This window comes from Schaalia naturae (genome assembly GCF_042665795.1).
In the GTDB taxonomy this organism is placed as follows: Bacteria; Actinomycetota; Actinomycetes; order Actinomycetales; family Actinomycetaceae; genus Pauljensenia; species Pauljensenia naturae.
Genome location: NZ_JBHTEF010000001.1, coordinates 2063270 through 2178612, shown reverse-complemented (window position 1 = coordinate 2178612; position 115343 = coordinate 2063270). Strand labels below are relative to the sequence as shown.

General features: G+C 70.4%; 93 protein-coding genes and 1 riboswitch (2 of these 94 running past the window's edge). Of the genes, 68 read left to right on the top strand and 25 right to left on the bottom strand.

Annotated features, from left to right (window positions below):
• The 7 genes from ACFQWG_RS09705 to ACFQWG_RS09675 all read left to right on the top strand — a co-directional run.
• On the top strand, positions 1–144 hold the final stretch of the coding sequence (locus tag ACFQWG_RS09705; protein WP_380974809.1) for a carbohydrate ABC transporter permease. It extends 801 nt beyond the left edge of the window; the window shows 144 of its 945 coding nt (coding positions 802–945); the start codon falls outside the window, past its left edge; the stop codon is at positions 142–144.
• Positions 141–968 (top strand): carbohydrate ABC transporter permease, encoded by an 828-nt coding sequence (locus ACFQWG_RS09700; RefSeq protein WP_380974808.1) that lies wholly within the window; start codon positions 141–143, stop codon positions 966–968. The genes ACFQWG_RS09705 and ACFQWG_RS09700 overlap by 4 nt, the downstream gene beginning before the upstream one ends.
• Before the next feature lie 32 nt (positions 969–1000).
• Positions 1001–3097 carry a right-handed parallel beta-helix repeat-containing protein gene (locus tag ACFQWG_RS09695; protein ID WP_380974806.1) on the top strand — a complete coding sequence of 699 codons (2097 nt, stop codon included), beginning with the start codon at positions 1001–1003 and terminating at the stop codon, positions 3095–3097.
• Positions 3098–3351: 254 nt separating this feature from the next.
• Positions 3352–3969, top strand: coding sequence for a DUF4956 domain-containing protein (locus ACFQWG_RS09690; RefSeq protein ID WP_380974804.1), 618 nt, complete (start codon positions 3352–3354; stop codon positions 3967–3969).
• The gene (locus ACFQWG_RS09685) at positions 3969–4868 is read left to right on the top strand and encodes a polyphosphate polymerase domain-containing protein (protein WP_380976306.1); all 900 of its coding nucleotides are present in this window, start codon (positions 3969–3971) and stop codon (positions 4866–4868) included. The genes ACFQWG_RS09690 and ACFQWG_RS09685 overlap by 1 nt, the downstream gene beginning before the upstream one ends.
• Positions 4865–6682 carry a carbohydrate-binding domain-containing protein gene (locus ACFQWG_RS09680; protein WP_380974802.1) on the top strand — a complete coding sequence of 606 codons (1818 nt, stop codon included), beginning with the start codon at positions 4865–4867 and terminating at the stop codon, positions 6680–6682. The genes ACFQWG_RS09685 and ACFQWG_RS09680 overlap by 4 nt, the downstream gene beginning before the upstream one ends.
• 172 nt (positions 6683–6854) lie before the next feature.
• Positions 6855–7322 (top strand): RidA family protein, encoded by a 468-nt coding sequence (locus tag ACFQWG_RS09675; RefSeq protein WP_380974800.1) that lies wholly within the window; start codon positions 6855–6857, stop codon positions 7320–7322.
• Between the two features lie 63 nt (positions 7323–7385).
• Here ACFQWG_RS09675 and ACFQWG_RS09670 read toward each other — a convergent pair whose 3' ends face one another.
• Together ACFQWG_RS09670 and ACFQWG_RS09665 are read right to left on the bottom strand one after the other, a co-directional pair.
• On the bottom strand, positions 7386–8237 hold the full coding sequence (locus tag ACFQWG_RS09670; RefSeq protein WP_380974798.1) for a MetQ/NlpA family ABC transporter substrate-binding protein: 852 nt from the start codon (positions 8235–8237) through the stop codon (positions 7386–7388).
• Between the two features lie 113 nt (positions 8238–8350).
• Positions 8351–9040, bottom strand: coding sequence for a methionine ABC transporter permease (locus ACFQWG_RS09665; RefSeq protein WP_380974796.1), 690 nt, complete (start codon positions 9038–9040; stop codon positions 8351–8353).
• 373 nt (positions 9041–9413) lie between these two features.
• Between ACFQWG_RS09665 and ACFQWG_RS09660 the strand changes: the two genes are divergently transcribed.
• From ACFQWG_RS09660 to ACFQWG_RS09640, 5 genes are all read left to right on the top strand, one after another.
• Positions 9414–10391 (top strand): methionine ABC transporter ATP-binding protein, encoded by a 978-nt coding sequence (locus ACFQWG_RS09660; protein WP_380974793.1) that lies wholly within the window; start codon positions 9414–9416, stop codon positions 10389–10391.
• Positions 10388–11131 carry a methionine ABC transporter permease gene (locus tag ACFQWG_RS09655; RefSeq protein ID WP_380974791.1) on the top strand — a complete coding sequence of 248 codons (744 nt, stop codon included), beginning with the start codon at positions 10388–10390 and terminating at the stop codon, positions 11129–11131. The genes ACFQWG_RS09660 and ACFQWG_RS09655 overlap by 4 nt, the downstream gene beginning before the upstream one ends.
• 106 nt (positions 11132–11237) lie before the next feature.
• On the top strand, positions 11238–12074 hold the full coding sequence (locus tag ACFQWG_RS09650; protein ID WP_291495123.1) for an SDR family NAD(P)-dependent oxidoreductase: 837 nt from the start codon (positions 11238–11240) through the stop codon (positions 12072–12074).
• Between the two features lie 10 nt (positions 12075–12084).
• Complete coding sequence (locus ACFQWG_RS09645; protein ID WP_380974789.1) at positions 12085–13536, top strand: amidase family protein; 1452 nt, start codon at positions 12085–12087, stop codon at positions 13534–13536.
• Positions 13537–13560: 24 nt separating this feature from the next.
• A complete protein-coding gene (locus ACFQWG_RS09640) occupies positions 13561–13758 on the top strand; it encodes a hypothetical protein (protein ID WP_380974787.1) in 198 nt (65 codons plus the stop codon).
• A 113-nt stretch (positions 13759–13871) separates the two neighbouring features.
• Here ACFQWG_RS09640 and ACFQWG_RS09635 read toward each other — a convergent pair whose 3' ends face one another.
• The 3 genes from ACFQWG_RS09635 to ACFQWG_RS09625 all read right to left on the bottom strand — a co-directional run bounded on the left by ACFQWG_RS09635 (position 13872) and on the right by ACFQWG_RS09625 (position 15764).
• Positions 13872–14516, bottom strand: a complete 645-nt coding sequence (locus ACFQWG_RS09635) for a CueP family metal-binding protein (protein ID WP_380974785.1) — start codon at positions 14514–14516, stop codon at positions 13872–13874.
• 170 nt (positions 14517–14686) lie between these two features.
• Complete coding sequence (locus tag ACFQWG_RS09630) at positions 14687–15127, bottom strand: hypothetical protein (protein WP_380974783.1); 441 nt, start codon at positions 15125–15127, stop codon at positions 14687–14689.
• Positions 15128–15152: 25 nt separating this feature from the next.
• Entirely contained in the window at positions 15153–15764 is a 612-nt protein-coding gene (locus tag ACFQWG_RS09625; protein ID WP_380974781.1) for a TetR family transcriptional regulator, read from the bottom strand.
• Positions 15765–15888: 124 nt separating this feature from the next.
• Here ACFQWG_RS09625 and ACFQWG_RS09620 point away from each other — a divergent pair, with 124 nt between their 5' ends.
• Entirely contained in the window at positions 15889–17559 is a 1671-nt protein-coding gene (locus ACFQWG_RS09620; protein WP_380974779.1) for an FAD-binding protein, read from the top strand.
• 51 nt (positions 17560–17610) lie between these two features.
• Here the strand turns inward: ACFQWG_RS09620 and pntB are convergent, their stop codons facing one another.
• Both pntB and ACFQWG_RS09610 read right to left on the bottom strand, forming a co-directional pair.
• A complete protein-coding gene (gene pntB / locus ACFQWG_RS09615; RefSeq protein WP_380974777.1) occupies positions 17611–19107 on the bottom strand; it encodes a Re/Si-specific NAD(P)(+) transhydrogenase subunit beta in 1497 nt (498 codons plus the stop codon).
• Positions 19108–19110: 3 nt separating this feature from the next.
• Complete coding sequence (locus ACFQWG_RS09610; protein WP_380974775.1) at positions 19111–20670, bottom strand: Re/Si-specific NAD(P)(+) transhydrogenase subunit alpha; 1560 nt, start codon at positions 20668–20670, stop codon at positions 19111–19113.
• A gap of 332 nt (positions 20671–21002) precedes the next feature.
• On the opposite strand from ACFQWG_RS09610, the gene ACFQWG_RS09605 reads away from it, so the two are divergent.
• The 7 genes from ACFQWG_RS09605 to ACFQWG_RS09575 all read left to right on the top strand — a co-directional run bounded on the left by ACFQWG_RS09605 (position 21003) and on the right by ACFQWG_RS09575 (position 28811).
• Entirely contained in the window at positions 21003–21482 is a 480-nt protein-coding gene (locus ACFQWG_RS09605; protein ID WP_380974773.1) for a toxin, read from the top strand.
• 107 nt (positions 21483–21589) lie between these two features.
• A complete protein-coding gene (locus ACFQWG_RS09600; RefSeq protein WP_380974771.1) occupies positions 21590–23014 on the top strand; it encodes an amino acid permease in 1425 nt (474 codons plus the stop codon).
• A gap of 19 nt (positions 23015–23033) precedes the next feature.
• Positions 23034–23143: riboswitch (TPP riboswitch) on the top strand.
• Positions 23144–23180: 37 nt separating this feature from the next.
• Entirely contained in the window at positions 23181–23798 is a 618-nt protein-coding gene (locus ACFQWG_RS09595) for an ECF transporter S component (protein ID WP_380974769.1), read from the top strand.
• An 11-nt stretch (positions 23799–23809) separates the two neighbouring features.
• Positions 23810–26338 carry an ATP-binding cassette domain-containing protein gene (locus ACFQWG_RS09590; protein ID WP_380974767.1) on the top strand — a complete coding sequence of 843 codons (2529 nt, stop codon included), beginning with the start codon at positions 23810–23812 and terminating at the stop codon, positions 26336–26338.
• A 107-nt stretch (positions 26339–26445) separates the two neighbouring features.
• Positions 26446–26967, top strand: coding sequence for an AAA family ATPase (locus ACFQWG_RS09585; protein ID WP_380974765.1), 522 nt, complete (start codon positions 26446–26448; stop codon positions 26965–26967).
• Positions 26968–27052: 85 nt separating this feature from the next.
• Positions 27053–27997, top strand: coding sequence for a TIGR01777 family oxidoreductase (locus ACFQWG_RS09580; RefSeq protein ID WP_380974763.1), 945 nt, complete (start codon positions 27053–27055; stop codon positions 27995–27997).
• Positions 27998–28013: 16 nt separating this feature from the next.
• The gene (locus tag ACFQWG_RS09575; protein WP_380974761.1) at positions 28014–28811 is read left to right on the top strand and encodes a class I SAM-dependent methyltransferase; all 798 of its coding nucleotides are present in this window, start codon (positions 28014–28016) and stop codon (positions 28809–28811) included.
• Here ACFQWG_RS09575 and ACFQWG_RS09570 read toward each other — a convergent pair.
• Positions 28796–29911 carry a Gfo/Idh/MocA family protein gene (locus ACFQWG_RS09570; RefSeq protein WP_380974759.1) on the bottom strand — a complete coding sequence of 372 codons (1116 nt, stop codon included), beginning with the start codon at positions 29909–29911 and terminating at the stop codon, positions 28796–28798. The genes ACFQWG_RS09575 and ACFQWG_RS09570 overlap by 16 nt on opposite strands.
• A 152-nt stretch (positions 29912–30063) precedes the next feature.
• On the opposite strand from ACFQWG_RS09570, the gene ACFQWG_RS09565 reads away from it, so the two are divergent.
• Together ACFQWG_RS09565 and ACFQWG_RS09560 are read left to right on the top strand one after the other, a co-directional pair.
• The gene (locus ACFQWG_RS09565) at positions 30064–31773 is read left to right on the top strand and encodes an alpha/beta hydrolase (protein WP_380974757.1); all 1710 of its coding nucleotides are present in this window, start codon (positions 30064–30066) and stop codon (positions 31771–31773) included.
• Positions 31774–31809: 36 nt separating this feature from the next.
• A complete protein-coding gene (locus ACFQWG_RS09560) occupies positions 31810–32979 on the top strand; it encodes a cation:proton antiporter (protein WP_380974755.1) in 1170 nt (389 codons plus the stop codon).
• Positions 32980–33044: 65 nt separating this feature from the next.
• On the opposite strand, the gene ACFQWG_RS09555 is transcribed toward ACFQWG_RS09560, so the two are convergent.
• Complete coding sequence (locus tag ACFQWG_RS09555) at positions 33045–35600, bottom strand: lysylphosphatidylglycerol synthase domain-containing protein (RefSeq protein WP_380974753.1); 2556 nt, start codon at positions 35598–35600, stop codon at positions 33045–33047.
• 117 nt (positions 35601–35717) lie between these two features.
• Here ACFQWG_RS09555 and ACFQWG_RS09550 point away from each other — a divergent pair, with 117 nt between their 5' ends.
• From ACFQWG_RS09550 to pheA, 3 genes are all read left to right on the top strand, one after another.
• Positions 35718–36476, top strand: a complete 759-nt coding sequence (locus ACFQWG_RS09550; protein WP_380976305.1) for a DedA family protein — start codon at positions 35718–35720, stop codon at positions 36474–36476.
• A 13-nt stretch (positions 36477–36489) separates the two neighbouring features.
• Positions 36490–38826 carry a DUF6541 family protein gene (locus ACFQWG_RS09545; protein WP_380974751.1) on the top strand — a complete coding sequence of 779 codons (2337 nt, stop codon included), beginning with the start codon at positions 36490–36492 and terminating at the stop codon, positions 38824–38826.
• Between the two features lie 79 nt (positions 38827–38905).
• On the top strand, positions 38906–39952 hold the full coding sequence (pheA, locus tag ACFQWG_RS09540) for a prephenate dehydratase (protein ID WP_380974749.1): 1047 nt from the start codon (positions 38906–38908) through the stop codon (positions 39950–39952).
• Positions 39953–40062: 110 nt separating this feature from the next.
• Here pheA and ACFQWG_RS09535 read toward each other — a convergent pair whose 3' ends face one another.
• Positions 40063–41373, bottom strand: a complete 1311-nt coding sequence (locus tag ACFQWG_RS09535; protein ID WP_380974747.1) for a diacylglycerol/lipid kinase family protein — start codon at positions 41371–41373, stop codon at positions 40063–40065.
• A gap of 103 nt (positions 41374–41476) precedes the next feature.
• On the opposite strand from ACFQWG_RS09535, the gene serS reads away from it, so the two are divergent.
• The 13 genes from serS to ACFQWG_RS09470 all read left to right on the top strand — a co-directional run bounded on the left by serS (position 41477) and on the right by ACFQWG_RS09470 (position 59628).
• Positions 41477–42760: a serine--tRNA ligase gene (serS, locus tag ACFQWG_RS09530; protein WP_380974745.1), complete on the top strand. Its 1284-nt coding sequence runs from the start codon at positions 41477–41479 to the stop codon at positions 42758–42760.
• A gap of 16 nt (positions 42761–42776) precedes the next feature.
• Entirely contained in the window at positions 42777–43679 is a 903-nt protein-coding gene (locus ACFQWG_RS09525) for an HAD family hydrolase (protein WP_380974743.1), read from the top strand.
• Positions 43680–43760: 81 nt separating this feature from the next.
• A complete protein-coding gene (locus ACFQWG_RS09520) occupies positions 43761–44810 on the top strand; it encodes a LacI family DNA-binding transcriptional regulator (RefSeq protein ID WP_380974741.1) in 1050 nt (349 codons plus the stop codon).
• A 133-nt stretch (positions 44811–44943) separates the two neighbouring features.
• Positions 44944–46257 carry an ABC transporter substrate-binding protein gene (locus ACFQWG_RS09515; protein ID WP_380974739.1) on the top strand — a complete coding sequence of 438 codons (1314 nt, stop codon included), beginning with the start codon at positions 44944–44946 and terminating at the stop codon, positions 46255–46257.
• Between the two features lie 65 nt (positions 46258–46322).
• Positions 46323–47387 carry a carbohydrate ABC transporter permease gene (locus ACFQWG_RS09510; protein WP_380974737.1) on the top strand — a complete coding sequence of 355 codons (1065 nt, stop codon included), beginning with the start codon at positions 46323–46325 and terminating at the stop codon, positions 47385–47387.
• Positions 47384–48259 carry a carbohydrate ABC transporter permease gene (locus ACFQWG_RS09505; protein ID WP_380974735.1) on the top strand — a complete coding sequence of 292 codons (876 nt, stop codon included), beginning with the start codon at positions 47384–47386 and terminating at the stop codon, positions 48257–48259. Before ACFQWG_RS09510 ends, ACFQWG_RS09505 begins: the two co-directional genes overlap by 4 nt.
• A gap of 98 nt (positions 48260–48357) precedes the next feature.
• Positions 48358–50154 (top strand): glycoside hydrolase family 13 protein, encoded by a 1797-nt coding sequence (locus tag ACFQWG_RS09500; protein ID WP_380974733.1) that lies wholly within the window; start codon positions 48358–48360, stop codon positions 50152–50154.
• A 207-nt stretch (positions 50155–50361) separates the two neighbouring features.
• Positions 50362–52113 carry a xylulokinase gene (locus ACFQWG_RS09495; protein ID WP_380974731.1) on the top strand — a complete coding sequence of 584 codons (1752 nt, stop codon included), beginning with the start codon at positions 50362–50364 and terminating at the stop codon, positions 52111–52113.
• Positions 52114–52336: 223 nt separating this feature from the next.
• The gene (locus tag ACFQWG_RS09490; protein WP_380974729.1) at positions 52337–53722 is read left to right on the top strand and encodes a class-II fumarase/aspartase family protein; all 1386 of its coding nucleotides are present in this window, start codon (positions 52337–52339) and stop codon (positions 53720–53722) included.
• A 3-nt stretch (positions 53723–53725) separates the two neighbouring features.
• On the top strand, positions 53726–55285 hold the full coding sequence (locus tag ACFQWG_RS09485) for a DASS family sodium-coupled anion symporter (RefSeq protein ID WP_380974727.1): 1560 nt from the start codon (positions 53726–53728) through the stop codon (positions 55283–55285).
• The gene (locus tag ACFQWG_RS09480) at positions 55282–56202 is read left to right on the top strand and encodes a dihydrodipicolinate synthase family protein (protein ID WP_380974725.1); all 921 of its coding nucleotides are present in this window, start codon (positions 55282–55284) and stop codon (positions 56200–56202) included. Before ACFQWG_RS09485 ends, ACFQWG_RS09480 begins: the two co-directional genes overlap by 4 nt.
• Positions 56203–56368: 166 nt before the next feature.
• Positions 56369–57343, top strand: coding sequence for a LacI family DNA-binding transcriptional regulator (locus ACFQWG_RS09475; protein WP_380974724.1), 975 nt, complete (start codon positions 56369–56371; stop codon positions 57341–57343).
• A 344-nt stretch (positions 57344–57687) separates the two neighbouring features.
• On the top strand, positions 57688–59628 hold the full coding sequence (locus ACFQWG_RS09470) for an OPT family oligopeptide transporter (RefSeq protein WP_380976304.1): 1941 nt from the start codon (positions 57688–57690) through the stop codon (positions 59626–59628).
• A 119-nt stretch (positions 59629–59747) separates the two neighbouring features.
• Here ACFQWG_RS09470 and ACFQWG_RS09465 read toward each other — a convergent pair whose 3' ends face one another.
• On the bottom strand, positions 59748–60824 hold the full coding sequence (locus tag ACFQWG_RS09465) for a LacI family DNA-binding transcriptional regulator (protein ID WP_380974722.1): 1077 nt from the start codon (positions 60822–60824) through the stop codon (positions 59748–59750).
• 291 nt (positions 60825–61115) lie between these two features.
• Here ACFQWG_RS09465 and ACFQWG_RS09460 point away from each other — a divergent pair, with 291 nt between their 5' ends.
• The 12 genes from ACFQWG_RS09460 to ACFQWG_RS09405 all read left to right on the top strand — a co-directional run bounded on the left by ACFQWG_RS09460 (position 61116) and on the right by ACFQWG_RS09405 (position 77220).
• A complete protein-coding gene (locus ACFQWG_RS09460; RefSeq protein WP_380974720.1) occupies positions 61116–62492 on the top strand; it encodes an ABC transporter substrate-binding protein in 1377 nt (458 codons plus the stop codon).
• Between the two features lie 68 nt (positions 62493–62560).
• Positions 62561–63493 carry a carbohydrate ABC transporter permease gene (locus ACFQWG_RS09455; protein WP_380974718.1) on the top strand — a complete coding sequence of 311 codons (933 nt, stop codon included), beginning with the start codon at positions 62561–62563 and terminating at the stop codon, positions 63491–63493.
• 3 nt (positions 63494–63496) lie between these two features.
• Entirely contained in the window at positions 63497–64285 is a 789-nt protein-coding gene (locus ACFQWG_RS09450; RefSeq protein WP_380974716.1) for a carbohydrate ABC transporter permease, read from the top strand.
• A 97-nt stretch (positions 64286–64382) separates the two neighbouring features.
• Positions 64383–66881 (top strand): GH116 family glycosyl-hydrolase, encoded by a 2499-nt coding sequence (locus ACFQWG_RS09445; RefSeq protein ID WP_380974714.1) that lies wholly within the window; start codon positions 64383–64385, stop codon positions 66879–66881.
• Between the two features lie 30 nt (positions 66882–66911).
• Positions 66912–68429: a glycoside hydrolase family 32 protein gene (locus tag ACFQWG_RS09440; RefSeq protein ID WP_380974712.1), complete on the top strand. Its 1518-nt coding sequence runs from the start codon at positions 66912–66914 to the stop codon at positions 68427–68429.
• Positions 68430–68662: 233 nt separating this feature from the next.
• On the top strand, positions 68663–69754 hold the full coding sequence (locus ACFQWG_RS09435; RefSeq protein ID WP_380974710.1) for a substrate-binding domain-containing protein: 1092 nt from the start codon (positions 68663–68665) through the stop codon (positions 69752–69754).
• Positions 69755–69908: 154 nt separating this feature from the next.
• Positions 69909–71513: a sugar ABC transporter ATP-binding protein gene (locus tag ACFQWG_RS09430; protein WP_380974708.1), complete on the top strand. Its 1605-nt coding sequence runs from the start codon at positions 69909–69911 to the stop codon at positions 71511–71513.
• Complete coding sequence (locus ACFQWG_RS09425; RefSeq protein WP_380974706.1) at positions 71510–72532, top strand: ABC transporter permease; 1023 nt, start codon at positions 71510–71512, stop codon at positions 72530–72532. The genes ACFQWG_RS09430 and ACFQWG_RS09425 overlap by 4 nt, the downstream gene beginning before the upstream one ends.
• Entirely contained in the window at positions 72522–73565 is a 1044-nt protein-coding gene (locus tag ACFQWG_RS09420) for an ABC transporter permease (protein ID WP_380974704.1), read from the top strand. The genes ACFQWG_RS09425 and ACFQWG_RS09420 overlap by 11 nt, the downstream gene beginning before the upstream one ends.
• A gap of 87 nt (positions 73566–73652) precedes the next feature.
• A complete protein-coding gene (locus tag ACFQWG_RS09415) occupies positions 73653–74909 on the top strand; it encodes a Gfo/Idh/MocA family protein (RefSeq protein ID WP_380974702.1) in 1257 nt (418 codons plus the stop codon).
• A 76-nt stretch (positions 74910–74985) separates the two neighbouring features.
• Positions 74986–76149 carry an ROK family transcriptional regulator gene (locus tag ACFQWG_RS09410; RefSeq protein WP_380974700.1) on the top strand — a complete coding sequence of 388 codons (1164 nt, stop codon included), beginning with the start codon at positions 74986–74988 and terminating at the stop codon, positions 76147–76149.
• Positions 76150–76398: 249 nt separating this feature from the next.
• Positions 76399–77220 (top strand): VOC family protein, encoded by an 822-nt coding sequence (locus tag ACFQWG_RS09405; protein WP_380974699.1) that lies wholly within the window; start codon positions 76399–76401, stop codon positions 77218–77220.
• Positions 77221–77342: 122 nt separating this feature from the next.
• Here ACFQWG_RS09405 and ACFQWG_RS09400 read toward each other — a convergent pair whose 3' ends face one another.
• On the bottom strand, positions 77343–78209 hold the full coding sequence (locus tag ACFQWG_RS09400; RefSeq protein WP_380974697.1) for an SDR family oxidoreductase: 867 nt from the start codon (positions 78207–78209) through the stop codon (positions 77343–77345).
• Positions 78210–78372: 163 nt separating this feature from the next.
• On the opposite strand from ACFQWG_RS09400, the gene ACFQWG_RS09395 reads away from it, so the two are divergent.
• Positions 78373–78861, top strand: coding sequence for a winged helix-turn-helix transcriptional regulator (locus tag ACFQWG_RS09395; RefSeq protein WP_380974695.1), 489 nt, complete (start codon positions 78373–78375; stop codon positions 78859–78861).
• Between the two features lie 75 nt (positions 78862–78936).
• On the opposite strand, the gene ACFQWG_RS09390 is transcribed toward ACFQWG_RS09395, so the two are convergent.
• Positions 78937–80079 carry a glycerate kinase family protein gene (locus ACFQWG_RS09390; protein WP_380974693.1) on the bottom strand — a complete coding sequence of 381 codons (1143 nt, stop codon included), beginning with the start codon at positions 80077–80079 and terminating at the stop codon, positions 78937–78939.
• A gap of 152 nt (positions 80080–80231) precedes the next feature.
• On the opposite strand from ACFQWG_RS09390, the gene ACFQWG_RS09385 reads away from it, so the two are divergent.
• The 6 genes from ACFQWG_RS09385 (at position 80232) to ACFQWG_RS09360 (ending at position 87321) form a co-directional block, all read left to right on the top strand.
• Positions 80232–80951, top strand: coding sequence for a GntR family transcriptional regulator (locus ACFQWG_RS09385; RefSeq protein WP_380974691.1), 720 nt, complete (start codon positions 80232–80234; stop codon positions 80949–80951).
• Positions 80952–80957: 6 nt separating this feature from the next.
• Positions 80958–81959, top strand: a complete 1002-nt coding sequence (locus tag ACFQWG_RS09380) for an ADP-ribosylglycohydrolase family protein (RefSeq protein ID WP_380974689.1) — start codon at positions 80958–80960, stop codon at positions 81957–81959.
• Between the two features lie 40 nt (positions 81960–81999).
• Positions 82000–83580 (top strand): purine-cytosine permease family protein, encoded by a 1581-nt coding sequence (locus ACFQWG_RS09375; protein ID WP_380974687.1) that lies wholly within the window; start codon positions 82000–82002, stop codon positions 83578–83580.
• Positions 83577–84671 carry a PfkB family carbohydrate kinase gene (locus ACFQWG_RS09370; protein ID WP_380974685.1) on the top strand — a complete coding sequence of 365 codons (1095 nt, stop codon included), beginning with the start codon at positions 83577–83579 and terminating at the stop codon, positions 84669–84671. The genes ACFQWG_RS09375 and ACFQWG_RS09370 overlap by 4 nt, the downstream gene beginning before the upstream one ends.
• Positions 84672–85213: 542 nt before the next feature.
• Positions 85214–85981: a glycerophosphodiester phosphodiesterase family protein gene (locus ACFQWG_RS09365; protein WP_380974683.1), complete on the top strand. Its 768-nt coding sequence runs from the start codon at positions 85214–85216 to the stop codon at positions 85979–85981.
• A gap of 26 nt (positions 85982–86007) precedes the next feature.
• Positions 86008–87321, top strand: coding sequence for an MFS transporter (locus tag ACFQWG_RS09360; protein WP_380974681.1), 1314 nt, complete (start codon positions 86008–86010; stop codon positions 87319–87321).
• A 117-nt stretch (positions 87322–87438) separates the two neighbouring features.
• On the opposite strand, the gene ACFQWG_RS09355 is transcribed toward ACFQWG_RS09360, so the two are convergent.
• A complete protein-coding gene (locus tag ACFQWG_RS09355; protein WP_380974679.1) occupies positions 87439–88419 on the bottom strand; it encodes a GIY-YIG nuclease family protein in 981 nt (326 codons plus the stop codon).
• Between the two features lie 94 nt (positions 88420–88513).
• The gene (locus ACFQWG_RS09350) at positions 88514–89251 is read right to left on the bottom strand and encodes a hypothetical protein (RefSeq protein WP_380974677.1); all 738 of its coding nucleotides are present in this window, start codon (positions 89249–89251) and stop codon (positions 88514–88516) included.
• Between the two features lie 150 nt (positions 89252–89401).
• On the opposite strand from ACFQWG_RS09350, the gene ACFQWG_RS09345 reads away from it, so the two are divergent.
• Entirely contained in the window at positions 89402–90703 is a 1302-nt protein-coding gene (locus ACFQWG_RS09345) for an ISL3 family transposase (protein ID WP_380974675.1), read from the top strand.
• Positions 90704–90724: 21 nt separating this feature from the next.
• Here ACFQWG_RS09345 and ACFQWG_RS09340 read toward each other — a convergent pair whose 3' ends face one another.
• Together ACFQWG_RS09340 and ACFQWG_RS09335 are read right to left on the bottom strand one after the other, a co-directional pair.
• Positions 90725–91129 carry a hypothetical protein gene (locus ACFQWG_RS09340; RefSeq protein ID WP_380974673.1) on the bottom strand — a complete coding sequence of 135 codons (405 nt, stop codon included), beginning with the start codon at positions 91127–91129 and terminating at the stop codon, positions 90725–90727.
• A 453-nt stretch (positions 91130–91582) separates the two neighbouring features.
• Complete coding sequence (locus tag ACFQWG_RS09335) at positions 91583–93064, bottom strand: sigma-70 family RNA polymerase sigma factor (RefSeq protein ID WP_380974671.1); 1482 nt, start codon at positions 93062–93064, stop codon at positions 91583–91585.
• A gap of 311 nt (positions 93065–93375) precedes the next feature.
• Between ACFQWG_RS09335 and ACFQWG_RS09330 the strand changes: the two genes are divergently transcribed.
• On the top strand, positions 93376–93588 hold the full coding sequence (locus tag ACFQWG_RS09330) for a hypothetical protein (protein WP_380974669.1): 213 nt from the start codon (positions 93376–93378) through the stop codon (positions 93586–93588).
• 92 nt (positions 93589–93680) lie between these two features.
• On the opposite strand, the gene ACFQWG_RS09325 is transcribed toward ACFQWG_RS09330, so the two are convergent.
• Together ACFQWG_RS09325 and ACFQWG_RS09320 are read right to left on the bottom strand one after the other, a co-directional pair.
• On the bottom strand, positions 93681–94337 hold the full coding sequence (locus tag ACFQWG_RS09325; protein WP_380974667.1) for a winged helix-turn-helix domain-containing protein: 657 nt from the start codon (positions 94335–94337) through the stop codon (positions 93681–93683).
• A 593-nt stretch (positions 94338–94930) separates the two neighbouring features.
• Positions 94931–99163 (bottom strand): LamG-like jellyroll fold domain-containing protein, encoded by a 4233-nt coding sequence (locus ACFQWG_RS09320; RefSeq protein WP_380974665.1) that lies wholly within the window; start codon positions 99161–99163, stop codon positions 94931–94933.
• Positions 99164–99457: 294 nt separating this feature from the next.
• On the opposite strand from ACFQWG_RS09320, the gene arfB reads away from it, so the two are divergent.
• From arfB to ACFQWG_RS09305, 3 genes are all read left to right on the top strand, one after another.
• The gene (gene arfB, locus ACFQWG_RS09315; RefSeq protein ID WP_380974663.1) at positions 99458–99898 is read left to right on the top strand and encodes an alternative ribosome rescue aminoacyl-tRNA hydrolase ArfB; all 441 of its coding nucleotides are present in this window, start codon (positions 99458–99460) and stop codon (positions 99896–99898) included.
• A 216-nt stretch (positions 99899–100114) separates the two neighbouring features.
• Positions 100115–100678 carry an alkyl hydroperoxide reductase subunit C gene (gene ahpC / locus ACFQWG_RS09310; protein WP_291495586.1) on the top strand — a complete coding sequence of 188 codons (564 nt, stop codon included), beginning with the start codon at positions 100115–100117 and terminating at the stop codon, positions 100676–100678.
• A complete protein-coding gene (locus ACFQWG_RS09305; RefSeq protein WP_380974661.1) occupies positions 100678–102366 on the top strand; it encodes an alkyl hydroperoxide reductase subunit F in 1689 nt (562 codons plus the stop codon). Before ahpC ends, ACFQWG_RS09305 begins: the two co-directional genes overlap by 1 nt.
• A gap of 318 nt (positions 102367–102684) precedes the next feature.
• Here the strand turns inward: ACFQWG_RS09305 and ACFQWG_RS09300 are convergent, their stop codons facing one another.
• A complete protein-coding gene (locus tag ACFQWG_RS09300) occupies positions 102685–103644 on the bottom strand; it encodes an endonuclease domain-containing protein (protein WP_380974659.1) in 960 nt (319 codons plus the stop codon).
• Positions 103645–103879: 235 nt separating this feature from the next.
• Here ACFQWG_RS09300 and ACFQWG_RS09295 point away from each other — a divergent pair, with 235 nt between their 5' ends.
• Entirely contained in the window at positions 103880–105010 is a 1131-nt protein-coding gene (locus ACFQWG_RS09295; protein ID WP_380974657.1) for a Gfo/Idh/MocA family protein, read from the top strand.
• 34 nt (positions 105011–105044) lie between these two features.
• Positions 105045–105719, top strand: coding sequence for an alpha-galactosidase (locus tag ACFQWG_RS09290; RefSeq protein WP_380974655.1), 675 nt, complete (start codon positions 105045–105047; stop codon positions 105717–105719).
• Here ACFQWG_RS09290 and ACFQWG_RS09285 read toward each other — a convergent pair.
• Complete coding sequence (locus ACFQWG_RS09285) at positions 105603–107081, bottom strand: amino acid permease (protein ID WP_380974654.1); 1479 nt, start codon at positions 107079–107081, stop codon at positions 105603–105605. The two genes, ACFQWG_RS09290 and ACFQWG_RS09285, sit on opposite strands and share 117 nt — an antisense overlap.
• 348 nt (positions 107082–107429) lie before the next feature.
• On the opposite strand from ACFQWG_RS09285, the gene ACFQWG_RS09280 reads away from it, so the two are divergent.
• Positions 107430–108482, top strand: a complete 1053-nt coding sequence (locus tag ACFQWG_RS09280; RefSeq protein ID WP_380974652.1) for a zinc-binding dehydrogenase — start codon at positions 107430–107432, stop codon at positions 108480–108482.
• A 43-nt stretch (positions 108483–108525) separates the two neighbouring features.
• Here ACFQWG_RS09280 and ACFQWG_RS09275 read toward each other — a convergent pair whose 3' ends face one another.
• Together ACFQWG_RS09275 and ACFQWG_RS09270 are read right to left on the bottom strand one after the other, a co-directional pair.
• Entirely contained in the window at positions 108526–108924 is a 399-nt protein-coding gene (locus ACFQWG_RS09275; RefSeq protein ID WP_380974650.1) for a DUF488 domain-containing protein, read from the bottom strand.
• A complete protein-coding gene (locus ACFQWG_RS09270) occupies positions 108911–109861 on the bottom strand; it encodes an NAD(P)-dependent oxidoreductase (protein ID WP_380974648.1) in 951 nt (316 codons plus the stop codon). The genes ACFQWG_RS09275 and ACFQWG_RS09270 overlap by 14 nt, the downstream gene beginning before the upstream one ends.
• A 97-nt stretch (positions 109862–109958) precedes the next feature.
• On the opposite strand from ACFQWG_RS09270, the gene ACFQWG_RS09265 reads away from it, so the two are divergent.
• The 3 genes from ACFQWG_RS09265 to ACFQWG_RS09255 all read left to right on the top strand — a co-directional run bounded on the left by ACFQWG_RS09265 (position 109959) and on the right by ACFQWG_RS09255 (position 112505).
• Entirely contained in the window at positions 109959–110840 is an 882-nt protein-coding gene (locus ACFQWG_RS09265) for a DUF5926 family protein (RefSeq protein WP_380974646.1), read from the top strand.
• A 97-nt stretch (positions 110841–110937) separates the two neighbouring features.
• On the top strand, positions 110938–111852 hold the full coding sequence (locus ACFQWG_RS09260; protein ID WP_380974645.1) for a glycosyltransferase family 2 protein: 915 nt from the start codon (positions 110938–110940) through the stop codon (positions 111850–111852).
• 35 nt (positions 111853–111887) lie between these two features.
• On the top strand, positions 111888–112505 hold the full coding sequence (locus tag ACFQWG_RS09255; RefSeq protein ID WP_380976302.1) for a DNA-3-methyladenine glycosylase I: 618 nt from the start codon (positions 111888–111890) through the stop codon (positions 112503–112505).
• Between the two features lie 3 nt (positions 112506–112508).
• Here the strand turns inward: ACFQWG_RS09255 and ACFQWG_RS09250 are convergent, their stop codons facing one another.
• Complete coding sequence (locus ACFQWG_RS09250) at positions 112509–115070, bottom strand: heavy metal translocating P-type ATPase (protein WP_380974643.1); 2562 nt, start codon at positions 115068–115070, stop codon at positions 112509–112511.
• A gap of 101 nt (positions 115071–115171) precedes the next feature.
• Positions 115172–115343 carry the 3' portion of a heavy-metal-associated domain-containing protein gene (locus ACFQWG_RS09245; protein ID WP_291495563.1) on the bottom strand. It continues 68 nt past the right edge of the window, so only the last 172 of its 240 coding nucleotides appear in the window; its start codon lies beyond the right edge, outside the window — the gene reads right to left on this strand; the stop codon is at positions 115172–115174.

The following is a 115343-nucleotide window of genomic DNA, read 5'->3' as shown; positions in this document are numbered from 1 at the left end:
TACCTCCTGGGCTTCAAGAGCTTCGACATGGGCCAGGCCGCCGTGGTGGGCACCCTCCTGCTGGTCGTCGGCCTGGCGTTGTCGCTGGGGCTCAACCGGCTGTCGGGTTCCACCAAGATGGAGAGCCAGGTGCAGGGCCTATGAGGAAGCGGAACACGGTCGGCGGGTTCGTCTCGGGGGCACTGGGCTGGATCTGGCTGCTCGTCGTCATCCTGCCGATCTACTACATCGTCATCACGAGCCTGCGCAGCCAGTCCTCCTTCTACACAGAGAACCCGCTGCTGCCCACGGCGAACCCGACGTTCCGCGCTTATGTCGCGGTCTTCCAGAACGACTTCTGGATGTACTTCCTCAACACCGTGATCATCACGGTCGCCGCGGTGGCGGTCATCGTCGTCGTATGCCTCATGGTGTCCTACTACATCGTGAGGAGGCGGAACAGATGGTCGAACCTGACGTTCAGCACGATCCTGCTGGGGTTGGGCATCCCGCTGCAGGCCGTCATCGTCCCCGTCTACTACATGATGGTCGAACTCGGCCTCTACGACAGCCTCCTGGGTCTGATCCTCCCCTCGATCGCCTTCGGGATCCCGGTGACCGTCATGATCCTCGTCAACTTCATGCGCGACATCCCCGATGAGCTCTTCGACTCGATGAGCGTCGACGGCGCGACGGACTGGACGATCCTGTGGCGGCTGGTCGCCCCGCTGTCGGTGCCGGCGATCATGACGGTCGGCATCTACCAGGCCCTCCAGGTGTGGAACAGCTTCCTCTTCCCCCTGGTCCTCACCCAGAGCTCCGAGGTCCGGGTGCTCACCCTGTCCCTGTGGAGCTACCAGGGCCAGTTCACCAGCGACATCCCGGCGATCCTGGCGGCCGTCACTATGTCCGCGCTGCCGGTCCTGGTCGCCTACGCCTTCGGCCGCAAGCAGATGGTGGCGGGTATGACCGCCGGCTTCAGCAAATGACCCAGCAACTCCCAGAAGGAAGAGTCCTCAGCATGTCACGCACTCTCCATGTCTCCATCGACGGTTCCGATGCCCAACCGGGGACGTCCTCGTCGCCGCTGCGCACGGTCTCCCGGGCCGCGGAGCTGGCCCTGCCCGGCGACACGGTCCTCGTGCACCAGGGCACCTACCGCGAATGGGTGCGACCACCGCGAGGAGGAGCGAGCGACAGGCGGCGCATCACCTACGCCGCGGCCCCAGGCGAGCGTCCCGTCATCACCGGATCCGAGGTCGTGACCGGGTGGATCCGGGAGGACCGCACCGACCTCGTCGGTGCCGCGGGCGGGGACCGGAGCGCCCGGGACGCGTCCGGCGCCCAGGTCTGGCGCGCCACGATCCCGAACACGCTGTTCGGGGATTTCAACCCCTTCGCCACTGAACTGTTCGGCGACTGGCTGGTGCGCCCCGATCCTCGCGATCCTGGCACCCCGAAGCGGCACGCGGGCGCCGTCTACCTGGACGGCAGGTCGCTGTCCGAGGCGCCGTCGCGTGAGGCGGTCGCCCATCCGGCGCGCGGGGACGTCCTCGTCGACGACTGGACGCAGACCGCGGTGCCTGTCCCGGACCCCGACTGGGAGGCGCGCACATGGTTCGCCGAGGTCGAGGCCGGGGGAGTCGGCGGCGCCACCACGGTCTGGGCTCACTTCGGCGCTGGCGTCGACCCCAACGACCACCTCATCGAGGTCAACGTCCGCCCGGCCGTGTTCCTCCCGCGACGCCACCACATCGACTGGATCGCCGTGCGCGGCTTCGAGCTGGCCCAGGCGGCGACCCAATGGGCTCCGCCCACGGCCGAACAGCCTGGGCTCATCGGGCCGAACTGGGCGAAGGGCTGGCTCATCGAGGACAACGTCATCCACGATTCCCGGTGCTCAGGTGTCTCCCTCGGAAAGGAGGCCTCGACCGGCCAGAACTTCGCCTCCGTCCGCCGCGACAAGCCCGGCTACCAGTACCAGCTGGAGTCCGTGTTCGCCGCCCGGCAGATCGGATGGGACCAGGAGCACATCGGCTCCCACATCGTGCGGCGCAACGAGATCTTCGACTGCGGCCAGACCGGGATCGTCGGGCACCTCGGGTGCGTGTTCTCCACCATCGAGGACAACGACATCCACGACATCGCGACCCGCCGCGAGTTCTTCGGGCACGAGATCGCCGGCATCAAGCTCCACGCGGCGATCGACGTGACGATCCGCCACAACCACATCCACCGCTGCACGCTGGGGACGTGGCTGGACTGGGAGACCCAGGGGACGAGGATCTCGCGCAACGTGTACCACGACAACTGCCGGGACCTGTTCGTCGAGGTCAGCCACGGTCCGTATCTGGTGGAGCACAACGTCCTCGCCTCGCCTGCAGCCCTCGAGGTCGTCAGCGGCGGAGGAGCCTTCGTCCACAACCTCGTCGCCGGCACCGTCCGGGTCGAACCCGTGATGGATCGGGCCACGCCCTACCACCGTCCCCACTCCACCCAGGTCGCGGGGTACTCCGTGATCCCGGGCGGCGACGACCGATGGGTGGGGAACCTGTTCGTCGGCGGTGACCCGGAACGGGCCTACGGGCCGTGTTTCCGGGGAGGGGACCGCACGGTCATCGGCGCGGGGACGGCATGCTACGACGGATACCCCGCCTCCTTCGAGGAATATCTCGAACCGGTTCTCTCCGCCGACGGCACGCACGACCACGACACCTTCCACGGGCGCCGCCTGCCCGCCTACGTCCGCCACAACGTCTACGCGGACGGGGCACGGCCGTTCGAGGGCGAGGACGGGGCGGCGGTCCTGGACGGAGCCGCCTCGGTGGCGGTGGACCCCGATCCGGAGGCCGCCGCGGGAGCGGGCGACCCCGCCCGGCGGGGCGTGATCCTGGAGATCACTCTGCCGCAGGCGTTCGCCGTCTCCCGCATGCCGCGCGTCGGAGGCGCCGATCTGGAGCGCACCTACTTCGCGGATGCGGAGTTCGAGGAGCGGGACGGGAGGCCGGCCGTGATGGACACGGACCTGGTCGGCGATGTGGCCCCGGCGGGCGCGCTGGTCCCGGCCGGTCCGCTGCACGCGCTGCGCGACGGCAGGAACGAACTGCGCATCTGGTGACGCCTCCTCCGGCGCCCGCTGACGCCCGCCCCGAGGTTCAGTCCCCGTTCTGGCCGGAATCCGGCCCCGGACCGCGATGAACCTCGGGGCGGGCGCTCGGGTGCAGAGGGCACCAGGCGCGCTCCGCATGCCCGCGAGCCCGGTCGTTCACCTCCCGTTCACCTCTCACAGACCGGGCTGACGACGGCCACAGCGGGTTCACAGACGCAACTGGCGCAATAGGGTCATCTGCCGTCTCCCCAAGGAGCCCGACCATGACCACCGCGCTGCCGATCCTGCTCGACGTCGCCGCCATCGCCGTCCTCGTCCTCGGACTGTACTTCCCGCGGCATCGGCGCGCGGACCTGGTCGTCGCGTTCCTGGGCGTGAACATCGGGGTGTACGCCGTCTCCGCGGTGCTGGCCTCCACGACGGTCGCCGCCGGGGTGGGCCTGGGCCTCTTCGGCGTCCTGTCGATCATCCGGCTCCGTTCCTCGGAGATCAGCCAGCGCGAGGTCGCCTACTATTTCGCGTCCCTGGCCGTCGGGCTGCTCACCGGTCTGGCAGACGCGGTCACCCCGGAGGTCGCCGGACTGGTCGCGCTGGTCGTCGCCGCGCTGGCGGTCGGAGACAGCAGGCTCCTCTTCGGCGGGTACGACACGCAGGAGGTGCACCTCGACCGCGCGATCGCCGACGAGGCCGACCTGCGTCGCACTCTCGGGGAGCTCCTCGGGGCTGAGATCGTCGGCGTGAGCGTGGTCCGCCTCGACCTCGTCAACGATCTCACCGTCGTCCAGGTCCGCCTGCGCCGCCCCTCTGGCGTGCCTCGGCGCAGTCCACGGAGGACGGCCGATGCGGCGGAGCGGGCCGGGGCGTCCCAGGAGGTGGCGTGATGACGGCCCCGGCGGCCTGGGCGGCGCCGATCCCCCCGCTCCCGTCGATCTCATTGGACGAGCTGGTCGCGCGCGCGGAGATGCTCACCCGGATCGACCGCAAGTACCTCCTGGAGCGGCCGCAGGTCCCAGCCGTCCTCGCGGGACTCGATCCCGCCACGCGGGTCCTGGAGATCGGCGGCGTCCGCACCCAGGTCTACCGCTCGACCTACTTCGACACGCCCGGCCTGGACAGCTATTGCGCTGCGGCGCATCCCCGCCGCCGCCGCTTCAAGGTCCGTACCCGCGTCTACGCCGACTCCGCGAGCGCATTCCTCGAGGTCAAGACGCGCGGGCCCCGCGGGGCGACCGTGAAGGAGAGGATCACGCTCCCGTTGGCGGCGGCCCGGGCCGACGATCTCACCGACGCGGGGCGCGCGTGGGTCGGCGGACGACTCGCCGCCCTGGGACGGGAGCCCTCGCTGGCGGAACGGCTCCGGCCCGTGCTCCACTGCTCCTACAGGCGAGCGACGCTCGCGATGCCCGAGGGCGGGCGAGCCACGCTCGACACCGATCTCGTGTGGACGGATGCCGTCGGCGCGCGACTGGACTGCCCGGATCTCGCCATCATCGAGACGAAGTCCGATTCCAGCCCGTCATGCCTCGACCGGCTCCTCTGGGCCCATGGCCGCCGTCCTGAGCGCGTCTCGAAATTCGCCACGGCCCTGGCCGCTCTCCACCCCGATCTCCCCGCAAACCGGTGGGCGCGGGCGCTGCGCCGGGCCGATCTCCAGACGGCGAGGTCGACCGGGCTGTGCGCCGACCCCCACGGCGCGCGGATCGGCGGGCCGAGATCCGGCGACCATCCGACCACCATCCCGGCCGTCGCCGGGACGACCACCGAAGGGCCGACACGATGAGACAGACGATCCTCAAGGCCTCGGGCCTGCTCGCCGCCGCGGCGATCTCCCTGGCGGCCTGCGACCTAGGCGTCGACGCCTCCGCCGGCTCCGGGGCGTCCCCCGACTCCGTGGCGAGCGGCGCCGAGTCCGCCGATGGCGCCTCCGCGGTCCAGGCCGCCTCGGAGGCCGGGGACACGACGGATCCGCCAAGCGCCGAGGAGGCGCTCGCGGCCGACGAGGACGCCTCGTCGGTGGAGGACGACGAGTGGGACGCGGCCGACGCGCAGGATGTGGCGCTCTCGGGGACCTCGGCCAGCTCGGACTCCGAGGGCGTGACGGTCGATGGGTCGACCGTGACCGTCACCGAGGCGGGCGTCTACCGCCTGAGCGGGTCGCTGGACGGGCAGGTCGTCGTGGACGCCGGCGAGGACGCCCTCGTGGTGCTGATCCTGGACGGGGCGAGGATCGCGAACGGATCCGGGGCCGCCATCGAGGTGGCGACGGCGGACGACGTGGCGCTGTCGCTGGCCGGCGACTCGGTCGTCTCCGACGCGTCCTCGTACGACGACTCCGCGGAGGCCAATGCCGCCATCTACGCCGACGCCGACCTCACGATCACGGGGGACGGCACGCTGACCGTGACCGGCAACGGCAACGACGGGATCACCTCGACCGACGATCTCGTCATCGAGTCGGGAGCGCTCGACGTGACGGCCGCGGACGACGGACTCAGGGGAAAGGACTCCCTGACGGTGGAGGACGCCACGATCACCGTGGACGCCGGAGGAGACGGGCTGACCTCCGACCAGGATGAGGACGCCTCCCGGGGATACATCGACATCCAGGGCGGGGACATCCAGGTGACCTCCGCGGGCGACGCCCTCTCCGCCCAGACGGACGTCGTGCTCACCGGCGGCACCCTCGACCTCACAAGCGGAGGCGGCGCCAGCGCCGGGAAGACAGACGCCTCGGCGAAGGGCGTGAAGGCCGGGACCTTCCTCATCGTGGACGGCGCCGCCCTCGACGTCGACGCAGCCGACGACGGGCTCCATTCGAAAGGCGCCTTGCGCCTGACCTCGGGGGCCGTCACCGTGGCCAGCGGGGACGACGGCGTCCATGCGGAGGTCGCAGCCGTCCTGGACGGCGCGACAGCGGTCGTGACCAGGTCGAACGAGGGCCTGGAGGCGGGGCTCGTCACGATCTCCGCTGGGACGGTCGACATCACGGCATCCGACGACGGGATCAACGGCTCCGGGTCCATCACCGTCGAGGCCGGCCTCGCCGCGACCTCCGAGGAGTCCGACACGACGGAGGACCAGCCGACCGCGCAGGGCGGCATGGGCGGCGGCATGGAGGACAGCGGCGAGCAGCTCGACATCAGCGGCGGCACCGTCACCGTCGATGCCGGCGGCGACGGCCTGGACTCCAACGGCGACATGACCGTCAGCGGCGGGAACACGACCGTGTGGGGCCCGACGAGCGACGGCAACGGCGCGCTGGACACGAACGGCGCGTTCGCCGTCACGGGCGGGGTGCTTCTGGCCGTCGGCTCCTCCGGCATGGCCGAGTCGCCGACCTCGACCGACGGCCAGGGGTGGATCGCCGCCACCGTCTCGGGCGCGGCCGGATCCACGGTCACGGTCACGGACGGCTCAGGGACGGAGCTCGTCTCCTTCACCGCGGTCAAGCAGTTCGGCAGCGTCGTCTACTCCGGCGCCGACGTGTCCGCCGGATCGGCCTACACGGTGACGGTGGACGGCGCCGCGACCCAGGTGACGGCCGGAGAGGGCGGCTCTGCCGCGATGGGAGGCCCGGGGGGAGGCCCGCGCTGATCCGGCTCGATCCCGCCTGGACCCGACCAGCTCGGCGCGCGCCCCGCGACTACCCTGGGGCCCGGGGCGTCGCCCTCGCCGGTGCCGTTCCCGCGGCGCCGTCGACGAGGGCGTCCCGCCGCCCGGATCGGGGCCCCGGCATCCGGCCGATCCCCTCGAGGAGGATTCCGACATGACCACGACGTCGCAGAGACTCACAGAACTGGGCATTGAGCTGCCTCCGGTGGCCGCGCCCGTGGCCGCCTACGTCCCGGCCCTCGTCGACCGCGCGGTGGCGCGGACGTCGGGTCAGCTCCCCTCGGCCGGCGGCTCCCTCACCTGCACGGGCTCGGTCGGCCAGGGCGGCACCGATCCGGCGCAGGCCAAGGAGGCGGCGCGGGTGGCGGCCCTCAACGCCCTGGCCGCTGCGGCAGAGGCGGCGGGCGGCCTCGACCGGCTGGCCGGCGTCGTCAAGGTGACAGGATTCGTGAGCTCGCGCCCGGACTTCACGGGCCAGGCGGCGGTCCTCAACGGGGCGTCCGAGCTGTACGGGGAGATCTTCGAGGGTGGGCACATCCGCTCGGCCGTCGGCGTCGCGGTGCTTCCGCTGGACGCCTCGGTCGAGGTCGAGGCCGAGTTCGCGCTGACGGAGCCCGCCTGACGGGATCCGGCGGACGGCGACGCCCGGCGACACGGGTCCCGGACCCGCGTCGCCGGGCCGATCTCAGAAGGCGGGCAGAACCTCGCCGCTGGGCCATGTCTGCTCGATGTAGGCCTTCACCTCGTCGGAATGGAGCAGCTTGTCCAGGGTCTGAATGGCTTCCTCGGAGGCGCGGGAGGTCTTCACCGCGACGAAGTTCGCGTAGGGGTTGTCCACGCCGCTCTCCACGAGGAGGCCGTCCTCGGTCGGATTCAGCCCGCCGTCGAGGGCATAGTTCCCGTTGATGACCGCGCCGTCCACATCGTCGAGGGCGCGGACCAACTGGGCGGGATCCGTCTCGATGAACTCGAGGTCCTTGGGGTTCTCAGCGATGTCGAGCAGCGTCGGATCCTTGTCGCCCGTGTCGGAGACGGTGATGAGGCCACCGGTCTCCAGGAGGTCCAGGGCGCGTCCCAGGTTCACGGGGTCGTTCGTCACAGCGATGGTCGCGCCGTCGGCCAGATCGCCGATGTCGGTGACCTTCTTCGAATACAGCGCATAGGGCTCGATGTGAACGCCCTCCAGAGCGGTCAGCTCATAGCCGAATTCCTCCACCTGGGAATCGAAATACGGCTTGTGCTGGAAGTAATTCGCATCGAGGTCGCCATCGGCCACCAATTGGTTGAGTCGTGTCTCGTCCGTGTACTCGACGATGTCCAGGGTGATTCCCGCATCCCGCGCCAGATTGTCCTGGATGAATTCCAGGATCTTCGCATGCGGTGTGGGGGCGGCTCCGATCCGGATGGTCGCGGTTCCCGCGGTGCCGTCGGACCCGCCCGAGTCGGCGGCGTCGGCGCCGTTCGAGCATGCGGCGAGGGTCCAGGCGAGGGTCGCGGCGAGGCCGAGGGCGACGAGCGAGGGCAGAGGCTTTTTCATCGGTGCTTCTCCGTTTCGGGGATTCGCCGACGGAGATCCGTCGGTGCTGATGGGTCGGTGCTCGGGGGACGAGGGAGAGGGGGAAGAGCTAGGCGGTGGCGCGGCGTCCGGCGTCACCCCCCGGTGGTGTGGGCCGGGTCCAGGCGGTTCGCGAAACGCGTCCCCGCGATCTGGACGACCTGTACGAAGGCGATGATCACCAGGAGCGTGACGATCATGACGTCCGTCCGGAACCGGTTGTAGCCGTAGGAGATTGCCAGATACCCGAGCCCACCGCCTCCCACGACTCCGACCAGCGCCGAGTAGGAGACCAGTGAGATCGCGGCGACTGTGACGTCTGCAGCCAGGCGCGAGCGGGACTCCCGCAGCTGGATGCCCACGACGATCTGGCCCGGGGAGGCGCCCGCCAGGAGCCCCGCCTCCACGGTGGCGCCGGGCACCGATCGCACAGAGATCTCGACCAGCCGCGCCAGGAAGGGGAAGGTCGCCACCGTGAGCGGGATGACGGTCGCCTGCCAGCCGCTGGCACTGCCCACCATCAGGCGGATGAGGGGCAGCGCCAGGGTCACGAGCATGACGAAGGGCAGGGAGATGGCGACGTTGACCAGGGCCGAGGCCGCGCGGTAGAAGTGCGGTGCGGGCCGCAGGCCCGCCGGTGAGGTCGTGAACAGCGCGACCCCCAGGGGAATGCCGAGCGCGACGGTGGCCGCCCCGGACCAGGCGACCATCGAGAGAGTCTCCATGAGCGCCTGCGGCAGCTTGTCGCTCAGAGCCGGGTCGACGACGATCCCAGGACTGGGCATCTCCTCGCTCCTTCCCCTGGTCGGATCGCGCCGGGGAAAGGACTCTCCGACGGCGGTGACAATGGTGTTGGTCCCGGAGCCTATTGGCGAATCTTCAATCTGGACGGACGGTTTCCGAAACCGAGAGAATGTAAACGGAACCCGTGTTCGAGTTCATTTCACCCGGTTCCGAATACCGGAACCGGGTGACGCTGGATTCGCGGAATCATATCCGCGGAGTGCAGCGGAAAGACGCGGCGGAATTCGCCGGTGAATGTCGTTCACGTGATCTCGGATTCCGGTCGAACACCTCGGAGGTGTTTTCCCCGAAGCACGCTTCTGTGCACGGGGAACGTCCCCGGTCCACCGACGCCCCACCCCGAGGAGACCGAGCATGATCGACGTCGAGGACCTCCGGATGGTCTACCGGACCTCTGGCGGGGACATCGTCGCCCTCGACGGACTGGACCTGCACATCCCGGCCGGCGAGATCCACGGGATCGTCGGTCCCTCGGGTGCGGGCAAGTCGACGCTCATCCGGTGTCTGACGGGCCTGGCCCGACCGACCTCGGGATCGGTGAGGATCGACGGCCAGGAGATCACGACCCTCTCCGAGCCCAAGCTGCGCCGGCGCCGCCGGTCCATCGGGCTGGTCTTCCAGGACGTCAACCTGTTCCTCTCCCGGACGGCGGCGGAGAACGTGGGCTACCCGTTGCGGATCGCGAAGGCGGACGGCGTGCGGCGCGAGGAGCGGGTGGCGCGGCTCCTCGACCTCGTCGGCCTGGGGGACCGCGGGGAGTCCTACCCCCACCAGCTCTCCGGCGGGCAACGCCAGCGCGTCGGCATCGCCCGCGCGCTCGCGGCCGAGCCGCCGGTGCTCCTGTGCGACGAGCCGAGCTCCGCGCTGGACTGGGCGACGACCCGGCAGATCCTCGAGCTCATCGCCCGTGTGCGCGACGAGCTGGGCGTCACCGTCCTCATCATCACCCATGAGATGTCGGTGGTCCGTCAGGTCTGCGACTCCGTCAGCCGCCTGGAACGAGGGCGCATCACCGAGTCCGGCCGCCTCATCGACATCGTCTCCCGGGGGTCGAGCGCGTTGGCCGCGGAGCTGATCCCTCTGGCCAGCCCGCCCGTGAGCCTGGCCCACGCCCACATTGAGGCCTCCCTGTCCTCCACGCGGATCGCGATCCCCGACGCGCTCAGGGTGCTGGCGGACCTCGGGCGGTCCAGCACCATCACGGCGGGCACGATCGAGACGATCGCGGGCGGATCCGTCGCCCGCTTCCAGCTGGACGTCCCCGAGGCCGACCGCCCCGGCGTGGTCCGCCGCCTGAGCGAGGCGGGACTTCGGGTGGAGGCCGCGTCATGAGCGTCCCGGCCTCAGGGGCGCCGAGTGCCCTCCCGGGATCCCTCCGGTGGGGGAACCCGCCGTCGCTGAGCGCCGTCTCGCTGGAGAACTGGGAGCTCATCCAGGCGAAGGTCCCCGAGGCGATCTGGGAGACCACCGCCATGGTCGCCGTGTCCACGACGGCCACACTGGTGCTCGGCCTGCCGCTGGGCGTACTGCTGGCCCTGGCGGCGCCGGGCGGCCTGCGCCCCAACCGCCCGCTCCACCAGGCCCTCTCGCTGCTGGTGAACATCGGCCGATCCACGCCGTTCATCATCCTCATGATCGCCCTGATCCCCCTCACCCGTCTGATCGCTGGGACCTCCCTGGGCTGGCAGGCGGCCTGCGTACCGCTGGCGGTGGGAGCCATCCCCTTCTTCGCCCGCCTGGTGGAGAACGCGCTGTCCTCGGTGCCCCGGGGCGTGCTGGAGGCCTCTCAGATGGCGGGCGCCTCCGTGTGGCAGACCGCCGCCGGGGTCCTCGTGCGCGAGTCCGTGCCCTCCCTGGTGGCGGCGCTCACCGTCACCTCAGTGACCCTGGTGTCCTATTCGGCGATGGCCGGCACCGTCGGAGGGGGCGGCCTGGGGACCCTCGCCTACTACTACGGCTATCAGCGCTTCATGCCCGATGTCATGGTCGTGACGATCGTCCTGACGATCATCTTGGTCCAACTGCTCCAGCTCGCCGGCGACCGCGCGGTCGCCGCCATGTCCCGTGGGTAAGGGGCGAGGCGGGGCGGCGACGGCCTCGTCCGTGACCCGCATCCGCACGCGAACCCGTAACCGACGACCGCACCGGCCCCGATCCCGGTGCCCTGAGGAGGAACCCATGCCAGAACCCGTCATCTCTCCCGCCGCCACCACCGAGGACTTCACCGGCAAGGTCGTCCTCATCACCGGTGCCGGAAGCGGCCAGGGGCGTGCCACCGCCCTCGCCTTCGCCCGGAAGAACGCCGCCGTGGTCGGCTTCGACCTGGACCGGCCGCTGCCCTATCCGGCCTACGTCACCGATGAGGCCGCTGCGCTCGACTCCCTGGGCAGGCAGATTGAGGCCTCAGGAGGGCGTTTCCTGGCGGCAACCGGCGATGTGCGCAGCGCCGCCGACCTCGAGGCCGCGGCCGCCGCCGCCCTCGACCGCTTCGGCCGCATCGACGTGCTCTTCAACAACGCGGGCGTCGGCTCCTACGCGGAGGCCGCCGCCCTGACCGAAGACCAGTGGGACGCGGTCCTCGACATCAACCTCAAGGGCGCGTGGCTGGCGGCGCGGACCGTCATTCCCACGTTCATCGCCCAGGGCTCGGGCGTCATCATCAACAACTCCTCCATCGCCGGACTGCGCGGGTTTCCGCGTCTGTCGCATTACGCCGCCAGCAAGTGGGGCCTGGTCGGCCTGACGAAGTCGTGGGCGATCGAGCTGGCTCCCCATGGCATCCGCGTCGTCTCCATCCACCCCACGGGCGTCAACAGCGCGTTCAACGATGGCCTGGCCGCTCAGGAGGGGTCGACGCCGCGGGAGATCGCGGAGCGCTCGGCGGGGAACCTGCTGCCGGTCCCCTGGGTGGAGGTCGACGACGTCGCGGAACTCGTCCTCTTCCTGGCCTCGGACCGGGCCCGCTACATCACCGGCGCCCAGGTGCCGGTCGATGCCGGGCTGCTCACCCGCTGAGGAGCTCACGATGTCCGCCGGATCCGCCGCGCCCGAGGCCTCCACCGGGGGCGGGGGAGGGCTCGGTCTCCTCTCCATCGGGGAGCTGGGCATCGGGTTCTCCAGCGGGGCGTTCACCCCTGTCGACGTCCTGGAGGAGGTCCTCGGCCGGGCGCGCGGGCGCGCGCGGGACCTCCGCGCTCTCTCTCTGGTCGACGAGGCCGGCGCCCGGAATCAGGCCGGGGCGGCGGCCCTGAGGTGGCGGCGCGGCCTCCAGCTCGGACCGTTCGACGGGGTGCCCGTCACGGTGAAGGACTCGCTGGCGGTGCGCGGCCTGCCCAGCGTGCGCGGGACGCGGTTGCGGGCTGGAGCCGCACCGGAGTCGGCGGACGAGCCCGCGGTCGCCCGGCTGCGTGAGGCGGGCGCGGTCATCGTGGGGAAGACGACGATGCCTGAGTACGCGTGGAGCGCCGTGTCGGACTCTCCGGTGTGGGGCGTCGTCCGCAACGCCTGGGACCCCGAGCGCACAGCCGGCGGTTCCTCGGGCGGGGCCGCGGTGGCTACCGCCACGGGGGTGGGCGCGGTGGGCCTGGGATCGGACGGGGCCGGGTCGGTGCGCATTCCGGCGTCCTTCAACGGCCTGGTGGGCCTCAAGGCCACCTACGGGCGCATCCCGGCCACCCCCTCCGGCGCCTTCGGGCGGCTCGCCCACGTCGGTCCGATCACCCGGGGCGTGGAGGACGCGGCGCTGGCGCTGGACCTGCTGGCGGGCCCGAGTCCAGAGGATCCCGACTCGCTGGACGCCCCGCGGGTGTCCAGCACCGAGGTCGTCCGCCATGCGCGGGCCTTCGTCCAGACGCTGCGCATCGGTTTCAGCGCCGACCTCGGGGTGGCGGCGGTCTCTGACGAGGTTGCCCGGGTGGTGGGAGAGGCGGTGGAGGCGCTGCGCGCCTCCGGCGTTGCGGTGGACGAGGCCGAGGTGCCCCTGCGCGAGGGGAGCGCTGACATGGCTCAGGTGTGGTCGGGCGTCCTGGCCGCGGAGCTCGCGGGGCTCGGGGAGGCGGCCGAGGCGGCTCTGAGTCCCGGCCTCCGGGCGGTGCTTCGGCGCGGGAGGGGCCTGGGCGCGGTGGAACTCCTGCGGGCGGCGACCCGGGCGCGGGAGGGCGTCGCCCCGGCGCTCGCCCGTTTCCATGCCGGCCACGACGTCCTGGTGACGCCCACGGTGCCGATCACGGCCTTCGACGCGGGGCGCCAGGTCCCGGAGGGGGTCCGGACCCCCGAGGGAGGAGAGAGGTCGTGGATCGCGTGGACGCCGCTCACCTGGCCCTTCAACCTGACGGGGCAGCCCGCGGTCACGGTGCCCGTCGGCGTGGACCGGGAAGGTCTGCCGGTGGGCGCGCAGGTGGTGGCGCGTCGCGGCCACGACGAGGACGCCCTGGCGGTCGCCCGGTTGCTGGAGATCGTCTCCGGTCTGCGGCCGTGACCACGGCGCCGATACGATGGGCGCATGAGCGAGAAGACGATCTCAGAGGCGGCCCCGCAGGCGGCGCGCCAGATGTTCCGGCTGGTCGACGCCGAGAAGCTGGCGGGCTCCGCAGACTCCTGCGGGTGCGGCGGTCACGGCGGCGGCGCCGGCGGGTGCGGGTGCGGCGGACATGGCCGCCGCCATGCCGCCGACGGCCCTCGCGAAGCCGGAGCCGAGTAGTCCCCGCACTCCCCGACGTCTACGGCCGCGGGGGAGGCCCCGGGACCGACGGCGGCAATGCCCCATCGGTGCCGGGGCCTCCGTGTCTCCGCCGGAGGCGGGGCGCCGTGCTCTCAGCTGAGCTGGAGCGTGGTCAGACAGGTCGCGGCCTCGTCCCCGGAGGTGGAGACGGCGGCGGTCGCCGTTCCCCCGTCCGCCTCGACGCTCAGCGTCGCGCGGATCCCGCGCGGCAGCCAGAGCCCGATGAACCCGTTGTCCGCCGTCGTCATGGCGCCGTCGACCAGGGCCTCTCCTGTCGCGTCGTCGGTGACGCGGATGCGCACATCCGTGTCGCCGAGCTCTCCGGTGCAGGTGGTGAGGCTGTGGTAATGGCACTCGTGGGTCTGGCTGACATAGGGGGCGACGGATAGGTAGAAGCGGTCCTCGGGGATCGGCAGGGAGGCCTGATGTCCCGCGCCATCGGCGAGCATGAGCTCGTCGGGCCGCACCGAGGCCGTGAGGCCGGCCGGCCGGTCGTCGACGTCCTGGGCCTCCAGCGCGTCGATGACGCCGGCGGCGTCCCGGCCAGCCAGGCCATGGCTGGAGAGGATGACATCGGCCGGCGAGGCCGACGAGGCGGGGCCACCGGACCCGGATGCCCCGGAGGCGCAGCCCGACAGTGCGAGGCTGGACGCCAGCAACGCAGTGCCCAAGCCGGCAGCCAGCCAGCGCCGGCCCTGCCGGAGGATCCGGGGCGGGGTGGAGGTGTTCGTGTTCACAGAGAAGTCCTTTCAGTCCGTGGCCTGCGGCGCGCACGTCCCGTGGGCGCGCGTCGCGCCGCTCGCGCCCACCGGTGGGCGCGGGGAGAGGGGAAGACCCGCGGAGAGAGGGCGGAGCGGCCGTCCTCGGACCGCGCCGGCACCGACGCGGTCCCGCAGGTCGGAACCCCTCAGGTCCGGCTGATGCAGAGGAGCCCGCGCCGCTCGGATCCGCTCAGCGCGGTCCGCGAGGCGGTGTCCGGCCCCAGGGCGAGCGGCCGAGTGGGCGGCGCCGGGGCGACGGAGGCGACGGCAGCCAGTCCCAGCAGGATCGCGCTCCACAGCGAGGCGGATCCCGCGGTCATCGTCTGGTGCTCGTCCGAGCAGGCGGCGCACACGGCGGCGGCATGGACCATGCCCGCGTCACCCGCGTGGACGTCCGCGTGGGGGACCGAGGCAGGGGCGGTGACCGCCTGTGCGGGCGCGGCGGTGCCCTCGGCGCCCATCGGGGAGGGGGCCGCGTGGCTCCCGAGGAGGCACGCGAGCACGGCCGCCAGTGCCACCAGGCACAGGACAGCCAGCTGGGGGCCGCGATGGGCGGCTCGGCGCTGCACGGGCGGTCGGAGGATCATTGCGGCACAGTCTAGAGGCATCCGGCTAGGGCGCCTGGATGCCGGCGCGGGGGGACGGGCCAGGCAGTCCGAGGAGGCGCATGAGCGCCTCCACATCGGCGCGGGCGGAAGGCCCGCCCGCCGCGGTGACCACCAGACCGTAGGCGGCGCGCAGAGCGCGGGAGAGATCCGCCGCGGTCAGACGCGGGCCCACCCGCCCGTCCCGTTGGGCGGCGGCGAGCAGCGGGACGATGGTCGTCTGGAGCCGGTCGGCGGCTCGGACGGCCCGTCCATCCCTCTCGGACTCGACGGCGGTCTCGACGAAGGCCACGTCGGAGAGGATGAGATCCAGGAGCTCGCGCCACACGGCCTCGAAGGCGGCGGGGCGGCCTGCGCCGGAGGCGGCGCTCGCCGTCCGCTCGAGACGGGTGAGGTTCTCGTCGAAGACGGCCATCGCCAGGTCCATGCGGCAGGGGAAATGCCGGTAGAGCACGCCCTGCCCGACGCCGGCCTCCTTGGCGATGGCGCTGAGGGGGACGCGGAACCCGCGCCGGGCGAACAGGAGCCGGGCCGCCCTCAGAAGCGCCCGGCGGTTCTCCTCCGCCGCGGCCGGACCCCGGTTCGACCGCGGCGGAGCGATCTGCTGCGTGATATCCATCTCACCCAGTATACTGAACCGGACAATGCTATCCGGTAGGTCGCGGAACGGGGCGCGGACCCCGGCACGTACGGCGAGAAGGCGGCCTCCCGGGCCGGGTCGGCCAAGACAAGGTGGTTCAGGGATGTCCGGAGAACAGGGTGGGGACCAGACCTATGACATCGTGGTGGTCGGCAGCGGCGCGGCCGCCTTCTCGACGGCGCTGGGGGCGGTGGACGAGGGCCTGAGCGTCGTCATGGTGGAGAGCACCGACCAGTGGGGTGGGAACACCTCGATGTCGGGCGGCGGAATGTGGCTTCCCGACAATCCTCTGATGAGGCGCGAGGGCGCCGGGGACTCCCGCGAGGAGGCCCTGGAGTACATGACGGAGACGATCGGCGCGCCGGGACCCGCCTCGTCGCGCGAGCGCATCGAGGCGTTCATCGACTCGGTCGACGACTTCGTGCTCACGGCCGAGCGCCATGGGATGAGGTTCATGCGGGATCGCGATTACCCCGACTACTACCCCGAGCGCCCCGGAGGCAAGATCGGGCGGGCGATCGAGGGCAGGAACTTCGATGTCAGACGACTCGGGGAATGGGCCGCCACGCAGCGCGGGGTCGTCCCTCTCCCGGTGCGCACGGACGACGTCTGGCTCCTGGGGCGAGCGTGGTCGACTCCGGACGGCTTCGCGCGCGGCGCCCAGTTCGTGTTCCGCACGCTCGGAGGGCTCGTCTCCGGCAAGAAGCTGGTGGGCCTCGGCGGTGCGCTCGCCGCGCAGTTCGCTCAGGCCGTGCTGGTGCGCAACCAGGTGCCGTTGCTGCTGAGCGCGCCTGCGACGAGCCTGATCGTCGAGGGCGAGGGGGCCGGCCGACGTGTCGTCGGCGTCCGCATCGGCGGACCCGGGGGCGAGAGGACACTCCGCGCTCGACGCGGCGTGATGCTCGCCGCGGGCGGATTCGAGTCCAACCAGGAGTGGCGTCGCACATACCAGGACGTCACCGGGCACACCTCGGGCAGCCCCGGCAACACGGGAGGACCCATCGCGTTCGCCCGCGATCAGGTGGGCGCCGCGCTCGACTACATGGACGACGCCTGGTGGGGCGCCACGCTGGCTCCGTTCCAGGACGGGCCGGCCGGAGGTTTCCTGGTCGGCGAGCGGTCCCTCCCCTACATGATGATCGTCGACTCCCGGGGCGGGCGCTTCGCCAACGAGGCCGAGTCCTACATCGATCTGGGCCACCACATGAACGATCATGACCGAGGCGGCGCGTACTGGATGATCACGGACGGGCGGTACAACCGCCGCTACTTCCGCACCTTCTCCATCCAACCGGGCCTGATGAAGGGGATGGCCGACGAGGGACTGCTGCACAAGTCGCCCACGCTCGGCGGGCTCGCCCGCCGCATCGGCGTCGACCCGGTCGCGCTGCGTGCCACGGTGGAGCGTTTCAACGGCTTCGCCCGCACGGGCAGGGACCAGGACTTCGGCAAGGGGGACTCCGCCTACGACCGCTACTACGGCGATCCGACGGTCCGGCCGAACCCGTGCCTGGGACCGCTGGAGAAAGGGCCGTTCACGGCGTACAAGCTGGTGGTCGGCGACCTCGGGACCAAGGGGGGCCTGGTCACCGACGCCGATGCGCGGGTCCTGCGCGAGGATGGCTCCGTCGTCGAGGGGCTCTACGCCTCCGGCAACACGACCGCCTCGGTGATGGGGCACACCTATCCGGGTCCGGGCTCGACCATCGCCCCCGCCTCGGTGTTCGGCCTGCGCGGGGCGCGGCGCATGGCCGCTGCGCCGCCCATCCGGTGAGGCGGTCGGCGGGGACCCCGGACCGTCCGGTCGCGGTCCCCGCCCACGCGCTCAGAGGTCCTTGACGATCTCCTCCACCGACGCCTTCGCGTCGCCGAAGAGCATCTGGGTGTTCTCCCGGAAGAACAGCGGGTTCTGCACGCCTGCGTAGCCCGTGGCCATCGAGCGCTTGAACACGATGACGTTCTGCGCCTCCCAGACCTTGAGGACGGGCATCCCGGCGATCGGGGAGTCTGGCTCATCGGTGGCGGCCGGGTTGACCGTGTCGTTGGCGCCGATGACCAGGACGACGTCGACCTCCGGGAAGTCGTCGTTGACCTCGTCCATCTCCAGGACGATGTTGTAGGGCACCTTGGCCTCGGCCAGCAGGACGTTCATGTGGCCGGGCAGGCGCCCCGCCACGGGGTGGATACCGAAGGTGACGTCCACGCCCATGTCCCGAAGCTTCGCGGTCAGGTCCGCGACCGGGTACTGGGCCTGGGCGACGGCCATCCCGTACCCGGGGGTGATGACGACGCGGTGGGCGTCCTTGAGCATCGACGCCACCGACGCGGCGTCCGTCTCGCGGTACTCGCCCTGCTCCTCGGCGGCCGCGCCCTTCTTCGGCGACGTCGAGGCGCCTGAGCCGAACCCGCCCAGGATGACGGAGACGAACTTCCGGTTCATGGCCTTCGACATGATGTAGGACAGGTAGGCGCCCGAGGAGCCGACCAGCGCGCCCGTGATGATGAGCAGGTCGTTGTTGAGCATGAACCCGGCGAACGCCGCCGCCCAGCCGGACAGCGAGTTCAGCATCGAGACGACGACGGGCATGTCGCCGCCCCCGATGGCCCCCACCAGGTGGAGCCCGACCAGCAGGGCGATGACGGTCATGGCGACCAGGGCGATCCACGCCGCCCCCGAGTGCTCCGGGGCGTTGATGAACCACACCATGAGGCCCAGCGAGGCCAGCACCGCCACCAGGTTGATGAGGTTGCGGTGGGGGAGCAGCAGCGGACGGCCCGAGATCTTGCCGGCGAGCTTGAGGAAGGCGATGATCGACCCGGTGAAGGTGACGGCGCCGATGAAGACGCCCAGGAAGACCTCTCCCAGGTGGAACCCGCCGAGGGCCTGCGCGTCGGCCGCGGGCGCCAGGAACGAGTTGTAGCCGACCAGCACGGCGGCCAGTCCGACGAAGCTGTGCAGCATGGCGATCAGCTGCGGCATGCCCGTCATCTCGACCGTGCGGGCCAGCCTGGTGCCGATGGTCGCGCCGATGAGCATGGCCAGGGCGATGAGCAGGGCGGTCACCCACACGCCCCGGCCCGGGTCGCTGGTCAGCGCCAGCGTGATCGTGGCGACCAGAGCGATGGCCATGCCGACGATGCCGAAGGTGTTGCCGCGTTGGGCCGTCTCATGCTGGGAGAGGCCCGACAGCGCCAGGATGAACAGGATCGCGGCCACCAGGTAGGCCAGCACCGTGAAGCGGTCGACGAAGGTGGCGGCGGCGCCCGCGAGGGCGGCCGCGGGCGCCGGGATTCCGGGCGCGGCGGAGAACAGTGCCGTCATGGTTCAGTCCCTCCTGAACATGGCGAGCATGCGGTGCGTGACCAGGAAGCCGCCGAAGATGTTGATGGATGCGATCACGATGGCGACGAAGCTGAGAATGCCCACCGCCAGGTTCGAGGAGCCGACCTGCAGGATCGCCCCGACCAGGATGATGCCCGAGATGGCGTTCGTCACCGACATCAGCGGCGTGTGCAGGCTGTGCGTGACGTTCGTGATGACGTAGAACCCGACGACGACGGCCAGCATCAGCACGATGTAGTGGCCGGCCGCCGCCGTGGGCGTCACCAGCACCAGCGCGGCCAGCAGGACGGCCGCGATGATCGTCGCGATCGTCGCATTGCGCCTGCGCCGGGCCGCCGCCTGGGCGTCGGCCGCCGCCTTCGCGGCCTTCTCCGCGGGGGTGGGCTGGTTGAGGGACGAGGGCGGCGTCGCCGGCTGGGCGGAGACCGAGACCTTGGGCGGGGGCCAGAGGATCTCCCCGCCGGACGTCACGGCGATGCCGCGGACGATCTGGTCCTCCAGGTCCAGCGTCAGTCGACCGTCCTTGGCGGGCGTCATGAGCTTGAGCAGGTTGACGATGTTCTGCCCGTACAGCTGGGAGGACTGGGAGGGCAGGCGCCCGGCGAGGTCCGTGTACCCGATGATGATGACGCCGCCGGGGGTCGTGTGGACCTCGCCGGGGCGGGTCATCGTCGTGTTGCCGCCGTTCGCGGCCGCCATGTCGACGATCACCGATCCGGGGGCCATCGCGTTGACGGCGGCGTCGTCCAGCAGGATCGGGGATGTTCGGCCCGGCACGTTGGCCGTCGTGATGACGATGTCGGACTTGGCGGCCTGGAAGGCGTAGAGCCTGTTCGCGGCGGCCGCCTGGTCGGCGTTCATCTCCTTGGCGTATCCGTCGGTCGACCTCTCCTGGGCGACGGGGATCGGGAGGAACTCCGCGCCCATGGACTCCACCTGCTCGGCGACCTCGGGGCGCACATCGGTGGCGCACACCTGCGCGCCCATCGAGTGGGCGGTCCCGATGGCGGCCAGGCCGGCGACGCCCGCGCCGATGACATAGACGTCGGCGGGCGGGACCTTGCCGGCGGCGGTGATCTGGCCGGTGAAGGGACGTCCGAAGGCGAACGCGGCCTCGACCACGGCCCGGTAGCCCGCGAGGTTCGACTGCGAGGAGAGCACGTCCATCGCCTGCGCGCGCGAGATCCTCGGCACGGTGTCCAGAGCCAGGGCGGTGACACCGGCGTCCCTCAGGCGCTCCACCAGCTCCGGGTCGCGGGCCGGGGCGAGCCGGGCGATGAGCGTGGCACCGGGGTGCATGAGGGCCAGACGCTCGGGACCGGGGGCGTCCAGCGTCAGAACGATGTCCGCGTCCCACACCTCCTCGGCGCCGGCGAGCACTGCTCCGGCGGCCACGTACTGACTGTCTGGGTAGCGGGCCTGCGCTCCGGCTCCCGTCTCCACGGACACCTCATAGCCGAGTTTGATCAGCTTGGCGACGGTGTCGGGTGTGGAAGCGACGAGCGGCTGGTCCGCGCCCTCGGCGGGCACTCCAATACGCACGTGGACTCCTTCGTTGGACTCAAGACGAGCATCGCGTGGCGCGACGCGCCACTGCTCCAGATTAGGCGGTCCCGCGGTCCTGTTCGAATCGGGTCCGTCTGTGGTCCCTTCGTCCCGGGAGCACCGCGCGAGTAGGTCCTTCGCGAGGGTCTTTCGCCCCTTGCCCCCGACCGGGCCTGGAGCGGCGGGAGAGGGGCCGCGGAGAGGCTCGGCGGCCTCGCCGGACCCCGGGCCGCAGCGGCCCGGGGCACGCGGCGGCGCCGCCTCCGCCAGGAGGGGAATGGGGGAATGAGACCTTCCCGCAGGGCGGGCAACACCGATACCGTGGGGACATGGACATCATCGACGACGGCGACGACCCGGAGACCCGCCAGGACTACGACACGATCGAGGCTGACGTGATCATTCACGCCGATCTGGAGGACGTGTGGTCGTTGGTGTCGGAACCGGGGTGGTGGATCAACGACGGCCCGCTGGGCGATCACGAGACCGACCGCGGCGACGACGGCCTGTTCCGCGTCACCGACCCGCAGGCGGGCACCTGGCTGGTCGCGCGCGAGGACGAGGACCCGATGGACGTCGTCTCCTACCGCTGGTACCCGCTGGCCGGCGACGACTTCCCCGAGGAGCGCACGACGCGCGTCGAGTTCTCCCTGTCGGAGGAGGACGGCGGCATCGCCCTGCACGTCGAGGAGTCCGGCCTGTCGGGCGTCTCCGACGATCCCGAGGAGGCGCGCCAGGCCTGGGAGGACAGCGCCGGCATGTGGCCGGACGAGCTGCTCGCCGCCAGGGACCACCTCGAGTCCAGGTGACGGGCAGCCGGCCGCGCCTCCACCCCCGCGGGGTACGGTGATCGGGCGCCGCTCCCCGGCGTGCCCCGTCGCCGACGAGGGCGTCCCCTCACCCTGAAGATCGCCGAATGTCACCAGCCCGCCCCGCAGACGTGGCCACGCCGAGTTCGACCGATGACTCCGGGCGCGCCCTGCGCCGCAACCTGCAGAACCGCCACATCCAGCTGATCGCCATCGGGGGCGCCATCGGGACCGGGCTGTTCATGGGGTCGGGCAAGACGATCGCGCTGGCCGGGCCGTCCGTGCTGCTCGTCTACGCCCTCACCGGCTCCGTGCTGTTCCTCTTCATGAGGGCGATGGGCGAGCTGCTGCTGTCGGATCGCCGGTATGCGACCTTCGCCGACATCGCGCGCGACATCCTGGGCCCCTGGGCCGGGTTCGTCACGGGATGGACCTACTGGCTGTGCTGGGTGGTCACGGGCGTGGCCGACATGGTCGCGATCACCGGGTACGTGCGCTACTGGTGGCCGGCGACCCCGGCCTGGATCCCGATCCTCGTCGTGGTCGTGCTGCTGTTCTCCCTCAACGCGCTGACGGTCCGGGCATTCGGCGAGACGGAGTTCTGGTTCGCCCTCGTCAAGATCGTGGCCATCGTCGCGCTCATCGCGGTCGGCCTGGCCCTGGTGGCGATCGGGTTCGCCGACGGCGCCGGCGAGAGGGCCGCGGTGTCGAACCTGTGGAGCCATGGGGGCTTCTTCCCGACGGGCCTCAGCGGATTCCTCGGCGGGTTCCAGATCGCGGTCTTCGCCTTCGTCGGCATCGAACTGGTGGGGACCACGGTCGCCGAGACCGAGGACCCGGCCCGCACGCTCCCCAAGGCCGTCAACTCGGTGCCCGTGCGCGTCATGCTCTTCTACGTCGGCGCGCTCGCGGTCATCATGATGGTCACGCCCTGGGACGAGGTCGATCCCGGCACGTCGCCCTTCGTCACGATGTTCTCCCTGACGGGCCTGGGGGCGGCCGCCTCGGTCCTCAACCTGGTGGTGCTCACCTCGGCGGCCTCGTCGGCGAACTCGGGTATCTACTCGACGTCGAGGATGGTCTTCGGCCTGGCCGGGCAGGGGGACGCCTCCCGCGTCTTCCACCGTCTCAGCCCGCGCGGCGTCCCGCGCAACGCGTTGTTCCTGTCCTGCGTGCTGATGCTGAGCGCGATCGCCATCCTCGCGCAGGGCGACTCCGTCATCGACGCCTTCACCCTGGTCACCTCCATGTCGACGACGTTGTTCATGGCGGTGTGGACGATCATCACGGTGTGCTATCTGGTGTGGGTGCGCCGCCGGCCCGAACGGCACCGGGCGTCCTCGTTCCGCGCCCCCGGAGGGGCGGCCTCCGCCTGGGTGGTGCTGGCGTTCATGGCGGCCCTGTCGGTGGTCCTGTGCCTGGAGGCCACCACGCGCGCCGGGCTCATTGCGGCCGCGGTGTGGTTGTCGGCCGTCACGGTCGTCGCCGTCGTCCACCGGCACCGGATGCTGGTCCGCGCTCAGTCCGCCTGAGGGGACCGCCTATACTGGCCACCAGTGCCACGGGAACCCGGGAGACCGGGTTGAGAGGAGGGCTTGGAGCCCTCGACCGTAGAACCTGACCCGGCTCATACCGGCGGAGGAAGGCTCTTTCTCGTGCGCACCAGTGTTGCTCAGCACGTGAAAGGAACAAGCTGACATGGCTGGTACGAACACAGGCGCCGCGGGGCGTCTTCAGTGGCGGGTCGTCGACATGGTGACGGCTGCGATCCTGGGAGTCGCCTGCGGGCTGATCTTCCTCGTGTGGAACCAGGTCGGGGGCGCCGCGTACTCGGTGATCGACGCCGTGACCCCCGGCGTCGGCGGGCTGGTCGCCGGCATCTGGTATCTGGGCGCCGTGATCGGGGCGCTGGTCATCCGCAAGCCCGGCGCCGCGGTCTTCGTCGAGGTGCTCGCCGCGGTCGTCTCGATGGCGCTGGGATCCCAATGGGGGATCTCGACGGTCTACTCCGGGCTGGTCCAGGGCCTGGGCATGGAGCTGGTGGTGCTCGCCTTCGGCTACAAGAGGTTCTCCCTGCCCGTCGCCATGCTCGGCGGCGTCGGATCCGGCGTGGCCGCGTGGGTGTTCGAGGGCTTCTACGGCTCCACCCCGAACTTCGCCAAGGGCCTGGCCTTCAACCTCACCTACCTGGGATGCCAGGTCGTGACCGGCGTGGTGTTGGCCGGCCTGGTCGGCTGGCTACTGGTGCGCGGGCTCGCCCAGACCGGGGCGCTGGACCGTTTCGCCGCGGGCCGCGAGGTCCGGGCCCGGGTGTGAGCAGTCCCGCCATGGACTCCATCGAAGCCGCGCTGGCGGCGGACCGGGCCCGCGAGGCCGGGGCGGCGTCCGTCCCCGGCGCCCGCGTGCGGGTCCGCGGGTGGGGGTGGCGCCACGCGGGCCGCAAGGCGTGGGCCCTTCGCGACATCGACCTCGACATCGCGCCGGGTGAGCGCGTCCTCCTCCTCGGGACCTCCGGCGCGGGCAAGTCGACGCTGCTCGGCGGCCTCGCAGGGGTGCTCGGGGGAGAGGACGAGGGCGACTCCGCTGGATCCCTGGCGGTGGACGGTCGGGCCCCGGAGGAGCTGCGGGGCCGGGTCGGCCTCATGATGCAGGATCCCGAGGCGCAGGTCGTCCTGGCCCGCGCGGGCGATGACGTCGCCTTCGGGTGCGAGAACCTCGGCGTGCCCCGCGAGGAGATCTGGACGCGCGTGCGCGACGCCCTGGACGAGGTCGGGCTCGGCGGCCTGTCCCTCGACCACCCGACGTCCAGGCTCTCGGGCGGGCAGAAGCAGCGTCTCGCGCTGGCCTCCATCCTCGCGATGCGCCCCGGGCTGCTGCTCCTGGACGAGCCCACCGCGAACCTCGATCCCGAGGGGGTCGGCGAGGTCGTCGAGGCGACGCGCCGCGTCCTTGAACGCACAGGGGCGACCCTGATCGTCGTTGAGCACCGGGTGGACGTCTGGGCGGGCCTGGTGGATCGGGCGGTCGTCGTCATGGAGGGGGCGGTGCGGGCGGATGGCCCCCTCGAGGACGTTCTGCGCGACGAGGGAGGCGCCCTGCGCGACGCTGGGATCTGGCTGCCCGGCGACGACCGCGCCGTGGTCGAGGAGGCCCGCCGGCGCTGGGCGGCCGCCTCCGCCTGCTCCGCGCCCCCGCCCGCGCGGGGCGCGGAGCAGGCGGCCCGGCCCTCCCCGGCCCCGGCGATGCGCGTGCGGGACCTCGCCATCGGCTACCGAGAGGACCGGCCCGTGCGTTCCGGCATCGACCTGGACATCCCGCGGGGAGCCTCCACGTGCGTGATCGGTCCGAACGGCGTGGGGAAGTCCGCTCTGGCGCTGACCGTCGCGGGCCTGCTGCCCCAGCTGGCGGGGACCGTGGACGCCGCGGAGGACCTGGCGCCGCTCAGGTCGTCGCGCCGCCCGCACCGGACCCGGACGAGGACGGCGCCGGACGCCGCCAGGACGGATCCCCACACCTGGTCCTCGCGCGAGCTGCCGGGAAGGATCTCCCTGGTCTTCCAGGAGCCGGAGTACCAGTTCGTCGAACGGACGGTGCGCGAGGAGCTGGAGGTGGGCCCCCGGCTGGCCGGCGTCGGGGGCGCCGAGCTGGACGGGCTCGTGGAGCGGACGCTGCGGCGCCTGAGGCTGGACCAGGTCGCGCTGGCGAACCCGATGACGCTGTCCGGCGGGGAGAAACGCCGCCTGTCCGTGGCGACCGCCCTCATCAGCGCGCCTCGGGTCGTCCTCCTGGACGAGCCGACCTTCGGGCAGGACCGGTCGACCTGGCTGGAACTCGTCGGCATCCTCCAGGAGGCAGTCGAGGCGGGGACGACCCTCGTCTCGGTCACCCATGACCGGGCGTTCATCGAGGTCATGGGGGACCGCGTGATCGACCTGTCCGAGGTCGGCCGGCCCGCGGGGCATCGCCGCGAAGCGGAACCGGCCTCGCAGACCGGCCTCGTCCCGGACGGTCGGCCGCCCCGGCCGGTGTCGGCGCCTCCGGCCCGGAACGATCCGGAGGAGCGCGCCGCGCCGCGCATCGGCTGGCGCGATGTGCTGGCGGGGCGCGGGCTGCGCGCCGTCAACCCCGTCACGCAGGTGCTCGCGCTCGTCGTGATGACGACGCCGCTGATGGCCTCCGTCGACGTGCTGAGCGCGGGGATCGCGCTGGCGCTCGAGGTGCTGCTCGTGCCCCTGGCGGGGATCGAGGCGCGACGGGTCCTCACCCGGATCGTCCCCCTGCTGGCCGCGGCGCCCCTGGCGGCCTTGTCGATGCTGCTCTACGCGAAACCCGGCGGAGACGTCTACTGGTCGTGGGGCCCGGCGGCGGTCTCGCAGAACTCGGTCGAGCTGGCCGGAGCGGTCCTGCTGCGGGTGCTGGCCCTGGGGCTGCCCGCCATCGTGCTGCTGTCGCGCATCGACCCCACCGACATGGCCGACGGCCTGGGGCAGGTGCTGCACCTGCCGGCGCGCCCCGTGCTGGCCTCCTTGGCGGGCGTGCGGATGACCGGGTTGATGGTCACCGACTGGCGGGCGCTGGAGCGGGCGCGCCGCATGCGCGGCATCGGGGACGGCAGCCGGGTCGCGGCCTTCTTCCGGGGGGCCTTCGCGCTGCTCGTGTTCGCGCTGCGCCGCTCGGCGAAGCTGTCGCTGACGATGGAGGCCCGCGGTTTCGGCGCCCCCGGCCCCCGCTCCTGGGCCAGGCCCTCGCGCGTCGGAGGGGCGGACGCCGCCATGATGGCGGTCGCCGTGGCGGTGCCCGTGGCGGCGATCGGCGCCGCCGTGTGGTTCGGCGTCCTGCGGCCGGCGGGAACGTGAAGGCGGGCGCGAGCGGTCCCGGCGCCGGGCCCGCCCCTCGGCGCGCGCGGATCCGCGATCTCGCGACGGCGGTCGGCGGCCGTACGGGGACGCGGCGAGCGCACGCCGTGTGGCGCGCCCCCGTGGTCGTCGTCGACGGGCGGTCCGGGTCGGGGAAGACGCAGCTCGCGCGGCGCCTCGCCCGCATGCTCCGTGCCGGAGGGCTGACCGGCATCCAGATCGCCCGCCTGGACGACTGGTATCCCGGGTGGGACGGGCTGAGCGCGGGGACCGCCCGGACGGAGAGGCTGCTCCTGCGGGAGCCGGCCTATCCCGAGTGGGACTGGACGGCGGGCCGGGTGCGCCGGTGGGTGCGCCTGGACCCCGCGCGCCCGCTGATCGTCGAGGGAGCGGGGGCGTTGACCGCGCGCACGCGGTCAGTCGCCGACGTGGCGGTGTGGGTGGATGTCGGCCCGGGGCCGTTGGACGGAGAGGGGAGCCCCGTCTCCGCGATGGAGCGCAAGCGGCGAGCCCTGCTCCGCGACGGCGAGGCCTACCGCCCATGGTGGGACATGTGGGCCGCGCAGGAGCTTCGGCACATCTCGCGCCATCGCCCGCGGGCGCTCGCAGACCTCGAGGTGCTGGACTGAGTCCGGTTCGCCGTCCGCCGGTTCCCGGTGCGGGCCGTGGGGCGCTGCCGGGTCCCCCGGACGGGGCGCGGCTAGTCTGGCGATCATGAGGATCGCGATCGCGGGTGCGTCGGGGCTGCTCGGGTCGGCTCTGGCGCGGGCTCTCGCCGCCGGTGACGGCGAGAACCACACGGTGCTGCGCCTCGTCCGCCGACCTGCGCGCACGTCCGGCGAGCGCCGCTGGGATCCGGCGGCCGGGCGGATCGACGGGCCGGGAGCGGGCCTGGACGACGTCGACGCGGTCGTCGTGTTGTCCGGCGCGGGCATCGGCGACCGCCTGTGGACCCGCCGGTACCGCCGGGAGATCCTGGTCAGCCGCGTGGAGCCGGTGAGGACGATCGCCGCGGCCATGGCCCGGGGCGAGGCGGCCGGCCGGGACCGCGTCCTGCTCGTCCCCTCGGCCGTCGGCGTCTACGGGGCGGATCCGGGGGACGCGGTCCTCACGGAGGCGAGCGTCCTCGGCGACGACTTCCTGGCGCGCGTGTGCCGCCTGACCGAGCGGGCCGCCGACGCGGCGCGCGAGGCCGGAGTCCGTGTGGTGGCCATGCGCACGGGCATCGTCCTGTCCGGACAGGGTGGGTATCTGGGCCGGCAGCGATGGCTGTACCGGGCGGGCCTGGGCGGGCCGATCAGCGGCGGCGCCCAGTGGCTCGCCTGGATCACCCGGGCCGACCACGTGCGTGCGATGCGTCACCTCCTGGCGCATTCGGAGCTGTCCGGCCCCGTCAACCTGGCGGCGCCGGGCGCCGTCCGCCAACGGGACTTCGCGCGGGCTTTCGCGGCGAGCATGCGCCGCCCGGGGGTCGTGCCGCTTCCCGCAGGCCTGCTCGCTCCCGTCCTGGGGCCGGACATGGTCGCCGAGGTGCTGCGCTCGGGCCAGCGGGCTGTTCCCGAGCGGCTGCTCGGCGACGGCTTCCGTTTCGACCACCCGTCCCTGCCGGAGGCGCTGCGCTGGTTGGCGACGGAGGCGTCGGGCGGCGTCGGCGGCTGAGCTAGGCTGTCCGCCCGTGGACAACCCCTTCGACGCCGTCACGTCTTCGTACAGCCGTGTGAGGCCCGGATATCCGGGCGCGGCCGTCGACGCGGTGGAGGCGGCGGCCGGCGGGGCTCCCGGCGGCCGCGTGGCCGCCGACATCGGCGCGGGCACGGGCAAGATGACCGGCGCGCTGGCGGCGCGCGGATGGCGCGTCGTCGCCGTCGAGCCCTCCGCGGCGATGCGCGCCCAGCTGCGCACCTCGATGGGCCTGCGACGGACAGCCGGCGCGGAGCCCGCGGTCTCGGTGCGCGACGCCACCGCCGAGCGCACCGGCCTGGGAGACGGCAGCGTCGACCTGGTCGTCTATGCGCAGTCGTGGCACTGGGTGGAGCCGGAGGCCGCCGGCGCGGAGGCCGCCCGCATTCTGCGTCCCGGCGGGGCGATCGCCGCAGTGTGGAACCAGATGGATGTCTCGGACCCGTGGGTCCTGCGCCTGACCCGGATCATGCGCTCGGGCGACGTTCACCGGGCGGGGGATCCGCCGGCGTTCGGCCCCGGCTTCACGAGGCCGGAGCTGCGGGTCGTGCGGTGGGCCGACACGATGACGGTCGAGGAGCTGCTGGAGCTGGGGACCACCCGATCCTCCTATCTGCGCCAGGATTCCGCAGGCCGTGCCCGCATGCAGGAGAACCTCCGGTGGTACCTCCTCGAGCACCCGGGCGTGCGGAGCCACTGGGCGGCCCGGGGCCCGGCGGGCGCGCTCATCGCCCTCCCCTACACGACGCTGGTGTGGACCGCCAGGCCGGTGCCCGCCTACTCCCAGGGGTAGACGACGCCGACCTGCGCGCGGATCGCGTCCATGATGTCCATGACCTCGACCGTGTCCCGCCACGTCATGTCCGCGGACTCGGTGAGGCCGGCCTCGAGGCAGCGGGCGACTTCGGCGGCCTCGTACTGGAAACCGCCCGGAACCGTCGCGTCCCAGTCGACGGTCGCGCCGTCATCGGGCCCGCCCTCGGGGAACGTGCGCAGACGCAGGACCCCGGGGCGGTAGAACTGCAGGGGGAGCTCCAGGGCGCCGCGCTCGAAGACGACCTCGGCGGCGGTCGCCGAGCGGCCGTCCAGATGGCACCGCGCGACGCCCATCGCGTCGCCCGCCCGAAGGATCGCCGCGTCGGCCGCGTCGATGCGCACGGGCCGGGAGGAGGCCGAACGCCCGAAGTCGCCGGGGAGCGCGCGTCCGGCGGCGGTGACGGACTCGGGCGCCCCCAGCACCTCGTGGAGGAAGGACACCGGGTAGATCCCGAGGTCCATCAGCGCGCCCCCGCCCAGTTCGGGACGCATCAGGCGCGGCACATGGCGCAGCGACTGCCCGTGATCGGCCTGCGCCGAGACCACGCGTCCCAGGCCGCCGTTCGCGATGACCTGGCGAAGGACCCGGTAGTGCGGCAGGTGCCGGCTCCACATCGCCTCCATCGCGAACAGCCGCGACTCGCGCGCCTGGTCGAGCACGGCGCGCGCCTGCGAGGCGTCCATCGTGAAGGACTTCTCCACCAGCACGGGCTTGCCGGCGCGCAGGGCCAGCAGGGCCTGACCGGCGTGCAGGGGGTGGACCGTCGCCACATAGACGGCGTCGATCCCAGGGTCCGCGACCAGCTCCTCGTAGGAGCCGTAGGCTCGTTCGACCCCCCATTCCCGGGCGAAGGCCTCCGCGCGGTCCAGTTGGCGCGCCGCCACCCCCGCGACTCGGGAGCGCGTGAAGCGCGGGACGTCGCGGGCGAAGGTCCGGGCGATCCCGCCCGCGCCGATGATGCCCCACCGCAGCGCGGGCGCCTCCATCGGGTCGGGCAGCGTCACGCCGCGTGCCAGCTCGGCGAGCTCACCGGGCAGCCCGGGCAGAGGGGCATGGGGGTCTCCTGGTCGCGTCATGCCTCGATTCTGCCATCGCGCAGGGCCCGGGGCGTCTCGACAGGCCCCGCGGCCCGCCCGCCGGTTCTCCTACAATGGAGCGCGGTCGAGGGCTGCGCGTCGCGTCGGTCCGGCCGCGCCCCATCCTCCCGTCCACCCAGCAGGAAGCCCCGATGATCGCACAGTCACTGCTCGGCGTGCTGCTTGCGCTGGTGATGTACGCGATCTCGGTGTCGCCGTCGCTGATGGCCCGCAGCTGGTGGTGGCACGCGGCCTCCTCCGGCGTGCTGATGGCCGTGGGATACGTGATCGGCCTGGTCATCGACAAGGTCGGGGGATGGGTGGTCGACTGGGTCGGCCTGTCCGTCACGGCGGCCCCGTGGGCGCGGGAATGGGCGGAGCGCGTCGTGCTCGTCGTGTTCCTCCTGTGGTTCGCCCGCGCGGTCATCCTCTCGGCGCGCGACACCCGTCGCGCGGCGGCCCTGGTCGAGATGCCGCCCGAGACGCTGCCCGCCTACCTTCTGGGGGCGGTCGGCGCCCTGGTCCTCACCTACCTGCTGCTCGGGCTGCTGGCCGGGGTGATCTGGATCCTGCGCGGCCTGGTGAACCTGTTCGCCCGCTGGATGCCGGCGCCGGTCGCGTGGCTGGTGGCGGGGGCCCTGGTGGCGACGCTGGTCGTCGTCCTCACCTCGCGCGTGCTGATGGGAGGGATTCTCTCCTTCTTCTCCCGACACGCCCTCAAGATGGACCGGCGCACCGCGCGGGGGATCTATCAGCCCGTGCAGCCGGAGCGATCGGGTTCGCTCGGCTCCCTGTCCTCCTGGGAGTCGGTGGGCGGCCAGGGCCGCGTCTTCCTGGGCCGCGGCCCCCATCGCGAGGACATCGAGGCCGTGACCGGGCGGCCCGCGAAGGAGCCGATCCGCGTCTACGCCGGGATGCCCCATGGGCGCGAGACGCTGGCGGATCGGGCGCGCCTGGTCGTCGACGAGCTCGCCCGGACCGGGGCCTTCGACCGTTCGGTGTTGGTGGTGACGACGTCCACCGGATCCGGCTGGGTCGACGAGTGGCAGGTCCAGCCCGTCGAGTACCTCACGGGCGGCGACTGCGCGACCGCCTCCATGCAGTACTCCTACGTTCCCTCCAGCATCAACGTGCTCACCGGGCTCGAACCGTCGATGCAGGCCTCCGCGCTGCTGTTCGAGGCGGTGAGGAGCGCGCTCGAGGCGCTCCCCGCCGGACGCCGGCGCCCTGACCTGTACGTGTGCGGCGAATCGTTGGGGGCCTACGCCTCGCAGCACGTCTTCGGGGGCCTCGACGACGTCCGGGCGAAGGTGTCCGGCGCGTTGTGGGTGGGGACGCCCTCGTTCACGGATCTGCACCGCGACCTCACGCGCTCCCGCCACCGCGGCAGCCCCGAGGTGGCGCCCGTGGTGGACAACGGGCGGGTCGTCCGTTTCGCGAACCTGCCGGAGAACCTCGCCGTCGACGTCTACGGGCGCGAGTTGGGGCCCTGGGAGTTCCCGCGCGTCGTGTACGCCCAGCACCCGTCCGATCCGGTGGTGTGGTGGTCGACGGACATGATCTGGAACCAGCCCGACTGGATGCGGGAGAAGGCCGGCCATGACGTCTCGAGCCGCGTGGAGTTCACCCGCGGGGCCTCCTTCATCCAGGTCCTGGCGGATCTGCCGGTGGCCGGGACCGCTCCGGCCGGCCATGGGCACACCTATCACGAGGAGCTGATCCCCCTGTGGGAGGGGATCCTCGGCCTCCACGATCCGCGGCGCCCGGCTGCCTTGCCCGACGGCGACTGGGTGGACGCCGACATGCGCACGCGCATCGGCCAGGCGATCTCGGCGAACATCGCCCTGTCTGACCGGCAGTGACCGCGCCGGCGGGACACGGCAGCCCCGCCGGCCGCGGTGGCCGCGCCGCTGCTGAGAGCGGGCGTCCAGCGCGTGCTCCGCGTCCCGCTGATCGTCTTCGAGATCCTGCTCGGCGTGCTGCTGGGCCCCAGCGCCCTGGGGTGGGTGCAGCCGGACGAGGTGACCGGCGTCCTGTCCGACTTCGGCGTCGCCATGCTGTTCTTCCTCGCCGGCAACGAGATCGACTTCCGCGGCATCCGCGGCCGTCCCCTGCGGCGGGCGGCGGGCGGCTGGCTGGTCTCCCTGGCCGTCGGCGTCGGCGTCGGCGTGTGGATCGCCCCCTCGACGGTCACCGGCGTGTTCATCGGGGTGGCGCTCACCTCGACGGCCCTGGGCACGCTTCTGCCGGTGCTCCGCGACGAGGGCGACCTGCATTCGCCCTTCGGCCGGGCGGCGGCCGCGACGGGCGCGGCCGGCGAGTTCGGGCCGCTCCTGGCGATCTCGATCTTCCTGGGCGGTCGGAGCCCGCTGGCCGGGGCTCTGGTGCTGGGGGCTTTCGCGCTGATCGCCGGGCTGGCGATCTGGTTGGCCTCGCGCGGCCCGCATCCGGCGTTCAACCGCCTGACGGCGGCCACCCTGCGCACCAGCGGCCAGTTCGCGGTCCGGACGGTCATCTTCGTGGTGGCCGCCCTGTCCGTCCTGAGCGCCGTGCTGGGGCTGGACATGCTGCTCGGCGCCTTCGCCGCCGGCGTCCTGTGCCGAGTGCTGCTCTCCGGAGCCGCCCCCGACGACCGTGAGATCGTCGACGCCAAGCTCGAAGCGGTGGGATTCGGCTTCCTGGTCCCCGTGTTCTTCGTCATGACGGGCGTGACCTTCGACCTGCGGGCGCTGCTGGCGTCCCCCCGGCTGCTGGGCCTGATGGCCGTGGCGCTCGCGCTGCTGCTGGTCATCCGCGGTCTGCCCTCCGTGGTGGCCGCTCCCGAGGGCTCGACAGCGGCGGACCGCGCCGCGCTGCTGCTCTTCGGCGCCACGGGACTGCCTATCATCGTCGCCGTCACCGGCATCGGCGTCGACCGCGGCGAGCTGGACTCCGGCGCCGCCGCCGCACTGGTCGGGGCCGGGATGCTGTCGGTCCTGATCTTCCCGGCGCTCGCTCTGGCGCTGCGCCGCCGCTCGGAGGGCGGCGACCTGGTCGCCGACGCGGAGGAGGTCCCGATCGAGGGGTAGGGTAGCCGGGGCCTGCGGAGAACGCGGCGGATCTCCCCGACGTGCGTCGGCGAGGACGTCTGCGGTCAGAGCAGCCCTTTCTTCTGCATGACGCGGGTGGCCGCGTAGCCGAAGGGGACACGGCCGTAGAACGTCACCAGGCGGTACAGGACCGCGGCGGACAGGGCAATGGACACCGGCAGGCCGGCCACGGTGAGCCCGCCGGTCAGAGCCCCCTCGACCGGGCCGATCCCGCCGGGGGAGGGGATGACGGAGCCCAGGGAGTTCGACACCAGGAAGGTCACGGCCAGGGTCGTGAGCGACAGGCGCCCACCGAAGGCCTCGACGGACGCCCAGAAGGCCCCGATGAAACCGATGTTCATGATGAGGTTTCCGGCCACGACCTGGACGATGCGCCGGGGCTGCCCGACGATCCACAGCAGCCGCGGGTAGATCTGCTTCCAGACGGGCTCGGCCTTCGACCAGATCCAGCGGCGCAGCCGGGGGACCGACAGCGCCACCGCGACCACGACGGCCACCACCGCGGCGACGGCCAGGATCACCGAGTAAGGGATCGACACGCCCAGCGAGCTCCCGGTGAACAGGATGACGACGATGAGCAGCAGCACGGTGACCAGGAACTGGGAGATCTGCTGGAGGACCACGGTGGTCGCCGCGATGGCCGTCGGGACCTTCAGTTTGTTGAGGAAACGCAGATTGAGGGCGGCGGGCCCGATGCCGGCCGGCGCGACGATCGTGACGACGGAGGCGGCCATCTGGGCGAGGAAGGCGTCCTGGAGGCGGATCCTCTCCGAGGAGAGCGCCCTCAGCGGGATCGCCCCGCCCAGCCAAGTGAGGGTGCCGAGCAGGAAGGAGACGAGGAACCAGATCGGGTTGGCGGAGGTGATCGTCGCGACCAGGCTGTCGAAGTTCAGCGAGCCCATGACGGCGATGAGCGCGAGGACCAGGATGGTCGCGGTGACCACCGTGCGCGGGGCGAAACGCTGGAGGTTGAGAGGCTGGACGGTCTCCACGAGCTGGTCGCCGACGATCGCGTCGCGGACGCCGGTCACCGTGTCGGTGCGCCGCACCGCCGCCGCGACCTTCTCCGGGAGGATGGCGCTCTGGACGACCGGGGCGACGGCGCGCAGCTCGGATTCGGGCAGGGCGCGCCGCGCCGAGGCGAGGGCGCGGTCCTTGCCCACGCACACGGCGAGGTGGACGAGCAGTTGGGCGATGTCGATGCGCCGGTTGAGCTCCGTCGTGGCGACCTCGCCCTGCTCCCAGTCGACCATCCACACGGTGCCCGTCTGGTCGATGGCGACCGCGTCGAAGGTGAGGTCGCGGTGGCAGATCCCGTGGACGTGGGCCAGCAGCAGCTGACGCCAGACCTCGTCCAGGACGGCGTCGGTGAGGGCCTCGGGGGCCACATCGCGCAGCCGGGAGGTGGGAGGCATCGAGCGGTAGACCTGGAGCACGGACGCGCCGGCCTGCGCCAGGCCGACGGGCTCGGGAACGTGGACGCCGGCGCGCATCGCGGACAGCGCCGTCAGCATCGAGCGCTCGGCGTTCGCCTTCGGCGAGGGCGAGATCCACCTCGTGATGCCCCGCAGGCGCAGGTTGTTCCAGATCTCCTCGACGGTGCCAGTGATCTCCCGGCCGGGGTCGATGGCGACGAGGTCGAGGAGCGTGCCCCGGACGTCCCAGACCTGGTAGTGGCGGTTGCCGTCCGGCTCGGGCCGGCGCGCCACCGTGTATTCGACGATGTCTGGGCTGGTGGTCGGCTGCTGCCGCAGCGGGCGGGAGGGGCGGTCGTCCTCGTCGATGAGCCACGTGGACAGCGGCTCCTCGGAGGTGTCCAGATCGGCGCGGACGATGCGGGAGGGCACGATCCCGATCGACAGCAGCCCGGCGACCAGGTCGACGCCGGTGGCGCGGCGGTCCTCGAAACCCAGGAGCCACCGGGCGAACGACCCGCAGGCGCGTCCCAGCAGCACGGAGATGAACGCGCCCGGAAGGGACATCGACCCGCGGAGCACGCCCAGGAAGACGATGACCCACAGTCCGCCCCACGAGTAGCCGATGGTGCGCATGTTGCTCGACTCGCCCGCGACGGTGAACAGGGCGGCCAGCGCCATGATGGCCAGGTTGAGCGCGATCTGGGTGCCGCCGGAGTCGGAGTGGACCCGCAGGGGCAGGGTGAGGGACTCGGGCAGGTGGCGCAGGCCGAGGAGCAGCAGCCAGCCGCCGACGGAGGTCAGCGCGGCGGAGACCAGGCACTCGAGGATCGTGCTCAGACGGCGGCGGCGCGCCAGCGCGACGACGATCGCGACGGGCGTGACCAGGACGACCAGCCCCTCAAGGCCGGTGACCGGCAGCAGCAGGATGTCGCGGATGATGCTGACGCGCAGGACGTCCTCGGTGACGCCCTGGGTCGTCGAGTTCGCGAAGATGCCGAACAGCCAGATGAACGCGGTCCCGACGACGCACAGGGCGACGTCGATGAGGTCCTCGCGACGGCGCTGGCGCGGGGGGATGCGGTCGGCGAAGGACACCGGCCGGGTGAGCCGGGACGGCGTCGGCATGCGAGGGGGCGTCTCGGGAGGGCTCCCGGGAGCCCCCTGGTCACGCGCGTCGTCCATGGGGGCATCCTAGAGGAGTCGGCCTCGGCCGTTCCCGGGGGTCGGATCGCTCCGAGGGCGCAGCGCCGCTAGGGTGAGGCAGGAGAATGACCACCGATCGGAAGGCCCTCCGTGCTCCTGCTCCTGACGTCCCTGCAGACCTCCGCGCTGGCGGTCGCGCCCGCGGAGGACACGTCGTGGGTGACCACCGTGGTCGGGTGGTTCCATGATCCGACTTCCCTGCTCCTGGCGATGGGCCCGTGGGTCCTGTGGGGAACGCTCGCCATCGTCTTCATCGAGTCCGGCGTCCTGTTCCCGGTGCTGCCCGGCGATTCGCTGCTGTTCACCGCCGGTCTGCTTCACGAGCGCCTCGGCCTGAGCCTGCCGATGCTCGTCGGCCTCACCTTCGTCGCCGCGTTCCTCGGCGCCCAGATCGGGTACTGGCTGGGCCGCAGGTTCGGGCGCCGCCTGTTCCGCGACGATGCCCGCTTCCTGCGCACCGAGCACCTGGACAAGGCGGAGGACTACTTCACGCGCTACGGCGGACGCTCCCTCGTCATCGGCCGGTTCATCCCCTTCGTCCGCACCTTCATCCCCCTGGCGGCGGGCATCGCCCGCTACCCCTATGGGAAGTTCCTCGCCTTCAACTCCCTCGGCGCCCTTCTGTGGGGGTCGGGCGTGACCTACGCGGGATCGATCCTGGGCGGCGTCCAGTTCGTCCATGACAACCTCTCGATGCTGATCCTGCTGATCGTGTTCGTGTCGCTGCTGCCGATGGTGGCCCAGGCGATCGTCGCGCGCCGCAAGGCGGGGGAGGCCCCCTCCCCGGCGGGATCCGGCTCCGCGGACCGGGACACGGACGAGGGCGCCCCGGCCGACGCGCCCGCCGCCGACTGAGAGGGAGGTCCCGGTGGCCGACTGGATCGTGTTGATGCCGCTGCTCGTGGCGATGGTCCTCGTCGCGGTCCTGCCCGGGTACTTCTGGATCCGCTCCTCGATCCGCTCCTCGGTGGTCGCGGTGGCGTTCGCCCCCGCCCTCACGTTCACGCTCATCACGGTCGTCTCCGAGGTCTACCACCGCGCCGGCGTCTTCTTCTCCGCGGCGTCCGTCCTCCCGGTGCTCGGGGTCTCGGCGCTGGTCGGCCTGGCCGTGTTCCTGCTGCGCCGACGCGGCCACCCGGCGGTGGGGGTCGTCCTTGGGGACGACCTCACGGCGAGGCCCCCGCTGGCCGGGGACTCGCCCTCGTCGCACGCCTATCGCATCCTGCCCCGCCACACGCGGACCCTGATGTGGGGCATGGTCGCCCTCGGCTGGGTCGTGGCCGCGCTGCCGCTGCTGATCAGCGCCGATCCCGCCGACCCCGTCCAGCAGTGGGACTCGACCTTCCACATGTCCGGCGTGTGGAACATCCTGCGCACCGGCCAGGCCCAGCCCGACGGCGGCCTGGCCCCCCTCTACGACGGGCGTTCCGTCACCTATCCGATCGCCTGGCACGCCTTCACCTCGTTGTTCTCCTCTCCCACCACCGTCGTCCAGGCGTCCAATGTGACGAACCTGCTGATCATGGGGATCTGGGTGGCGGGCGGCGCCGCCTTCACCGCCGTCGTGTCCACGTCGCGCACCGCGGTGGTCGCGGCCCCCGTCATCGCCGGCTGCCTGCTGAACATGCCGGCCGACGCGCTCACGATGTACAGCCAGTGGCCCAACGCGCTCGGCGTCTCCCTGCTGCCGGGCCTGGCGTCCGTCGCGGTCGTGCTCGGGCGTCGCATCGAGCGCGCCACGGAGGTCGGCCTGTCCGGGGTGGTCCCGCACCTGCCGTTGGCGGTCTTGTTCGCCCTGGGCGCGGTGGGGGCGGTCGCGGCCCACCCGTCGTCGGCGTTCAGCCTGCTCGCCATCCTCTTCGCCCCGCTCCTGGTGTCGCTGTGGCGTCTCGTCCGCCGGTCGGCCTGGGTCGGGGACTGGGCGAGCGCCGCGGTCTTCGCGGCGACGGCGGTCGCGGCCATCTGGGCGCCCCTGGTGATCTTGTCCTCGGACAAGGTGCGCGACATGGGCGACTACCCGCGTCACGGCATCTCCTGGCTGGAGGCGTTCAGCCATTTCCTCACGCCCTACCCGCCCTTCTCCTCCTCCGTGGGGATGGGGATGACGATCGCCGTGACCGCGGTGCTGGTCCTCCTGGGCGTCGTCGCGACGGTGAGCGCGGCGCGCGCCTGGAACAGGCTCGCCCTGCGGGCCTACCCGGACCTGCGCCGCCCCTTCACCTATGCCCGCCCGCTCGAGGACGGTCCCCGGGAGACGGTCTCGCCCTCGCTGTCGGGCGCGGACGGGAGCGGCATCGAGGAGGACGGTCCCGCCGGCGGGGCGGGTTCCGGGGAGGGGATCCTCCGTGCCGGTGAGCCCGAGGGCGTGAGCCGCCGGGAGCTCACGCGGGCGTGGGTGGAGCGGCGGATCGCGATCCGCGGTGCCTTCGGCCCACGGCCCCTGCTCTGGCCGATCGCGTCGTACCTGGTGATGGCCGGTCTGACGTTTCTCGCCTATGCGCCGGACTCGGCGCTGAGGACGTTCCTCACCGCGCCGTGGTACCTGGATCCGCGCCGGATCATGGAGGCCCAGGACCTCACTCTGATCCCGCTGGCCGCCTTGGGGTTCGAGCACGCGGTCAACTGGCTGCGCTCGCACCGGGTGCGCCGCGCGGACGAGCACCGCTCGTACTCCTCGGGCCTCACCCGCATCGGGGCGCTGCTGGGGGCATGGCTGCTGGCGATGACGCTGGTGGGCGCCCTGGACGCGCGCATCTGGGCGGTCGGCTACGTCTACGACGCCGACCACCTGGGCAAACCGGGGATGGCGACGACGGCTGAACTGGAGATGATCCGGCGGATGCCGCAGACCCTGCCCGAGGACGCCCTGGTGCTGGGAGACCCGATCGCGGGCGCCGCCTACACGGAGGTCCTGGGCCAGCGGCTCGCGGTGTTCCCGCAGCTGTACCACACGCTGTCGGACGCCTTCGACGAGGCGATCATCGTCAACCACTTCAACGAGATCCACACGAACCCCGAGGTGTGCGAGGTCGTGCTGCGCCGCGGCATCACCCACTACTACCAGGACGCGGACGGGTACTACTACCAGTCCAAGCGCTCCGACCGGGCTCCGGGCCTGTACGGCGTCGACACCTCCACCGGTTTCGAGCTGGTCGACCAGGGGGGGACCGCGAAGCTGTACCGGATCACGGCCTGCGGGGAGTGAGCCGGGCGGCGCGCCGCATCACCGGCCCGCCCACTGGAAGCCGGTCCGGCGCGCAGCGCCGTCCTCGTACCCTTGGAGGGTGAGCACCCCCGAGACCGCGTCCGACCGGACGCCGCACCCGACCACCAACCTGCCCGGCCCGCCTCCCGCAGGCGACCACGTCCGGATCGCGTTCCTCGGGCCCTTCGGCACCTTCTCCGAGCAGGCCGTCTGGCAGGTGGCGCCCGGCGGCGCGCAGCTCATCCCCGTGACCTCCGCGCCCGCCGCGCTGGACGCCGTTCGCCGGGAGGCGGCGGACCGCGCCGTCGTGCCGATCGAGAATTCGGTGGAGGGCGGCGTCAACGCGACGCTGGACTCGCTGTCCACCGGGAGGCCGCTGTTCATCGTCGCCGAGGTCGTCGTGCCCGTGGTCTTCGATGTGGCGGTGCGCCCGGGGACGGACCCGGCGGACGTCCGCCGGGTCGGCACGCACCCCCACGCCTGGGCCCAATGCCGGATGTGGCTGGAGGAGCATTTCCCGGGCATCATCCACGTTCCGGCGACCTCCACGGCGGCGGGGGCCGAGCTGTTGGCGCAGGGGGACACGACCTTCGACGCGGCGCTGTGTCCGGCCTCGGCCACCCAGCGCTACGGGCTCGAGGCGATGCACTCCGGGATCAACGATCAGCCCGGCGCCGTCACCCGCTTCATCGTCGTGTCGCCCCCCGGCTCGCTGCCCCCGCCCACCGGCGCGGACAAGACGACGATCCAGGTGGCGCTGCCGCACAACGAGGCCGGATCGCTGCTGACGATGCTCGAGCAGTTCAGCGTGCGAGGCGTGGACCTCTCGCGCATCGAGTCACGCCCGGCCGGCGACCACCTGGGGTCCTACACCTTCTCCATCGACATCGTCGGCCACATCGCCGAGGAGCGCGTCCAGGCGGCGCTGGTCGGCCTGCACCGATACTCGCCGGACGTGCGTTTCATGGGCTCCTATCCCCGCGTCGACGGAGTGCGCGCGACAGTCTTGCCGGGCACCGCCGACGGGGACTTCCGCGCGGGACGCGCCTGGGTCAAGGGGATCCTGCGCGGCGGGGACGGGACGACGTCCTTCGACGGCCCGGCCGAGTGGCCGCTGGGGCGCTGACCGCGGGGTTCGCGGAGGCCGGAGGCGCCCAGCGCGAGGTTGAACATCTTCCGGAAGGCTCTAGAGGCCCATCCGGTCGCCGAACCTCGCGTCGGGCGCTGTCGCGGTTCTCAGACGGCGGGGCCCGAGGGCGCGGGCACCGACACGTCGAGGGCGCCGGCGTCCACACGGGCGTGGACGGTGCGCGCTGAGCCGATGGCGTCCCCGTCCACCTGGACGACCTCGGGCGCGTCGACGGTGACGGTGGCGCCTCGGGCCTGGCGGAAGTCGATGCTGCCCAAGCCTGCCGGCAGGTTGTCCGCGGGCACCCCGGCACCCTGGAGGAGGACCTTGCGCGACAGGTTCGCCCAGCCCAGCACCCCGGCCTGGGTGTCGACGGCGACGACGTCCAGCAACCCGTCGTTGAGGCTCGCGTCGGGCACCAGCACGATATAGGGCAGATCGGAGCAGTTGGCGAACATGACGGTGCGGGCCGTGAACTCGGAGTCCTCGGTGAGCACCCCGTCCTCGCCCCCGTCGCCGCGGGGGGCCGGATCCGGGGAGGAACCCCGACCCGAGGCGCCCGCCTCGTCGGCGCGATCCGCGTCCTCCTCCGGCACCGGGGCGGCGCCGCGCAGGCTGACCCGCGCGTGCACGCGGCGCGCCCGGAGGGCCTTGAACGCGGAGAGGACGTAGGCCGCCCAACCGACCTTCTTCTTGAGGTCCGGATCGGTGCCCGCCATGGTCTCCCCGTCGAAGCCGAGACCGGCGATGACGACGAAGGCGTACTCGTCGGGCCGGGGCTCCGCGAGGCCCTCGGGCAGCGGACGGATCGAGGGGGCGCCGGCGTCGGCGACCAGTCCGCCCTCGGCGGGCAGGCTGGAGCGCTCGTCGGCATCCTCGACGCGCAGCCACGCGAGATCGACGGCCTGGTGGGTGTCGCCCAGAGCGATGCCCAGGGCGGCGGCGGTGTCCGAGAGAGGCAGGCCCAGGTTGCGCGCCAGGAGGTTGCCGGTGCCCACTGGCAGGATGCCCATGCGCACACCCGTGTGGGCCATGCCGGCGGCGACCGCCCGTACCGTGCCGTCCCCGCCCGCCGCGATGACCACGGACGCGCCCAGCTCGACGGCGCGCAGCGCCTGGCCGGTGCCCGGGTCGTCCGGGGTCGTCTCGATCCAGTGGACGTGGGGGATGCCGCGATCGGCGGCCAGCGCGTCCACCTCCTCGCGGAAGGCCGCGGGGTCGTCATGCTTCGACGGGTTGACGATGACCCAGGGGCGAGGGCGCCCCCGCTGCGGGTCGTCCGCCGGCTCGGGCTCCAACAGGGCCGCCGCCCGCTGCGCCTCCCGCGCGTCGCGGAACATCAGCCACCTGCTGAGGACCACGGTCCCCGCCGCCAGGACCGCCGCGACTGCCAGCCATGCCCAGACCAGTGCCGTCATGAGGGAAGCCTATGGCATGCCGTCCCGCGGGGCCCGTCCTCGGGGACCGGAGCGTCGCCGGACCCCACGAGGGCGCCGACGCGGGCCCGGCTACCATGGAGCCATGATCGATGTGCGTGCGCTGCGTGACGACCCCGAACCGGCCCGAGCCTCACAACGGGCTCGCGGCGCCGATCCGGCACTGGTGGACCGGATCCTCGATGCCGACGCCGAACGGCGCGAGGCCCTGCAGGCGTTCGAGTCGCTGCGCGCCCGGCAGAAGGAGGTCTCCCGGTCGGTCGGCAGGGCCCCGAAGGAGGAGCGCCCCGCGGTCCTCGCCCATGCGAAGGAGCTCGCCGAGCAGGTCAAGGCCGCGGAGGCCCACGCGAACGAGGTCGGGGCCCGGGCGGATCAGCTCGCCCGCGCGATCCCCAACATCATCCTGCCGGGCGTGCCCACCGGCGGCGAGGAGGACTACGTCGTCCTGCGCCACGAGGGGCCGGTGCCCCGCGACTTCGCCGCAGAGGGCATCGCGCCGCAGGACCACCTGGCGCTCGGCGAGGGCCTGCGCGCGATCGACGTCAAGCGCGGCGCGAAGGTGTCGGGATCGCGCTTCTACTACCTCACCGGGATCGGCGCGCGCCTGGAGCTGGCCCTCCTGACGATGGCGATGGACCAGGCCGTGTCCGCCGGGTTCACGCCGATGATCACGCCGACCCTGGTCACGCCCGAGGTCATGGGCGGCACGGGGTTCCTCAACGAGCACTCCGAGGAGATCTACTACCTGCCCGCCGACGACCTCTACCTCACCGGGACGTCGGAGGTCGCGCTCGCGGGCTACCACATGGGGGAGATCCTGGACCTCTCCGATGGCCCGCTCCATTACATGGGGTGGTCGACGTGCTATCGGCGCGAGGCCGGGGCCGCGGGCAAGGACACGCGCGGCATCATCCGCGTCCACCAGTTCAACAAGGCGGAGATGTTCAGCTACTGCCGCCCCGAGGACGCGGAGGAGGAGCACGCCCGCTTCCTGGCGTGGGAGGAGCAGATGCTGGCGAAGGTCGAGCTGCCCTATCGCGTCATCGACACGGCCGCGGGGGACCTCGGGACCTCGGCGGCCCGGAAGTTCGACTGCGAGGCATGGCTGCCCACCCAGGAGCGGTACATGGAGGTCACCTCGACCTCGAATTGCACGACCTTCCAGGCCCGCCGCCTCGGCATCCGCGAGAAGCGGTCCGACGGGCAGACGCATCCCGTGGCCACGCTCAACGGGACGCTCGCGACGACCCGGTGGATCGTCGCGATGCTGGAGAACCACCAGCTGCCGGACGGCTCGGTGCGCGTGCCGGAGGCGCTGCGCCCCTACCTGGGGGGCCTGGAGGCCCTCACCCCGGCGTCGGGACGATGAGGGGCGCGACGGTCGCGTGAGCATCTCCATCCTGACGCCGCCTCCCTCCGGCGAGGCCCCCGTCGCCTTCGGCGAGCTGGTGGACCGGGCTCGGGCCGCGCTGCCCGCCGACCTCCCCCGCGACCTGTCCCGAGTGCTGGTCGCCCTGGACGTGGACGGGACGCTGCTGCGGCCCGACGGCGCGTCGCCCCGGGTTCGGGCCGCGTTCCGCGACCTGGTCGAAGCCGGGGCGAACGTCGTCATCGCCTCGGGGCGGGGGATGAACGCCGTGCGCCCGGTCTTCGACTATGTCGAGACGGACCGCGGATGGGCCGTGTGCTCGAACGGGGCCGTGACGGCCCGCTGGGACCCGGCGCTGAAGGACGGGGCGGAGGTGGTCGCCCTCCACCGCTTCGATCCGTCCCCGGCCATCGACGCGCTCCTCGGCGCGGTCCCCGACATCATCCTCGGCGTCGAGGACCTGGACGGGTACTACGTGTCGAGGGAGTTCCCGGCCGGCGAGATGGTGGAGGACTGCTGGGTGATGCCCGTCCCGCATCTTCGAGGGCGGCTCACGGCGAAGCTCATCGGGCGGGCCCCGTGGATGGACCGCGAGGACTTCGACGCCCTCGTGCGCGGCCTGGGTCTCGACCGCCGGTTCGAGTACTCGGTCGGCTGGACGTCCTGGGTCGACATCGGGCCGCGCGGGTGCACGAAGGCCACGGGGCTCCAGGACCTGGCCGACCAGCTGGGCGTCCCGGCGGCGGGGACCGTGGCCGTGGGCGATGGCACCAACGATGTGCCGATGCTGAGGTGGGCGGCGCACGGCGTCGCGATGGGCGGGGCGTCCGCGGAGGTCCGGGCGCACGCGGATGCGGTGACGGGCGCGGTCGAGCACGACGGCGCGGCGGCGGTCATGCGCGCCATCCTGGAGCGCTGAGCCCGGCGGGCGGCGCCCTCGGGGCGTCCGGGCCCCGCGCGCGGCCGACGCCACCGATCGCGGCGGGATAGTCTCATTCCCATGGCTTCGACGATCGAGGACGTCGCCGCGCGGGCCGGGGTGTCCACCGCGACCGTCTCGCGCGCCATGCGGGGGCTGGACGGCGTCTCGAAGAGGTCCCGGGACAAGGTCCTCGAGGCCGCGCGGGAGCTGGGGTACGTGGTCTCGCCGACGGCTCAGGCGTTGGCCACCGGGCACACGGGCATGATCGCGGTGATCGTGCCGACCTTCAACGAGTGGTTCTCGGCCAATGTCCTGGAGGGGGCCCAGCGGCGCCTGCAGTCCGCGGGCCGCCTGACGGCCGTGCTGTCGGCCTCCGCCGTGCGTGGGCGCCCGGACTACGACGTCGACGTCGTCTCGCTGCGCCGTCGCATCGACGGCGTGGTCAACGTGTCTCTGCCGCTCACGGACGAGGAGACGCGCGAGGTCGCCGGCCTGGGCGTGCCGGTGATCGCCGTGGGCAACCCGAGCCCGCCCTTCGCGAGCGTGAGCCTGGCCGACCGGGAGGCCGGCCGGATCGCCACGCGACACCTGGTCAACCTCGGCCACCGGGTCATCGCCTACATCTCCGGGTCGCGCGACGAGTTGGAGCCCAACACGCCGGGCGGGCAGCGCCTGGAGGGATGGCGCGACGTCCTCGTCGAGGAGGGGCTGGAGCACGGTCCCGACCTGGTGGTGAACTCGTTCTTCGACGTGCGCGGCGGGCACGACGCGGTGCTGGAGCTGTTGGAGCGCCGCCCGGATGTCACGGCCGTGTTCGCCGCAGCCGACATGATCGCGACCGGGGCGATGGTGGCGCTGTCGGAGTACGGGCTGCGCGTGCCCGAGGACATCTCGATCATCGGCGTGGACGGGGACGACACGGATCCCTGGGTGCAGCTGACCACGGTGGTCCAGGATCCCGCGGAGATGGGGGCGATGGCGGCCGATCTGCTGCTCCAGATCATCGGCGGGGGCGCTGTGCCGGAGATGACGCTGGTGCACGGCCGCCTGAGGCCGGGCCGGACGACGGCGCGCCCGCGCGACCCGGAGGCGGCGGACGCCTCGCCGCGCCGTCCGCCGCGTCGTTAGCGAACTGAGACCACCCGTCCTGGGAGAACGCTGGACAGCAGAATCGTAAACGCTTACATTGTGAGAGCAATCCGACAGGACGATCTGCCGGAGGGCCAGCATGACGGCCGCACGACGATGTGATGGAGGCACGATGCGCAATTCGAAACGAATGGCGGTGGGCGTGGCCGCGATGGGAGCGGCAGCCGCGATGGCGTTGACCGCCTGCGGCAGCGGGGGGAGCAGCTCGGGCAGTTCCGAGTCGGGCTCCAGCGGATCGGGCTCCGCCCTGGAGGGGCGGGGACCGATCACCTATGTGCAGGGCAAGGACAACGCCGGCGAGATCAACGGGATCCTCGAGGGATGGAACGCGGACCATCCCGACGAGAAGGTCACGATGATCGAGCTGTCCACGGAGGCGGACAGCCAGCGCCAGTCGATGATCAACAACGCGGAGACGAAGTCGGACGCCTACTGCGTGCTCTCGGTCGACAACATCTGGGTGCCGGAGTTCGCGGCGCGCGGGTGGATCACGGAGATCCCCGAGGGCGAGGTGGACGAGTCGTCGTTCATCCCCGCGGTCTGGGAGACGGGCGTCTACCAGGACAAGATCTTCGCCGTGCCCTTCGCCTCCGACGGAGGGCTGCTGTTCTACCGGGCGGACATCCTGGCGAAGGCCGGCATCACGGATCCGCCGGCGACCTGGGATGACATGGTCGCGGACTGGGAGAAGGTCAAGGCTCTCCCCGAGTACGCGGACATCGCCGGGTTCGGCGGGCAGTACTACAAGTACGAGGGCTTCACCGTGAACGCGGTGGAGATCATCAACACCCTGGGCGGGGAGATCGTCGACGCCGACGGCAAGCCCGATGCGTCCTCGCCGGAGTCGGAGAAGGCCATGCAGCTGCTCCAGGACTCCTTCGCATCCGGGTTCATCCCGGAGGAGGCGCTCACCTACAAGGAGGAGGAGGGGCGCGCGGCCTTCGAGGCGGGGCGCATCCTCTTCTACCGCAACTGGCCCTACCAGTACGTGCTGAGCACCGAGGCGCTGGGCGAGGACGCCGTCGGGGTCTCGGCTCTGCCGACGATCGACGGGAATCCGTGGGTGTCCTCCCTGGGCGGCCACAACCTGGGCATCTCCAGCTATTGCAAGAACCAGGCGACCGCCCTGGACTTCGTGAAGTGGTACTCCTCGGAGGAGGTCCAGCAGCAGCTGCTCGACAAGGAGTCCCTGGCCCCTGTGTCCCAGTCCCTCTACGAGGACCAGACGAACATCGACAACTTCCCGTATCTGCCGGCTCTGCTGGAGTCCATCCAGAACGCGAACCCGCGTCCCCGTGTCGTCCAGTACGGAGATGCGACGGCCGCGATCCAGGATGCGCTGTGGCCCGTGCTCCAGGGCGAGGCGACGCCTGCGGACGCCCTGGCGTCCCTCGACACCGCGATGGCGAAGGTGACAGGCAACTGAGCCATCCAGGTCCGGGGCCCACCCGGTGGGCCCCGGACCGCTGTCGACAGAAAGGGAACCCACCCATGAGCACCGTCATCGCGGTGGAGGACGTCCGGCCGGGCGCCTCGAAACGCGCCCGGTCCGAGGCCCGTACAGGAGCGCTGCTGGTCCTGCCCACCGTCGTCGTCATCGTCGTCGTCATCGTCATCCCGGTCGTCATGGCCCTCAGGGACTCTCTGTTCGGGGTCGCCGGCCTCGACGAGAGCGGCTTCTACTCCGAGACCGCGCCGTTCGTCGGACTGGACAACTACAAGGACATCTTCACGGGCGACGAGTCCGCCCGCTTCTGGAACGCCGTCGGCAACACGACGCTCTTCGGATTCGTCACCGTCTTCTTCGAGACGATCCTGGGCATGGCGATGGCGCTCATCATGAACCGGGCCATGCGCGGACGCGGCTTGGTGCGCGCGGCGATCCTCATCCCGTGGGCCGTCCCGACCGCCGTGTCGGCCGTCCTGTGGAAGTGGATCTTCGACGCGAACGGCGTGGCCAACACCTTGCTGGGAACGCAGGTGCTGTGGTCGACGGGTAACTGGTCGGCGAAGCTCGCCATCATCATCGCCGACGTCTGGAAGACCGCCCCGTTCATCGGACTGCTCACGCTGGCCGGTCTGCAGGTGATCTCGAACGACGTCTACGAGGCCGCGAAGATCGACGGCGCGGGCGTGTGGCAGCGGTTCGTGCGGATCACGCTTCCGCTGGTCAAGCCGGCGCTCGTGGTGGCGGTGCTGTTCCGCGTCCTCGACGCCCTGAGGATGTACGACCTGCCCTACATCCTCATCGGCCCGCGCAAGGCTTCGGTGGAGACGTGGTCGATGCTGGTCCAGGACGAGGCCTCGAACGTGCGCTACGGCTCCGCGTCGGCGTACGCGATGATGCTGTTCCTCTACATCTTCATCATCGCCTTCGCCTTCATCAAGATCCTCGGCGCCGACGTCATCGGGGATGGGGACCGGCCCAGGCGGACCAAAGTGCGGGTCGGACGGCGCAACAGGCACAGGGATCCGGTGGGGACCCCGACGGATCCGGCGCGCGTGGTCTCCACCGCCGGCGGGCGGCCCGCGGCCGAGAAGGGGCAGACACGATGAGCGGCACGCGCACTCGCCCGGCAGACCAGGAGATCCGCCAGCCCAGCCAGGTCTGGGGCAACATCGGGTCGGTGGTCGGCATCGGCCTGATCGTCGTCTACTGCCTGGCCCCCTTCTACTGGATGTTCGTCTCCGCGCTGCGGCCCTCCAAGGACGTCTTCGACACGTCGTTCTGGCCGGAGACGGTGACCTTCGAGAACTTCATCTCGGTGTTCGACCCCGCCCGCGGGTTCGGCCAATCGCTCGTCAACTCCGTGATCGTCTCCGTCGTCACGACCGTCCTCGCCATGGTCATCGCGACCTTCGCGGCCTATGCGCTGGCGCGGCTGGACTTCCCCGGCAAGACGCTCCTGCTCACGCTGATCGTGGCGATCTCCATGTTCCCGCTCGTGGCGATCATCGTGCCCCTGCTCAAGCAGTTCACCGACTGGCAGTGGATCAACACCTACCAGTCGATGATCCTCCCCGACCTGTCCTTCGCCCTGCCGCTGGCGGTGTGGACGCTCACCACGTTCTTCCGCCAGATGCCCCAGGAGCTGGAGCAGGCCGCGATGATCGACGGGTGCACGCCGTGGCAGGCCTTCCAGAAGGTCATCCTCCCGTTGGCGTCTCCCGGGATCTTCTCCACTGCGATCATCGTCTTCATCAACGCCTGGAACGAGTTCCTCGTCGCCTCCACGATGGTGAACGACCCGTCGATGCAGACGGCGCCGGTGGCCCTGTCGAAGTTCGGCGGGACCTCGCAGTTCGAGACGCCCTACGCCACTCAGATGGCCGCAGGCGTGGTGGTGACGGTCCCGCTGATCATCCTCGTGCTCTTCTTCCAGAAGCGCATCGTCGCGGGCCTGTCCGCAGGAGGCCTGAAGGCCTGACGAGCCGCCGCCCCGGTGGCGGCGGGCGTCCTCGTCGGCCGACCGGCCTGCCCGCCCATGAACGCCCAGCCGATCCCCGTCGAAAGCGAGACCGCGCCATGCCGCATCCCGAGAAGCCCTCCGCCCCCCAGCCGCCGCAGGCGGTGACGGGTCCCAACGCCTCGGACGACTGGTGGCGCCGCGCCGTGATCTACCAGATCTACCCGCGGTCCTTCGCCGACGGCAACGGCGACGGGATCGGCGACCTGCTCGGTGTCCTGTCGCGGCTGGACCACCTGGCGGACCTGGGAGTGGACGCCCTCTGGTTCAACCCGTTCTACCCCTCCGAGCAGTGGGACACGGGCTACGACGTCGCCGACTACTTCGACATCAACCCGGAGTACGGCACGCTGGCGGATTTCGACCGGATCGTGGCGAGGGCCCACCAGCTCGGCATGCGGGTGATCATCGACGTGGTCCCCAACCACACGGCGTCCGAGCATCCCTGGTTCCAGGAGGCCCTGGAGGCGGCCCCCGGATCGCCGGCGCGCTCGCGCTACATCTTCCGGCACAGCCCCTCCGGGGCGCCGAACAACTGGGGGTCGTTGTTCGGAGGCCCCGCATGGGCGCCCGTGGAGGACCTCACGGGCCGCGACGAGGATCGAGGCTGGTGGTACCTGCATCTCTTCGACGTCCATCAGCCGGACCTGAACTGGGAGAACGAGGAGGTGCGTGCCGAGTTCCGCGACTACTTCCGCTTCTGGATGGACCGCGGCGTCGACGGCTTCCGGGTCGACGTGGCCCACGGGATGGTCAAGGCTCCGGGCCTGCCCGACGACGAGGTCGGCCCCGACCGCTACGCCTACCGGATCCCGGGAGGGGGCGGGCGCACGGGACGCGCCCCGGACACCGGACCGGCCTTCGACCAGGACGGCGTCCACGAGATCTACCGCGAGTGGCATCGCATCCTGGAGGAGTACGGTCCCGACCGGATCCTGGTGGCGGAGGCCTGGACCCCGGATCCGTCGAGGCTCGCACGCTATGTCCGCCCGGACGAGATGAGCCAGGCGTTCAACTTCGAGGTCCTCAAATGCACGTGGAACGCGGAGCAACTGAGGGAGACGATCCGTTCCACCTACGGCGCCGCCCGTGCGGTGGACGCGCCGACGACGTGGGTGCTGTCCAACCACGATGTCGTTCGGCACGCGTCTCGTCTGGGATACCCGGACGGCGCCTATCCGGAAGGGGGGATCGGGGCGACCGACCCGCAGCCGGATGCGCGGATCGGCCTGGAGCGTGCCGTGGCGCTCACGACGCTCCTCATGGCGCTGCCAGGGTCGATGTATGTGTACAACGGGGAGGAGCTTGGGCTGCCTGAGGCGACCACACTGCCCGACGAGGCGCGCCTGGACCCCACGTGGCCGCGCTCCGGGTATCGCACGCGCGGGCGCGACGGGTGCCGGGTCCCCCTGCCGTGGGAGGCGGACGCCCCGTCGTTCGGGTTCAGTTCGCCGATGCCCGCGCGCGTCGGCGAGGACGGCGCGGCGCCCGCCCCATGGCTGCCCCAGCCCGAGGGGTACCGCGACTTCGCCGTCGACGTCGAGGCCCGCGACGAGGCCTCCACGCTCAGCCACTACCGCCGGATGATCGCGCTGCGCCGGGAGCTCGGGTTGGGCGGAGGGGCGCTGGAGTGGGCGGACGCCGATCCGGACCTGCTCGCGGTCCGCAACCAGGGGGTGCTTGCGGTGACCAACCTGTGTGTGCGGCCGGTGCGCGTGCCGTCGGCGGGGCGGATCCTGCTGGACTCCTCCGCCGCGGAGATCGCCCATGGGGACCAGGCGGCGTGCGCGCGCGGCGAGTTCGCCCTCGCCCCCAATCGGACGGTGTGGATCCGGGAGTCCGCCGCCGTGCGGTGAGCGCGCCGGAGGGCCGGTGCCCGGGGCCGGTCCTCCGCGTGAACGAATGGCCTTCGGCCCTCCGAAGTGTTAACGTTCTCACTAGCGGGTGGGGCGCGGATGATGCCGTGCCCGTCGTCGGACGGCGGCAGCGGGCCGCGCACGGCGGCGTCGTGGCTGCTCGCTGCCGGTCGCCCACGTCCATCGAGCACACCGGGAGAACAGACAATGGCCGTCACCGATTCCTCCACCCTCGATTCGCGGCGGGCCGACATCGAGGCGGGCCGCACGGCGCTCGGCATCGAGTTCGGATCCACGCGCATCAAGGCCGTCCTCATCGACCGCGCGGCCACGCCCCTGGCCGGTGGCGGGCACACCTGGGAGAATCAACTGGTCGACGGCGTGTGGTCCTACGACCTGGACCAGGTCTGGGACGGCCTGCGCTCCGCCTACGCCGCGCTGGCGGCGGACGTTCGCGCGACCTACGGGGATGACGTCGAGCTGCGCACCGTGGGTTCGATCGGCATCTCGGCGATGATGCACGGCTATCTGGCGCTGGGCGAGGACGGCGAACCGCTGGTCCCCTTCCGCACGTGGCGGAACACGTCGACCGCGCAAGCCAGCCGTGAGCTCACGGAGGTCCTCGGCGTCAACATCCCGCAGCGCTGGTCGATCGCCCACCTCTACCAGGCGATCCTGGGCGGGGAGGAGCACGTCACCCGGATCACCCGTCTCACCACGCTGGCGGGTCTCGTGCATCTGCGCCTGACCGGCCGCCATGTGCTGGGGGTGGGGGACGCGTCGGGCATGTTCCCGATCGCCGGTCCCGGGATGGCCGCCGGCGCGGGCGGGGACGGCGCCGTCGTCCCGTCGGGAGCCCCGGGCCATCCGGCAGGGACGCCCTCGTCGCACGTGGGGTACGACAGGGCCCGCCTCGCCCGGTTCGACGACCTGATCGCCGGCCGCGCCCTTCCCTGGCGCGTGGCGGACCTGCTGCCGGAGGTGCTGTCTGCCGGCGAGGACGCGGGCGTGCTCACGCCTCAGGGTGCGGCCCTGCTCGACCCGAGCGGAACCTTGCGTCCCGGCATTGCCCTGGCGCCGCCCGAGGGCGACGCCGGCACCGGGATGGTGGCCACGAACTCGGTCGCCCCGCGCACCGGAAATGTGTCCTCGGGGACATCCGTGTTCGCCATGGTCGTCCTCGAGCACGATCTGCGGCGGGTCCACGAAGAGATCGACCCCGTCACCACGCCCGACGGGCACCCGGTCGCGATGGTCCATTGCAACAACGGGACGAGCGAGCTGGACGCTTGGGCGGGCCTGTTCAAGGAGTTCGCGGACCTGGCCGGCGTCGATCTCCCGATGCCGCGGGTCTACGACCTGCTCTACGAGCACGGAGGGGACCGCGGGGAGCCGGACGCGGGCGGGGTGCTCGCCTACAACCTCCTGTCCGGCGAACCCGTCGCGGGGCTCCCGGCCGGGCGTCCACTGGTGCTGCGCGCGCCCGGCAGCCGCCTGACGCTGGCGAACTTCGTGCGCGCCCAGCTGATGACCGTGTTCGCCTCGCTGCGCCTGGGCATGGACATCCTCCTCGACGAGGAGCAGGTCGGGCTCGACCGTCTGTTCGCCCACGGCGGCCTGTTCAAAACGCCGCGCGTCGCCCAGGGGATCCTGGCCACCGCCCTCGGCACCCCCGTCGCCGTGGGAGCGACCGCCGGCGAGGGCGGGGCGTGGGGCATGGCGGTCCTCGCCCTGTACCGCGCCGAGAGGAGGGGGGGCTTCGACGAGGGCGGCCCTGCCGGCCCGTCGGGCCCTTGCAGCGCGGAGTCCCTGCCGGGCTTCCTGGCCGAGCGCGTCTTCTCCGGCGCTCCGACGACGACCATCACCCCCGATCCAGCGGCGAGCGAGGGCTTCGAGCGGTTCATGGATCGCTACCGCGAGGGGTTGGCCATCGAGCGGGCGGCGATCGAGCACAGCTGAGGCAGGCGGGCGACTGGAGGGAGGCGGCGGCGGTCACTGTACCGGGGTGGCCCGATCGCTTCAGATGGTGCACTGTTTGGGACCATCGTCCCAGTTTATTCTCCTATATGTGGATTCGGTTCCATAAACCAATGAGCGAGAATCGAAAGTAGACGACGAAACCCCGTGGGCGGTTTAGTGTCTTGTATGTGGATACGATTCCACATCCAATGAGAGGTCACTCATGGTCACCAACAAGTCTCCCTTTTCCATGCTCTATCAGTTCGCTGGCAATGAGGATCAGATCGCGATCTTCTCCGACGAACAGACGATTCAGACCTGGCTCGACGTCGAAGCGGCCCTCGCTCGGGCGCAGGGCGAGGCCGGCGTTATCGACGCGGAGGACGCCGACCGGATCGCGGCTGCCTGCACGGTCGACAACATCGATCGGGAAGCGCTGTGGAAATCCGCCGCGAACGTCGGCTATCCGATTTTCGGTCTGGTCCGCCAAGTGAGCCAGCATCTTCCTGAAGGCCCCAACGGTCGCGTGCACTACGGGGCGACGACGCAGGACATCATGGACTCCGGTTTGGCCTTGCAGATGTCGCGTTCGCTGGCCGCGATGGATGTTCAACTCCAACGCCTCGGCGATCTGCTCGCGGGGACCGCCACCACCTACCGGGACACGGTGATGCCCGGCCGGACGCACGCCCAACAGGCCGTACCGACCTCGTTCGGAGCGACGATCGCTGTCACAGTGGAGGAACTGCGTCGTCAACGGGGGCGACTCGCCCGCGCCTACGAGACCGTCCGGGTGGTCTCCCTCTTCGGGGCGGGCGGCACGGATGCCGCGCAGGGGCCGAGGTCCGTGGAGGTGAGAGCGCGTGTCGCCGAACTCCTCGGGCTGAGAGACACGGACGTCCCGTGGCATGTCAACCGTGACGTGATCGCCGAGTATGGATACGTCTGCGCTACGATCTGCGGCTCATTGGCGAAGCTCGCCCGTGACATCGTCGATCTCTCGCGATCCGAGGTCTCCGAGGTGTTCGAACCCTACAATCCGCACCGTGGGGCCTCCTCAACGATGCCCCAGAAGGTGAACCCGATCTCGTCTGAGCTCATCATCGGCATGTCTGCCACAGCGTCCGCGTTGCTCTCGGTCTTCACCCGTGTCCAGGAGGCCGGTCATCAGCGTGCCGCCGGTGAGTGGCAGGCCGAGTGGCTCGCCGTTCCCACGATGGGGACCCTCGCGGGTTCCGCACTTGATGAGGCGATCATCATCGCCGGAGGCATGCGCGTGGATCCCGACCGGATGGAGAAGAACCTCTCGGCCGACGGCGGTCTGATCATGGCTGAAGCCCAGATGATCCAGCTTGCCCGGTATCTTGGTCGCGAAGAGGCTCACGATCTCCTGTACGAGGCCTCGACTTTGGCTCGCGAAAAGGGAGTGACCTTGGCGGTCGCTCTCAGAGAGGTCGCGGCCAAGGCTGGGAAGACCGATCTGCTTCCTGAGAAGTTCGTCTCTCCGGCAGACTACCTCGGCGAGGCCGGCCACATCGTTGACGCGGCAGTCGCCGCCTGGAAAGCGATGACGCCGCTCGTAGTCGTGACACCGGGGCGGGAGGGCTGACCCGTGCCCATCGATCCATCCTCGGCTGCCGGGGCGACGCGATCGCCTGAGGGACAGCGTCCGCCTGATCCGCCGCAGACGGTTCCTCCCGTAGGACCTCAGGAGCCCTCCCGTGAGCGCCACGAGGTCGGGTGGCGCGCGTTCATCTGGAGGATTGGCCTCCCCGTCATCCTCGGCGCAGCGATCTGGCCTCTACCGAGTCCGGGAGGGGTGTCCACGCAGGCGTGGCACATGCTCGCTTTGTTCGTCGCCACGATCTTGGCGATCATCCTCCGCCCGCTGCCCATGGGGGCTGTGACGCTCCTGGGAATGCTGGCCGCCGTCCTGTCCGGCGTGGTGCCCCTGACGGCCCCGAAGGACGATCCCACGGCGCCCTATGCCCTCATGGGTTTCGCCAACTCGACGATCTGGCTGATCGTCATGGCATTCCTGATCTCGCGCGGTTTCATCAAGACGGGCCTCGGACGCAGGATCGCTCTGTTCTTCGTCTCATTGCTGGGGAAGAAGATGCTCGGCGTCTCCTACGGCTTGGCCGTGGCCGACCTCGTCATGGCGCCCGCAATCCCGTCGGCGACCGCGCGAGGCGGCGGCATCATGGCGCCAATCATGAAGTCTGTCGCCGAGGTCTATGACTCCAGACCCGGTCCGACGGCTCGTCGGGCGGGCTCCTTCCTTGCCATCAACGTCGGTCAGGTCAATGCGATCACGTGCGCGATGTTCCTCACGGCGATGGCGGGAAACCCGCTCATCGCCTCCTTGGCTGAACAACAGGGGGTCGAGATCACATGGGCGAGGTGGGCGCTCGGGGCCATCGTCCCCGGCCTTGTCGCCCTTGTCGCTGTGCCGTTCGTCGTCTATCTGATCTATCCTCCGGAGCTCAAGGAGACGCCCGAGGTCGTGTCCATGGCCAGGGGAGAACTCCGCAGACTTGGTCCGCTCTCCTCCGGAGAGAAGATCATGTCGGGGACGTTCATCCTGCTCCTCCTCCTGTGGACTGTGGGGGACATGGTGCTCGGAATCGACGCAACGACGACCGCCGTCATCGGCGTGGCGGTCCTTCTCCTCGGACGGGTTCTGACGTGGCAGGACATAATTGCAGAGAAATCGGCCTGGGACACCATGATCTGGTTCTCGATCCTCTTCATGATGGCGACTGCTCTGAACCAATACGGCCTGATCTCGTGGGTCTCAGACACGATCGCGGGGTCGATGGGCGGTCTGGGATGGGTTCCGGCCCTGATCATCCTGTGCCTGGTCTATTTCTACTCCCACTATCTGTTCGCTTCGGCTACCGCACACATCTCCGCCATGTACGTGGCGTTCCTTGGTGCGGCGATCACCCTGGGTGCGCCTCCGCTCCTGGCAGCGCTGTTGCTCGGCTACATCACGAACGCCTTCACATCACTCACTCAGTATGCTGGTGGCGCGTCTCCGGCGATCTTCGGCACGGAATACAACACGGTGGCGCAGTGGTGGCGGGTCTCCGCAGTCGCCGGACTCGTCTCCGTGACGATCTGGCTGGTTGTAGGCTCTGGTTGGATGAACCTGGTGGGACTGGCATGAAAATAGTCGAATCGCTGCCGAGAGGGATCATTCCGTACCTTCCCACGGCTCTCACGCAGAGCGGCGAGCTGGACAGAGACGCGATGCGGCGGCTGGTCGACCGCCTGCTGAGGGCCGGCGTCGCAGGCCTCTCTCCGCTCGGGTCGACGGGCGAACTGCCTGCTCTGGCCGACGACGTGGCCGACTCGGTCGTGGCGAGTGTGGTGGAGGCCGTCGGCGGCGCGGTTCCGGTGATTCCGGGTGTGCTCTCCGGGTCTACGGGGCATGCGGCGGACCGGTCGTCCGCCGTCACAGCCTTGGGCGCCTCGGCGATCGTCGCCATGATCCGTCCCTGGGGCAGGGTGAGCCAGGCGGCCATGATCGAGTACTTCTCTGCGATGGCCGGAGCGACGGACCTGCCCGTTGTGCTCTACCGGCAGCCGGCACTGGGCGTTCAGCCTGATCTCGGATCAGTCGTGAGACTCGGTGATGTGGAGAACATCATCGCTGTGAAGGATGCTTCCTCGGACACGGGGTTCCTGCTCTCCCTGCAATGCGAGGGATCGAGTCTCGAGATCTACTCAGCATCGTCTCACGTCCCGATGCTGGTGTGGGAGATGGGCGGGATCGGCTGGATGGGCGGTCCTTGCTGTCTCGCTCCGCAGACTTCGGTGGCGATGTGGCAGTTCCGTCTGGCAGGCGACCGAGACTCCGCGTGGCGACTCCAGCGAGGACTCTGGCCCCTGTGCCGTGCCTTCGCCGCCTTCGGACCCGCTCCCATGGTCAAGGGGGGGCTGGCCCAGATCGGCTTCGACGTCGGAGCGCCCGTCGCGCCGCAGGCGACGCTCAGTCGCGAGGGGCACGCGGCTGTCGGTTGTTCGATCGATGCGGTTCGGCGGGCGCGAGCTGACCTTGGCATGGACATGAGCGTGCTCTAGGTCGAGCCGCGATGGCCCGGCTTTCCGAGCTTCCAGCGGCTTCGGGGCGAGGCGCCAGGGATTCCTGCTGTCCCGTCCCGAAGCCGCTTTCTCCTCGTGATAGCGTTGAACCGCGGTCGAGGAGGAGGTTCGGGTGCCTGATAGAAATGGCGAGGGACCTCAACGGGTGAGCCTCAAGGACGTGGCAGCGGAAGCCGGCGTGGGATTCGGAACCGCTTCGCGCACGCTCTCCGACAGTGGCTACGTGGCTGAGGGGACTCGTCGCCGAGTGCTGGAGGCGGCTGATCGTCTGGGGTACCGGCCCAACAGGCTGGCCGCTGGGTTGCGCTCGAACCGATCCCGGCTCATCGCGCTACTCGTGCCCGATTACACCAACGAGTTCTACGCCAGGGGGTCTGCGGCAATCGCCCGGTGCCTTCGTGATCTCGGCTATCAGCTGATCATCGCGACCTCGTCGAACGGCACCGAGGAACGCGACGCCATCGAGTCGCTCGCTGAGTACCATGTCGACGGCATTGTGCGCGTTCCTGTCGATCCGGATCTGGATGCGAGGGTGAGCTGTCCTGTCGTCGAACTCAACCGTCGGTCCAATCTCCCGAGGGTGCCGGCTGTCCTGTGCGATGACCGCTCGGGATTCCGCGCCCTCACGGAAGCTCTGCTTGAGCGAGGACATCGTCGTATCGCGATGATTGTTGGCGAGCAGAACTTCTCGACGTCACTCGAACGCGCCGCCGGTTATCGTGAGGCGATCGCCGGGACGGATGTGCCCTCCCGTGTCCTCTTCGGCTCATTTGATTCTCGGTGGGGCGAACAGGCGACTCGGGAGATCTTTTCCGACGAGGAGTCGATCACAGCCATCATCGCGGCGAGCCCTCGAATCGCCTCCGGTGCCGTTGCGGCGTGCGTGAAGATGGGCGTGCGCGTTCCGGACGACTTGGCGTTCGCGAGCTACGACGATCCGGAGTGGTTCGATTTCTGGGGGAGCGGCATCCGTTCGTTTGTCCCTCCTCTAGAAGAGATGGCACGTCGCGCGGTGGAGGTTCTCCTGGACAGGCTCGAGTCCCCCGATTCGCTTCCTGAGACGATCGTTCTGCCTGGACGGACTCATGAGGGCGGATCGATTGGTGTCGGACTCGCCTGAAGCGGCGGAACCCGAGAAGGGGTTGCCGCAGGAAGCGGAACGCGGGCTTCCCGATGAGCCGTGGCCTTTCCACCGGGCCGAACCCGTAGAGCGGTTCACTTCGGTGGGAAATCCACGGTCAAACGTTTTGGGGAATAGGTCCTCGCAGCGGGTCGCGACTAGGCTGTGGCAGTCCGATTCCCAGCGGGCCGCCCGCACCAGTGGGGCATCCAGCGCGCCGGGACGCGCGAAGCGGAAGGAGTCCAACCGTGTCACAGACGCACGGATCGTCTCAGGCGGAGCCGCCGGAGGCCTCGGCAACCGCGGAGGCGCCCTCGTCGCGGGAGGCGCCGCGAGGGCCGGAGATCCGTGAGCTCACGCTTCGCGGGATCCTCATCGGCGGCATCATCACGTTGGTGTTCACGGCGGCGAACGTCTACCTGGGCCTGAAGGCGGGCCTCACCTTCGCGACGTCGATCCCCGCGGCGGTCATCTCGATGGCGCTGCTGCACCGGTTCAGGGACCACTCGGTCGTCGAGAACAACATCGTCCAGACGATCGCCTCCTCGGCAGGCACTCTCGCGGCCATCATCTTCGTGCTCCCCGGCCTCATCATGGTCGGCTGGTGGAGCGACTTCCCCTACTGGATCACGGTCGCCGTGTGCGTCGTCGGCGGGATCCTGGGCGTGATGTACTCGATTCCGCTGCGCCGCGCGCTGGTCACCCACTCCGACCTGCCCTATCCCGAGGGCGTTGCGGCCGCGGAGGTCCTGCGGCTCGGCGACACCGACGAGGGCCAGGAGTCCAACAGGGCCGGCATGCGCACCATCATCTGGGGCGGCGTCGCCTCGGCCGGATACGCCATCCTCACGAAGCTGAGGGTCGTCGCCGACTCCTTCACCGGCGTCTTCCGCATCGGGGCCGGCGGCACGATGATCAGCGGCGGTCTGTCGCTGGCGCTGCTGGGCGTCGGGCACCTGGTCGGGCTGGGCGTCGGCATCGCGATGCTGGTGGGCATGGCGATCTCCTACGGCGTGGCCATGCCGGTCGTCTCGGCCGGCCGACTCGAGGGGCAGCCGCTGTCCGACGCCCTGAGCGCCGTCTTCTCCAGCGACGTGCGCTACATCGGGGCGGGAGCGATCGCCGTCGCCGCCGTGTGGACGCTGCTCAAGATCATCGGTCCCATCGTCTTGGGGATCAAGGACTCGCTGGTCTCGGCGCGCACGCGCCGGGCCGGCGGGACCGTCGACATCACCGAGCGTGACATCCCGATGCCCCTGGTCATCCTCACGATCGCCGCCCTGATGATCCCCGTCGCCCTGCTGCTGTGGGATTTCCTACGCGGGACCCCGCTGGCGCGCCACGCCGGCGGCCTGCTCCTCGTCACCGTCGTGTTCGTGCTGGTCATGGGTCTTGTCATCGCCTCCGTCTGCGGTTACATGGCCGGTCTGATCGGCTCCTCGAACAGCCCGATCTCCGGGGTCGGCGTCCTCGTCGTCATCCTGGCCGCGCTGCTCATCAGGGCTTTCTTCGGCGGGGACGCGGACTCCGAGCGCGTCGCGGCGCTGGTCGCCTACACGCTGTTCGCGACCGCCGTGGTCTTCTCCATCGCGACGATCTCCAACGACAACCTCCAGGATCTCAAGACCGGCCAGCTGGTCGGAGCCACTCCCTGGAAGCAGCAGGTCGCCCTCGTCATCGGCGTCGTCTTCGGGTCGATCGTCATCCCGCCGGTCCTCCAGCTCATGAACACCGCGTTCGGTTTCCAGGGCGTGCCCGGAGCCGGGCCCGATGCGCTGGCCGCCCCGCAGGCCGCGCTGATCTCCTCGCTGGCCCAGGGGGTGTTCGGCGGCAACCTGCCATGGGATCGGTTGGGGACGGGCGCGGTGATCGGCGTCCTCGTCATCCTCGCCGACGAGGTGCTCCGGAGGACGACGGCGCGCGCGAGCCTGCCGCCGCTGGCGGTCGGCATGGGCATGTACCTGCCGATGTCGACGACGCTGATGATCACCGTCGGCTCGGTCATCGGGATGTTCTACGACCGCTGGGCGATGCGCGGTTCCCGGGGCGAGGAGAAGAAGCGCCAGGGAACGCTGCTGGCCACCGGCCTCATCGTCGGCGAGGCCCTGTGGGGCGTCGTCTACGCGGGCCTCGTTGCGGCAACCGGCGATGACGGCATCCTCGCCGTCGTCGGCGACGGCTTCGCGGGGTGGGCGCAGACCCTCGGCGTCGTCGTCTTCGCGGCGATCACGGTGTGGCTGTACCGCCGCACGATGAGGACGGCCACCCGGGAGACAGTCGAGTGACGCCCGTCCCCGCCCTCGTCCTTCGCGTCCCCTGCCGGGGGAACGGGACCGACGAAGGAGGTCCCGAGCGCTTGGGCTCCGCCGGCTGCAGGTTTCGGCGCCAGCCCGGTCCTGGAAGGTCAGGAGTGCCCTCCGCCGCAGCTGTCCCTGAACTGCATGTCGGGCTGGATTCGGATGATGCGTTGGGAGCGGTCGGCGTCGCCGCTCATCCGGCTCAGGAGCAGTTCGACGGCACGTTTTCCGATCCTGTCGAACGGCTGGTCGGCCACCGTGACCGGTGAGTAGAACAGGTCGAGGCCGATCATGTCGTCGTATCCGACGACGGAGACCTCATCGGGCACCCGGATGCTCCGCTCGAAGAGCGTCTTCATGACGATCTCCACGGTCATCGCATTGCTGCAGATGATCGCGTCGGGGTTGTAGGCGGAGGAGCCGAAGGACTCCTGGACGATCGAGGTGATCCGTCGGGTCGCCTGGGCGATGCCGATGGTGGATCCCAGGCTCAGGGTACGGACGCTGAGCGTCACGCCGGACCGTGTGCTGAGCTGTTCCTGGACTGCCTCGAGGCGTTCCCGGCTAGGGGTGGCGTCCTGGGTGCCGAAGATGCCGAGAAAGCGGCGGCGCTGGTGGCCGAGCAGGTCCGCGACGAGAGCGTGGGTGGCGGCGGCGTTGTCGATCAGCACGCAGTCGACGTTGTGATCGGGGACGATCCGATCGACGGTGACGGTCGGGATGTCACTGTCCAGCAAAGAGCGGATCTGCTGGGGATCATCGGTGGCAGGCATGGCGATGACGCCCGCCACGCGTTCCTGGAGGAGCAAGTCGATGTAGAACGACTGTCGCGTCAGGCTCTCGTCGGTATTGCAGATCATCAGACCGAGCCCCTGCAAGGCCGCCTCGGATTCGATGACCCGCGCCAGACGGGCGATCGGCGGATACTCGATATCGGAGACGACCAGACCGATCGTGTCAGACTTGTTCCGTCGCAGTGCCCGGGCTGCGCGATTGGGGCGATATCCGAGCTGCTCGGCGGCCAGGTGGACACGTTCCTGCCTGTCGCGGCTGACGGAGGCGCTTCCGGCGAGCACGCGGGAAACGGTGGCGGTGGAGACGCCAGCCAGTCTGGCGATGTCCGTGTAGGTGACGCTGGCGCTGTCGTCGCGACGCACGATGAGGCCCCTCTCCACGAATGACACGATGGCGAGTTCATTCTGCAACGCTCGTGCTCACCTGCAGCGGATGGCTGATCGCCCGGTTCTGTCGCCGAGTGTACATAGACCGGACACGACTATGGCGCGACGCAGGATGCCACCGCGTCCGGGCCTCCGTCTTCCGGCACCGACGGCGATCCCCCGAATGGCGATGTCGCTGTCATGGTCGCAGAGACCTCGTTGACGCTTTCATTCGCTCCGTGCTATCTTCATCGCACGGGCCAGATGTAATCGATTACAAACTGAGCTCATGACACCGACCTGAAGGAGACGAAGATGTCTGTGCACCGCAAGCTTCACACAGGGACGGCCTTCGGCGCAGCCGTGCTGATGGCGATCCCGCTGCTCGCCGGATGCGGGTCCGGCGGCGACCAGTCTGCCAGCGTCTCGGGTGGGACGACCATCACCTGGTGGGGCTGGACACCCGACGATGTCGAGGCTCAGGCTGAGATCGAGGCGTTCAACCAGGAATACCCCGACATCACGGTCCAGTTCAAGAAGATCCAGGATGCCGACTACAACGCGGCTCTGCGTCCGGCCCTCGCGTCGACCTCCGGCCCCGACGTCTTCGACGTCGCGACCGGAGGCGCGACCGGCGACGTCAAGACGTTCGGTTCCAACGCTCTCGACCTCACCGATGCCATGGCGGAGGCCAACGGAGACTCATGGAAGGATACCTTCTACCAGACGGCGCTCGACGCCTTCACTGATGGGGAGGGGCAGCTCAAAGGGGCGCCCGTCGGCCGCATCGCCTCTGGGTTCCTCTGGATCAACCAGGACCTGTTCGACCAGTACGGCCTGACAGCCCCCACCACCCTCGACGAGTGGAAGGACGTGTGCGCGACGTTCCGGGAGAACGGACTCGGGTGCCTGACTGAGGGCATCGGTCAACCGGGTTTCGACGTCGACACGCTCCATGCAAGCGCCGACTCGATTGAGCCTGGCGTCTTCACCAAGGCGACGCTCGGCGAAACACCCTGGACGGACCCGGTGATCGTCCAGGCTTTCGCGATCGTCAAGCAGTTGAGCGACGAGGGGATCATGGACGAGGGCGCCGTGGGCATCAAGCAGTATCCCAATGCCAACAACAACTTCCTGTCCGGCAAGGCCGCCATGGTCCAGATGGGAACGTGGTACCAGCAGTACACCACCGAGAAGTCGCTCAGCGCCGCGCTGTCCGCCGCGGGCGTCTCCGAGGACGCGGACAAAGTCACGATGGTCCCGATTCCCTTCCCCGATGTGGCCGGGAAGGGGAACACACCGAATCTGTTCGGCGATCCCGACTACGGGTTGGCAGTCAACGCCCGCTCTGCGAACATCGACGCGGCCGCGACCTTTGCCACGTGGCTGTCCTCCTCGGAGGCGGGCCAGCAGCTGGTCGCCGATCACCTTACCGATTACCCCGCGATCAAGGGCGTCGAGACGAACTGGGACGGCGCCTCGCTCATCGACGAGGAGGTCCAGAAGCCTGCGCTGCAGGACCTGGCAGAACGGGTCAACAGCGTCGACCAGGCGCGTCAGGCGAACCTGCCCGCAGAGATGATCGATGCCCTGACCACGGCGAACCAAGCCGTCATCGGTGGCCAGTCGACTCCTGAGCAGGCCGCGGCCGCCGTGCAGACGGCTTTCGACCAGCTGGGATCCGGCGACTGACCGCCTCCGGGTGCGGGTCCCGTCGGTCCCGCACCCGGCACTCACCTGCGGACGGGAATGAGGGACACATGAGCACGATCGAGGAGGCTGCCCGTCGGCGGCCATCCAGGACCTCGCGCCGGGGCGGGGAGACCGGGGCGTCCGGCCCCAGGACGTCATCCGGGGTTCCGTGGGTGTTGCCGGCGATGTTGGTGTCCGCCGTGGTGATCTACTACTGCATCGGGTACACCGGTTACATCTCGACCTTGGATTGGAACGGGGTGAGTCCGGACCAGGATCACGTCGGGTGGTCGAACTACTCGAGACTGGCCTCCGACCCAGTGTTCTGGAAGGCGCTGTGGCACACGGCCGTGTACTACGCCGCCACCACGATCGGCCAGCTGGGGATGGGGTTCGTCTTCGCGGCGCTCCTCCACTCGAAGGTGGCGCTACGTCCCGTCTACAAGGTGATCGTGTTCATCCCGTCGGTGATCGCGCCGGCGACCATGGCGCCCGTGTTCCGTCAGATGTTCTCGCCCTCGGGCGAGATCAACGGTGTGCTGGACGCCCTCGGCCTGGAGGGGCTGGGCCAGAGCTGGCTGGCGAGTCCCGGGACTGCTCTGGTCGTCGTCATCCTGATCCAGATCTGGCTGTCCACCGGTGTCGCTTTCATCCTCTACTACGCGGCCATGGGCCAGGTCGACACCGAGACCATCGAGGCCGCGAGGCTCGACGGCGCGGGCAACCTCCGAGTCCTGCGTTCGGTCGTGTGGCCGTCGTGTCGAGGGACGACCGTCGCTCTGATGACGCTCAGCGCGATCGCCTCGCTCAAGACCTTCGATGTCCCCTACCTGGTGACCGGCGGCGGGCCGAACTACGGCACCGAGTTCCTCGGGACCCTCATCTACCGGACGTCCGTGCCGAACTCCGACGTCGGCTACGGCGCCGCCATCTCGATGGTCCTGCTGGTGCTGGCCATCGTCGCGGCGGTCGCGTCCTTCAGATCCGGACGGGAGAGATGAACGATGTTCGAGGTCAAGAGCGGTTCCCAGAAGGTCATCATCCAGATCCTCACCACGCTGCTGGTCATTCCATACCTGTTCCCGTTGGTTGTCATGATGCAGGGATCGTTCGCCGGGCAGGGGATCGAGAACTACAGGGCGGTCCTGAGGATCGAACTGCTGCCGTATTTCTTCCGCAACAGCATCATCATCGCCTCGGCGGTCATCGCCATCGTGTACGTCTGCACGATCCTCTCGGCCTTCGGCTTTGCGAAGCTCCGCATCCGAGGCAAGGAGATCGTCTTCTGGGTCCTTATGGCCGCGTTGACTCTTCCCGAGGTCGTCATTCTCACCCCGTTGTTCGCCACGGCGTCGTCGACGGGCCTGTACGACACCCTGTGGTCGGTGATCCTCCCGCTCTCAGCGCTGCAGATCCCGTTCACGGTGCTGCTGTGTCGCAACTACATCACGGGGATCCCGGACGAACTGCTTGAGTCCGCGCGCATCGACGGTGCCACGACGCTCCAGGTCTTCCGCTATATCGTCGCGCCGCTGACCAGGCCCATCGGCGCCGCCATCATCGTGCTGACCCTGATCACATCCTGGAACGACTACTTGTTGCCGTTGGTCTTCCTCCAGAGCGACCAACTGCAGACGGTCACCCTGGTCCCGCAGTTCTTCGTCAGTCAGTTCAACAACGACCAGACGAAGGTCCTCGCGGCAGCCGTGATCTGCGCCCTGCCGGAGGTTCTCGCCTACCTGCTCATGCAGAGGAACTTCGAACGCGGTCTGACGGCAGGCGCCCTCAAGTAGCCCCCGCGCGAGCACGAGCCGTGTGCTGGCGCAGGTCGATCCAGCAACCCCCATCAACAAGCATCCACACCCAACCAATCCACAAAACCGAGGAACAATGTCTGCCTACACCGACTTCAGCGACCTGCACCACCGCGCCCGCACCTATGACGAGCGCGCCACCGAGGCCGCATTCCTCCTGGGCGGCATCGGCACCGGGAATGTCTCGATCGGCTCGCGTGGAGAGCTCCGGGACTGGGAGATCTTCAACTGGCCGGGCAAGGGCAACTACATGCCCTTCACCTTCTTCGCGATCCGCACGGAGTCCGAGGCGACGGGCGTGAAGGCAGCCATCCTCGAGGCGGAGATCCAACCTCCGCATGACAAGTCGCATGGCTACTACAACGGTGAGCTCGCAGGCCTGCCCCGATTCCGCACGTCGCGCATGTGGTCCCTCTATCCCTATGTCTTCGTCGAGCTGACCTCGCCTGACATGCCCGTGTCCGTGGTGCTGGAGGCGTTCACGCCCTTCGTCCCCCTGGACGAAGACGCTTCGGGGATGCCGGCCGCCATCGTGAGGTACCACGTGCGGAACCTGACGGGCGAGCCGCTGAAGGTCTCAGTAGTCGGATCGTTGACGAACGCCCTGGGATTCGAGGGGTACGACGTCTTCGGAAACCTCAAGCTGGAGGGGACGCCCTCGAACGAGCTGCGGACGGAGGACGGGGTCACAGGCCTGGACTACCGCACCGACATCGACCCGGCTGCCGAGCGCGCCGGGACCATGGCCTTCTCCGGCCGCGGGGGAACCGCGACATACCGGCCCGAATGGCTGCAGGGCCAGTGGACTGACAATGCGGAGGATTTCTGGGACGACTTCGTCAGCGACGGCGCGCTCGACCGTTTCCACGCCGTGGAGTCCGTCGGCTCGGAGCTCGATAAGTTCCTGGACTTCAGCTACTTGCGCTTGCGTGAGCGTATCGGCTCGATCTGCCTCGTCCAGCCGGTGGGACCGGGCGCGGCATCGACCTTCGAGTTCATGTTCTCCTGGCACATCCCGAACCGGCCGAAGGGGTGGATCGAGGTCGACGCGGAGCTCGACAGGCACCGCGAGGGCGGATACGACCTGATCCGCAACCACTACGCCCTCACCTACGAATCCGCCTGGTCGGTCCTCATCGACCTGGTGACCCGGTTGGAGAGCCTGGAGGAGCGGACCAGGAGGTTCACTCGCGCCCTGTACGAGACCTCCGTCCCCGATGTCTCCCTGGAGGCCATCGCCGACAACCTGACCGTGATCCGCAGCCATACGTGCTTCTGGCTTGAGGATGGCGTCTTCTATGGCTGGGAGGGCATCCGCGCTCACGTCGGGTGCGGGACCGGCAACGTCAACCACGTGTGGAACTACGCCCAGTCCGTGGCATACCTGTTCCCCCGCCTTGAGCAGTCCATGCGGAGGACGGAGTTCGTGACGGAGATCGGCCCGGAGGGCGACCTTCCGTTCCGTTCCCGGCAGAGCCTCGACGGAGAGCGCTGGAAGATGGTGCCGGCCGCTGACGGGGAGCTGGGATCGATCGTCCGCGCGTGCCGGGAGTGGAAGATCTCGGGAGACGGCGCGTTCCTGCGAGAGGTCTGGCCCGGAGTCAGATCCGCGGTCGAGTTCGCCAAACGCGCATGGGACACCGACGGCGATCTGGTGCCCGATTCCCAGCAGAACAACACCTACGACATCGAGTTCTACGGGCCGAACGGCATGATGGCGACCTTCATGGTCGCGGCGCTCCAGGCCGCAGCGGAAATGGCGGTCGCCATGGGCGAGGAGGAGCTGGGAGCCTCCTACGCCCATGAGGCCGAGGAGTCCGCGAAGAACTTCGATGCGCAGTGCTGGAACGGGGAGTTCTACATCCAAAAACTCCGAGACGTCAACGAGTACCGGTACCAGTTCGGGACCGGCATCCATTCCGACCAGCTGCTCGGTCAGTTCGTGGCCGACAACGCCGGACTCGGGCACCTGCTTCCGGAGGAGCACATCCGGACCGCGTTGGGATCGATCGTCGCGGCGAACGCGGTCGACCACTTGCGTTCCGTTGGCACGGTCCAGCGTGTGTACGCCCTGGACGACGAGCCCGGACTGGTCCTGTGCAGCTGGCCCGTCGGCGGGCGTCCGCGGTTCCCGTTCGGATACGCCGACGAGGTGTGGACCGGCGTGGAGTACGGGGTCGCCTCGCTGCTGGCCCGCGAGGGCATGGTCGAGGAGTCGGAGAGAATCGTGACCGCGCTTCGCTCACGGTACGACGGAGTCTCCCGCAACCCGTGGAGCGAGATCGAGGCCGGCTACCACTATGCTCGATCGATGGCCAGCTACGGCCTGCTGACGGGTTTCTCGGGCTTCGTCGCCGACCTTCCCGCGGGGTACATGTCCTTCGACCCGGTCCGGGACGAGTATCGGACGTTCTGGTCCCATGGTGCAGGATGGGGGACCTATGAGCAGTCCAGGGACGCGGCCGGCGCCCTGAGGGCGGTCGTGACCGTCCTCGAGGGGTCTCTCGGCGTCGACCGCGTCGCGTCCCCCGCGGACTCCGTCATCGTGGTCCCCGCTGGTGACAGCGCACGTTGACAGACCTCGCCAAGAGCCGGGAGGACTCTCATGACGAGCGACATGGAAACGGCGCTGAGACGCGCCGAGGCGAGCGTCGACCGGTTGTTGGCCGGACGCGACGACCGGTGGTACCCGGCGGCGCACATCGCCGCGCGAGCAGGATGGATCAACGACCCGAACGGCCTGTGCTTCGTGGACGGCCGCTATCAGGTCTACTTCCAACACCATCCGGGCAGCGCGGATTGGGGACCGATGCACTGGGGCCATGTCTCCAGCGCGGACATGGTGACATGGCGGCGCGAGCCGATCGCGTTGGCACCCAGTGTCGAGGAGGACAGGGACGGAGTCTTCTCTGGTTCAGCCATCATCCGAGATGACGGGGCGTTGGCGGTGTTCTACACCGGTCACCGGTGGCGGAATGGGACGGACGAGCGGCAGGGCAACCTGCAGGTCCAGTGCCTGGCTTTGTCCGCCGATGGGGGAAGGACCTTCGAGAAGAGGGGGACGGTCGTCGACTGTCCCGAGGGTTTCCGGCACTTCCGCGACCCGAAGGTGTGGAAGCAGGATGGTCGCTGGTACATGGTGGTCGGCGCGTCCACGGTCGAGCGGCGCGGTCAGGTGCGGATGTACACGTGCGACGATCCTGCTTTAGAGCAGTGGTCGTTCGACAGCGTGTTGTACGAGGACCCGGACGAGCGGGTCTTCATGTTGGAATGCCCCGACTTCTTCCCGCTTGGGGACAAGTGGGTGCTCACGTTCGGCCCGATGGGGGCGCGGCCTCGGGGCTACTCGGAGCGCAATGGGAACAACGCGGTGTACGTCGTGGGTGAGTGGGCGCCCGGCCGGCCGTTCGCGAACGTCACGGGCCACAGGCCCGGTGATGCGGGCGCGAACTACTACGCCCCGCAGTCCTTCCTGACCCCCGACGGACGTCGGGTCCAGTACGGGTGGATGGGGGCCTTCACCTCGTCCGAGCCGACATGTGCCGCCGACCACTGGTGCGGGCAGCTCACGGTGCCGCGCGAGCTCGCCCTGGCTCCCGGCGGGAACGCCGTGCTGATGGCGCCGGTCGGCGAGATCGAGGCCCTCCGTGCCGACACGCGGGACTTCGGTGCGTTCGAGCTGGGAGCCGATCAGGACGCTGGGCTCGCTGACGACGTTTCGGGCGCCGCGGAGGTGGAGGTGGAGCTCGACCTCGCACGCACCACCGCCGAGCGCGTCGATCTGGTCGTCCACCGCACGCCCGACGGGCACCAGACGGTGGTGAGCTGGGACGACCAGTCTGGGCGTGTGTGGCTGGACCGGCGCCTGTCGGGCAGGGGAGGTCGCGGATACCGTTCGGTTCCGGTTCCCGCCGAGGCGTCGGGTCTTCTGCGTCTGCGCGTCATCATCGACCGCAGCTCCGTCGAGGTCGTCGTCGGACGGGGCGAGGCCATGATGTCGTCCTTGGTCTTTCCGCCGGAGGGCCCGCGTGCTCTTGTCCTGTCCGCGGAGTCCGGGGCGGCCATGGTGGCGTCGCTGCGGGTGCACCGTCTGCGGTCGATCTGGGAGTCCCCCGATCGTTGATCGACTGGCGCATCCCCGCCCAGACCCGGCAGGGACGTCCTCGTCGGCGGGCGCAACGGGTTTCACAGGTCGCGGAGGGAAGCCGGGGCTCCCGGACAGATGACGGATTGTTGCGATTCGATCACGGCGTCCAGGACGCTTGCCCGTGGGTCGAGCCACGTCTAGCATTCCAGCTACCGGTTCTTTTCGTTTCAAAAAGAACCGGGGCACATCGGACATCGAGGAGGACGACGATGAAGCGATCACATGTGTGGTCCGGGGTGGCGGCAGCCGCAGCGGTGGCTCTGGTCGCCGGGTGCTCGACGCCGACACCGGACAGCGGGGCGTCCGGCGGAGGCGAGTCGGGAAGCGCCGGGAGCTCCGGGGAGGGCCCCTGGACGATCGGCGTGTCCAACGCCTTCGTGGGCAGCGAGTACCGCACCCAGATGATCGAGGACATCCAGACGGTCTTCGACGAGTACAAGCAGGAGGGCCTGGTTGACGACCTGATCCTGGAGAACGCGGATGCCGACGCCAACGGCCAGATCCAACAGATCCGCAACCTCATCAACAAGGGGGTCGACGTCATCATCGTCGACCCGAACTCCAGCACGGCCTTGACGGCCGTCTTCAAGGAAGCGACCGACCAGGGGATCAAGGTCTACGCGATCGACCAAGAGGTCGAGTCGGAGCTGGTCACCAACATCGGCATCGACCAGGAGGAGCTGGGCAAGGTCAGCGCCGAGTGGTTCGCCGACCAGGTCGGCGAGGGCGCTCAGATCGCCACCGTCCAGGGCACGACGGGCAATCCCGCCACCGAGGCCCGATGGGCCGGCGCCAAGTCGGTCTTCGACGCGAAGGGCATCACGGTCGTCGCCTCCGCCGACGGCGGATGGGACCAGGCCACCGGCCAGACGGTCGCCACCGACCTGCTGGCCACCTATCCGGACATCGCGGGCATCTGGACCTACGACGGCATGGCCCAGGGCGTGCTCCGCGCGGTCGAGGCAGCCGGCAAGACCGGCGACCTCGTGGTCTCCGGGGAGGCGCGCGTCGGTTTCATGCGGATGTGGAACGACCTCAAGCCGCAGGGATTCTCCAGCGCCGGCGTGCTCAACCCTCCGGGGCCCGGCGCCACGGCCCTGCGCTTCGCGATCAACGAGCTCCAGGGCAAGGTCCTGGACCCCTCGAAGGTCACTGACGGGCACACCGTCTACCTGCCGCTCGATCCGTTGGTCACGAACGACAATTTCGACGAGGAGTGGGCGAAGGTCCAGGACAAGCCGGACACCTACGTGCTCGACTCGGTCCTCACGGCCGATGAGGTGGACGAGTACTTCCAGTGACGACCCGGATCGGGGGCCCGCGGGGTTCGGCGCGCCACGGCGTGCCGCCGGCTCCGCGGGGCTCCCGGGCCGGTGAACGGGATCCGGGGCGCCGCCCCGGCCATCTCCGGCCAACGGGACACGCAGCATCGGGACGCGCGAGGAGGCACGGGGAATGGCGTTCCTGGAGATGACCGAGGTGCACAAGCGCTTCGGCGGGGTGAGGGCGCTCGCGGGTGCGTCGCTGGAAGTCGACTCCGGCGAGGTCCACGGGCTCCTGGGCCCCAATGGGTCGGGCAAGTCGACGCTCAACAAGGTCCTCACCGGCATGGTGCGCCCCGATCGGGCGTCCGTGACGATCGACGGGCGCGCGGTGCGCATCGATTCCCCCTCGGACGCCCATGACCTGGGGGTCGCGGCCGTCTACCAGCAGCTGTCCGTGATTCCGCATCTCACGGTCCGGCAGAACCTGGTCCTGGGGGTCGAGCGGCGCCGCGCGGGATTCCTCCGCGACGGCGGGGCGGTGGAGGGCGTCGGTGAGGTCTTCGACTGGATCCGCCCGGGCCTGGCGACCGCGGTGACCCTGGACACGCCGGTCGGCCGCCTGGCACCTGGGGAGCGTCAGCTCCTCGAGTTCGCCAAGGCGGCCCTGCGCCGCCCGCGGATCCTCGTCCTCGACGAGGCCACGGCCTCCCTGCGCGGCGATCAGGTGGACCTGGTCTTCTCGCGTACCCGCGAGCTGGCGGAGGCCGGCGCCGCCGTCGTCTTCGTGTCCCATCGCATGGACGAGATCCGCGAGCTCTGCCAACGTGCGACGATCTTGCGGGGCGGCCACACGATCACGACCGTGACGATGGAGCGGACCACAGACGCGGAACTCGTCGACCTCATGGTCGGCGACCTCGCCTCGTCCGCAGTCGCGCGGGCCGCCGAGATCGCGGAGGAACGCCGCCCCGAACCGGACCGGTCGGGCGAGCCGCTCCTGGAGGTCGAGGGCCTGACGGGTCCGCACCTCCACGGCATCGACCTCCAGGTCCATCCCGGCGAGATCGTCGGCCTGGGCGGCCTGCAGGGGCAGGGGCAGTCGGATCTGCTCCATGCGCTCTTCGGCGCCGCGCCGGCCGCATCGGCTCGCGTCGCGGTCGACGGGCGCGAGGTCCACCCGCGTCGTCCCCACGACGCCATGGCCGCCGGCTTCGCCTTCGTCCCCGGCGATCGGGACTCGCAGGGGCTGATGTCGAAACGCTCGATCCTGGAGAACCTCTCGGTCGCCTCCCTCAGGGATCGGCTGGCCGCCGGGTTCTGGGTGCGCATGGACCGCGAGCGTGCCAGCGCCTCAGAGCAGGTCAGGCGGCTGGCGATCAAGATCGGGGCGCTCTCTGACGACGTGAGCACGCTGTCGGGAGGCAACCAGCAGAAGGTCGTCCTGGGCAAGTGGCTCGTGACGAGGCCGCGGGTCGTGCTCCTGGACGACCCGACGAAGGGCGTCGACGTCGGCGCGAAGCAGGAGATCTACCGCATCGTCCGCGAGATGACGGCCCAGGGCGCGGTCGTCCTGCTGAACTCCAGCGACGACGAGGAGCTCGTCGAGCTCTGCGACCGCGTCCTGGTGATGTTCGAGGGCCGCATCCGCGCCGAACTCGTCGGCGAGGAGATCTCGCCCTCGTCCCTGGTGGAGGCCGCCGTGTCCGCACCCGTGCCCGTGGGGCCGTCCCCGTCCCCGACGACGAGGGCGTCCCTGCCGGACGCGCCCGATTCCCTGAAGGGAGACCAGAGATGAGCGCGTCCATCCAGACCCCGCCGGCCCCGACGACGCCGGAGGGACGCCGGGCCGGGTCCGCGGGGCGCCGCCTCCGGCTGGCCCCGGTGTCCCTGCCCTCGACGGTCACGGCGTCGCTGCTGGTGCTGGCGATCGTCGCGAACGCGGCGCTGCAGCCGACGTTCTTCACGCTGTACTCGTTGACGTCGAACCTGGCGACATTCGTGCCCCTGGTGTTCGCCGCCCTGGCCCAGTCGTTCGTCATCTTGGGCGGGGGACTCGACCTGTCGGTCGGGGCGATCACGGCGCTGTCCTCGGTGACGGCACTGGCGGTGATGGGAGGGGACAACGCCCGCATCCCGCTGGGGATCGTCGTCGCGCTGCTCACCGGCGCCGCCTGCGGGCTGCTCAACGGGTTCATCGTCGGCATCATCCGCCTCCAGCCGCTCATCGCGACCTTCGGCACGGCCTCGGTGTTCTCCGGCGTCACGCTGCTGGTCCTGCCCGTCCCCGGCGGAGCGGTCCCCTCCGGCCTCATCGACACCTACCGGATGGCCGCCGGACCGCTGCCGGTGCCCCTTCTGCTCATCGTCCTGTGCGCGCTGCTGTGGGCCGTCGGGCGGCGCACCGTGTTCGTCCGGCACCTCTTCGCCGTCGGGGGTGACCGGAACGCGGCCTACGCGTCACTGGTTCCCGTCACCGGCACGACGATCGCCTCCTACTCCGCGGCCGGTGGCGTGGCCGGTTTCGCCGCGCTGGCGATCCTGGCGAACACGGGGTCGGGAGACCCCTTCATCGGGTCGGACATCGCGATGAACTCGATCGCCGCCTGCGTCCTGGGAGGCCTGGCGCTGAGCGGGGGACGGGGCAGCGGGTACGGCGCCCTGGCGGGCGCGCTGATCCTCTCCCTGATCTCGAACATCCTCTTCTTCCTGGGGGTGCCCACCACGTACCGCCAGCTGGCCAGCGGCCTCATCATCATCGCCGCGCTGGCCCTGTCCGTCCTGTCCTCGAAGGGAGGCGACACCAGTGAGCGCTGACATCGCACCGACCGGCCGGGCCGGGCAGCCTTCCTCGGGCGGCGCACCGTCCCCGGACCGCTCCGGGTCCGCATCGCGGGTCAGGGCGTCCGCCCTGGCTCGGAACCCGATTCTGATCTCGGCCGTCATCGCGGTGCTGCTGCTGTCCGTCGGCCAGGTGGTCTCACCCGGGTTCGGTGCGCCGGGACAGGTGATCTCGATGCTGAGGGTCGCCAGCTTCCTCGGGTTCATCGCGGTGGGCCAGACGATCGTCATCCTCTCGGGAGGGGACGGCATCGACCTGTCCGTCGGCAAGACCGCGACCTTCGCGGCCATCGTCGCGGCGCGCGTCATGGACGGCTCGGACGCGAACGTCGTCCAGGGCCTCGCGCTGGCCCTCCTGGCAGGCGCGCTGGTCGGCCTGGCCAACGGTCTGGGCATCACGTTCCTGCGGATCCCGCCCTTCGTGATGACCCTGGGCATGATGGGCGTCGTCCAGGGGCTGATCCTGGCCTACACGCAGGGCGTGGCCGGCGGGCGCAGCGCCCCGCTGCTCACGTCCCTGGTCGGAGGGCGAGCCTTCCTAGGCGTCCCCGGCGTGCTGTGGATCTGGCTGGCCGTCACCGTCCTGGTCGTCCTGCTGCTGCGGCGCACGCGCTTCGGCTGGGAGCTCTACGCGGTGGGCGCGAACCGGGAGGCCGCCCGCCTGTCGGGAGTGCCCGTGCGGCGCCGAGTCATCCAGGCCTATGTGGCCTCCGGATTCTTCGCGGCGCTGGGCGGCATCATGCTGGTCGGGTACACGGAGTCCGTGTTCCTCAACCTGGCGGACTCCTACACCCTGCCGGCGGTGGCCGCCGTCATCATCGGCGGCACCCTGGCCTCCGGAGGCGTCGGCGGGTACGCGGGCTCCGCGGTGGGGGCGATCGTGCTCACCGTGCTCACCTCGTTCCTCACCACCATCAACGTCCCCGAGGCCTGGCGCACGATCATCAACGGCGCCGTCCTGGTCATCCTGCTGGCGGCCTACGGCCGGCAGCGTCGACTCAGACAGTGACGCCCTCGTCGATGGGGGAGGGACGCCTCCCCCATCTCTCACGAACCCACGGACCACACACATGTCGGACACACGGAGGAGAGATCCATGGAAACCGGACAGCGGCTGGGCGTCGGCGTCATCGGCGCGGGCTTCATCGGGAGCTTCCACGCGCGCGCGTGGCAGGGGGTGAGGGACGCGGACATCGTCGCGGTGACCTCGCGGACGCGGACATCGGCGGAGGCGCTGGCTCGTGAGGTCCAGGAGCTGGGAGTCGGCGCGGACGTCACGGTCCACGACGACATCGCGGCGCTCGTGCGCGACCCGCGCGTGGACGCGGTGTGGGTGCTCACCCCGAACTTCACGCGTGTGGAGGTCGTCCAGGCGATCACCCGGGAGGTGACCTCGGGCAGGGCGCGGCTCATCGGCATCGCGGTGGAGAAGCCATTGGGGCGCACGGTCGCGGAGGCCCGGGAGGTCTTAGGCCTCGTCGAGGGAGCGGGGCTGCTCCACGGGTACCTGGAGAACCAGTTGTTCTCGCCCTCGATCACGCGGGCGCATGGGCTCGTGTGGGAGCGCGGGGCGAAGGCCGCGGGCACGCCCTACCTGGCGCGCGCGGCCGAGGAGCATTCGGGCCCGCACAACACGTGGTTCTGGAACGGAGCGGACGAGGGCGGCGGCGTCCTCAACGACATGATGTGCCACTCCGTGGAGGCCGGGCGATTCCTGCTCACGCCCCCCGGAGCGGACACCGGCACGTGGCTGACGCCGGTGTCGGTGACGGCCAGCATCAACTCGCTGAAGTGGGGGCGCACGCGTTACGCCGCGGAGCTGGCGCGGACGTATCCGGACGTCGTCGACTACACGAAGAGCCCGTCGGAGGACTACGCGCACGCCGTCTTCGAGTTCCTCAACGGGGACGGGGAGCCCGTGGTGGTGGAGGCGACGACCTCGTGGAGCTACGTGGGGGCAGGGCTGCGGTTGAGCTTCGAACTGCTGGGTCCGGAGTACTCGATGGACTCCTCCACCCTCTCCACGGAGTCGCGCGTGTTCCTGTCGCGCGATCTCCAGCAGGGGCGTGGCGAGGATCTGGTGGAGAAACAGAATGCGGAGCAGGGCCTCATGCCGATCGTCTCCGACGAGGCGATGAGCTACGGCTACACGGGCGAAGACCGGGCGTTCACAGCGGACTTCCTGGCCGGACGCCAGCCCCGCGAGTCGCTGGCCAATGGCCTGCAGGTCGTCGAGCTGCTGATGGCGGCCTACCGTTCGGCTGAGATGGGACAGACGGTGACGTGGCCCGTCGACCTCGCAGGCTTCACGCCGGCCGTGGCGAAGGGAGAGTGGAACCCTCGACGGAAGTGACCCTGCGACGTGAGACCGGTGGGACACTGACACCTGGTCCAGACGGGCTGCACGGGCATTGGGCGAAAGGCCGAACATGGGAGTGGGAGACCTGTCTCGCGGCAACAGCATCCGGATCCTCGAACAGTTGCTGGACGAGGGTCCGACCAGCCGCACGGATCTAGGCCGCGCCCTGCGCCTGGCCCCGGCGACCGTCAACCGGTTGACCGGCCGGCTGGAGGACGAGGGCCTGGTCGTCGACACCGGTGTCCTCGCCCACACGGGTGGTCGGCCTTCGCGCCTGCTCGACTTCAACCGGGAGTACCGGCTGCTGGTCACCGTGGACGTCGCCGACCACCACACGTCGGTGGCCATGGCTGACCTGGGCGGAAACCTGTTGGAGCGCCACGACATCCCCACCGCGGGGGACGCCGAGCAGCGCTACGCAGACGTCTTCGGCCATGTCGCGACCGTTCTGGAGGACCCGGGCGAGCGCTGTTCCCGCGTCGCGTGTCTGGGAGTATCCGTCCCCGGGCCGGTGGACGACGACGGGACGGTGCTCTTCGCCCCGGCGCTGGGGTGGCACGGCAAGCCGCTGCGCGCGGACCTGGAACGGGCCTTCGGAGTGCCTGCGGTCGTCGAGAACGATGCGAACCTCATCGCCCTGGCGGAGCACTCCTCCGGCCACTGGGGCGCCACGAAGTCGCTGGTCGCGATCGCCGTGTTCGACGGGATCGGCTCCGGCATCATCGAAGACGGACGACTGTGGCGCGGCGCGTCCGGGGCAGCCGGGCAGATCGGACGTCTCCTGGTGGAGAAGGACTCGCTGTCCAACGAGTACACGGGCTTCGGCGACTTCGAGTCCCATATCGGCGCAGCCAGCCTGGTCCGCCGCGCGCGGGCGTTGGGGATCTCCGACACCGCGGAGGCCCCTCTTGACGCTGACGAGATCCTGCGCCGCTACGCGGGCGGCGACCTGGCGGCTCGGGGCCTGGTCGACGAGGTCCTCGACGAGTTCGCCATGAGCCTGGTCAACGTGTGCGCCCTGCTGGCTCCGGAGGTCATCGTGTTCTCGGGTCTGTTCGACCGATGGGGGTCGGTGGTGCTCCCGGGTCTACGCGACCGCCTGCGCGGACACGTCGTCCACCTGCCCATCCTGGCGCCCGGCGCGCTCGGCGACGAGGCCGCGCTGGCGGGGGCCGCACGTCTCGCCTTCGACCACGTCGGCGCCGTCGCCGGACTGCTGCCTGAGGAGCCGTGAGGGGCTCGACTCGGGGCCGCCGAGGGCGGGGGCGTGTGCCATCGGCGTGGGGTCTCGGCGGCGGTTCTAGCGGATCCTCATGTGAAACGGCGTCCAAACCCCCTCCCGTTGCTCAGTCGGTCGATCGGCAACGCGTGAGGATTGAGGGACTGGGATTGTCGAAAACGTCTGGCGCGCGGAAGCGATCTGCGTCACACTGATCGGCCGTGGACCCGAACGAATGCGGGCCTGCCGATTGGGAGGCTCACGATGACGATCCCGACCTTGGCCTTCTCGGCCGGCGACCCCTGCTGGCTGGAACTGATGACGGACTCGATGGAGCGCAGCGCGGACTTCTACGGTGCGCTGTTCGGATGGGAGTTCCACGACGTCGGCGCCGACTTCGGGCACTACCACACGATCACGAGCGGGGGAGCTGCGATCGGCGGCGCGATGCAGACCCCCGACGCGGCCGTCGGGATGCCGGGTGCCCCCGTTGGCTCGCCGGACGGCGCTTGGACCGTCTATCTGCACACCCCCGACATCCACGGCCTGGCCGAACGGGCGCGAGACGCTGGAGCGGAGGTCCTGTTCGGCCCGATGCAGGTCGGACCGTTCGGCTGGGCCGCCACGGTGCGCCACCCCGCGTTGGGCGAGGTCGCGGCATGGCAGCCGCTCGAACTCGCCGGCCTCGGGCGGATCGGCGGGACGGGCCTGCCGGCATGGTTCGAACTGCACACCCCGCGATTCGGCGCCGCCCTGCGCCTGTTGTCCGACGTCTTCCAGTGGGAGGTCTCCGTCGAGGCGGACACGCCTGCTTTCCGTTACGCCCAGCAGCATGCGGGGGAGCGGGGCCGTGCCGGCGTCTTCGACCTGAGCGCGGAGCCGGGCGCCCTTCCGGGCATCGATGCCGAACGCCCCGCACAGTGGTTCGTCTACGTCGCGGTCCCGGACGTCCGGAAGGCGGCGTCTGCGGCCGCCGAACTCGGGGGCGCCATCGTGGAGGAGGCCCAGGACACGCCCTACGGCATCCTGGCCGGGATCGCAGATCCGGAGGGCGCGCGCCTCAAGCTCTCGGAACCCCGGTCCTGAGCGGTGGCGTGACGAGGACGGCCCCGGCGCGTCGGCGCCGAGGCCACCTCCCATCCGAGGATCCGGGGTCGCCGAGGGACGCCGCGCGGACCGCCCTCGTCGCCGGGGAACCCGGCCGCGCATCACGCGAAGAAGGGCGCGAGCGCCTCCCGCAGCGTCGTGGTCGGGCGGCCGATCAGTCCGGCGAGGGCCCCCGGGTTCGGGTCCTCGAGCTCGCCGGCGGCGATCGCCTGGTCCGTGCTGACGACGAAGTCGATGGCGCCCTCGGGCAAGCCCGCCTCGGTCAGCGCCGCGCGATGCTCTCCGGCGGACACATCGCGCACGCGGACGGGGCGGCCGGAGAGCTCGGAGATGGCGGCGGCCAGGTCCTGCTGCGTCCACGCCGTGTCGCCGGAGAGCTCGTAGGTCCCGGCCTTCGCCTCGGGCGCGGCGAGGACGGTCGCGGCGGCGCGGGCATAGTCATGGCGTGTGGCCGAGGAGATCCGCCCATCCCCGGCGCTGGTGAGCAGCTCGCCGGACCGGGCGGCCTGGCGGGCCGTGTCGGCGTAGTTCTCCGTGTACCAGCCGTTGCGCAGCAGAGCGACGTCGAAAGGCGCGGCGGCCAGCAGCCTCTCCGTCTCCTGGTGCTCGGGGGCGACGGCGATGATCCGCGCGGTGTCCGCGTGGAGAAAGCTCGTGTAGGCGAGGAATCCGACGCCGGCACGAGCGGCGGCGTCGATGACGGCGCGGTGCTGAGGGATGCGATGGCCGACGGCATTGCCGGAGATCAGCAGCAGGCGGTCGACGCCCTCCAGGGCGGAGGCCAGGGCATCGGGCTGGTCGTAGTCGAAGGCGCGAACCTCGACGCCTCGATCGGACAGGGCGCGAGCGGAATCCTTGGCGGTGTCGCGCGCCAGGGCGACCAGCTGGTCGGGCGAGGTGCGTGCGAGCAGCTCCTGGGCGACCAATGCGCCCAGGTGTCCGGTGGCTCCGGTGAATGCGATGGTCATGGTCGTTCATTCCTCTCGTCGTCCCACGGCGGTCCGGAGTTCCGGCTGGCCGTCCGATGGGATCGCATCATGCACTTACGAATCGTAAGCACTTATTAAACGTAAGTGGTAGTACGATGACTTGTCAACACGTCCGAGCGATCCCATCCGGAGAGGAGGTCCTATGCCCACGCGCATGCCCGTCGATGTGCCGGCAGAGAGCTCGGCCGCGCCGGCGGGCGCCCCTGCGATGGCTCGGCGGCCGGCGTCCGCCGGGAGCTCGACGCCCGCAGGCTTCGATGTCCTCGATGCGAACTGCCCCTCCTACGCGGCGATGCGCGACGTGACGGGGCGGTGGGCGCCCCTCGTGCTGCTCGCGCTGGCGGAGGGGCTCACGCGTTTCGGCGAGATCCACCGCCGCGTCGGCGGATCCAGCGAGCGCATGATCTCCCAGACGCTGCGCGTCCTCCAAGACGATGCCGTGGTCGAGCGCACCGTGGGCGAGGACGGCCGCCCCTCCTATGCGCTCACGGCGACCGGGCGCGAGATCGCCTGCCGGGTCCGGGACCTCAGTGAGGCCATCTACGCCCACCTGGAGCAGCGGGATGCGGCGGGGATCCCGTCCGCGGCCTCCGGTTGCGGCGGGGTTCGCCGGGGCTCGTCCGGCCGTTGATGAGGGCGGCGGTCGCGGGCGGGGCCGCCGCCGAGGCGTGGACTTCGCACCAATCTGCCGGTCCGGCTCCGGTGCTCAGCTGGCCGCCCCGCGGCGCCTCGACTCGAAGATCCGGATGACGCTCGCCGTGGCCGAACGGAGATCGCGTCCCGAGCGGGCGATGAGCTCCTCCAGCGGGGCCGCGCCGCGCGGTGTGGGCACGATCGCCGTGACCCCGTGGTCGAGCAGCACATCGGCGTCATCCCCGACATTGCCGGCGATGATGACCACGGGGACGCCCTCGTCATGGGCGATCCGGGCGACTCCGATCGGCGTCTTTCCGCCCAGCGTCTGGGCGTCGACGGAACCTTCGCCGGTGAGGACCAGGTCCGCGCCGCGGATCTGCTCGCGCAGTCGGAGGGCGTCGGCGACCACCTCGACGCCGGGGCGCATCCGGGCGGTGAGGAACTGGAGGAAGGCGTATCCCAGTCCGCCGGCGGCCCCTGCTCCAGGTTCCGCCGCGTGATCGGCGCCCATGGCCCGCTCGCAGCACCGGGCGAGGTGGGCGAGCGCGCGGTCCAGGGTGCGCACCTGCTCCGAGCTGGCGCCCTTCTGAGGGCCGAAGACGTGGCTCGCGCCATCGGGGCCGACCAAGGGGTTCGTGACATCGGAGGCCAGGACGACCTCGACGTCGGACAGACGCGGGTCTATCCGAGAGGCGTCGACGGCGACGATGGAGGCCAGGGCGGCGGGGGAAGGGGACACGAGGGCTCCGCCCTCGTCGAGGAAGTGGACGCCGAGAGCGTCGAGCATGCCGGCGCCGGCGTCGTTGGTGCCCGATCCGCCCAGGCCGACGACCAGGCGGCGCGCGCCGGCGTCCAGGGCGGCGAGGACCAGTTCGCCGACACCGCGGCTGGTGGCGGTCATGATGTCGCGGTCCTCGGGGGCGACCAGCGTGAGGCCGGCGGCCGAGGCGATGTCGAGATAGGCGGTGTCGCCGGCCAGAGCGAGGTCGGCGCTTGCGGGCGAGCCGGAATGGTCGTGGACGGCGACCGTGAGGCGCCGGGCGTCGAGGGCCGCGTCGATGACGTCGACGAAGCCCTCTCCGCCGTCGGCCATGGGGACCTCGCGACAGGCGGCCTGCGGGTCGGCGTCGCGGACGCCGTCGGCCATCGCGCGCGCTGCCTCGACGGCGCTCAGGGAGCCCTTGAAGGAATCGGGCGCGCACACGACGAGCATGGGGACCTCCTCAATGCGAAGGGTAGCGTGTCGACGCCCTGCCGGCGCCTCGGTAGGCCTGGCGGTATGCCTGTACCCCCATGGGCCCGGGCTCTCCCCGAGTCGAAAAGTACATGTGTACACAAGTGCAAACAAGTGCTACCGTCGTCGTCATGACAGCGACACGGAAGTCGGCGGCGGCGACCTCGTCGGAGAGGATCGCGGCGGATCTGGAGGAGCGGATCCGGCGCGGAGAGCTTCAGGACGGGGAACGGCTCCCCCCGGAGAAGGACCTGGCGCGCCAGTACGACGTCTCCCGGACGACGCTGCGCCAGGCGCTGTCCGCGCTACGGCGGCGCTCGATGATCGTGAGCCGCGCCGGGCTCGGGAGCTTCATCGCGTACCGGGGCGTGAGCGTGGAGAAGCCGGAGGGCTGGACCGCCGCGACGGCCGAGGCGGACGCGCCGACCGCGACAGAGGTCATCCTCATCGACCGCGCGGTGCCGCCGGTCCCCGTCGAGGGCGCAGACGGGCCGGTCACCGATGCCTATCGGATCCTCCGGCGCCGCCTGGCCGGCGGTCGGGCGGTGTCCGTCGAGGAGACCTATCTGCCGGCGGGAGAGATGCTCGATCTCCTCATGGAGCACGGGCTCCTGGGCGGATCCGTCTCGAAGACGATGAAGGCCGCCGGGATGGTGGCCGTCAGCGGGGAGCAGGAGGTCACCGCCCGCCCCCTGCCCGCCGACTTCGCGCAGCTGCTCGACACCGAGCCGGGGACCGTCTTCCTCCACACGACGCGCGTCAACTCCGACGCGGACGGCCGAGTCGTCGAGATCGTGATCTCCTACCTCGACCCCCAGTGCTTCTCGCTCCACCTGACCTACGGAAAGTGACATCGAATGACTGCTGAACGTGATCGTGCGACCGGATGCCTGGAGGGCCTGGCCCTGGGAGACGCCCTGGGCATGCCGACGCAGAGCTTCAGCCCCGAACAGATCGAGCAGCGTTACGGCGAGCTCTCGGATCTGGTCGACGCGGCGGACGACCAGCCGATCGCCCCCCGGATGGGAGCGGGCTCCGTCACCGACGACACCGAGCAGGCGTTGCTGCTCGCCCGGCTCCTCATCGACGGAGGCGGCCACGTGGACGCCGCTGCGCTCGCGGACGCGCTCATCGAGTGGGAGGACTCCATGCGGGCGCGCGGTTCCCTGGACCTGCTGGGCCCCTCGACGCGGGGCGCCATCGACCAGCTGCGAGCGGGGGCGCCGATCGGCTCCACAGGCGCCGCCGGCACGACCAACGGCGCGGCGATGAGAGTGGCGCCGGTGGGCATCGCGGTGCCGCTCAGCGATCCCGAGACGCTGATGGACGTCGTGCGGGAGTCGTGCCTCCTCTCCCACGACACGGTTCAGGGGATCGAGTCGGCGGGCCTGGTGGCCGCCGCGGTGAGCGCGGGAGTCGGCGGCGCCTCCCCGCGCGAGGCCGTCCGCCGGGCCATCTCCCTGGTCGAGGACGCGCCCGGACGGGGGCATTGGACCGCCCACGCCTCGGTCACCGCTCGGACCAGATCCGCCCTCAAGGGCGCGGAAGGGCGCTCCGACGAGGAGCTCTTCGCGTTCATCCGCTCCGATGTCGGAACCTCCCTGGAGGCGACGGAGAGCATTCCGGCCGCCTTCGCCTTGGTCTGGCACTACGCCGACGCGCCGTTCGCGGCGTTGCTCGCCGCCGCGCGCATGGGAGGGGACACCGACACCATGGGGGCGATCGCGGGCGCGATCCTGGGCGCCTCCATGGGCACGACAGGCTTCCCCCGCGACCAGGTGAGCCTGGTCCGCAGGGTCTCAAGGATACCCATCGACGAGGTCGTCCCTGGCCTGCTGAATCTTCGGGACAACCACTGATCATCTGAAGCACAACACGTCATCGAAGGAGATCGTGAACATGGACAGCACGGACGCCGGCACACCCACCGCGGGCCGCTCAGGGGAATCGGGGGCGGGGTCGCCCTCGTCGATGCCCCACGGGACCAGGCTCGGCAAGGTGGAGCAACGCGGCATCGCACCCGTCCCCGAGGACCAGAAGAACGACCGGCCCGGCCAGCTGTTCTGGGTGTGGTTCGCCGCGAACATCTCGATCCTGGGGATTCCCCTGGGGGCGACGCTCATCGCCCTAGGGCTCAACGTCTGGCAGGCCGTGATCGCCGCCGCCATCGGGTCCTTCGGGTCGTTCGCCATCGTCGGTCTGGTGTCAATCGCGGGCCGGCGCGGAGGCGCTCCGACGCTCACCCTGTCCCGGGCCGCCTTCGGCGTGCTGGGCAACATGGGGCCGACGCTGATGTCGTTGATCTCGCGGCTCGGCTGGGAGACGGTCAACACCCTGACCGGAGCGTTCGCCCTGCTGTCGCTGTGCGCGATCATCTTCCGCACGCCACCGGAGGCCAGCGACGTCCCGTGGCTCGCGGTGGTGTGCGTGGCGGTGTTCGTCGCGGCCACCGTCGTCGTGTCGGTGGCGGGGCACGATCTGATCCTGAGCGTGCAGAAGTGGGCGACGTGGGTTTTCGGCGGGCTGACTCTGCTGGTCGGGATCTACCTGGTGACGACCGTGGACTGGAGCTCCTTCATCCACCAGCCGGCGGCGCCCGTGAGCGCGGTGCTCATCGGGATCGGGACGATCGCCGCGGGCACCGGCATCGGCTGGGCGAACTCGGGAGCCGACATGGCGCGCTACCAGCATCGGTCGGTCTCCGCCGGCCGCCTCGTCGCGACGGCGGCCTGCGGCGCGGGCATCCCCCTGGTCCTCGTCATCGGGCTGGGCAGCATCCTCACCGCGGGCGACAGCTCGATCGGCCAGGCCGCCGACCCGGTGGCGGCCGTGCGGACCGCGCTCCCGGCGTGGGTGTCGATCCCGTATCTCATCGCCGCCTTCGCCGGCCTGCTGTTGTCCAACCACCTGAGCGTCTACTCCGCCGGGCTGACCACGATCACCCTGGGCGTCCGCATCCCCCGGGTGTACGCCGTCATCGTGGACGTCGTCGTGACGACCACGGGCGCGCTGTACTTCATGCTCGGGTCCTCCGGGTTCTACGGGCCCTTCGTCACGTTCATCTCGCTGATGGCCATCCCGATCACGGCGTGGACGGGCATCTTCCTGGTGGATCTTCTCGGGCGGAACCGCTATGACGGGGACTCGCTGCTCGAACTCAGCTCGCGGTCGAGGTACTGGTACACGGGCGGGATCAACTGGGTGGCCTGCGGCAGCTGGCTGGTCGCCCTCGTCGTCGGGTTCTGCTTCGACACCGCCACGGTCTCCGAGGACGTCACCTGGTTCTCGGGCCCGTTCGCCCACACGTTCATCGGGGAGAACGGGCTCGCATGGGTCGTGTCGCTCCTCCTGGGCGGCGCGCTGTACGCGTTGCTCGGCCGGGCGACGAAGGGATCCGCGGCGGCGCGGCGAGCGGCCGAGGCCGTGCCCGAGCCGGCCGGCGGGAGCCTGCCCGGGGCGACGACGGAGGCGACGCGATGAGCGGCGCGAAGGGGAACGCCCCCCGTGTCGTCCACACCGGACAGGTCGTCATCGACGTCACGATGAAGGTCGGGGCGCTGCCGGCCCCGGGCGCGGAGGTCTTCGCAGAGCGGTTCGGCCTCCAGGTCGGCGGCGGGTTCAACGTGCTGCACGCTATCCGGCAGGCGGGCGCCGTCGCCGAATACCGTGGTCCGGTGGGCGACGGGCTGCTCGGCCAAGCGGCGCGCGACGCGCTGGACCGCGATGGCGTCGTGTTCGCGGGCCCGACGATCCGCGGCCTCGACACGGGGATCTGCGTGGCCGTCACGGATGACACCGCCGAGAGGACGTTCCTGTCCACCAGGGGCGCCGAGTCGTGCGTCCCGCTCACCGCCTACGACGACCTCGCTATGGGCGGCCACGACGTCCTCTACATCACCGGGTACTCCCTGATCCACCACGCGAACCGGGCGGCGCTGGAGCGGCTCGCGAGATCCCGGACGCCGATCGGGACGGCCGGGGACGGCGAGGGGACCGCCTCGGGCGCCCTCGCCGACGGGGGAGCGGTTCGGCACGCCCATGCGGTCGTCGACACCTCGCCGATGATCGGCGACGTGCCCGTCGAGACGCTCGAGACCATCAACCTGCTCCACCCCATCTGGTCGGCCAATGAGCGGGAGACGCGGATCCTCGCGGAGCGGCTCGGCGTCGGCCCGGACGGGAGCGACGGGGCGCACCGGGCTGTGGCGAGCGCGGAAGGCCCGGATGACGTCGGCGACATCCCCGGCCTGTGCGCCGCGCTCGCCCGGCGGCTGGGATCGACCGTGATCAGCCGGGTCGGACCCGCGGGCGCGTGGTGGAGCGACGGCGGCGAGGCGCGCCATGTCCCGTCCGTCGCCGTGACGCCCATCGACACGAACGGCGCGGGGGACGCCCACAGCGGCGTGCTGTGCGCGCTGCTGGCCGAGGGGGCGGACCTGCCCGACGCCCTGCGACTGGCGAACATCGCCGGCGCGCTGTCCACCACGGTGAGCGGGCCGGCGACCTGCCCGACGCGGGAGGAGATCGTGGCCGTCGCGGGTCGGTGCGGGGACGAGGGTGTGGCCGGCTGAAAGGGACACCGGCCGGGGGCCAGTGGGCTCCAGCGGCGCTCCTGCCCCGGGTACGGGCAGGAGCGCCGCCGTTCGGTGTGCGTGATCGCGTGTGGTGCCGGGACGCGACCCGTGCCGCCCAATCGCTCTCAATGCCGTTCCCGGGTGCATGGCGCTGGACTCTGGAAGGCGTTGTGAGCCGGCCAGCAGCCGGTCGCCACTTCCCGGCAGACGATGGGCCGCTCAGAACCAGCTCGTCATGGAATGACGCGCAGAGGGCGCCTGTGGCGGGCGTGGGCACCGGCAATCCAGTTCATGGCTCCCGGAGCTTCGCCGGCCGCATCGTCCGCAGCTTTCTCGGGACCGGCAGATCCAGATTCTGACAAAGCTTGTAAAGTAAGAATATATAGTAAAGTTTGTAAGCATCTGCAAGAACGTTTGAACGGATGAGCAGTCCCGATTGCGGTCGGAGCACGGATTCTCAATGCGGCGCCTCTTGTCGGGGAAGTGCGCGAAGGCTTTCTACCATTTGATGGACGGATCATTTCGGCAAAGGAGTCTTTATGAGTTCCGTACCCACAATGTTGGTGCCCACCTTCGATCGCGCTGTCTTCGCACACCGGGGTCTGCCCACCCAGGCGCCCGAGAACACGATGGAGTCATTCGCGCTTGCGGTCGACAAAGGTGCCACATGGCTCGAGACGGACGTGGATATCCTGTCCGATGGAACACCCGTCATCATCCATGACTCGACGCTGGACCGCACGACCGATCGCTCCGGCAGCTTCTACACATTGATCGCCGAGGATCTGACGACCATCGATGCGGGATCATGGTATGGCGAGGAGTTCGCGGGTGCGCGTCTTCCCCTCCTGTCCGAGTTCGTCGACTTTCTCAACGAACGCGGAGTCAACGCCAATGTCGAGATCAAGCAGAACGAACAGGGCGCGGAGAGAACGATTCTCTTGGTCGATGCGGTCGCGAAGGAGCTCTCCCGTCTCGATCCGGGAGTGCAGGTCATCGTCTCTTCGTTCGGTCAACCATTGCTGATGAAGTTCCATGAGCGTCATCCCGAGTATGCCATCGGCGTGCTCTACGAGACGGCCGCTCTCTACGACGACTGGCGCTCAGTGCTGGAGCTGTGCGGTGCCACGTACATCCATCCCGAGGACTCGGGGCTGACGGCAGCCAAGGTGAGGGACTATCGGGCGGCCGGCTATGGCGTCAATGTCTGGACGGTCGACGATGTGGACCGGGCTCACCAGTTGTTCAACTGGGGCTGCACCGGGGTCTTCACGAATCGGTCGGCTGCGCTTCAACACCTCGCCTGAACACAATGAGAAAAGTAGATATCACTATGGAAGCAACGAAGAAGTCGCGAATCCCCGTGTTCCTGCGGAAGGGGCGCGTTGGTCCATTCCTCACAGTCGTCCTGTCGGGACAGATCATCTATTCCGCATTCGAAGCCTTCAAGGGCTCGTTGATGCTTCCCCTTCAGGACATGCTGGGAATCACCGGCACGCAGTTCGGAATCCTGATGGGATACATCGGAATTGCGACATTCCTCTATGTGCCAGCAGGCTGGATCAACAATCGGTTCAAGGTTCGGACGATCATCTTCTGGTCATTGGCTTGGAGGTTGGGAACCTATCTCGTCCTGTTCGTCTTCACGCCTGGCTTTGCCGTGATGAGTGCGATTGCGATCTCGTGGGGTGTCCTTGACGCGATCGTCTGGCCGGCTGTGGTCAACGGGGTCTCGATCCTCTCTGCTGACCAGGACAAAGAGGGCAAGGGCCTGGCGATGGGACTACTGGAGTCCATTCGCAGGGCAACGGAGTTCCTGATGAATGGCGTGATCGTCATCTGCATGATGGTCTGGGTCGATCAGACGGTGATCATTATGAGGGTGTTCGCGATCGTCTACGCGCTGCTCATCATCCCGATGATGATCGCTGTGGCGAAGCTGGTACCCGACACGAAGATCGCGCAGGAAGAGGGCAGGTCGGACAACGTCGCTGCGCTGACGGGTCTGCTGCGGATCATCGCGAAGCCCCGCGTGTGGCTGGCGGGCCTTGCCGCGCTCACCGTCTACTGGGCGTACATCAACCTCATGTACTGTTCCGCCCCGTACCTCACTGAGGTGTTCGGGGTCTCTGAGGGGATGGCAGGCGCCTTCGGCATCTTCAACACGGGTCTTGTCGGCGTCTTCGCCGGTGTCGTCTCCGGCGTCTTGGCCGACTACGTCTTCAAGTCCTCAACGAAGATGATGGCAGTCTCATTGGGTCTCGTCACCGCCGCGTGTGTCGTCGTCATGATGCTTCCGGTTGACAAGGCGATGATCTGGCCGATCCTGATCATGCTCATCGTCGTCGCGCTGGCGACGTTCTTGGGCAAGTCGGTCATCCTGGCGCCAATTGCCGAGCTCAATCTGCCAGAGGGGGTCTCCGGATCCGCGATGTCGGTCGGGTCGTTCCTCGCCTATGCGTCGGTGTTCTGGGCGTACACGCTCAACGGGTCTCTGACCGATCGCTACGCGGCTGATCCGGCAACGGGATACCGGTACATTTTCATGATCACAGCCAGCGTCGCTTTGGTGGGATGCGTTGCGGCCACGGCGTTGGTCGTCGTCAACCATCGTGCCAACAAGAAGAGGATGGCGGTGGACGCCTGATCCGAGTCGGCCGCTTGTCATTGCCATCGGCCTCGCCCGCAGATACCCACGGGGTACCGCAGGCGAGGCCGGTGACGCGCTTCCCGTCATCGATCTTCCACTGCTGCGGGGTGCGGCTCACCCCGCTGTACCCGCGATGTCGGCATGGGCGTCGTCGAGGGCGAGCAGGACATCGTCGACGAGATCGTCGCAGTGGAACCGGGCGTACCAGGACGGTCCCTTGCGCATGAGGTTGAGGGCGAGCTGGCGGGCCGCGATCTCCAACCCGGGGGTCTTGTCCAGCCAGGCGGCGAGGCTGCCTGTCTTTCCGCCGTCGATGCAGTCCACGGTTCCCGCGGTGCGGTAGCCGTCCTCGACGACGATCAGGGCATCGCGCAGGTCGCGAGGGAGGTCCTGGGGGGAGAGGAGGCCATGCTCAATGTTGAGGAACCAGTCGGATTCGTGGGTGGCGCGGTCCTCGATGATGACGAAGGTCTCGACCCGCCCGCAGTTGACGGTGACGAGGCGCTGGCTGTCGCGCGTCCTGTTGGTTCCGGGCATCGCCGAGACCGTCCAGAAACGGCCATCGGTAGCGGACGGCCAGGGGATGACGCGGCCCACGTAGGCGCACACGTCGGCGAAGACGGCGTTGAAGGCCGGGACCTGTTGGAGTGCTTGGTACTTGGCGAGGGTGGCGAGTCGGCGTTTGGCGATGAGCATGCGCTGGTCGTCGGGATGGGTCTGCGGTTCGCCCTCGGCCCAACCGGCCTGGGCTTCCTGGTCGACCACCGCGTCGAGCACGGAGTCCCCCCAGGATCGCGACACCAGGTCGATGTTGCGCAGGCGGTGCCCCGCGTCGCGCTGATTCTGGACGATCTGGCGTTCGGCGGCGTCCAGGTCACTCTGCGCCACCGCCCGGAACTGGAGGGCGACGATGTCGGGGTGGTGGCGCGAGTGGTCGGCGAAACGACGAACGACGTCGCGGCTCTGGCCGACGTAGCGCTGCCCGTCGGCGAACTCCAGGATGTAGATGCCGCACCGCGGCTCACCCGGCTTGAGGTGGACACTGAGGCTGGTGCCGGGGGTGATCGCCCAGCGGCGGAATGCGTCTTTGCTCATGGGAGGATTGTCGGCCGCGAAGGTGCGTCTGCGGGGGCGTTCCGGGTCGGGGCGGGTTCAGAGCCGGTGGCGGTCCGCGATGTCGGGGACGAACTCAGCCGACTTTCGTCCACTTCCCGCAGCCGCGGTTCTCGAACCCCCAGTCGGAGGCGTCGATGGACACCGTTGCCGGCCCCTCGACGTTATTGTTCGCGATGATGTCGTCGAGGGTCCCTCCGCCACCGGAGAGCCGCGCCCAGTAGCAGAATGATCCGCCATCCGTGCGGTAGGTCCCGGGCTCGATGTCTGCCCCCACTTGATAGGTGCCGGATCCGAAGGTGTTGTCCGCGACTCGTTGCTCCGCGGCTGTCGCGGCGTCTTCGCGCTTCTTGACGGCGTCCTCACGTGCCCGCACGTCGTCCTCGCGCTTTTTCGCGGCTTGCTCCCTGTCCTCGATCTGATCGACCTGGGATTGCAAGTCATCCCTGTCGCTGGTCACAGCCGCCAGCGAGTTCTTGGCGGTCTTCAACTCGGCCGTGGTCGTCGTCAGCGTGTCCAGGGTGCTGGCCAAGCTGGACTCGGCCGACTCGGCTCGCGACATCGCGACGCCGAATGCCCCCCAGCCCGCCACCGCTAGCACGCCGACGGCAATCAATCCGACGACCATAGGGGACGGCTTTCTTGTGGCTTTATCGGGTGTTTCGTCGGTCTGGGCAGTCGTTTCAGGGAGACCCGGCTCGGATAACGTCGCGGTTTCGCCGTCGGCCGGTCCGGCCCCGGGCTGCGCGTCGGCAGCCGGGTCCTCTCCGGGTTGTGGAGGCATGAAAGCGTGTTCGGGATTGTTCGGACTCATGGCGTCTCCTTCGCGACCGGGAATGGACTCTGAAACCGGCTCTTCGCAGTTGAGGGGGTAGGTGGGGTGGGCGCGTCGTTGGCTGGGTGAGGGTCGAGGTCTCCCGATGATGGAAGTTCTCACACTGACCATCTGCCGGAAGACCTCGACGTGCTCCACGCTACCTTCGCGACTCCTGATCTGACCGTGTTCTGCCGTCTCGATGAGCTCGGTCTTCAGGCCGTGGGTCAGTGCCTTGAGCCGGATCGGGCGGTGATCGAGTGCCGTGTTGCGGAGCCGGATCCGTGGTGTCGGGGCTGTGGCAGCCAGGCGCTCTCCCGCGGGACGGACACGCGGCTGCTCGCGCATGAGCCGTTCGGACACCGTCCGACGACGCTGCTGGTCCGCGTCCGTCGCTACAAGTGCGCCGACTGTGGGCGGTCGTGGCGTGAAGACCTCGCCGCGGCAGCACCGGCGCGGGCGAAGCTGTCGCGCGGCGGGGTGCGGTGGGCGTTGGAGGGCATCGTGATCGACCACCTCACCGTCTCCCGTGTCGCCGCGGGCCTGGGTGTGTCGTGGCACACGGCGAACACAGCGGTCCTCGCCGAGGGCAAGCGGGTCCTGATCGATGACCCGGCACGGTTCGACGGGGTTCGGGTGATCGGCGTCGACGAGCACGTCTGGCGCCATACCCGACACGGCGACAAGTACGTCACCGTGATCATCGACCTCACCCCGGTGCAGGAGAAGACGGGAACGTCGCGGCTGCTGGACATGGTCGAGGGACGTTCGAAAGCGGTGTTCAAGACCTGGCTCGCCGAACGCCCCCAGGCCTGGCGGGACAGTATCGAGGTCGTCGCGATGGACGGGTTCACCGGCTTCAAGACCGCTGCCGTCGAAGAACTCCCGGCCGCGGTGACGGTGATGGACCCCTTCCACGTCGTGAGATTGGCTGGCGACGCACTCGACGAGTGCCGCCGCCGCGTCCAGCGCGACGCATTCGGGCGCCGCGGGAGGAAGGAGGATCCGCTCTACAAGGCCCGCCGCACCCTCCACACAGGAGCGGGGTTGCTCACCGAGAAGCAGCAAGCGCGGCTCGAGGAGTTGTTCGCCGACGAGCAGCACGCCGAGGTCGAGGCGACCTGGGGCATCTACCAGCGGATGGTCACCGCCTACCGGGAACCCGACCAGGGCCTTGGGAAGTTCGTCATGCAGCAGCTCATCGACTCCCTCACCAGCGGCGTCCCGGCCGGGCTCGCCGAGCTGCGCAAGCTCGGCCGGACGCTCAAGCAGCGCGCCGCCGACGTCCTCGCGTTCTTCGACCGTCCCGGCACATCCAACGGCCCGACCGAGGCGATCAACGGCCGCCTCGAACACCTCCGCGGCTCCGCCCTCGGCTTCCGGAACCTCACCAACTATGTCGCCCGATCGCTGCTGGAAGCCGGCGGATTCAGACCCCACCTACACCCTTGATTCCGAAGAGCCCTGAAACCGTCAGTTGTTGTCGTTCTCATCAAAGTGGATGTCGAGGCTCAGTCCGCTGTCCGGGTGGTAGTTCCAGGTCGCGTCGAGTCCACTCCACGACGCCGACAGCGTGCCGTCGAGAGCCCTGGTCGATTCGATCTGTGAGACGACGTAGTCGGGAACGTCGAGTTCGTTGAGCACGCAGCTGATGGCGGTCAGGGAGGCTCCCGAGAACTCCTCGTCGCCCTCACCGTCGATGCTCAGCGACTGCCCGGAGTCTCCCACAGCCATGCCCTCCGGATGACCGCAGTCCTCGACGGCGGTCGTGAGGACCTGGGATTGCTCGTCCGCAGCGGCGCGAGCGCGTGCAGCGTTGGCTGCGGCGCTTCCACCCACGCCCAAGCCGACGCCGACGATCAAGGCCGACGCGGCCACGATGAGCAGGATCGGAAGGCTGAACCTTCGTCGGCGGTCTGCCGCGGCCGACGCCGAGCCAGGAACCTGGTCTGTTGGCTCGCCCTGGGCGGACGGACCGACCGGAATCGATTGAGCCGCGGGCGATGCCTCCGCAGCGGCATTGGCCAGAGCTTGGGGTGTGCCGAGAAGGGGCGCGGACCCTCCTGACTCCGAGGCGCCACCGGCGGGATCGGGTGCGAACAGGCTTCGAGGGTGATCGGACGGCGTCGGGGGATTCGGTGGCGCTGGTTTGCCAGCCGCGTGCCGGGGATCCGGCTCGTTGACGAGGCCGGGGGTATGGACGGCGTCCATGAGGTCCTCCTGAGATCATGTGGATGAGATATCACGAGTGTCCGACAGACCATGGGCATTTGCGGTCATCGAGGGGTCCTCGACGGGCACCCGAGGACGGCGCCGGCGCGACGGCAGAGCTCACCGGCCGGGGTGGCGAAGCCCCAACGCCTTCATCCAGACGTCGTCGGGCACGCCGCGCTCCTCCGTCTCCACACCGAGTTCGAGGCGCTTCTCAAAGGAGAGCGGGCGGCCTTCCGGCTCGTCTGTTGCCGGGTGCGCGGCGGTGCGGGGCGCCCGTGCCTCCGCCGGCGGAGCGCCGGTCCGAGCCATTGCTCCAGTGTGTCCGCGTCCAACGGGCTTCTCTCCCATGAGGTCCTCGCGGCCGGCGGCCAGCGCGATCCTGCGGCGCAGGTCGGGGTCCTCGCACAGGCGCGTGACAATCTGACGGACGCGCTCGCGAGTCACGCCGAATTCGTGTCCGATCCGATCGAGCATCCACACTTCGCCGTCGACAAAGCCCAGACGCAGGCGGAACATCTGCATGTCGCGGTGGATCGTCCCGGCCCACGAGGAGCGCCCGTGGCGTTTGGGCAGCACACCACGCGCGACGTCATCCTCGAAACGGTCAAGGGCGGCCAGCACATCGAGTTGTTCGATCCTGTACTCCGCGACCTCGCCGGGATCCGGGGCGTCCTCGTCCAGGACGATCTCCCGCCAAGCGGACTCGCCGCTGTCCTGGGAACGATCGATGACGTCGTCCAGGCTGAGCGGAGTCTGGCTCACCATCCGCAGCCAGGCGAGGCGGGAGGGCTCGATGTCGCACTCGGCGGCGACCTCGACCAAGGTCGGGGTGCGATGCAGACGCGCCCGCATCTCGCGTTTCTCGCGGCGGCAGCGCCGCAGGTCATCGACCGTGTGGACCGGGAGACGGATGAGCCGTTCCGTGTCGTCGCAGCCGCGGGCCGCCGACTGGCGGATCCACCACGTCGCGTAGGTCGAGAACCTTCCCCGATCCGGATCGAATTTGGCCGCCGCTCGGAACAGGCCCAGGATTCCGAACGCGATCCGATCCTCATCCGGCAACGAACTTCCGGGTCGTGCGTCGAACGTCATGACCCGCGCGAGCCGCAGGTTCGCGCGAATCAGGATATCCATGGCGCGGCGCCCCTCGCGGATCGTCCGGTGGCCGGCCCGCGTCGCCGCACCCTCACCAGACGAGGCGGCCGCGGCCAGTCCCGCCTGGATCCTCTCCGCCAACAGGCGCTCCTGCGAGGGGGTGAGGAGCTCGTGGTCGTACATGTGCCCGGGCGTGATCGGCAGCCGATCGGCCCAATCGAGCATCCGGTCCCATGGGTCGCGGACGGCGTCCGCGGTCTGGCGCGCAGCGCCATGGCGTCCGTGTCCCCGTCTCATCGCTGCGCCGACGAGGGCGTCCTCGCCGCGCGGGCCGTCCTCGTCGACGGGGGAGAAGGACAGCATCCCGAACAAGGCGTCGTCCAGTGACCACGGGTCCGCATCCCCGGCCGATGGCACGCGTTCGGCCTGGACGCCGGGGCGAGAGCCGCCTCGTGTGCCCGCGGCGCTCCGGAAAGGGTGGGCGTCGTCGTCGATGACTGCCATACGTCCAACGCTACGGCTGGGCGCGGGCATCTGGGATCGACGAGGGCGGCGCCGGAGCCCCCATCGGGCGACTCGCCGGGTTTCTCTTGAGAAAAACTGCCGCCCCTCATGCGGGCGGTCCCTCACGGTGGACAGCGCCCTCCGCGCGGAGATGGCGGAGGGCCGGTGCCTCGCTGGAGTCCCATCAGAGTACGAATGGGGCAGGTCGCGGATCACCTGTGTGTCTCAGGCGCTACGATTCCTCACATGTGCGCCCTCCCGTTCCGTCAACCCCGCCCACCGGGCGGGTGTTGTCCCGGAATGAGGAACACATGGACAAGGGCACGGATCACTCCTGGCCGCTGAGGCGCAGGCTGCCGGCGGGCTTCGCTTTCTTCACGAAGACCAGTCTGTTGGAGTGCTTGGACGAGGTCGGCGACGACGAGCCGATCTGGCTGGACAACTACTGGCAGCCGATCCGCCAGATCACCCAGCGCCCGCTCGAGTTGATCTATCCGCACGACGACGGGTTGCATCTCGCGTAGTTCCCCGCAGGGGCGTTGCGATCGGCGTCGCGTCGATCGCAACGCTGCCTGGCGTCTTGCTCCTACCGGGAAGGGACTGTTCGTGAAGTCTGTTAACGAAGTCTTGAGGCTATGGGACTTCGCAACACCCACCCCTCAACGTCGAGTTGCCAGTCGCGGGCATCGTCGGTGCGCCCATCGTTCCATGTGAAACCGGGGGAGACGGTCCCGCTCTTCTGGAGGACGCGGTGGGCGCCCTCGGTATCGGTGGAACTCATGTAGGACCCGACGGTCTGGGCGTTCGTGCTCGCCACGGCCGCCAGATCGGAGTACGAGGCCCACTGCCCGGGTTCGAGCAGTTCGAGGGCGGCGTCGAGGATCGGGGCGTAACGGCTGGGGGAGGAGGCGTTCTTCTGGTGCGTGTGGTAGATCCTCAACGATTCCGCGGCGATGCCGTCGGGCTGCTCTCCGTAGTGGGCGAGTGCCTGGCGCCCCTCTTCGGTGATGACCCAGCCGTCTCTAGTCTTGTCGAGCCAACCGGCAACCCTCATGTGAGTGCTGTACCAGGACAGGTGGTTGTGCCATCGGGCTTCCTCGGTGCTCGGCCCTGCGGGCGTGAGCTCAATGGGGGCGAACGTCCCTCGGAGCCGTTCCTCCACCCGGCCGAGGGCTTCAGACCTCTTGAGCGGTGCTCTCGCCTCGTCGAGGACACGCAGGAGCTCCAGGACCAGCGTGTCCTTGCGTGCCGCCGGAATGCCGTCGTCGGCCATGGTGTCCTTTCTTCCTTCCGCCGAACCCGGTCCGGCGGGGCGCCCTCGTCAGCGAGAGTCCAGACGCGCCTCCAGCATAGGGAGGAGAGCCGCCCGCCATCTCAGCCGCATTCTGTCAGGGTGCCAAGGCGGACAGACGTGCGGTGATCGTGCTGTCGTCGGTGACCCTCGTGGGCCCGGTGCCCGTGACGGCCGAGTGGGGCGCGGTCACCGTGCGGACTCCGGCGGCATCAGCACCGGTGACGTCGCCGAGGTCGGTGAGAACTGCTGAGGCCCGGCCCTCGGAGGCGGTCTCCGCAACGAGAGATCGGACGACTGGACCGGGCCCCGCTCTCGACGCTGCGGCGTCCAAAACAGGATCTGCCAGGTGGAGCTTCGCGGCCGCCCGTGGCCGTCCGAGGGGCGGACGATGTCGGTTGGCTCGACGGCGCACTGGCACGAGCGGACCACATGCTCCGGGAAGCGTCGCGAGAGACCGCAGCCCGTGTGCGCGCGATGCGAAAGGGCCAGCGGCGGCGGACTGAACGGGGCCTCCCTGCCCTGGGCATGCTGCCCGAGGAGCGGGAAGGCCCCGTTCACCGCGTCAGGCTGGTTCAGACGCGGCGGGTGCGGCGCGCGGCCAACAGCAGACCGCCGGCCAGCAGCGCCGCAGCCGTCAGAGCGGCCCGCGTGGCGTCCGCGCCCGTGCGCGCCAGGCCTGCGCTGTCGCCGGATCCGGCGTCGCCGCTCGTGCCGCCCGCACCGTCTCCATCGCCACCCGCGTCGTCACCGGCCATGACGACCACCGTCCGTGTGGCGCTCGCCTGGTTCCCGGCTGGATCTGTGACCGTGAAGGTCGCCGTGTACTCCCCGGGCGTCTCCCAATCGACGTCGGAGGCCGTGACGATCTGGTCGGTGAGGTCGCCGGCCTGCTCGTCGACGGCCGTCACCCCTTGCGCCAGATCGACGGGGTGACCGGCGGCGGTGGTGATCGCGCCGTCTGGCACGGTGATCACCGGAGCCGCCGTGTCCGCAGCGTCTGCCGCCGTGAACAGGCCGTATTGGACCACGCCCGACCCCTCGGCCTCGCCCACGCCGTGGCTGTGCGCCGCCCAGCCGTAGACCCTGCCGGGGACGAGCCCGTCCCATACGGTCTGGGCCGTGAGCCCCGAACGGGTGGTCACCGAGTCCAGTTTCTGCGACCCCTGGCCGACCAGGGCGACCGCGTCGGTGCTGAAGCTGGTTGCTCGCGTCTCCAACTGGATCGGAACGGTGAAGTCCTCCGAGCGGCGGTCATAGCGGTCCTTCGTGTCGTACTGGACGGCATCGAAGGTCTCGAGCAGCGGCGAGTACGTGTCGACGATGAGCTTCGAGCCCGCGACATCGAACTGGAGGAGCCGCAGGAAGCTGGACCCCAACCGCAGGGACGCCGCCGACGGGTTCTCGATGCGCACCTGCGAGGCGGGAACCTCATAGGCCTGGTGGTCGGCGAGCATGCCGACGACGTTGTTCCCCGTCTGTCCCACATCGGTGCGCACGTTGACGCTCACCCCGTGCTCGTGGCCGCCGATCGCGAGGAAGACATTCGGGTTCTCCTCGATGACCTGCTCATTGAGCAGGCGCCCGTCGGCGGAGTCGGGGCCGTTGCGTCCGTCGGCCTGGGTGCTGGGCGCCAGGTAGGCGTGGGTCTGGAGGATCGCGTTGCGATCCTTGTACTGCTTGAGGACGGAGTCGGCCCATGCGGCCTCGTCCTCATCCACGCCGTACCCGAGGTTGACGACGACGAAGTCCAATCCACCGGCGCTGAACAGCAGATAGTTGTTGCTGTTGTCCCCCTCCTCCCAGGCGTGGTATTCCGCGCCGGATGCCTTCCACCCCGTCGTCAGGGCCTGAGCTTCGTAACGTTCAGGCCCGAAGTACTTGTTGAAATAGGTGTCGTTGTCCAGCCCGTGCATGTTGTCGTGGTTGCCGGGCAAGACTGAGTTCGGGATCTGGGCGTCCTCGAGCTTCCTCTGGATGTCGGAGGCCACCTGCATCTCACGGTCGAGATGGTCGGCCCCCCACTGCGCGATGTTCGACTCGTAGTAGTCCTGGTTCTCGTAGTCCTCCATGATGTCGCCCGTGTGGGAGACATAGGCAATGCGCCGGGACTCGCGGTTGTCCAGGATCCAGTTGATGATGTCCTCGTAGGCCGCGTGGAACTGCTCCTGCTCCACGGGGTTGTCGGGGTGCTCAATGGAGCCCTCGGATAGATACTGCGTGTCGGAGAAGTGAACCATCGAGAAGTCGTAGTCCGCATCGTCCGCGAAGGAGTCCGACACCGGCTCATCGAGATCATCGGCGAATGGATCCAGGCCCACCAGCAGGGCGTGCACGGTGCTGCCGTCCGTATGCGCGGCCGAGACGCCCGCCCGCAGGGCGGTGAGCGCCGTGGAGGACCCGCGGGAGAAGGCAGCTTGCTCCCAGGCGCCCGTCTTCACGTTCCACAGGTGCAGGGCGACAGCCCGCTCCGGGTCCACCGTCCCCTGCCACACGATCTGCCGATCCTCCTCCGGGACGCCCGACACGTCGAAGTCGAAACGCTGGTAGGGCATCTGGGTGACGCCCTCCTTGACCGTGCCGCGCGGGCTGTCCGCGGTCATGCCGTCGCCCGGCTTCAGGGGGTCGGCCGCCAGCGCGCGGGCGCGCCCGCCGCCGCCCGCCGACTCCACGTTCAGGCCGGTGGGGATCTGGCTGATCAGGCCCGTACTGCTGCTCGAGGCCGTCGCCGCGGGCTGCGGGTAGAAGTCCGTCGTGACGTCCTCGCCGCTGGGATTGACCGCCGCTGCGGACAGAGTGGCGCGTCCCGTGCCCACTGCGGAATCCGCGCCAGCGCCCTCCGGGATGCTCGTCGAGGTGAAAGCGACATCCGCCGACACGGCGAACCCGTAGCCGTCGGAGTACGCGACGGTCAACGTATGGGCGCCCTCGTCGAAGCCCGCCCCGATGGTGTCCCCCAGCGCGCTCCCAGCCCCGTCCACCTGGATGGCAACAGGGCCGTCGACCAGCTCGGAATGCTCGATCTGCGCGGACACCTCGACCACAGAGTCCAGGTGGTCGCCCTGTCCGGGCGTCGTCCGGATGAGGGCCGTCGGCGACGCGGTGGGCAGGTCGTCCAGGGCGCCCGCGTGGAGCGAGCGGACCTGCATGCCGTTGAGCGGAGCCGAGTAGACGTCCGCACGGGCGACCGTGGCCGGCGCGTAGAACTGGGTGCGCCCGTTCGAGGACGCGTCTCCGCCCAGGACCATGTGGTGCGCCGTCTCATTGGGCGGCTGCGTGAAGGCCCCGGCGGCGTTCGCCTGGCCCGCGAGCTCGCCGTTGACGTAGAGGAAGATCCTCGACCCGTCCCACACGGCGACCGTGTCGTACCAGGTGCCGGCCTGCAGGGGCTCGCTGCCCAACACCGACCGGTAGGAGCCGCCGACATTGATCATGAACCCGGCGGTGCCCTCCTTGCCGGTGTAGACGGCCAGGCCCCCGGACTCCTTTGAGCTGCAGATGTCGGCCTCGGAGGAGGAGGGAAGCGCGCCGTTGTACTTGAAGACGCAGCGCACGGCGACGGTGCCGGCCTCGGCGATCGCCTCCATGGCATCATGGAACTGATAGGACAGCGCGTCATCTCCGTGGAACGTGGCGGCCCCGGCGCCGAGCCCGCTGGGGGCGACGACAAAGGGCCTGCCATGCCCCGTGGGCTCGTTCCCCGAGACCCGGTCCGCTCCCACGCCGTCGGCGAAGTCCACGGACAGCAGGTCCGCGGCGGGCGCGTCGCCCTCGTCTCCGCCGGCCTCTCCGATCTGGGCGATGAAGCCGACCGTGCGGGTCACAGTTGTGCCGTACACGTCGCCGAAGGAGGCGGTCAGCGTGTGAGGGCCATCGGCCAGGTCCGAGCCGATCGTGTTGCCCTGATAGACGGGTGAGCCGTCAAGCAGCAGTGTGACCGTCCCATGGACGAGGTCCGGCCGGTCGACCTCGACGTCCACCTGGACGGGCTCGGTGAGCTGTTGGCCTTCGGCTGGGACGGTGGAGGCCACCTGTGCGACGGCCCCTGTGGGCAGGGGCGAAGGCCGTGCGGCCGCGAGGGCGGCGACCTCCCCCGCGGGCAGCGCCCGCGAGTACACCTGGGCGCTCGCGATCGATGCGGCGGAGGTGAACTGGACGCCGCCACTGGAGTTCGCGTCGCCACCGAGGACGAAGTTGCGCGCGGCTTCCTTCGCCGGCAGAGTCAGAGTGCCGGGGGCCTCGGTGCGCGCGGACTCCTCACCGTCCACGTAGAGGACGATCGTCTGTCCGTCCCACGTCGCTGTGAGGTCGTACCAGCGCCCGGGCGTGAGGTCCTGCGTCGACAGCGCCTTCGCGTAAGTGCCGTCGATATCGATCATGAAGCCGGCCTTCGACCCGCGGAAGTAGGTGGACACGCCGCCCGCCTCCTTGCCGGAGCAGACGCCTTCCTCGCCGGAGGTGAGCAGCGTCCCGTTGTACTTGACGACGCAGTGGACTGTCACCGCGTTCGTCCGGGACAGAGTGTCGGCGTAGGCGTCCTGGAAGGGGTACAGCAGGCCGTCGCCTCCGCCGAAGGAGGCCACGCCCGTGTAGGAGCCATTCGCCCCGACGATGACCGGGTCTCCAAATGAGGTTGCCGTGCGGGACGCCGCCGCATCGGTCGGCGTCCCGTCGTCGAAACTGACGTTGAGGAGGTCGGGTTCGGGGACGGCCGGCGCGGCATGCGCACCGGCGGTCGGGAGCCCGGCCATCCCTCCCGCGAGCAGCGCGGTGGCCGCCAGGGCGGCCGTGGATCTCAGAAAACGCATATCTGTTCTCTCGTCGTGCGTGCGATGGAATGCGGACAGGCTCGGGAGGTGGGCGACGCACCGGCCCTCACAGGTCGTGCTCATGGGATCCGCCGGATCTGCGTCGGTCATCTGCCGCAGCCTCCGCCACCGTAGGGAGTGTCGTCGGCTACCTCGTAAACACAGTTTGAACAGCAGAAAGACAGAGATGGGCTGTCATTGTCCGAGGAGTCTGATCTGCCGCGACCGGGTGGCGGGAGAACCTCGGGCGCGGCGCGCCCGGACTCCGCGGACGATCCGATGCACACTCGACCCATGGACGATCTGCGAATCCCTCCCGGGCCCGGCGCGCCGCGCGGCCTGACGGTGCCCGCCGCGGAGATGGTCGAGCAGTTCTCCCACTCCTCCGGGCCCGGCGGGCAGGGCGTGAACACGGCGGACTCCCGCGTGCAGCTCAGCCTGGACCTGGCGGCCACCACCGCACTGGACGCCGCCCAGAGGGCTCGCGCCCTCGCCCGGCTGGCCGGCAGGCTCGCGGGCGCGGTCCTGACCGTCGACGCCTCCGAGCAGCGCTCCCAGTACCGCAACCGTCAGGCAGCGCGCCAGCGTCTGGCGGAGCTGTTGCGCTGGGCCGTCGAGCCGCCCGTCGCCCGCCGGGCGACGCGGCCGACCAGGGCGTCCCGGCAGCGCCGGCTGGCCGCGAAGCGGCTGCGCTCCGAGGTCAAGCAGAACCGCAGGCGGCCGACGGGGGAGTGACGGCTCCGGGAGATGAGGGGATCGGCTCCCTCAGGCGGAGAATCACAGTTCATTCAGAACTATCAGTCGGTGGCGGACCCGTCCGCCGTTCCTCGAATCCTCGCCGCATCGTTGCAGCTTGTCGCCTTTTAGACGCGCGCGCGGGACCGAAGTCCCGGGCGCCTGCGCCTATAATGAGTTGCGCACGATCAAGTTGCGTCGAAAGGAAGTGCCACCATGCCATTGGTGAACACGACGATCCAGCCCTTCCATGTCAACGCCTACAGGGAGGGGGAGTTCATCGAGGTCAGCGACCAGGACTTCCTGGGCAAGTGGAATGTCCTGATGTTCTACCCCGGCGACTTCACCTTCGTGTGCCCGACCGAGCTCGAGGACCTGGCCGACCACTACGACGAGTTCCGGGCGCTGGGCGTCGAGGTCTACAGCGCGTCCGTCGACTCCCACTTCTCGCACAAGGCCTGGCACGACTCCTCCGAGGCCGTCGGCAAGGTCCGGTACGCGATGCTCGGCGATCTGAAGAAGGAGCTGGCCCGCCACTTCGACGTCCTCGACGAAGAGTCCGGCCAGGCCCTGCGCGGCACCTTCGTCATCGACCCCGAGGGCCGCATCCGCGTCATGGAGGTCAACGACTCCGGCATCGGCCGCGACGCGCGCGAACTGCTGCGCAAAGTCCGCGCCGCCCAGTACATCACCGCCCACCCCGACCAGGTCTGCCCCGCCCACTGGGACGAGGGCGAGGAGACGCTCAGCCCGTCGCTGGACCTGGTGGGCAAGATCTGATGGCGCTGGACGCCTCACTGACCGGGCAGCTGCGTTCGCTGTTCGGGAACCTCATCGGTCCAGTCCAACTGCGCGAGGCCTCCGACGGCTCCCCGAAGGGACGCCGGATGGCCGAGCTCCTCGCCGAGATCGCCGCCCAGTCCGACCTGGTCACCGTGGTGGAGGACGGGTCGGCGGACCTCCGCCGGCCCTCGTTCCTCGTCGCGACCCCGGGCGCGGACACCGGCGTGCGCTTCGCCGGCGTCCCTCTGGGGCATGAGCTCACCTCGCTGGTGCTCGCGATTCTCCAGGTCGGCGGCCACCCCTCGAAGGAGCCGCCCGCCCTGCAGGAGCGCGCTCGCCGCCTCGCGCCTGCCGAGCCGCTGCGCTTCGAGACGTTCTTCTCGCTGAGCTGCCAGAACTGCCCGATCGTCGTCCAGGCGCTCAACCTGATCTCGATCCTCAACCCGCGCGTCTCGCACACCGCCATCGAGGGATCCGCCTTCCAAGACGAGGCCGACGCCCGCGGCGTCATGGCCGTGCCGACGATCTTCGTCAACGGCCGGGAGTTCGGCCAGGGCCGCATGACCCTGACGAGGATCCTCGACCGGATCATCGAGATGGGCCTGGCCGTGGACCCGGAGGCAGCCGGCTCGCCGGGCGCGGCCTCGCCCTCGTCCCCCATCGACGAGGCCGGCGCCGGCCTGCCGGACCGGTCCGCCGGCGCCGCGCCTCCCGCCGAGCCGACCGGACCGGCGTCGGGCTCCCGCCACGACGTCCTCGTCATCGGGGGCGGCCCCGCCGGCACCACCGCCGCGATCTACACGGCCCGCAAAGGCCTGGACACGGCGCTGGTCGCCGAGCGCATGGGCGGCCAGGTCCTGGACACCGCCTCCATCGAGAACCTGCCCTCGCAGATCCGCGTCGAGGGGCCGGAGTACGGCCGCCAGCTGGAGAACCACGTGCGCGCCTACCCCGTGGAGGTCCTGGCCGACAGGCGCGCGGTCTCGTTGGAGGCCGGAGCCCCGGACGGCGGCGGCTCGGCCACGGCGGCGAGCGTGCGCCTGGACGACGGCAGCGTCGTCTCGGCCCGGACCGTCATCCTGGCCACCGGCGCCCACTGGCGCCAGCTGGGCGTGCCCGGCGAGGACGAGTACCGCAACAGGGGTGTCACGTCCTGCCCCCACTGCGACGGCCCCCTGTTCGCGGGCAAACGCGTGGCCGTGATCGGGGGCGGGAACTCCGGGATCGAGGCCGCGATCGACCTGGCGGGCGTGGCCGCCCACGTCGACGTCGTCGAGTTCGACACGCGGCTGCGCGCCGACGAGGTGCTTCTGCGCACCCTGCGGACACTCGGCAACGTGGACGTCCATGTCAACGCCGCCACCCGGGAGATCGTCGGGGACGGCCGCTCGGTCACGGGACTGCGATGGACCGACCGCGAGTCCGGAGCCGAGACGACACTGCCGGTCGACGGCGTCTTCGTCCAGATCGGCCTCATCCCCAACACCGGATGGCTGCGGGGGGCCGTCGACCTCAACGCGCGCGGGGAGATCGTCGTCGACGCGTCGCTGGCCACCTCGGTGCCCGGTGTCTTCGCTGCCGGAGACTGCACGACCAGCCGCGACAAGCAGGTCGTCGTCGCCGCCGGCGAGGGCGCACAGGCGGCCCTGTCGGCCTTCGACCAGATGATCCGCGCGGTCGTCTGAGTCCCGCGCGCCCGCCTGGAGCGGGCCGGCTGGCGTCAGCGCGTGCCCTGGGAGCCCCGGTTCCCGGGGCGCGTCGTCGTCGGAGGCGTCCTGGCGGGCCGGTGGCGGATCGAGGCGGCACCGCCCTCGTGAGATCGGGGAGGCCCGTGTGGGGCCGAGATCTCTCCCGCCGCGGACCAAACGGCACAGAATGCCGAGGGCGCCGATCGGGCCCGGTCCGTCGGCGCTCGATGTCGGAGCAGGTCGGGGCACCTCTCTGCGAGCATCGGGGAGACGGATGCGCGGGGATTCTGTGTTGTCCTCACTCCCGGCGCCGGGTCATCGCCAACCCGGGCCCTCCACGCGTGCGACCTGCTCCTCCTCGTCCCAGGCATGGACCCGCCTGCCGGTGAAGGGGACGCGCAGGGGACGCGGCAGCCCGCCGAAGCGACCGAGAGCCTCCCGGACCACGGTCGCCACGATGCGCGCCAGGACCTGCCGAGTGGAGAACCGCAGGACGATGTAGCCCAGACGCCTCAGTGCGAAATCGCGTTGCCGGTCGAGGGCGACCTGGCCGGGGTCGGTGTCGTGCTGGCGGCCGTCGATCTCCACGACGATCAGCCCCTCGACGAGCAGGTCGACCTCGCCGACGCCCTCGATCTCGGCGCCGACCTCGATCGGGCCGATGCCGGCGTCCTCCAGCTGGAGCCGGGCCAGCGTCTCCATGATCGAGCGGGCTCGCGGACTCGCCCGGTCCACGGCGCGTCGGGCCCGGCCCGAACCCGGCCCCCGGGCGGGGACCGGGATCTCCCCGGGGGCGATGAGCCCGCGGCGGAGGACATCGTCCAGCGCGACGATTGCCTGGGTCTCGGAACAGCACGTGATCAGGCGGCCGATGACGGTCGGGAGGTCGGCCAGCCACGGTCGCGCGGGATCGACGCCGATCGGACGGAACTCGCGGTGCACGCGGATCCCGTCGGTGGCCGGCCCGCCGCGGAGCCTGGACCGCGTGTGGGGGACGGCGAGGTGGACGACGCGGGGCGGGCGGCCGACGACGGGGATGCCGTGGCACTCCGCGGCGCTCAGACAGGTGACGACGCCGCCGCGCTGCCCGGCGATCCTGCGGGCGATATCGGTGGTCCCCTCGATGAACGTGAGGAACGGTCCTGTCCGGATCCGAGCGAGGGCCGACATCCTGCTGACGGCCGCCTTCCCGTACCGCGAGACCAGCCGGCCGGTCTCCATCACGCCTCCGGCTCGGAGCAGGGCATCGTAGGCGGGCCGCGCGTCGTCGTTCACCCTGACATGGAAGCAGATGGCCGGGGCGAGGCCGGAGATGTCCACAGGGGTCCTCGGCTCGGGACAGCACAGAATGCCCGGGGAGCCAGGCGGCGGGACGCGGGGTGTGTGGAGATATGCGCAGGTCATGGACGAGGACGGCGTGCCGGCGGATTCCCTCGCGTCGGCATTCTGTGCTGTCGGCACTCCCGCGCGGTCCTCTCCGGCCGTACGCTTCCCACCAGGAGGTTCGACGATGACGACACGAATCGCAGTGGTCGGCGGCGGTTGGCGGGCTCAGTTCTACGGGCGGCTGGCGCGGGCGCTCCCAGACGAGTTCGACCTGGTCGGGATGACGGCGCGCTCCGCCGCCACGCGGGAGGAGTGGGAACGCGTCTTCCCCGGCTGCCCAGCGTTCCCGACCGCAGGCGACCTGGTGCGCCGCGCGCGCCCCGACCTGGTCGTCGTCGCCGTGTCGCACACGGCCAACGGGGCGGTCTCGCGTTCGCTCGCGATCGACGAGGGCGTCCACGTGCTCGCCGAGACGCCTCCCGCTGCGGACGTCGACGGTCTGCGACGTCTTTGGGACGCGGTCGGCGGGACCGGCCTGGTCCAGGTCGCCGAGCAGTATCCGGCGCTGCCCGAACACGCGGCCCGGCGCGCGGTCATCCGCAACGGGGCCATCGGCCCGGTCACGCAGGTGCAGGTCTCCTCGACGCACACGTACCATGCGGTGGCGCTGATCCGGAGCTATTTGCGGGAGACGGCCGGCGTGGGGGCCGGGGGAGCCGCAGACGGCGCTCCGGGCGCCTGCTTCGGCCCGGCCACGGTCACGGCGCACGTCAGTCGCGCGCCGCTGCTCGATCCCGAGGATCGCTCCGGCTGGCATGACGATCCGCGCCAGGTCGACGCCGCGACGACGCTGGCCGTCCTCGACCTGCCTGAGGGCGTCGGCCTCTACGATTTCACCGACAACCAGTGGCACAACCGCCTGCTCCACCGCCGCGTGCTGGTGCGAGGCACCCGCGGCGAGATCTCCGGGGACTCGGTGCGCCACCTGCCTGAGCCCCGCGTCCTCGTGCGTTCCTCCCTGGAACGCCGCCAGACCGGCTACGACCTGGACCTCGACGGCTTCTGCCTGGAGTCGATCACGTTCGAGGGCCGTGCCGTCTACCGCATGCCCTTCCCGGGTCGTCGCTTCTCCGACGAGGACATCGCGATCGCGACTCTCATGCGCTCGGCCGGGACCTGGGCCCGCGGCGAGGGCGCCCCCGCCTATCCGTTGGCGCAGGCCCTGCAGGACCAGCTGCTGGGCCTGGCCATCGAGTCCTCGGCCGCGCGCGGCGGCGCGCCCGTGCGGACCGGGGTCGAGGCCTGGGGACGCTGACCGCGGGGTCCGCCGGTCCTCCTGCGCGGACTCCGTGACCCTGCTCATCGCCGGGCCGTCCGGTTTCGATTTCGCGCGCGGGCAGGTCCGGGCCGTCCGCGAGCAGTGCCCGGGTCTGGAGATCGAGTCCTGCGCGTCCGGTGGGGCGCGCGGCGACCTGGAGATCCTCCAGCGCACGCAGCGCGTGTGGGCCTCGGACCGCATCGACGCGATCAAGAGGCAGGACATCCAGAGGTGGACCTCCCAGCTGATCCCCCTGGAGATGATCGGCGCCCACATCGAGACCGGCTGCTCGCACACGACCGGACGTCGGCTCCCGCTGCCGCTCCGGGCCGCGACAGCCCTCTTCGGCCACTTCGGCATCGAGTGGGACATCACGGAGATCAGCCAGGAGGAGCATCGCGCGCTGCTGCATTCTGGCCGGCTCGTGCGCCGGGGCGCCGGGTGGCTCGGCGGCGTGCTGTGGGGCGTCGTCTCCGAGGACAGGGCCGAGGCCCTGTACGCCCTGGACATCCTCACGCGGACCCCGGCCTCGCCGGGCTCCCGCTCCCGCAGTTCGAGGTGGCGGCGGTCCTTCTGGAGGTCCGCGGGATCAGTCCCGCAGGGCCGCCCTCGTCGTGTGGCGGGTGAGGTCCGCGGCGGCCGGGTCCACCCCCGGCGACCGGGTGGCGAGCTTGTGGAGGCCCCAGACGCCCAGGAACAGTGGTAGGCCGATGTAGCTGGAGATCAGCGCCGTGAAGCCGTGCTCGCCGAACAGCGCGTCGCGGCCCTGGCCGAACACGACCACGGCGCACATCGCCAGGGCGATGACGGGCCCCGCGGGATAGAGCCTGGCGCGGAAGGGTAGCTCGGAGACGTCGTGGCCCTGGGCTGCGAACGCCCGGCGGAACTTCAGATGCGACCATGCGATGCCCATCCAGGTGATGAACCCGGCCAGGCCCGAGGCGTTGACCAGCCACACATACGCGTTCCCGTCCCCGACGAGTGAGGACACCAGGCAGGCGCCGCCCACGACGGTGGTCGCGACCAGGGCGGGGACGGGGACGCCGCGGCGGTTCGTCCGGCGCAGGAACGCCGGCGCCTGACCCCGCCACGCCATCGCGTACAGCATCCGCGTGGAGGCGTACAGCCCCGAGTTGCCGGCCGAGAGCACCGACGTGAGGATCACCGCGTTCATCACGCCGGCCGCCGCCGCGATCCCGGCGCGGGCGAACACCAGGGTGAACGGCGAGACGGAGATGTCCGAGACCCCGGATCTCAGCAGGTCGGGATCTGTGTAGGGGATGAGGAATCCGATGACGGTGATCGCCCCGATGTAGAAGAGCAGGATGCGCCAGAAGATCGTCCGGATCGCGCGGGGCACGCTCGTCTCGGGGTCCTCGGCCTCCCCGGCCGCGACGCCGACCAGCTCGGTGCCCTGGAAACTGAAGCCGGCCACCATGAAGACGGCCAGGACCCCGGTCCCGCCGCCTACGACGGGCGCCTCGCCCGCCGTCCAGTTCGCCAGGCCGGGGGAGGTTCCGCCCATGATGCCGAGGATCATCGCGAGCCCCAGGGCGAGGAACAGGAGGACCGTCGTCACCTTGATCGCCGCGAACCAGAACTCGCTCTCGCCGTAGGCGCGGGCCGAGAGCGCGTTGAGGGACACCAGGGCCGCCAGGAACAGGGCGGACCACATCCATCCGGGCAGGTCGGGGAACCAGTACTTCATGACGAGCGCGGCCGCGGACAGCTCGGCCGCGACGGTGATCGCCCAGTTGAACCAGTAGTTCCAGCCGATGGCGAAGCCGAAGCTCGGGCTGACGAACCGGGAGCCGTACTCGCCGAATGAGCCGGCGACGGGCAGGTAGGTCGCCATCTCCCCCAGCGACTGCATGAGCAGGAAGACCATGCCCCCGATGAGGGCATAGGAGATCAGGGCGCCGCCCGGCCCGGCGGTCGAGATTGTCTCGCCCGAGGCGACGAACAGGCCGGTCCCGATGGCGCCGCCGATCGAGATCATCGTGAGATGCCGGGAACGCAGCCCCCGTGTGAGCGAGTTGTCCTCGGCCCGGAGCCCACCAGCGGCCATGACTTTCACCTTCAATCGGAGGGGAGACCCCGACGACATTACCGCGTCGCCCGGCCTCCTCCGCTCCCGTGCCCGCCCTCGCACCGGTCCGCCGACCGGCGCGGCGCCGCCGCCCGCGTCGATGCCGACGACACCGTCTCCGCAACCCCCCTTGACGCAGGACAGGGCCGATCCTGGGGGGAGGGACTTTGGCCCTGCCTCCGCCCACCCTTTCAATCCTTCAAACAAACAGGGATTGACCTGCGGGAACGTCGGACCGATCGGGGCTCGAAACTGCGACCAAAGTCCTACAGTGGGAGCTGCCGGGTTCAGCGACGACCCGGCTCACGATGACAAGGGAGTGATCAGATGTCTGAGGTCATGCTCGCGGAGCGCTTCTACGCCGATGGGAAGCGCATCGCGTTGGAGGAGGTCCCCATCCCGGAGCCCGGACCCGGCCAGGTGCGCATCAAGGTGGAGTACTGCGGAATCTGCCATTCCGACATCTCCCTGATGAACGGCACCTTCCCCGCGCCTCTGCCGGTCGTCACCCAGGGGCACGAGGCCTCGGGCACCATCGAGAAGCTCGGGCCCGGCGTCACCGAGTGGCAGGTCGGGGACCGCGTCATCCCTGCGGCCGGCCGGCCGTGCCTGAAGTGCCGCCGCTGCCGTCGCGGCGACTTCCCCAACTGCCTGAACCTGCAGCTCATGGCCTTCGCCTATGACGGGGCCTGGGCGCAGTACACGATCGCCTCGTCGATGGGCCTGACCCGCGTCCCCGACGAGGTCGACATGCGGCAGGCGGCGATCCTGGCCGACGCCGTGTCGACCCCCTTCGGCGCCGTCGTGCGCACCGGCAAGGTCCACCCCGGCAACGCGGTGGGCGTGTGGGGCCTGGGCGGGGTGGGGACCCACATCGTCCAGCTCGCCCGCCTGGCCGGCGGCGTGCCCGTCATCGGATTCGACGTCGACGACTTCGCTCTCGAGCGGGCGAAGAAGCTGGGCGCCGATCACGTCTTCCGTTCCGACGACCCGGATCTTCTGGCCAAGGTCACCGAGGCCACCGGCGGGCGCATGATCGACGTCGCCTTCGACGCGGTCGGCATCCGCTCGACCCTGCGGCAGGCGGTCGCCAGCCTCGACCACTCGGGACGTGTCGTCGTGGTCGGGATGTCCGCCCAGGAGGTCGCGCTGGGCACCTCCGTCACCGAGTTCAACCTGGCGGAGAAGCAGATCCTCGGGCACACGGGCTACAAGAACCAGGACATCTCGATGCTCGCCGAGATGCTGAGGTACGGCCGCCTGGACCTCACCCAGTCGGTGTCCGAGGTCGTGCCTCTGCGCGAGATCCAGACCGGCCTCGACCACCTGGAGGGCAAGGTCGGCCACCCGATCCGCATCCTGGTCGACCCCTGGGCGTGAGCCCGGGCCCGCGGGGCGGGTCCGTGGCCTGCGGGAGGGGCCCTCACCCCGTCCGGCCTGCGGCCCCATCCACCCGGGCGGCGGCATGCCGCTCGAGTTCGCGGGCGAGGACGTGGGCGTGGCTGCGCCCGATGTCGCGCGTGGCGACCAGCAGGGTCACCGTCCCGGCCCGGCAACGCCTCGCGAGGGAGGCGAGGGCCGGGACTGCGTCCAGCTCGGCGGCGTAGCGGTCCCGGAACGCCTCGTCGGAGATGTCCCCGTGGTGCCACGCCCGGCGCAGGGCGGTGGAGGGGGCCAGGTCCTTCGCCCACTCGTCCATGCCGAGGGCATCCTTGCGGACACCCCGGGGCCACAGCCGGTCGACCAGCACCCGGTACCCGTCCTCCGGTGCGGCGGCGTCGTAGACCCGCTTGACGCGGATCGCCCTGTCAGCGCTGGACAACACCGATCATCTCCCCGCCCAGTCCGAGCAGCGCGCGGACATTGTGGCTGACGCGCTCCTCCACTCCGATCGGCCGGTTGCCCGCGACATGGGGGGTGATGACGATGTTCGGGGCGTCCCACAGCGGCGAGCCGGCCGGCAGCGGCTCCGTCGAGGCGACGTCCAGCGCCGCCGCGCCGAGGCGGCCCTCGCGCAGCGCGGAGGCGAGGGCGTCCTCGTCCACGCCCGAGCCGCGGCCGACGTTGACCACGTGGGCGCGGTCGGGCAGGACGCCGATCGTGTGCTCGTCCAGGGCGCCGCGCGTGTCGGGGCGGTCGGGCAGGACCATGACCAGGACGTCGGCGGTGGACAGGGCGGCGTCGACCTCGTCGGGGGAGGAGCCGACGACGGGGAACCCCGCGCGCTCGCCCGCGGAGTGGGCGATCCCGGTGACGCGGGCGCCCATCGCGGAGAACCGCCGCGCGATCTCCTGGCCGATCGCCCCGAAGCCCCAGACCACGACGTCCGACCCGATGAGCGTGGTCACGGCGTCGGCGGAATGCAGCGGCCGAGGGCCGGTGAGCTCCGTGGCCCAGCGGTGCTCGGCGCGGGCGCGCTCGCACAGGGGGATGCTGCGCAGGGTGGCCAGGGCGAGGGCCAGCGCGTGCTCGGCGACGGTCTTGTCGTGGAAATGGACGCCCTTGGTGATGATGACCTCGGGGGGAAGGTCCAGCGCGAGCAGCGCATCCGGGCCCGCCGCCAGCGTCTGCACCCAGCGCAGCCGGGGCAGGTCGGCGAGGAACGACCCGATGTCCGGGTTCTGTCCCCAGATGACGACGGCCTCCGCGTCGCGGTGCTGCGGCGGGACCGGCTGCAGTTCGTCGACGGGGACGACGCGGACATCGTCGGGAACGTCGAACGCGCCGAACGCCACGGTGTCGGAGATGAGGATCTTCATGTGTCCTGCCTTCCAGGAGTCGTGCCAGGAGTCGTGCGGACCCGCGTCCAGTGTGCCCCCTCCGGGCCGGGGAGGGGAGGCCTGTAGGCTGGATCCCATGGGCAAGGCCAGTCGTCGCAAGAAGGTCGTCACATCCGCCGCGCGTCCCGCGTACCGGGCGCCGATCCCCTTCCGGGAGCGTCCCTTCGACGGTCTTCCCGCCGAGATCCAACTGGTCGCGATGCGCGAGTTCATCCCCTGCGCGGTCCTGCCCGCGCGCACGACCGCGGAGCATGGCGGCGTCGACGTCGACATCGTCACCCTGCTGCCCGATGGGCACGGCGCCATGGTGCGCGGCGACGGACGCATTCTGGTGGGGCTCCAGACGCGGTTCCACTCCGGCGACCTCTCGCACGACGCGGGCGGCGCGCTGGCGGCCGCGATCGCCCGCAGGGAGGCGGGCGAGGAGGGCATGGTCTCCGTCGACGTGCGCGACCCCGCGCCGCGCCTGCAGGATCTGCTCGACCCGGCTGTGGCGCCCGACCTGCAGATCCGCGAGGACTTCGGGTACTGGTTCGACCCCGAGGCGGAGGTCACCCCCGAGATGGAGCAGGCCCTGGAGCGCAACCGCGCCGACGTGGTCCCCACCCGGGCCGTCCCCGGCGTCGAGGGCATGTACTGGTGCGAGATGAACCACACCTTCATCCGCTACGTCACGGACTACCCCGAGTCGCGCCTGTTCACCGCGCTGGCCCGCCTGCAATTGGCCGGAACGGCCCACATCGGGGAGGGATCGCGCTTCGTCGGCGCCTTCCGAGCCTGCGGCCTGGCGATCCCCGTCTTCCAGCTGGAGGACGGCGTGGGCCCCGACGACGTCGCGTCCGACGCCCGTGCGCTCGCCGATGGGCTGGAGGCCGTCCTCGGGGCGGACGAGCCGCTGACCCCCGAACTGAGGCGCGTGCGCGACGGGCTGGTCTCCCGCCAGGTGACCATCCGATAGGGCCGCGCCGGCCTCGTCCTCGCCCCTTCGGGGCGGACGGGCCGATCGAAGCCCGTCGGCGGCCTCCCCGCACGCCGAGTCGGCCTAAAATCGAGGTATGAACCCCCGCCCCGACCCCCATCCTCGGGCGACGCGCGACGAGCCGCAGCGGGTTGCGGCCGTCATCCCCGCACACAACGCCGAACGGGACATCGCCTCCACGGTGCGGTCGTGCCGGGCGATTCCGGGAGTGGACCTGCTGGTCGTGGTCGATGACGGGTCCGAGGACGACACGGGGCGCAATGCGCGCCAGGCCGGCGCCGTGGTGGTCCGCCACTCCGTGACGCGGGGGCGGGCCTCGGCGATGGAGACGGGCGTCAAGGTGGCCGCGATGCGCGACCGGGCGGACTGGCCGCCCAGGCTGTTGCTCTTCCTCTCGGCGGATCTGGGGGAATCGGCGGTCGAGGCCTCGGCGCTGGTCGAGGCCGTGATGTCGGGACAGGCCGACTGCGCCTGCGCGGCACCTCCGGCCGCGTCTCCGCAGGTCGGACGCACTGTGGCGGAGAAGCGGGCGCGCTGGGGAATCCGCCTGATGACGGGGTGGGAGCCGCAGGCGCCCCTGTCCGAGCAACGGTGCCTGACGAGGGCGGCGCTCACCGCCGTGATGCCGTTCTCGACCGGGTACGGGCTGGAGCCCGGCGAGACCATCGATCTGCTGGTGGCAGGTTTCCGGATGGTCGAGGTGCCGTGCACCTTCGTGCACCTGGGGTCGGACACGACGATCGGCGAGCTCAACCGCGCCGCGCGTCTGCGCGACGCCCTTCTTGCCATCGAGCAGCGCCTCCTCCGGGGGGTGCGTCTGCCGGCGAATGTGCGGCGCGCGGCCGCGCGCGCTCAGCGGGCCGGAGTCCCCTATCCGAGCGACGAGGCTCGCGCCCTGCTGACGGGCGCCGTGGGGGGACCCGGAGGCTCGGGCGGTCCCGGGGGCCCGAGGAGGCCGGGCCCCTCTGCCGCCTCGGGCGCGGACTCGTGAGCGGGGACGCGCCGGAGGGGAGCCTCCCCCCGGAGCTGCGCGAAGGGGCGTTCGGCCCGGAGGGACTGGTCCTCGGTCCGGACGGGCTGGCGCGCCCCGCGTGGGCGGCCAACGACCCCCTGTTGCGCGAGTACTACGACACCGAGTGGGGACTGCCCGTGCGCGACGAACGGGGCGTCTTCGAGCGGCTCAGCCTCGAAGCCTTCCAGTCTGGCCTGTCCTGGTCGACGATCCTGCGCAAGCGGCCGGCGTTTCGGACGGCGTTCCTGAGGTTCGATCCCGACGCGGTGGCGGCCTTCGGCCCCGCCGACGAGGAGCGACTGCTGTCCGATGCCCACATCATCCGCAATCGCGCGAAGATCCGGGCGACGATCTCCAACGCCCGGGCGACCGTGGCGCTCCGGGCGTCCCGGCCGGGCGGGCTGGCGGCCCTGGTCTGGTCGTACGCGCCCGAGCTCATGCCCGCGCCGCGCACCCTGGGGGAGGTCCCGACGCGATCCCCGGAGTCCGAGGCGCTGGCCCGGGAGCTGCGCCACAGGGGCTTCCGCTTCGTCGGACCGACGACGATGTTCGCCCTCATGGAGGCCATCGGCGTCGTCGACACCCATCTGGCCGGCGCCCACCGCCCGCATCCGCGGGCCGCCTCCAGGTGAGGGTCAGCCGGCGCGGCGCAGCCTCAGCGAGTTCAGCACGACGAACACCGAGGAGAAAGCCATCGCCGCGGCCGCGATCATGGGATTGAGCAGGCCGGCGATCGCGAGGGGGACCATCGCCACGTTGTAGAAGAACGCCCAGAACAGGTTCTGCTTGATGACGCGCAGCGTCTGCCGCGACACGCGGATGGCGGTGGCCGCCGCCGTCAGCTCGGAGTTGACCAGCGTGATGTCCGCGACCTGGATCGCGACGTCGGTTCCCGATCCCATCGCGATGCCGAGCCCCCGGTTCCCGGCCTGGGCCAGCGCGGCCGCGTCGTTGACGCCGTCCCCGACCATGGCGACGACGCGGCCCTGGTCCTGCAGCGACCTGACGACGTCTCGCTTCTGGTCGGGCATGACCTGCGCGATGACGCGCTCGATGCCGACTTGCCCGGCCACGTGCCCGGCTGCCGCCTCGTTGTCGCCGGTGAGCAGCACCGGCTCGATTCCGAGCTCCCGCAGCTGTCCGATCGCCGTGGCGGAGGTCGGCTTGACGGTGTCGCGCACCACCAGCACCGCATGCGCGGCGGCGCCGGCCAGATGCCCGGGGAGGACGCGCTCGCGGCGCGGGGCGGGATCCGCCGCCGGGCCGCTCGCCGCTCCGGGGAGCGTCTTCCCCGACGAGGGCGCCGCCGCTGCCTCCGTCAGGATCCCCGGCCGGGTCTCCGACCGTGATCTGACGATCCCGTGGTAGCCGGCGTTGTCGACGACCTCCTCCAGCTGCGCGTCGGTGTAGGGCCGGTCCAGGGTGATCGTCGCCGACTCCGTGGCCAGGTTGACGGAGGCGGAGACGCCTGGCAGCTTCCCGAGCTTGCGTTCGACGCGGTTGACGCACGAGGCGCAGGTCATGCCCTGGACGTCCATGTCGACGCGGACGAGCGCGGGGTCCTCGGCGGGGATCCTCCCGGAGGGGGCGTCGCCGGCGGGACGCCGCTCGGTGCCCGGGTCGATGCGGGCGGCCTCGGCGCCGAGGCCGGCCTCCGGGTCGTCGGCCCAGCCGGGCACCGTGGCCAGGAGCACCGCGGAGGCGCCGGAGTCCTCGGCCTCCCGTGCCGCGTCCGCCAGCTCCCCGGGCACCTCCACGCCCAGTCCGCGCAGCCAGGACAGCCGCCCGACCAGGGCCAGGGTGCCGCTCTGGCCGCGGTCGGAGCGGACCAGCGCGGACACCCCCGTCCCGGCGTGGTTCGTGAAGGCGGCGACCGGGGCGGCCTCCACCCCGGAGGCGCGGACGCCCGCGACGATGGCCCGGGCCATCGGATGCTCGGAGGGGGACTCGACGCCGGCGGCCACGGCCAGCAGGCGGTCCGGGGCGTCCTCGTCGCCCGGGGCGGTGACGACCCGTTCCAGGCTCATGCGTCCCGTGGTGACGGTGCCGGTCTTGTCCAGGACCATGGTGTCGATGGCGCGGGTCTGCTCGAGGATCTCGGCGGACTTGATGACGATGCCCAGCTGCGAGGCGCGGCCGGACCCGACCAACAGGGCTGTGGGCGTGGCCAGGCCCAGGGCGCAGGGGCAGGCGACCACCAGGACGGCGACCGCGGCGGTGATCGCGGCCTGGGCGCCCGCGCCGCTCGCCAGCCAGCCGATGAGCGTGGCCGCGGAGATCGCCATGATCACGGGCACGAAGACGGAGGAGATCCTGTCCGCCAGCCGCTGGACGGGCGCCTTGCCGGCCTGCGCCTCGGTGACCAGGCGGCCGATCTGGGCCAGCGTCGTCTCGCCGCCGACACGGGTCGCGCGCACCACGAGCGACCCCCAGGTGTTGACCGTGGCGCCGGTGACCTCGTCCCCGGGCGAGACGTCGGCGGGGACGGACTCGCCGGTCAGCATCGAGGCGTCCAGCGCGGAGGATCCGTCCTCGACACGTCCATCCGTGGCGACCTTCTCACCGGGGCGGACGAGGAAGAGATCGCCGACCTGCAGGTCCGCGACGGGGATCCGTTCCTCGGAGCGGGAGCCGTCCTCGTCGACGCGGAGGCGCGTGGCCTCCTTCGCGCCGAGTTCCAGCAGCGAGCGCAGCGCATCGCCCGCGCGGTAGCGGGTGCGCGCCTCGGCGAGGCGTCCGATGAGCAGGAAGACCACGATGACGCAGGCGCCCTCAAAGTAGATCTCGGCGTGGCCGCCGCCGACGGCCGTGCGCGGGACCAGCGACATCTGCATGCGCATGCCGAGCATCCCGGCGCCGCCGAACAGCAGCGCCCACCAGCTCCACAGCGTGGAGGCGATGACGCCCAGGCTCACCAGCGTGTCCATCGTGGTCGAGCCGTGGACCCCCGCCTGGAACGCCGCGCGGTGGAAGGGCCACGCGCCCCACGTCACCACCGGGACCGACAGCACGGCGACCGCCCATTGCCAGCCCGTGAACTGCAACGGGGGGACCATGGCCAGGACGACGATCACCAGGGTCGGGCCGGCGGTGACGAGGAGGCGGCGGCGCAGCATCTCGGCGCGCGCCCTGGCCCCCTCCCCGACCTGTCGGGCGGCGGGTGCGCTGTGGGCGGCGGGTGCGGACGGGGTGGACATGTCGGATCGCGTCCTGACGGTGGGGGGCGGCGAGGGCCGGGCGGCGTCCGGCCCGTGGGAGGGGCCCTCCCACGGAAGGAGAGGGGACCGGTCCCGGGAGATCAGAAGTCGCGGGCGACGCCGACGAGGTCGTAGCCGGCCTCGGAGACGGCCGCGCGGAGGTCGTCGTCGTTCACGCCCTGGTCGGTGACGACGGTGACCTTGGAGGTCCCCCCCGAGTTCAGGATGACGTCGACGTTCTGGACGCCGGGGACCTCCTTGAGCTCCTCGGTG

Bases quoted from the DNA above. Each gene is read 5' to 3' on its own strand.
- ACFQWG_RS09415 (WP_380974702.1), top strand. From the start codon at position 73,653: ATGGAAACCGGACAGCGGCTGGGCGTCGGCGTCATCGGCGCGGGCTTC.
- ACFQWG_RS09450 (WP_380974716.1), top strand. From the start codon at position 63,497: ATGTTCGAGGTCAAGAGCGGTTCCCAGAAGGTCATCATCCAGATCCTC.
- ACFQWG_RS09265 (WP_380974646.1), top strand. From the start codon at position 109,959: ATGGGCAAGGCCAGTCGTCGCAAGAAGGTCGTCACATCCGCCGCGCGT.
- ACFQWG_RS09690 (WP_380974804.1), top strand. From the start codon at position 3,352: ATGACCACCGCGCTGCCGATCCTGCTCGACGTCGCCGCCATCGCCGTC.
- serS (WP_380974745.1), top strand. From the start codon at position 41,477: ATGATCGATGTGCGTGCGCTGCGTGACGACCCCGAACCGGCCCGAGCC.
- ACFQWG_RS09520 (WP_380974741.1), top strand. From the start codon at position 43,761: ATGGCTTCGACGATCGAGGACGTCGCCGCGCGGGCCGGGGTGTCCACC.
- ACFQWG_RS09685 (WP_380976306.1), top strand. From the start codon at position 3,969: ATGACGGCCCCGGCGGCCTGGGCGGCGCCGATCCCCCCGCTCCCGTCG.
- ACFQWG_RS09425 (WP_380974706.1), top strand. From the start codon at position 71,510: ATGAGCGCGTCCATCCAGACCCCGCCGGCCCCGACGACGCCGGAGGGA.
- ACFQWG_RS09650 (WP_291495123.1), top strand. From the start codon at position 11,238: ATGCCAGAACCCGTCATCTCTCCCGCCGCCACCACCGAGGACTTCACC.
- ACFQWG_RS09535 (WP_380974747.1), bottom strand. From the start codon at position 41,373: ATGACGGCACTGGTCTGGGCATGGCTGGCAGTCGCGGCGGTCCTGGCG.
- ACFQWG_RS09435 (WP_380974710.1), top strand. From the start codon at position 68,663: ATGAAGCGATCACATGTGTGGTCCGGGGTGGCGGCAGCCGCAGCGGTG.
- ACFQWG_RS09280 (WP_380974652.1), top strand. From the start codon at position 107,430: ATGTCTGAGGTCATGCTCGCGGAGCGCTTCTACGCCGATGGGAAGCGC.
- ACFQWG_RS09355 (WP_380974679.1), bottom strand. From the start codon at position 88,419: ATGAGCAAAGACGCATTCCGCCGCTGGGCGATCACCCCCGGCACCAGC.
- ACFQWG_RS09595 (WP_380974769.1), top strand. From the start codon at position 23,181: ATGGCTGGTACGAACACAGGCGCCGCGGGGCGTCTTCAGTGGCGGGTC.
- ACFQWG_RS09480 (WP_380974725.1), top strand. From the start codon at position 55,282: ATGAAAATAGTCGAATCGCTGCCGAGAGGGATCATTCCGTACCTTCCC.
- ACFQWG_RS09580 (WP_380974763.1), top strand. From the start codon at position 27,053: ATGAGGATCGCGATCGCGGGTGCGTCGGGGCTGCTCGGGTCGGCTCTG.
- ACFQWG_RS09665 (WP_380974796.1), bottom strand. From the start codon at position 9,040: ATGCCCAGTCCTGGGATCGTCGTCGACCCGGCTCTGAGCGACAAGCTG.
- ACFQWG_RS09460 (WP_380974720.1), top strand. From the start codon at position 61,116: ATGTCTGTGCACCGCAAGCTTCACACAGGGACGGCCTTCGGCGCAGCC.
- pntB (WP_380974777.1), bottom strand. From the start codon at position 19,107: ATGACGGCACTGTTCTCCGCCGCGCCCGGAATCCCGGCGCCCGCGGCC.
- ACFQWG_RS09670 (WP_380974798.1), bottom strand. From the start codon at position 8,237: ATGAAAAAGCCTCTGCCCTCGCTCGTCGCCCTCGGCCTCGCCGCGACC.
- ACFQWG_RS09410 (WP_380974700.1), top strand. From the start codon at position 74,986: ATGGGAGTGGGAGACCTGTCTCGCGGCAACAGCATCCGGATCCTCGAA.
- ACFQWG_RS09285 (WP_380974654.1), bottom strand. From the start codon at position 107,081: ATGGCCGCTGGTGGGCTCCGGGCCGAGGACAACTCGCTCACACGGGGG.
- ACFQWG_RS09590 (WP_380974767.1), top strand. From the start codon at position 23,810: ATGGACTCCATCGAAGCCGCGCTGGCGGCGGACCGGGCCCGCGAGGCC.
- ACFQWG_RS09440 (WP_380974712.1), top strand. From the start codon at position 66,912: ATGACGAGCGACATGGAAACGGCGCTGAGACGCGCCGAGGCGAGCGTC.
- ACFQWG_RS09370 (WP_380974685.1), top strand. From the start codon at position 83,577: ATGAGCGGCGCGAAGGGGAACGCCCCCCGTGTCGTCCACACCGGACAG.
- ACFQWG_RS09365 (WP_380974683.1), top strand. From the start codon at position 85,214: ATGAGTTCCGTACCCACAATGTTGGTGCCCACCTTCGATCGCGCTGTC.
- ACFQWG_RS09510 (WP_380974737.1), top strand. From the start codon at position 46,323: ATGAGCACCGTCATCGCGGTGGAGGACGTCCGGCCGGGCGCCTCGAAA.
- ACFQWG_RS09380 (WP_380974689.1), top strand. From the start codon at position 80,958: ATGACTGCTGAACGTGATCGTGCGACCGGATGCCTGGAGGGCCTGGCC.
- ACFQWG_RS09555 (WP_380974753.1), bottom strand. From the start codon at position 35,600: ATGGACGACGCGCGTGACCAGGGGGCTCCCGGGAGCCCTCCCGAGACG.
- ACFQWG_RS09570 (WP_380974759.1), bottom strand. From the start codon at position 29,911: ATGACGCGACCAGGAGACCCCCATGCCCCTCTGCCCGGGCTGCCCGGT.
- ACFQWG_RS09445 (WP_380974714.1), top strand. From the start codon at position 64,383: ATGTCTGCCTACACCGACTTCAGCGACCTGCACCACCGCGCCCGCACC.
- ACFQWG_RS09375 (WP_380974687.1), top strand. From the start codon at position 82,000: ATGGACAGCACGGACGCCGGCACACCCACCGCGGGCCGCTCAGGGGAA.
- ACFQWG_RS09645 (WP_380974789.1), top strand. From the start codon at position 12,085: ATGTCCGCCGGATCCGCCGCGCCCGAGGCCTCCACCGGGGGCGGGGGA.
- ACFQWG_RS09680 (WP_380974802.1), top strand. From the start codon at position 4,865: ATGAGACAGACGATCCTCAAGGCCTCGGGCCTGCTCGCCGCCGCGGCG.
- ACFQWG_RS09490 (WP_380974729.1), top strand. From the start codon at position 52,337: ATGGTCACCAACAAGTCTCCCTTTTCCATGCTCTATCAGTTCGCTGGC.
- ACFQWG_RS09620 (WP_380974779.1), top strand. From the start codon at position 15,889: ATGTCCGGAGAACAGGGTGGGGACCAGACCTATGACATCGTGGTGGTC.
- ACFQWG_RS09385 (WP_380974691.1), top strand. From the start codon at position 80,232: ATGACAGCGACACGGAAGTCGGCGGCGGCGACCTCGTCGGAGAGGATC.
- ACFQWG_RS09405 (WP_380974699.1), top strand. From the start codon at position 76,399: ATGACGATCCCGACCTTGGCCTTCTCGGCCGGCGACCCCTGCTGGCTG.
- ACFQWG_RS09360 (WP_380974681.1), top strand. From the start codon at position 86,008: ATGGAAGCAACGAAGAAGTCGCGAATCCCCGTGTTCCTGCGGAAGGGG.
- ACFQWG_RS09495 (WP_380974731.1), top strand. From the start codon at position 50,362: ATGGCCGTCACCGATTCCTCCACCCTCGATTCGCGGCGGGCCGACATC.
- ACFQWG_RS09270 (WP_380974648.1), bottom strand. From the start codon at position 109,861: ATGAAGATCCTCATCTCCGACACCGTGGCGTTCGGCGCGTTCGACGTT.
- ACFQWG_RS09655 (WP_380974791.1), top strand. From the start codon at position 10,388: ATGAGCGTCCCGGCCTCAGGGGCGCCGAGTGCCCTCCCGGGATCCCTC.
- ACFQWG_RS09320 (WP_380974665.1), bottom strand. From the start codon at position 99,163: ATGCGTTTTCTGAGATCCACGGCCGCCCTGGCGGCCACCGCGCTGCTC.
- ACFQWG_RS09625 (WP_380974781.1), bottom strand. From the start codon at position 15,764: ATGGATATCACGCAGCAGATCGCTCCGCCGCGGTCGAACCGGGGTCCG.
- ACFQWG_RS09305 (WP_380974661.1), top strand. From the start codon at position 100,678: ATGGCGCTGGACGCCTCACTGACCGGGCAGCTGCGTTCGCTGTTCGGG.
- arfB (WP_380974663.1), top strand. From the start codon at position 99,458: ATGGACGATCTGCGAATCCCTCCCGGGCCCGGCGCGCCGCGCGGCCTG.
- ACFQWG_RS09565 (WP_380974757.1), top strand. From the start codon at position 30,064: ATGATCGCACAGTCACTGCTCGGCGTGCTGCTTGCGCTGGTGATGTAC.
- ACFQWG_RS09640 (WP_380974787.1), top strand. From the start codon at position 13,561: ATGAGCGAGAAGACGATCTCAGAGGCGGCCCCGCAGGCGGCGCGCCAG.
- ACFQWG_RS09515 (WP_380974739.1), top strand. From the start codon at position 44,944: ATGCGCAATTCGAAACGAATGGCGGTGGGCGTGGCCGCGATGGGAGCG.
- ACFQWG_RS09330 (WP_380974669.1), top strand. From the start codon at position 93,376: ATGGACAAGGGCACGGATCACTCCTGGCCGCTGAGGCGCAGGCTGCCG.
- ACFQWG_RS09455 (WP_380974718.1), top strand. From the start codon at position 62,561: ATGAGCACGATCGAGGAGGCTGCCCGTCGGCGGCCATCCAGGACCTCG.
- ACFQWG_RS09660 (WP_380974793.1), top strand. From the start codon at position 9,414: ATGATCGACGTCGAGGACCTCCGGATGGTCTACCGGACCTCTGGCGGG.
- ACFQWG_RS09350 (WP_380974677.1), bottom strand. From the start codon at position 89,251: ATGAGTCCGAACAATCCCGAACACGCTTTCATGCCTCCACAACCCGGA.
- ACFQWG_RS09250 (WP_380974643.1), bottom strand. From the start codon at position 115,070: ATGTCCACCCCGTCCGCACCCGCCGCCCACAGCGCACCCGCCGCCCGA.
- ACFQWG_RS09500 (WP_380974733.1), top strand. From the start codon at position 48,358: ATGCCGCATCCCGAGAAGCCCTCCGCCCCCCAGCCGCCGCAGGCGGTG.
- ACFQWG_RS09260 (WP_380974645.1), top strand. From the start codon at position 110,938: ATGAACCCCCGCCCCGACCCCCATCCTCGGGCGACGCGCGACGAGCCG.
- ACFQWG_RS09430 (WP_380974708.1), top strand. From the start codon at position 69,909: ATGGCGTTCCTGGAGATGACCGAGGTGCACAAGCGCTTCGGCGGGGTG.
- ACFQWG_RS09695 (WP_380974806.1), top strand. From the start codon at position 1,001: ATGTCACGCACTCTCCATGTCTCCATCGACGGTTCCGATGCCCAACCG.
- ahpC (WP_291495586.1), top strand. From the start codon at position 100,115: ATGCCATTGGTGAACACGACGATCCAGCCCTTCCATGTCAACGCCTAC.
- ACFQWG_RS09675 (WP_380974800.1), top strand. From the start codon at position 6,855: ATGACCACGACGTCGCAGAGACTCACAGAACTGGGCATTGAGCTGCCT.
- ACFQWG_RS09700 (WP_380974808.1), top strand. From the start codon at position 141: ATGAGGAAGCGGAACACGGTCGGCGGGTTCGTCTCGGGGGCACTGGGC.
- ACFQWG_RS09325 (WP_380974667.1), bottom strand. From the start codon at position 94,337: ATGGCCGACGACGGCATTCCGGCGGCACGCAAGGACACGCTGGTCCTG.
- ACFQWG_RS09335 (WP_380974671.1), bottom strand. From the start codon at position 93,064: ATGGCAGTCATCGACGACGACGCCCACCCTTTCCGGAGCGCCGCGGGC.
- ACFQWG_RS09395 (WP_380974695.1), top strand. From the start codon at position 78,373: ATGCCCACGCGCATGCCCGTCGATGTGCCGGCAGAGAGCTCGGCCGCG.
- ACFQWG_RS09400 (WP_380974697.1), bottom strand. From the start codon at position 78,209: ATGACCATCGCATTCACCGGAGCCACCGGACACCTGGGCGCATTGGTC.
- ACFQWG_RS09630 (WP_380974783.1), bottom strand. From the start codon at position 15,127: ATGATCCTCCGACCGCCCGTGCAGCGCCGAGCCGCCCATCGCGGCCCC.
- ACFQWG_RS09605 (WP_380974773.1), top strand. From the start codon at position 21,003: ATGGACATCATCGACGACGGCGACGACCCGGAGACCCGCCAGGACTAC.
- ACFQWG_RS09390 (WP_380974693.1), bottom strand. From the start codon at position 80,079: ATGCTCGTCGTGTGCGCGCCCGATTCCTTCAAGGGCTCCCTGAGCGCC.
- ACFQWG_RS09600 (WP_380974771.1), top strand. From the start codon at position 21,590: ATGTCACCAGCCCGCCCCGCAGACGTGGCCACGCCGAGTTCGACCGAT.
- ACFQWG_RS09295 (WP_380974657.1), top strand. From the start codon at position 103,880: ATGACGACACGAATCGCAGTGGTCGGCGGCGGTTGGCGGGCTCAGTTC.
- ACFQWG_RS09505 (WP_380974735.1), top strand. From the start codon at position 47,384: ATGAGCGGCACGCGCACTCGCCCGGCAGACCAGGAGATCCGCCAGCCC.